The following is a 113,569-nucleotide window of genomic DNA, read 5'->3' as shown; positions in this document are numbered from 1 at the left end:
TCCGGGGCCGGGGCCCGCTCCCGTGCGGGCTCCGAGGCCGGCTCCGGGTCGGGGGCCTGGGCGTCCTCGGTGTCCGGCGTGCCGGCGGGGCGCTCGGTGGGGAGCGCGTCCCAGTCCCACTCCTCGTCGGCCGGCGGCTCGTCGGGAGGGGGCTCGTCCCAGGGCTCGTACGCCGGTACGTCGTCGGGCCCGGAGCCGTACGCCGGTACGTCGTCGGGTCCGGGGGCGTAAGCCGGGGGCCGTTCGTCCCCCTCGACCGCCAGGCGCTCCAGGTGGGCCAGGACGGTGTCGCGGGCGGCGCGGCGGCGGGCCAGGGCCGTGGGGTCGAGCGGGAGCGGCCAGGCCCGGTCGGTGTCGGGGGCCGCGAGGGCCGGGTTCTCCTCGTCCTCGGCGGGCTCGTCGGCCCAGACCTCGATCTCGCCGTGGCCCGCCGCGCAGTGCTCGTACAGCGCCTCCAGGAAGGCCGACGGGCCGCGCGTCCTCTTCTGGGACGGGCCCCACCAGTGGCCGGAGCCGAGGAGGAGGGAGCGGGGGCGGGTGAAGGTGACGTACCCCAGGCGCAGCTCCTCCGTGTGCTGGTGCGCCTTCATCTCCTCCTTGAACGCCTTGATCCCCCTGGCGTCGAACGTGTCCACGTCCGGGAGCGTGGCCGCGTCGCCGCGCAGGGCGTGCGGGAGCACCTTGGCCTGGGCGGTCCAGGCGTCCCTGGACTGGCCGCTGGGGAACTGGCCGGTGACCAGTCCGGGCACGGCGACGACGTCCCACTCCAGCCCCTTGGACTTATGGGCGGTGAGGACCTTGACGGTGTTCTCGCCGCCGGGCAGCGCGTTGTCGAGCCCCTTCTCGTACTGCGCGGCGGTCCGCAGGAAGCCGAGGAAGGCGAGCAGCGACGCCTCGCCGTCCAGGGCGGCGAACCGGGCCGCTATGTCCAGGAAGTTGGCGAGCGTCTCCCGGCGGCGGGCGGCCAGCGCCTGCGGGGACGCGGACAGCTCGACCTCCAGGCCGGTGGTGGCCAGGACCCGGTGCAGGACGTCCATCAGCGGGTCCGCGAGCGAGCGGCGCAGGTCGCGCAGCTCCCGGGCGAGCCGGGCGAAGCGCACCCGGGCCTCCGCCGAGAACGGCAGCCCGTCGTCCGCCGCGTCCCCCGCGATGAGGAAGGTGTCCAGGGCGTCCGCGAGCGATATGACCTCGGCCGGGTCCGTGCCCTCGACGGCCTCCGCGAGCCGCCGGTCCGGGTCGGCGTCCTCCCCCTGGGCGGCCCGGTGGACGAGGAGGCGGGCGCGGCGGCCCAGGAGGGCCAGGTCACGGGGGCCGATGCGCCAGCGCGGGCCGGTGAGGAGGCGGACCAGCGAGGCGTTGGCCCCCGGGTCCTGGAGCACCTCGCAGACCGCGACCAGGTCGGCCACCTCGGGCAGGTGCAGCAGCCCGGCCAGGCCGACCACCTCGACCGGGATGTCCCGGGCGACCAGGGCCGCCTGGATCGCGGGGAAGTCCCCGGCGGTGCGGCACAGGACGGCGATCCCGCCGGGCGGGGTGCCGGTGCGCACGAGGTGGGCGAGGGAGTCCGCCAGCCAGTCGATCTCCTCGGTGTGGGTGTTCAGCAGGGCGCACCGGACCACGCCGTCGCGCTCCGCGCCCGGGGCGGGGCGCAGCGCCTCCACGCCCTCGTGCATCGCGCGCAGGGGCTCCGCGAGGCCGTTGGCGAGCTGGAGGAGGCGGCCGCCGCTGCGCCGGTTCTCGCTGAGGCTGTGGCGGGTGGCGGGGGTGCCGTCGGCGTGCGGGAAGTGCTCGGGGAAGTCGTCCAGGTTGGCGACGGAGGCGCCGCGCCACCCGTAGATGGCCTGGCAGGGGTCGCCGACGGCGGTCACCGCGTGGCCGGTCGCCTCCGCCCCCGTGCCGCTGCCGAACAGCCCGGAGAGCAGCAGCCGCTGGGCGACCGAGGTGTCCTGGTACTCGTCGAGGAGCACCACCCGGAACTCGTCCCGCAGGATCGCCCCCACCTCGGGGCGGGTCAGGGCCAGCTCGGCGGAGAGGGCGATCTGGTCGCCGAAGTCGATGAGGTCGCGGCTCCGCTTGGCGGTGCGGTAGCGCTCGGTGAGGGCGAGGAGGGAGCGGCGGGCCTCGGCGGTCTCGGGGACCTTGCGCAGGTCGGCGTTGGTGAGTCTGGCAGTGGCCAGCTCGTGCAGCAGCTCGGTGTCGTACGTCTCCAGCCGCTCCGGTCGTACGAGATGTTCGGACAGCTCCCCGTCGAGCGCCAGGAGGTCGCTGACCAGGGTGGGGAAGGAGCGGGTGAGCGCCGGATACGGGCCCGGGGCCTCGCGCAGCACCTTCGCCGCCAGCTGGTAGCGGGTGGCGTCGGCCAGCAGGCGGGTGGAGGGCTCCAGGCCGATGCGCAGGCCGTGCTCGGTGAGGAGGCGGCCGGCGAAGGCGTGGTACGTGGAGATGGTGGGCTCGCCGGGCGGGTGGTCCGGGTCGATGGTCTCGGGGTCGGTGACCCCGGCGGCGATCAGCGCCTTGCGGACGCGCTCGGCCAGCTCGCCCGCCGCCTTGTTGGTGAAGGTGAGGCCGAGGACCTGCTCGGGGGCGACCTGGCCGGTGCCGACCAGCCAGACCACGCGGGCGGCCATCACCGTGGTCTTGCCCGACCCGGCTCCGGCCACGATCACCTGCGGGGCGGGCGGCGCGGTGATGCAGGCCGTCTGCTCCGGGGTGAAGGGGATCCCGAGGAGCTCCTTGAGCTGCTCGGGATCGGTGATGCGTGCGGACACCCGGACAACGTTAACCGGGCCCACTGACAACCCCGTACGGACGGGACGCGGCGGCTGCTCCACCACCTGACGACCGGACGCGGTGCCTACTCCACCACCTGCTGCCCCTCCGGCTGCGCACTGCACGAGGCGCGGAACGTGCAGTGGGCGCAGTGGGTGCCGGTGGTGGGCGTGAACCGCTCGTCCAGGACCTTCCCGGCGGCTGTGGCGAGCAGGTCCGACACCCACTCGCCACTCAGCGGTTCCTGCGCCTGGACCTTCGGGAAGGCGTCGCCGCCCTCCTTCTTGGGGGCGGGCTGGCGGAGCTGGACCAGTTCGGCGCCGCCGGGCTCGGGCCGGCGGCCGTCGAAGACCTCGTCCACCGCTCCCTCGCGGACCGCCAGCTGGTAGACGGCGAGCTGCGGGTGGGTCGCCACCTCGTCCTTGGTGGGCGCGCCCTTGCCGGTCTTGAAGTCGACGACGTACGCCCTTCCCTCGGCGTCCTCCTCCACCCGGTCCATCGAGCCTCGGATACGGACGGCGTACGCGCCCGCCTCCAGGGTCACGTCGAAGTCGTGCTCGCTCGCGGCGGGGGTGCGGCCGCCACGGTCCAGGACGTGCCACTTGAGGAAGCGTTCCAGGGCGGCGCGGGCCTGCTCCTTCTCCTGGTCGGACTTCCAGGGGGCGTCGAAGGCGAGGCCGTTCCAGACGGAGTCCAGGCGCTCCATGAGGACGTCGAGATCGGCGGGCGTACGGCTGGAGGCGACCTCGTCGGCCAGGACGTGGACGACGTTGCCGAACCCCTGGGCGGCGGAGGCCGGGGCGTCGGCCTTCACCTCACGGCCCAGGAACCACTGGAGGGCGCAGGTGTTGGCGAGCTGGTCCAGCGCGGAACCGGACAGGGTGACGGGCTGGTCGCGGTCGCGCAGGGGGACGGCGGAGCGGGTGGGCTCGTCCAGGCCCCACCAGCGGGAGGGGTGGGCGGCGGGCACGAGCGGCTGGCCCTCGTCGTCGGTGAGCGCGGCGAGCCGGGCCAGGCGGTGGGCGGCGGCGTCGCGCAGGGCGTCGGAGGCCGCCGGGTCGACGGTGGTGGCCCGCAGCTCCGCGACGAGCGCGGCGACGGCGAGGGGGCGGCGCGGGCGGCCGGTGACATCGCGGGGTTCGACGCCCAGCTCGGCCAGGAAGCGGGAGGGCTGGTCGCCGTCGTCGGCGGGGGCCTTCACGGCGGTGACGACCAGGCGCTCGCGGGCGCGGGTGGCGGCTACGTAGAAGAGGCGGCGCTCCTCGGCGAGGAGTGCGCCGGGCGTGAGGGGTTCGGCCAGCCCGTCGCGGCCGATCCGGTCCGCCTCCAGGAGGGAGCCCCGGCGGCGCAGGTCGGGCCAGAGCCCCTCCTGGACCCCGGCGACGACGACGAGCCGCCACTCCAGGCCCTTGGAGCGGTGGGCGGTCATCAGGCGTACGGCGTCGGGGCGGACCGCCCGCCGGGAGAGGGTGTCGGCGGCGATGTCCTGGGCGTCGACCTCCTCCAGGAAGTTGAGCGCGCCACGCCCCCCGGTGCGCTCCTCGGCGCGCGCCGCCGTCTCGAAGAGGGCGCACACCGCGTCCAGGTCGCGGTCGGCGTTGCGGCCGCCCGCCCCGCCGCGCAGGGCGGCCCGCTCCAGCCGGCCGGGCCAGGGGGTGCCGTTCCACAGGGCCCACAGGGCCTCCTCGGCGGTGCCGCCGCCTTCGAGGTGCTCGCGGGCCTTGCGCAGGAGCGCGCCGAGGCGCTGGGCGCCGTGGGCGTACGCCGGATCGTGGGTGACCAGGCGCTCCGGCTCGGCCAGGGCGCGGGCCAGCAGCTCGTCGGAGGGGGCGGGGACCGTGACCCCGGCGGCACGCTCCTCGTCGCGCAGGGCCCGGCCGAGGCGGCGGAGGTCGGCGGTGTCCATGGAGCCGAGGGGGGAGGTCAGGAGGGTGAGGGCAGTCTCGGTGTCGAGCCAGGGGGGCGCCGCGGCCGTGCCCTCCTTTTCATCGGCCCGGTCCGGGTGGAGCGCCGCCGTGGCCACCGTGCGCAGGGCCGTCAGCAGCGGGGCGACGGCCGGTTCGTGGCGGAGGGGGAGGTCGTCGCCGTCGACCTCCAGGGGGACGCCCGCGGAGGTGAGGGCGCGGCGGACGGCGGGCAGCGATCGGCCCCCGGCCCGTACGAGCACGGCCATCTCGCGCCACGGCACCCCGTCCTCCAGGTGGGCGCGGCGCAGCAGGTCCGCGATGTTGTCCAGTTCGGTGGAGGCGGTCGGGTAGGTGTACGTCTCCACCCGGCCGCCCTCCCGGACGGCGTGCAGCTCGCGGTGGGCGCGGACGGTGTCGGCGGGGAGCCGGGTGAGCGGCATCCGGCGGGTGAGCAGCCGGGTCGCCGCCAGCAGGCCGGAGCCGGAGCGCCGGGAGGCGGTGAGGACGCCGACGGGGGCGGGGGTGCCGTCGGCGCGGCGGAAGGTGTCGGGGAATTCGAGGATGCCGTTCACGTCGGCGCCCCGGAAGGTGTAGATCGACTGGTCCGGGTCGCCGAAGGCCACCAGCGTGCGGCCGCCTCCCGTGTCGCGGCCGCGACCACGGCCGCCGCCTCGGCCTCCGTCCTCCGTCCCGGCGTGCGCCCCGCCTGTCCGGCTCGCGGCTCCGGCGTACGCCCCGCGCCCGCGCTTCCGCCCGCCGCTCACCGGGTTCCCGGCGAGGGCGTGCAGCAGGCGCACCTGCGCCGGGTCGGTGTCCTGGTACTCGTCGACGTACACCGCGTCGTACGCCTCCGCCAGCCGCGCGGAGACCTCCGGGCGCTCCGCGAGCAGCACGGCGCGGTGGACCAGCTCCGCGTAGTCCAGGACGCCCTGGGCGTCGAGCACGTCCAGGTACTCGGCGAGGAACTGGGCCGCCGCACTCCAGTCCGGGCGGCCGGTGCGGCGGGCGAAGGCGGCGAGCGCGTCCGGGGCGAGCCCCAGTTCGCGGCTGCGGGCGAGCACGGCGCGCACCTCGTCCGCGAAGCCCCGGGTGGTCAGGCAGGCGCGCAGTTCGTCGGGCCAGCGGACATGGGCGAGCCCCTCCTTCTCCAGGTCGAGCTGGCCCGCGAGCAGATCGCGGACGGTGACGTCCTGCTCGGGGCCGGAGAGCAGCCGCAGCGGATCCGCGAAGAGGTCGGCGTCCTGGTGGGCGCGGACCAGGGCGTAGCAGTACGAATGGAAGGTGGTGGCCTGCGGTCCGCGCGCCGCGCCGAGCCGGGCCGCCATCCGGTCGCGCAGTTCGACGGCGGCCTTGCGGCTGAAGGTGAGGACGAGGATGCGGGCGGGGTCGGCGCCCCGGTCCACCCGGGCCGTGACGGACTCCACGAGGGTGGTGGTCTTGCCGGTGCCGGGGCCCGCGAGGACGAGGAGCGGTCCCCCGGCGTGGTCAACCACGGCGCGCTGACCTGCGTCAAGGAGAGGAGGCTCCACCGAGCCCGGCGGGGTGCGCACCAGACGGTACGCGCCCGTGGTCCGCGACCGTGGTTCACGGTGCGGACTGTGCCGGGTGGAGGAGGAGAAGCTCACGTGGATCGCCGGTCCTGGTGGGTCTGCGGGGTCGTGCGGCCCGTACGGGTCGTGCGTCGTACGGGCCGGGACAGGTCATGGGGGACGAGGAGAGGGGCGCGCGCGGTGCGCGGTGACGACGCTACGCCAGGGGCGGCGCGGGAGGCGGCGGGTTCCCCGCGTCCCTCGTCACGCCCGCGCCCGCGTCCGGCCGGGCGGGGGCTGCGGAACGGGCTCCGCACCCGGCCCCGGCGCATGCCCTCAGGTGTGACTTTCCTCGCCCCCGGGGGCCGGGGCGCCGTCCCAGCGCGCCCGGCGCATGTCCAGCCGGGGCAGATGTCCGTCCGCCCGGCGCGAGGCGTCGCGCAGCGGGGTTCCCTCCGCGCGGTAGTGGCCCAGCGCCCGCAGCTCGTGGCCCGGGAGCAGCGCCCCGTCCGCCCGCACCACGCGCCACCAGGGCACGGCGGAGCCGTACAGCGCCATGACCCGGCCGACCTGCCGCGGGCCGCCGTCGCCCAGCCACTCCGCGACATCGCCGTACGTCATGACCCGGCCCGGCGGGATCAGGTCCGCGACATCGAGGACCCGCTCCGCGTACTCCGGCAGCTCGCCCGGCTGCTCCCCGCCGCCCGTCGCGTCCGTCTCGTCCTGGCTCATCCGCCCCATCCTGCCGCACGCCACCGACAGCCCGGCCGGAACCGTATCGGTATGTGCACCGAGCGTGCGCGCAGGTGCAAAGGGGCGTATGTTGCGCATCCCGCGCCCGTGCGACGCACCCTGATGCCCCCCTCCGTCTCCGGGCCGTGCCACCATCATCCGGGCGGTGACCGGTGATACGAGACAACCAAGACGAACCAGAGGCGACGAAGGAGCAGGGCGTGCAGCCACCGAAGGCGGCGGACGCCTCCGATGCCGGAGAGCGCCCGCCGAGCGCGCCGGAGCCCACCGGACAGCGCCGGGAAGAGCGTGCGCCGGAGCCCCCGGGACAGCACCGCGAGCCGCGCACGCCGGAGCCCGCCGACACGGTCCGGGCCGACGCCGCCGCGCCTGCCGCCGACGGCCCCACCGCCTCCACCAGCGGCCGTCTGACCGGCTCCACGCTCGCCTCCGCCGAGGCCGCCCTGACCGACCGGGTCTCCGGTGACGAGCCGCTGCTGCCCGCCCGGGTGCACCGCCCCTCCGACCTCATGCGGCTGCTCATCGGCATCGCCGCCATCGGTGTGCTGTTCGCCATCGCGGCGTTCGCCCAGGGCACCACGACCGGCCTCGAGGACGACATCTCCAAGGGCACCGAACAGGCGCCCGACCTGCTGATCAAGCTGGCCGGGCTGGTCTCCAGCATCGCCGTGCTGCTCGTGCCGGTGGCCTTCGCCATCGAGCGGCTGATCAAGCGGGACGGGCTGCGCATCGCCGACGGCGTGCTGGCCGCCGTGCTCGCCCACGGCGTGACCCTCGCCACCGACCTCTGGGTCTCGCGGTCCGCGCCCGGCACCATCCAGGAGGCCCTGACCCAGCCGCAGCCGGGCGCCGGGCTGACCGATCCGGTGCACGGCTACCTCGCCCCCGTGATCGCGTACATGACCGCCGTGGGGATGGCGCGGCGGCCGCGCTGGCGGGTCGTGCTCTGGGCGGTGCTGCTGCTCGACGCGTTCGCGATGCTCGTCGGCGGGTACACCACCCCGTTCTCGATCATCCTCACGGTGCTGATCGGCTGGACGGTGGCGTACGGAACGCTGTACGCGGTCGGCTCCCCGAACGTCCGCCCCACCGGCCAGCACCTGATGGCGGGGTTGCGGCACGTCGGCTTCCGCCCGGTCGCCGCGATGCGCACCGAGGACGCCCCGGACAAGGACGGCACCGACCAGAACGACCGGGGGCGCCGCTATCTGGTCACCCTGGAGGACGGGCCGCCGCTGGACGTGACGGTCGTCGACCGGGAGCAGCAGGCCCAGGGGTTCTTCTACCGGGCCTGGCGCCGGCTGACGCTGCGCGGGATCACCCAGCGCCGCTCGATCCAGTCGCTGCGGCAGGCGCTGGAGCAGGAGGCGCTGCTCGCGTACGCGGCCATCGCCGCCGGGGCGAACGCGCCGAAGCTGATCGCCACCTCCGAGCTGGGCCCGGACGCGGTGATGCTCGTCTACGAGCACATCGGCGGCCGGTCGCTGGACCAGATGGAGGACGAGGAGATCACCGACGACCTGGTGCGCAGCGCGTGGCACCAGGTGAAGGCGCTCCAGTCGCGCCGGATCGCCCACCGCAGGCTGACGGGTGACGCGCTGCTGGTGGATCGTTCCGGCAGGGCGTTCGTGACGGATCTGCGCGGCGGTGAGATCGCCGCCGGCGACCTGGTGCTGCGGATGGACGTGGCCCAGCTGCTGACCACCCTGGGGCTGCGGGTGGGGGCCGAGCGGTCGGTCTCCGGGGCGCTGGCCGTCCTCGGCCCGGACGCCGTCGCGGACTGTCTGCCGCTGCTCCAGCCGATCGCGCTGAGCCGCTCCACCCGGGCGACCCTGCGCCGGCTCGCGCGGGAGCGGTCGCAGCAGGAGCGCGACGCGGTGCTGGAGGCCTCGCGGGCGGCCAAGGAGGCGCGCGCCCGGGAAGGGGCGGCAGCCGCGGAGGGCGGGCCGGACGCGACCGGGCGGAAGTCCGAGCAGAGAAGCGGCCACAAGGCCGAGCGCAAGTCGCTGCGGACCGAGAAGCAGGCCGAGAAGCGGGCCGTGGACGATGCGCTGGAGGAGGCCCGGGAAGGGGATCTGCTCGCCCAGATCCGGCAGCAGGTGCTGCTGATCCGGCCGCAGGCGCCGGTCGAGCCGGTCCGCCTGGAGCGGATCAAGCCGCGCACGCTCTTCAGCTTCATCGCCGGGGCCATCGCCGCGTACTTCCTGATCTCCCAGGTCACCCAGGCCGACTTCGGGGTGCTGGTGGAGGAGGCGGAGTGGGGCTGGGTGGCCGCCGCGCTCGGCTTCTCGGCGCTCAGCTACATCGCGGCGGCGATGAGCCTGCTGGGGTTCGTGCCGGAGCGGGTGTCGTTCCGGAAGACCGTGCAGGCGCAGGTGGCCGGTTCGTTCGTGAAGATCGTCGCCCCGGCCGCCGTGGGCGGTGTGGCACTGAACACCCGCTTCCTGCAACGCGCCGGAGTGCGCCCCGGTCTGGCCGTCGCGAGTGTCGGGGCCTCGCAGCTCTTCGGCCTCGGCTGTCACATCCTGCTGCTGGCCCTCTTCGGCTATCTGACGGGGACGGAGAAGACCCCGGACTCGCTGACCCCCTCCCGTACCGTGATCGCCGGTCTGCTGACGGTCGCGGTGCTGGTGCTGGTGGTGACGGCCGTCCCGTTCCTGCGGAAGTTCGTGGTCACGCGGGTGCGGTCGCTCTTCGCCGGGGTCGTGCCGCGCATGCTGGACGTGGTGCAGCGCCCGCAGAAGCTCGTCACCGGGATCGGCGGGATGCTGCTGCTGACCGGTGTGTTCGTGCTCTGTCTGGACGCGTCGATCCGGGCGTTCAGCGGCCCCGACGTCACCCAGCTGAGTTACGCGAGCATCGCCGTGGTCTTCCTCGCGGGCAACGCCCTCGGCTCGGCGGCCCCCACCCCCGGCGGTATGGGCGCGGTCGAGGGCGCCCTGACGCTGGGCCTGATCGCGGTCGGGCTGCCGATGGAGGTCGCGGCGCCGGCGGTGCTGCTGTACCGCGTGATGACGCTGTGGCTGCCGGTGCTGCCGGGGTGGATCTGCTTCAACCAGCTGACCCGGAAGGGCGAGCTGTAGGAACCCGGGGACGGAAACGCCCCGGGGGCGCACCACCCGCATGGACCGCGCCCCGCGCGCGCTCCGGCGCCCCGCCGCACGATGGAGCCCATGAGGACTTCCCCCGCTCTGCGTGCCGCCGCCCTCGCCACCACCGCCGTGCTGCTCCCGCTGGCCGGCTGTTCGGACGGCGGCGGAGGGGGCGGGGAGGGCGGCTCGACCCCGACCCGGGCCTCGACCGCCTCCCCCACCGCCACCTCCGGGAAGCTGGCGACGCAGAAGCTGGAATGGTCGGCCTGCTCCGCGCCGAACGTGGCGCAGGGCGGCGGGGAGTCGCCCTCGCCGCTGCCCGGCGGCGCGGTCTGGGAGTGCTCCTTCATGGACGTACCGCTGGACTACGCGAAGCCGGACGGCCGGACCATCGAGCTGGCGCTGATCCGGGGGAAGGCCAAGGACCAGAAGCGGCGGATCGGGTCGCTCCTGTTCAACTTCGGCGGCCCCGGCGCCTCCGGCGTGGCGACCCTGCCGGCCTTCGGCGCGGACTACGACCGGCTGCGCGCCCGCTACGACCTGGTGAGCTTCGACCCGCGCGGGGTGGGGCGCAGCGAGGGCGTGGAGTGCGCGGACGACGCCCAGCTGGACGCCCTCTACCAGGAGGACGGCACGCCGGACGACGCGGCGGAGGAGAAGGAGTTCGTCCAGGGGCAGAAGGACTTCATCGCCACCTGCGAGGAGAACTCGGGCGCCGAACTCCCCTATGTGGGGACGACGAACGCCGCCCGCGACATGGACCTGATGCGTACGGTCCTGGGCGACGACAAGCTGCACTACTTCGGCATCTCCTACGGCACCGAGCTGGGCGGCGTCTACGCCCACCTCTACCCGGACAAGGTGGGCCGGGCGGTCTTCGACGCGGTGGTCGACCCGACCAAGGACGCCGAGCAGTCCTCGCTCGGCCAGGCCCAGGGGTTCCAGCTCGCCTTCGACAACTTCACCGAGAACTGCGCGGACCGGGGCGACGAGTGCGCCCTGCCCGGCGCCACCGGCCAGGAGGTCCAGCAGTGGATCACCGACCTCCTGGCGCAGTTGGAGAAGGAGCCGGTCGACGGGCTGGGGGACCGGCCGCTGACCCAGACGCTGGCCACCACCGGCATCGCCTCCGCGCTCTACTCCAAGGAGACCTGGCCGCTGCTGGAACAGGGGCTGGACGAGGCCGAGGGCGGCAACGGCGCCCTGCTCCTCGCCCTGGCCGACTCGCTGAACGGCCGCTCCGAGGACGGCCGCTACGACAACTCCAACGCCGCCAACATCGCGATCAACTGCGCCGACAGCAGACAGCGCTTCACCCTGGAGCAGACGAAGGCGGCCCTGCCGGCCTTCCGCAAGGCGTCCCCGGTGTTCGGGGAGTACCTGGGCTGGGGGCTGATGAGCTGCACCGGCTGGCCGGTCGCGGGCGCCTGGGAGACCCCGGACGTCAGCGCCCCCGGCTCCGCGCCGGTCCTCGTCATCGGCAACACCGGCGACCCGGCCACCCCGTACGCGGGAGCCAAGGCGATGGTGGAGCAGCTCGGTACGGGCGTGGGCGTCGAGCTGACGTACAAGGGCGAGGGCCACGGCGCGTACAACAGCAAGAACGCGTGCGTGCAGCGGGCCGTGGACGGCTATCTCCTGAACGGTACGGTGCCGAAGTCGGGCACGGTCTGCGGGTGACCCGCGCTCCGGCCGCCCACTCCCCCGGATCCGTCCCCGACGCGCTGTCAGAGGCGCCGCTTAGCATGGCGGGACAGAGCACACGCCCGTCGCGTCACCACCGGCCGCGGGCCTCGGGGAGGGGAGCCGGACCATGACCGCGCGTCGCAGGACCCGTGGGAGAGCCGTGCGGGCGGGGGCTGCCCTGCTGGCGGCGGGGCTGCTCGCGGGGTGCGGTCTGCCGGGTACGGACCGGGAGCCGGACGCGACCACGGACGGCCGCCCCCGTGACTCCTCCGCCTCCCCTTCGCCGGAGCTGAAGGACACGCCCGGGTCCCCGGCCCTGCCCTCCTCCCTCACCTCCCAGCGCCCGGACTGGAAGCGCTGTACGGCCCCGCCCGACGGCCGGGCGCCCGGCCGCGACTGGCGCTGCACGAGCGTGACGGTGCCCCTGGACTACGGGAAGCCGTCCGGGGAGACCATCTCCATCGCGCTGATCCGCAAGGAGGCCCGCGACAAGGACCGCCGGATCGGCTCGCTGCTGTTCAACTTCGGCGGCCCCGGCGGTTCGGGGGTCGGCATACTGCCGCGCGCGGCCGGTTCGTACGGGAAGCTCAACTCCCGCTACGACCTGGTGGGGTTCGATCCGCGCGGGGTCGCCGCCAGCTCCGGGGTGCGCTGCCGCACCGACGAGGAGCAGGAGCAGGCCTTCCGCACGGTGGACCTGACCCCGGACACGGCGGCCGAGGAGACGGCGTTCATCGAGGACGGCGCGGCCTTCGGCGCGGGGTGCGAGCGCCGCTCGGGCACGGTCCTCCCCCATGTCGGCACGTCGAACGCCGCCCGTGACCTGGACCTGATCCGCCAGGTCCTCGGCGACGACAAGCTGTCGTATCTCGGCTTCTCGTACGGTACGGAGCTGGGCGGGACGTACGCGCACCTCTTCCCCGGCCGGGTGGGGCGGGTCGTCCTGGACGCGGTGGTCGACCCGACGGCCGACGGCATCGGGCACGCCCGCAATCAGGCCACGGGGTTCCAGCGCGCTTTGGAGAACTACCTCAAGGACCGCGGCCAGGACCCGAAGACAGGCTCGGAGCGGATCGCCCGGCTGCTGGCCCGGCTCGACGAGAAGCCGCTGCCGACCTCGTCGGGGCGTGAGCTGACCGAGTCCCTCGCCATCACGGGCATCGTCACGCCGCTGTACTCGCGGTACAACTGGCCAGAGCTGACGGCCGCCCTGGACGAGGCGGAGAAGGAGGGCAGGGGCGACGGCCTGCTCCGTCTCGCCGACTCGTACAACGGGCGCGACGAGGACGGGCGCTACGACACCCAGGCGCACTCCCAGCGGGCGATCTCCTGCGCCGACTCCAAGGCCCGCCCCACGGTCGACGAGGCCCGCGCGCTGCTGCCCGAATTCCGCGGGCTCTCCCCGGTGTTCGGGCCGTTCCTGGCCTGGGACACCGCGGGCTGGTGCGCCCGGTGGCCGGTCGACGGGGAGCGCGAGACGCCGGAGACCAGTGCGCCGGGCGCCGCGCCGATCCTGGTCATCGGCACGACCGGCGACCCGGCGACGCCCTACGAGGGGGCGCAGCGGATGGCCGACGAGTTGGGCAAGGGCGTCGGCATCATGGTCACCAACAAGGGCGAGGGGCACGGGGCGTACGGCGAGAGCCCGTGTGTGACCTCGGCCGTGGACGCGTACTTCCTGGACGGGAAGGTTCCGGACGACGGCCTGACCTGCGGGTGACGCGTACGGGGAAGGGGCCGGTCCACACCAGGTGGACCGGCCCCTTTTCCGTACGAAGAAACAGGACGAGCGGGACTACAGAGGCACGGGCAGGCTCTAGTAGACCGGCTTCTCGGGCTCGATCTGGTTGACCCAGCCGATCACGCCGCCGCCCACGTGCACCGAGTCGGCGAAGCCCGCCGACTTGAGGACCGCGAGGACCTCGGCGCTGCGGACACCCGTCTTGCAGTGCAGGACGATACGGCGGTCCTGCGGAAGGTCCTGGAGGGCGGTGCCCATGAGGAACTCGTTCTTCGGGATCAGCTTGGCGCCCGGGATCGAGACGATCTCGTACTCGTTCGGCTCGCGGACGTCGATGATCTCGATCTTCTCGTCCCCGTCGATCCACTCCTTGAGCTGCTTGGGAGTGATCGTGGAGCCGGCCGCCGCCTCCTGGGCCTCCTCGGAGACGACGCCGCAGAAGGCCTCGTAGTCGATGAGTTCCGTGACGGTCGGGTTCTCGCCGCAGACCGCGCAGTCGGGGTCCTTGCGGACCTTGACCTGGCGGTACTGCATCTCCAGGGCGTCATAGATCATCAGACGGCCGACCAGCGGGTCACCGATGCCGGCGAGCAGCTTGATGGCCTCGGTCACCTGGATCGAGCCGACCGAAGCGCAGAGCACGCCCAGCACGCCGCCCTCGGCGCAGGAGGGGACCATGCCCGGCGGCGGGGGCTCCGGGTAGAGGCAGCGGTAGCAGGGGCCGTGCTCGGCCCAGAACACCGAGGCCTGGCCGTCGAACCGGTAGATCGAACCCCAGACGTACGGCTTCTTCAGCAGCACGGCGGCGTCGTTGACCAGATAGCGGGTGGCGAAGTTGTCCGTGCCGTCCACGATCAGGTCGTACTGGGCGAAGATCTCCTTCACGTTCTCGGCTTCGAGCCGCTCCTCGTGCAGGATCACGTCGACGTACGGGTTGATGCCCAGCACCGAGTCCCTGGCGGACTGCGCCTTGGACCGGCCGATGTCGGCCTGGCTGTGGATGATCTGGCGCTGCAGGTTCGACTCGTCGACCTCGTCGAACTCGATGATGCCCAGCGTGCCGACCCCGGCCGCGGCCAGGTACATCAGGGCCGGTGAGCCGAGACCGCCGGCGCCCACACAGAGCACCTTCGCGTTCTTCAGGCGCTTCTGTCCGTCCATCCCGACATCCGGGATGATCAGGTGGCGGGAGTACCTGCGGACCTCGTCGACGGTGAGCTCGGCGGCTGGCTCGACCAGGGGTGGCAGCGACACAGGAACCTCAACAATGCAGGTGGTCGGATTTACGTACATCGACTGCGCGTACATCGACTACGTACGGTTGTTCTTCCGGTAACACTGCCACGCCCCTTCTCATTCCGAGATACCAGGTCCGATCCGCGAGACGATTTCGTCCCAGTACCTGGGCAGCGCCGCGAATGGATCGGTTTGTCCGCTCCGTCCGTCGGTGCTCTGCCCGCCCCGGTCCGTGAAGAAGATCGTTCCGGCGCCCTGCCAGCGGGCGACGCGCATCGCCTCGTCGAGATGGGTGCGGGGCACCCCGTGGACGAAGTGCGCGAACCGGCTCGGCGGATAGTCCGCCGTCCACTCGGCCACCTGCGACCAGCGGTAGTCGGTCCACGGGCCCTGGAAGGTCACCAGTTGGTCGGCCGCCTCCGCGTATCCGGGGTGGGGCTGGGTACCGTGGCCGAGGACGAGCCGTCCGCCGTCGTCCGCGCTGTCGCTCTCCGCCAGCAGCGCGTGGAGGGTGGCGGTGAGCCGGCGGACGGCGGGCAGCTCGGCCCGCTCGGTGGGGCAGCGGGCCAGGTAGAAGCCACCGACCCGGTACCAGTCGACGAAGGAGCGGGCGTCCGCGATCAGCTCGTCGAACGGCCGCTCGCCGTGGGCCAGATCGAGATGGCCGAGGAGCCGGCCGCCGCAGGCGCGTACGGAGTCGTCCGGCTCCTCGCCGTGCAGGGCGCGCTCCCGGGCGTTGCGGAGCCGCCCGGCCGCCGCCAGGCAGTGCGGGTCGGGCCGGGTGCCGGGGCCGCCCGCGATGTTGAGGACGGCCCAGTGGAGCGGGGTGCCGGGGCGGGCCAGCTCGGCCCACTCGGCGGGGGCGAGCAGCGGGTGGGCGTAGCCGGGCACGCCGAAGCCGAGCTGCTCGCCGCCCGCGGTCCTGAGGGTGTCGGCGGGGGCGGTCAGATACGGCATGCCGCCTCCATCCAGATGTCCGCGAGCGACTCCTCCAGATTGATCCGGGGGCGCCAGCCGAGCCGGTCCCGGGCGGTGCGGACGTCGGCCTGCTGCCAGGCCCCGCAGCCGTCCGGGTAGGGGGACGGGGTCGCGGAGAGGTGCTCGATCACCGACTCGGCGGAGGTGCGCGGGGCGCCGATGGGGAGGCGCGGAGGCGGCGAGTCCAGTTCGTGGAGCGCGCCCGCGTACCCGGCGACCCGCGCCAGCACGGCGGCGGCGTCCCGGAGCCGGACGGCGCGCCCGGTGCCGATGTTGACGACGCCCTGGGCGGCGGAGAGCGAGGCGGCGTGGACGGCCCGGGCCACGTCCCGTACGTCGACGAAGTCCCGCTGCACGCCGAGGCCGCTGAGCTTCAGCTCGCCGTCGCCCGCCTGCATGGCCCGGCGCATGGCCTCGGCGAGCCGGCCGAGGGGGGAACCGGCGGGGGTGCCGGGGCCGACGGGCGAGAAGACCCGGAGCACGACGGCGTCCAGGCCCGAGCCGAGCACCAGCTCGGTGGCGGCGAGCTTGCTGACGCCGTACGGGCCGCCGGGGCGCGGGATGGCGTCCTCGGCGGTGGAGGAGCCGGGCTGCGAGGGGCCGTACTCGGAGGCGCAGCCGACCTGGACGAGCCGGGCCCCGCAGCCGCTGCGGCGCAGGGCCTCGCAGACGGTGGCGACGGCGACGGTGTTGTGGCGGGTCAGTTCCCGGGCGCCGCCGCGGGTGGCGCCCGCGCAGTTGACGACGACGCCGGGGTGGACGGCGTCCAGGAAGCGGGTGAGCGCTCCCGGGCTCCCGCCCGCGAGGTCGAACCGGACGTCGGCGTCGTCGCCGCGCCCGAGGGCCGTGAGGTGGACGGCGGGGTCGGCCAGCAGCCGGTCGGCGACGAAGCGGCCGAGGAATCCGTTGGCTCCGAGCAGCAGCACCCTCATCGCGCACCGCCTCGGTGCCGACGGCGTGCTGCCGGTGCGGGGGACTGGGGGGTCATGGCGGGTTACTCCTTGGTGGATCGGTCGATCGGTGGGTCGGTCCGGTGGGGAACGCCCGCGGCGTCGGCTCCGCGGGAGTGGTGCGGTGGTGCGGTTCGGGGGGTGGCGGTTTCGGGGGTACGGGGGCGGGGCCGGTCAGGTCCTCGTGTGGGCGGAGGCCCGGGAGAGCGCGGCGGAGGCGTGGACGAGCAGTCCGAGCGCCGCCGCGCCGCAGGCCAGGGCGGGGACGGCTCCGGTGCCGCCCGCCTCGACGAGGGCGTGGACGGGCCGGGCCAGCGGATCGAGGCCGGGGAGCCGGGCGGCGAGGACGAGGGCGGGGGCCGCGGCCTCCACGGCACAGGCGGCGGCCAGCGCGGCGGTGCCCGGTTCGGGCAGTCCGTGGGCGGCCAGCAGCCGGGCCAGGAAGAACAGCACCCCGAGGGCGGCGGCCGCGACCGGCGCCCCGGTGCCGCCGAGGCCGAGGTCGGCCAGGTGCAGCAGGGGCAGCAGGGCGCAGAGGAAGAGGGCCACGGACCCCAGGAGCAGGGGGCGCACTCCCGCGCCGAACTCGTCCAGTGCGCGGCTGCCGCCGAGTCTGCGGCGGGCCCGCACGGTGAAGAGGTGCGCGCACCAGGCGGCCGGGGCGATGGCGGCGGCGAGTCCGAGCAGCGGGGCGGGCGCCGGCTGCCAGGGTCCGTCCGGGCCGCCGCTGATGACTTGGGCGATCAGCTCCTCGCCGTACACCGCGAAGCTCAGGAGCCAGCAGGCGTACAGCCCGGCGCGGCCCGCTCCTTCGGGGGCGCGCAAGGGCCCCCGGCCGAGGCAGAGCCGGAGCGCCAGGCAGGCCAGAAGTGCGCCGGTGAGGGTCACGGCGGCCCGCGCTCCCCCGCCGAGCGCCCCTTCGGTGAGCCGGAGCGCCCCGGCGGTGGCGAGGCAGGCGGCGCCGGGCAGCAGCGCGAGCAGCGTCCACCCGGCGCGGGTCCCGGCGTCCGGGCGGGGGGCCGCGGCCACCGGGGGCGGGGCCTCGGCGGGCCCGGCCGGGGTGCGGGCGTACAACTCCTCGGCCAGCGCGAAGACGTCCCGGTGCCGGTAGCGGGCGGCGGTCCGGTCGGTGAGCCCGTGGGCCTCCAGGCCGGCGGCGATCTCCAGCGGGCTGACGGCCCGTTCGCAGAGGGCGCGATGGTGGTGCATCAGCGACTTCACGGGGTCGGCGGGCCCCCGGCGCACGGGGACGGAGTGCCTGCGCTGCCCGGCGCGCGCCGGGATCTCGGCGGGGCGGAGGGGAACTGGGACGGGGGCTTCCGTAGCCCCGGCGGCGGGCGGGGCGGGGCGGGGGTCGTCCGTGGCCTCGGCGGCGGGCTCGGCGGGAACGGCGGGCACAGCAACGGGAGGCGTTGGGGCAAGGGTTTCCCTAGCCCCTGCAGCAGGCTCGACGGGCTCAGCATGCGCGGTATGCGCGGTATGCACGGTATGCACGGCAGGCCCAGCGGGCCCGGCAGCCTCAGCGCCGGGACGCGTTGGGGCGGGAGCCTCCATAGCCCCCGCAGCGGGCTCGACGCGCTCAGCAGCCCCAGCAGCCCCGGCAGGCACGGCGGGCCCGGCGGCGGGAAGCGTTGAGGCAGGGGCGTCCGTAGCCCCCGCGGCGGACTCGGGCTCAGCAGCCCCGGCGGCGGGCTCGACCGGCTCGGCGGCGGCCGGGGTGGTGTCGGCAGGCACCGTGGTCCCTTCTCGCTGTTCGGGGCGGGTCGGTCGGTCACGCATCGCCGTCCCCCGGTCCCCGCTCGGCGGCCGCACAGACGCGCACCCGCTCCCCGGCCGTCGCGCGCTGCCCGGCCCCGGCACGGACCTCAGCCGCCGCACGCTCCTCAGCCGCCACCGCCTGCCCCTCCCCCACCGCACGCTCGGACCCGTCCGCCGCCGAGGCAGCGGCCCGGTACGGTCCGGTCAGCGCGGCCCGGGGCCGGGTCCAGGGCCCGGGGAGGCGGGCCTCCGGTGGGGTGGCGAAGAGGAGGGGATCGCCGTCGGGCTCCCGCCGGACCGGAGCCTGCGAGATCAGCTCCAGGTAAATGCCGCGAAATGCCGCGAGATTCTGTTCGACGGTGAAGAGTTCGAGCGCGCGGGCCCGCGCCGCCGCACCCAGGCGCGCACGGCGCTCGGGGTCGCGCAACAGCGCGATGCAGGCATCCGCGAGCGCCCGGGGGTTGCGCGGGGGCACGACCAGGCCGGTGCCGCCGATGACCTCGACGACGGCTCCGACATCCGTGGAGACCGTGGCCCGGCCGCAGAGCATCGACTCGACGAGGCCGATCGGGAAGCCTTCGACGACGCTGGAGAGGACGGCCACACCGCCCGCCGCGTAGGCCTCCGCGAGGTCGGGGACCTCGGGGCCGCCGATCTCCTCGAAGGTGACCGGGCTGACGCCCTCGGCGTGGGCGCCGGCGGCCTCGTCGGGGAAGAGCTGGGCGGCCAGCGCCCGGCAGTGCGCGAGGTACGTGGCGGCCTCCTCGCCCTCCGCCGGGGCGCCGAAGATCCGCAGCCGGGCGTCCGGTTCGGCACGGCGGACCTCCGCGAAGGCATGGAGCAGGGCGATCAGGTCCTTGGCGGGCTCGATCCGGCCGACCCAGACCAGGGTGTCCGGGCCGCCCCGGTCGTCGTGCTCACCGACCCGGGCGAACCGCTCGGCGGCCATGCCCGGGTAGACCGTGCGCTGCTTGGCCGGGCCGGCGCCGCACCGCTGCTGCCAGCGGCGTACGTGGGTGTTGCCCGCGACGACGAGCGCGGCCTGCCGGTAGACCTCGGCGGCCAGCAGGGCGTGGAGGCGGGCGAGGAGGGCGCGGACCGGAGCGCCGAAGGGCGCGTCCGGCGCGGCCAGGTGGTGCGCCCGGAGCTGCACGGCGTGCTCGGTGATGAGCAGCGGCACCCCGAAGAAGCGTTTGGCCAGCAGCCCCGGGATCGCGGCGGCCCCGCCGGAGGCGGCGTGGCAGAGGTCGACCGCGCCGAGGCTCTCGGGGTCGTACCAGTCGAGCGAGAGCGGGCGCAGGACGCGCTCCAGCTCGGCGGCGAAGGCGAGGTGGTCCACGACGGTGGCGCTCCGCACGATGTGGCCCGCGCCCCGGGCTCGGGCGGCGGCCTCCAGGATCCGTACGGTGGTCTCGGAGCGCAGGGCGAGGGGGAGTCCGCCGCGCTCGCGGGCCAGCTCGGCCAGGCCGTAGAAGCCCTCGGTGAAGAGTTCGGCGCCCGGGGCCCCGTCGGTCGCGGGGTCGGCGCCGGCGTCCTCGGAGGCGCAGGCCGCGGTGGCGAGCTCCGTCAGACAGGCGGCGAAGCGCCTGCGGTCGCGCCGGCCGTAGGAGACGCCCCCGCCGGTCACCAGCCGGGCCAGCAGGCCGCGTTCACCGCTGCCGCGCGAGGTGCCGTCCTCCGGTGTCCAGAGCGGCGCGGTCCGCACCCGGCCGACGTGGTGCGGCAGCCGGACCAGGCCCTGGTCCTCCTGCCCGGCGGAGCGGCTCAGCGCGAAGAGGTCGAACTCGTGCTGCGGCAGCCCGCGCACCAGCCGGTCGCACCAGAGCCTGGACTCACCGGTCGCATACGGGTAGCCACCCTCCGTGAGCAGTCCGATCCGCACGAGCACACCCCCGATCTCCCTTGTGGGCAGCCGCCGTTGGAACGGCGACTCGCAGCGGGACGACCGTAAGCGGACAGGCCGGTGGCGCGACGGACGGTTGTCCGTCGCGCCACCGAAAGGGGTGAACCGTCGTAACTTTCCCGCCCCCGTCGCGTTCCGTCGCGATAAGGCGGTCCGTTGTCACGGAGGGTCAGGCTGCGGCCAGCTCCTTGCGGGCCGCCCGGCGGGCCGCCGCGAGCCCGGGATCGAGCGCGGGAACGGCCGCCAGCAGCTGCCGCGTGTACGGGTCCCGGGGGTTCTCGTACACCTCGTCGGCGGGGCCCTGCTCGACGATCAGGCCGCCGCGCATGACGGCGACATGGTCGCTGACCTGCCGGACCACGGCGAGGTCGTGGGCGATGAAGACCAGGCCGACGGAGAGTTCCCGCTGGAGTTCGGCGAGCAGGGCGACCACCTGGGCCTGGGTGGTGACGTCGAGCGCGGAGACCGCTTCGTCGCAGACGATGACCTTCGGATCGGCGGCCAGGGCGCGGGCGATCCCGATGCGCTGGCGCTGCCCGCCGCTGAACTCGTGCGGGTAGCGCTCGAAGTGCGCCCGGTCCAGCCCGACGCGCTCCAGGAGTGCGCCCACCCGGTCCCGTACGCGCTCCTCGTCGCGCTCCCCGGCGGCCCGCAGCGGGTCGGCCACGGACTCCCCCACCGAACGGCGCGGGTTGAGGGAGGCGACGGGGTCCTGGAACACCATCTGCAGCTCGCGCCGGAAGGGCCGCAGCTCCTTCTCCGACAGCGAGCCGATCTCCGTACCCCCGTAACGGAGGCGGCCCGCCGTCGGGTCCAGCAGCCGGACCAGCATCCGGCCGAGCGTGGTCTTGCCGCTGCCGCTCTCCCCGACGACGCCGAGCGTCCGCCCGGCGTGCACGGCGAGCGAGACCCCGCCCACGGCCACCGTCCGCCCGCTCCCCCGCCCGAACTCCCGCCGCAGGTCGAAGGCTTCGAGCAGCGGTACTTCCGCCACTCTGCCGGGCGGCGGTACGGAGGCTTCCGCGCCGCTTCCGAGCAGCCGTACGGGGGCCTCCGCGGCGGCTTCGAGCAGCGGTACGGAGACCTCGCCCGCGCCCCCGTCGGCGGCACCCCCCACGGCGGCGCGCGGGGAGGGCACCGCACCCGGCGGCCCCGCAGGCACCACCCTCCGCGTCTCCACCCTCGGCACCGCCGCCAGCAGCTCCTTCGTGTACGCCGCGCGCGGGGAGCCGAGCACCCGGGCCACCGGCCCGCGCTCCACCTCCCGGCCGGCGCGCATGACCAGCACCTCGTCCACGCTCTCGGCGGCCACGCCCACATCGTGGGTGACCAGCAGCAGCCCCATGCCGGTCTCCTGGCGGAGGTCGTGCAGCAGGTCCAGGATCTGGGCCTGGACGGTGACGTCGAGCGCGGTCGTCGGCTCGTCGGCCACGATCAGCCGGGGCTCGCAGGCCAGGGCCATCGCGATGAGCGCCCGCTGCCGCATCCCGCCGGAGAACTCGTGCGGGCGGAGCCGGGAGCGGCGGGCCGCGTCCGGGATGCCGACCCGGTCCAGCACCTCCACGGCCCGGGCGCGGGCGGCCCGGCGGGAGACGCGGCGGTGGACCCGGAGGACCTCCGCGATCTGGTCGCCCACCGGGTAGTAGGGGTCGAGCGAGGAGAGCGGGTCCTGGAAGACCAGGGCGGCCCGCGCGCCCCGCAGGGCCCGCAGTTGGCGGTCGTCGGCCGTGTTCACGTCCGTACCGGCGACGCGGACGGTGCCGCCGACCCGGGCGCCGGTCCCCCGGTGGAGGCCGAGCAGGGCGTAGGCGGAGGCGGACTTTCCGGATCCGGACTCCCCGACCACGGCGAGCGCGCCGCCCGCCTCCAGGGTGAAGGAGAGCCCGTCCACGGCCCGTACGGAACCGAAGTCGACGGTGAGACCGGCGACCTCCACCAAGGGCTCCGCCAGAGGCTCATACGTTGTCATGACAGGACCACCCGTCGGTCGGCCAGCGCGTACAGCAGGTCCGCGACGGCATTGGCGAGGACGACGAAGAACCCGGTCACCAGCACCATGCCGACCACCACGGGCAGGTCGACGAGCTTGACCGCGCTGACCAGTTCGCGCCCGATGCCGGGGATGCCGAAGAGGGATTCGGTGAGCACCGCGCCGCCGAACATCGTGCCGAAGTCCAGGGCGCTGAGCGCGATGACGGGTGCCACCGCGCCCCGGAGCGCGTGGCGGCCGACGAGGGCCCGCTCCCCGACCCCGTACGCGCGGAAGGTGCGCACATGGTCCTCGGCGAGCGTCTCCAGCATGGCGCTGCGGGTCAGCCGCGCGTACTTGGCGGACTCGATCAGCGCCAGCGACGCCCAGGGCAGCAGCAGCCCCCAGGCCCACTGTTCGGGGTCCTCCGCGAAGGGGACGTAACCCGGGGCGGGCAGCCACTGGAGGGTGGAGCAGAACACGATGATGAGCAGCAGCCCGATGACGAAGACGGGCGTGGCCGAGCCCGCGAGGGTCAGCCAGGTCAGGACGCGTTCGGTGGGCCGGCCGCGCCGCCAGGCGGAGAGCACGCCGGTGCCCACGCCGAGCAGCAGCCACCCCGCGAAGGCGCCGACGACCAGCGAGCCGGTGACCGGGAGCTTGGCCAGGATCAGCTGGGTGACCTGCTGGTCGGACTGGTAGGAGACGCCGAGGCAGGGCGCGGAGCAGTGCTCCACACCGGTGCCGGTGGAGAAGTCCCGGCCCGCGACGATGCCCTGGAGGAAGTGCCCGTACTGCACGTACAGCGGGTCGTCCAGCCGAAGTTGGCCGGTGACCTGGGCGAGCTGGGCGGGTGAGCAGCGCGGGCCGCAGACGAGCTGGGCGACGTTGCCGGGGGCCACGTAGAAGATGCCGTAGAGGATGGCGGTCAGGGCGAACAGGACGAGGACCGCTCCGCCGAGCCGCCGGATCAGGAACCCGGTCATGCCCCGCCCCCCTTGCTGTTCTTCGTGCCCACCCGCAGCCGGGAGGCGGCGCGCGGGTCGAGCGCCGTGCGGATGCCCTCCCCGAGGACGGTGAGGGCGAGGACGGTGACGAAGAGGAGTCCGGCGGGGAGCAGCAGATAGGTGGGGGCGGCCTGGTACCAGGTGTTGGCCTCCGTGAGCATCTGGCCCCAGGACGGGGTGGGCGGTTTGATGCCGACGCCGAGGAAGGAGAGGGCCGCCTCCGCGACGATGTTGGAGGGGAAGGCCAGGGCGCCGTACGTGATCACGGGGGCGGCGAGCGAGGGCAGCAGCTCGCGGCGGGCGATGGCCCATCTGCCGCGCCCGCTGAGCCGGGCCGCCGCGACGAAGTCGAGGGACGTGAGCGCGAGCGCCTGGGCCCGCACGATCTTCGAGATACCGGACCAGCCGATGCCGCCGAGGACCAGGGCGATGAGGACGGGCCGGGGGAAGGTGTCGGGCACGATCGCCAGGAGCGCCAGGGCGATGACCATGAGCGGCAGGGCGACGTTGATGTCCGTGATCCGGCTGAGGAGCTGGTCGACCCAGCGGCTGCCGAGCGCGGCGGTGAGGCCGATGACCAGGCCGAGGGTGATCTGCAGGACGGTGGCGACGAGGGCGACGCCGAGCGAGACCCGGGCGCCGTGGACGATGCGGGCGAACAGGTCGCGTCCGGTCTGGGGTTCGACGCCGAGCCAGTGGTCGGCGCTGATGCCGCCGAAGGGGCCGATGGGGACGCCGCCGGCCGCCGAGTCGACGAGGTCGGGGTGGTAGGTGTGGGGGTCCTGGCCCGCCAGTGCGGTGAGCAGCGGCGCGGCGAGTGCGACCAGGACGAGCAGGAGGACGACGAGGGCCGCGGCGGAGGCCGCGCGCTGGGCGCGCAGCCTCTGCCGGAACGACCGGGCCCCGGGGGCGGGGGCGACGGCCGGCGCCGCTCCCGCCTCCTGGACCAGCAGGGCATCGGACATGGCTACTTGACCGCGACCTGGGAGACGTCGAGCACGCCGGTCCAGTCGCTGATGACGACGTTCTTGACGCTCTCGCCGTACAGCCGCTTGTAGACGGGGTGGAAGAGCGGCACGGTCAGTGCCTTCTCGCCGATCTTCTTGTCGAGCGCGCCCCAGCGGGCGGCGGCGGCCTTCAGGTCGGTCAGCTTGTTGATCTCGTCGATCTCCTTGTTGACCTCGGGGTCGTCCAGGAAGGCGGCGTTGTAGTTGGAGCCGTTCCGGACGATCTGCCGGCCGTCGAAGATCGGGGCCAGGAAAGGGCCGCCGGAGGGCCAGTCGGCGCCCCAGCGGGAGAGGAAGAAGCCGGGCGTCCTCGTGGCGTCGTGGGTGGTGTCGGAGTAGTCGTTGTCCTCCAGCCCCCGGAGCTTCACGGTGATCCCGGCCTTCCGGAGCGCGGCCTGGACCGCGGTGGCGATCTCCGGGCTGGTCTGGAAGTCCTTGGCGTTGGAGTGGGTGAGAGTGACGGTCAGCCCCTTCTCGTGCCCGGCCTCCTTCAGCAGTTCCCTGGCCTTCTCGGCGTTGCCCGTCCTCCCGGCCGGGAAGTGGTCGTAGGGCGTGTGGCCGAAGAAGTCCCGTTCGGGGAGGAAGGTGGTGGCGGGCTCGGCGAGCGAGGAGCCGCCCGCCGCGTTGATGACCGAGGTGCGGTCGACGGCGTACGCGATCGCCCGGCGCACCTTCGGGTCGTCGAAGGGCTTCACCTCCGGGTTGAAGGCGATGTAGTTGGTGTAGCCGAAGTGGCCGGTGCCGACGCGGGCGGCGAGCTTCTTGTCGCCGGTGACCTTGGCGAGTTCGGCGGGGCCGAGGTTGGTGTCGGTGGTGACGGCGGCGGCGTCGGGGCCCTGGGAGGCGGAGAGCCGCTGGTTGATGACGGTGGCGTCGAGTCCGGAGCGGACGTCGATGCGGTCGGGGTAGGCCTTGCGCTCCTCGTCGGTCGCCGCTGACCAGTGCGGGTTGCGCTCCAGGATCAGCCGCTCGCCGTCGTTCTCGTTGGAGACGACCTTGTACGGGCCCGAGGAGACCGGGTGCTCCTCGTACGTGGTGCCGGTGTCCTTGGCCTTGGGTACGGGGGTGGTCTGGGTCTGGGTCGCCAGATAGGGGAACTCGCCCTCGGGCTTGTTCAGCCGGAACACGATGGTCCGGTCGTCGGGCACCTCGATGGAGTCGAGCCCCTTCTTCTCCTTGTACGGGCCCTGGTAGTCGGCGCCGCCGATCAGCCAGTCCCGCAGGTAGGGGGCGCCGCCGGAGAGTTCGGCGGCGAAGGAGCGCTCGATGCCGTACTTGATGTCGGCGGAGGTGATCGCGGTGCCGTCCTCGTACGTGAGCCCTTCCTTCAGGGTGTACGTCCACACCGTGGCGTCCTCGTTGGGCCTGCCCAGGTCGGTGGCGAGGTCGGGGACGACCTTCGCGCCCTCGGCGCCGTCCTCGCGGTTGCGGGTGGTGAGGGTGCGGAAGACGAGGGAGGGGATGTTGCCGCCGCCGGAGGTGTAGAGCCGGGCGGGGTCGAAGTCCTGCTGGGGGTTGCGGTTCAGGACGGTGAGGGTGCCGCCCTTCCGCGGCGTGCCCTCGGCCCCGGAACCGCTGTCGCCGCCCTCGCTGTCCTCCGGGCCGCAGGCCGCGGCACCCGCGGCGAGGACGAGGGCGACGGTGGCGGCGGCCACGCGGCGGGCTATGGGGGACGGTTGACGCATCGGAAGACGACCTCTCGGAATGCTGGTGCCGCGGTGGATGGCACATGAAATGACACGCGTGGCGGCCCGTGCGGAACGGCACGGGGGACCACGCGGGAAAGGGAGGGGAATCCGCACGGGCGGCAGCGGAAGAAGGCGCCGGTATCGCACCCGGGCCGTCGGAATGACATCTGCCGCGCCTGCGGACGGAGTACGTCGGGCGCGGCGGTCACGGACCCGCCGGAGCCGTTCGGGGGCTCATGGGCGGGTCACGGAAAAGGAGAAGGCCGACAGCGCGCTCGGACGGGCGTCAGCGACAGAGAATGTCGGCTACGCAGTGCCCGGTCACGCCGAGAAGCGCCAGCTCAAGGGCGGCGATCTCGGAGGGTGCGGGGCTGCGTGACATGCCGATCAATATGAACGGCCGCCTTGATCGCTGTCAAAGCCGACCAGGACGGCCATCTCACCATGCGGACAGCGACTGTCAACTGTCCGGGTACGCCCAGGGGTTGGGCTTGCACTTGATCCCGTCGATGTCCAGGGTCTTCGTCTGCTGCTGCATCACGGGGGCCAGGGCGCCGGGCGTGCGGCAGCTCACATGATTGTGTCCGAGCCGGTGGCCGACTTCGTGGTTGATGAGCATCTGACGGTAGGCCAGCAGATTCTTCGGGCCGAAGGTGGCGGAACCCTGCGCCCAGCGATAAGCGTTGATCATCACGCGGTCGGTCGAGGCGGAATCGCACGAGACATTGTCGACCGTGGTGTCCAGACCGGATTTCGCACACCATTCACCGGTCGTTCCCGGACTGGCGAGCGTGATCACGAAATCGGGGCTCCCCGAGGAGATCCGCTCGAAGGTCATCGCACCGTTGTGCGCCCAGCTCCGGTTGTCGTTCAGCGTCCTCTGCACGGCCTCCGCGAAGAGACCGGCATCGAGGGGGAGCCCCTTCTCGACATCGATCCGGTAGCGGTACTTCTGCCCCTTGCCGGGCGCCTTCGCCAGTCCGGGCACTGCCTCGAACGCCCCGGTCGCCTTCAGGTCCGCGGCGACCGGATAGGGCTGCGCCAGCTTCTCCGCGTACGAGAGGGGCTTGACCTCGGGCGGCCTGCTCGCCGGGTTCTCGGGGGTGGGCCGGGCGTCCGAGCGCGACGCGCCCTCGCCGCCGTCCCGTTCGACGCCCGCGGCACGGGCGGCGGCGGCCTCCCGGCCGGCGGAGTCGTCGGCGACCTGCCCGGCCACCACGACCGCGAGGACGGTCGTCACGGCGGCGGCGGCGATCCCGGTGAAGGTCCGCCCCCTGCTCCCTTTCGGGCCGGGGCGGCCGGGGGCCGTCCCGTCCGGGTCACCGCCCGGTCCCTCGGGGGCGTCCGCGCCGGAGGACACGGCCGGGGCGGCCGCCTCGTCCTCGGGGGTGCCGTCGAAGGCCTCGACGAACTCCCGGCGCGGGCCCGGCATCGCGCCGGGCCCGGCGGCCGGCTGCCGCGCGGTCCGTTCGTCGGCGGCGCGCTGGGCGGCGGCCCGCTGGGCGGACACCTGACGCGCCACGGCCTGCTCCCGGGCCTCCTGGTCCTGGCCGGGACCACGGCCCTGGCCGGGTACGGCCCCCTGGCCGGGGCCACGGCCCTGATCCTGCCCCTGATCCTGGGGCCGACGGCCGGGGGGCCCGTACGGCTGGGCGTACGGAGTCGCGTGCTGCTGCTGACCGGCGTACGCCGGCCCGGCACCCCAGCCGCCGCCCGGCTCGTGGCTCTCGGGGTGGCCGCCGCGCACCTGGGGGGCGTCCTCGAAGGGCGCGGGCCCTTCGGCCGGACCCATCGGCCCCTGGCGCCTGCGCCGGCCGGTGCCGGAGGCGGGCCGGGGTACGGCGCTCCGGGCGCCCTGTTCCGCCGCTGCGGCGTCCGGGCGGGTGGCCTCGGCGCCCTTTCGGCTGTGTCGTCCCACGCCCCGGATCAGCTCCCGCCGCAATCGTCCAGCAGCTCCCGGAACGCCTGGGCGACCGCCTCCGGGTACTCCATCATCGCCACGTGCCCCGCGTCGGGCAGGGTCAGCAGCCGGGCGTCGCGGAAGGCCGCGGACGCCCTGCGTGCCATCCGGTACGAGACGAGCCGGTCCCGCCCGCCGTACACGAGCTGGGTCGGTGCGAGCACCCGCTCGGCCTGGCGCCACAGTCCGTGCTGGCCGCCCAGGGTGTACGCGTCCACGACGCCCCGGGCCGAACGCGCCATCGCGTCCCAGAAGTACGGCAGTTCCAGCCGGCGCTCCATCTCGGCCACCGCGTTGCGGAAGCCTTCGTCGGAGACCCGTGCCGGATCGCCGTAACAGAGTGCCATGACTCCGCGGGTCCGCTGCTCCGCCGTCCAGTCCTTCGTGAGCCGGGCGAACAGGGGAGCGACCCCCGGCACCGCCAGGAGGGCCGTCGGCGCGGCGGATCGCTGCACCCGCCACTCGGGCAGCGCGGGGGAGATCAGGGTGAGGGTGCGCACGAGGTCGGGGCGGACGGCGGCCACCCGGGTGGCGACCGCGCCGCCCAGCGAGTTGCCGAACAGATGGACGGGGCCGCGGTCACCCGAGTCGAGCAGCCGGATCACCGCGCGGGCGTGCCCGGTGACCGAGTAGTTGCCGTCGTCCGGAGGCGGCGAGTCACCGAATCCGGGCAGATCGACGGCCTCGGGGGCGACGACGTCCGTCAGCAGCGGCATCAGCGCCGACCAGTTCTGCGAGGAGCCGCCGAGCCCGTGCACGAAGAGCGCGGGAGGCAGTCCCGTCCGGTCCGCGGGCCGGGAGCGGACGCTCAGCGTGAGCCCCGGCAGGGCCACCGGGCGCAGCCGCTCCCCCTCGGCGACCCGGACGGCGCTGACCGTGGGAGCCGCCGCCGCGGCGACGGCCTGGGCACCCGGCAGCTCGGTCGAAGACATGCGGCAATGTTACGAGACGATCACGTACCAGTTCATGTGTTCGCGGTCACAGGCCGCATCGCGGGGTAGGAGTGTTGCTCCTACGCTGCGAAGGGAGCAGCTACGGGGGGAAGAACCTCAGGGAAGAAAGGGAGCCACAGATGACGGTCGACCCGAGCGACCCGGACACCTTCACCGACTCCGAGCCGGGGACCTCCGGCCCGGAGACCCCGGAGGCGGACGCCGTCGAGCAGCGCACGGACGTCCGGCCCGAGGACGACGAGCAGCCGGAGGCCGCCGACCTGGCCGCCGCCGACGAGGCCGATGTGGCCGAACAGCGCAGGGTGATCCCGCTCGACGAGGACGACTACCGGTAGGCCGGGGCGGTCGCCGGAGGCGATTGCGGGGACGATTACCGACGGAACGACCCGCTTTGCCCGTGACCTCGGAGAACTACGGCTTCCGCAGCCGTCCGGTACGTGAAATTCTGCGTCCGCGCCGCGCGCACCGGGGTTACCCGAAAGTACGATGGCTGTACGGCGCAGCGTGTACGGATCGGCTGTGCTGGAACACACATTTGGGAGGCGGCGTGAGCGCCATCGAGCAGACAGAGGCAGCGCGCCCGCGGGGCACGCGTCTTCCCCGCCGCGCCCGACGCAATCAGCTGCTGGGCGCCGCGCAGGAGGTCTTTGTCGCACAGGGCTACCACTCCGCCGCGATGGACGACATCGCCGAGCGCGCCGGGGTGAGCAAGCCGGTGCTCTACCAGCACTTCCCCGGGAAGCTGGAGCTGTATCTGGCCCTCCTGGACCAGCACTGCGAGTCGCTCCTCCAGGCCGTGGTGACGGCACTGGCGTCGACGAACGACAACAAGCTGCGCGTCGAGGCGACGATGGACGCCTACTTCGCCTACGTGGAGGACGAGGGCGGCGCCTTCCGGCTCGTCTTCGAGTCGGACCTGACCAACGAGCCCGCCGTGCGCGAGCGGGTGGACCGGGTCTCCCTCCAGTGCGCCGAGGCGATCTCCGACGTGATCGCCGGGGACACCGGGCTCTCCAAGGACGAGTCGATGCTCCTGGCGGTCGGGCTCGGCGGCGTGTCGCAGGTCGTGGCGCGCTACTGGCTCTCCAGCCGCTCCGGCATCCCGCGCGACACGGCGGTGCAGCTGCTCACCTCGCTGGCCTGGCGGGGCATCGCGGGCTTCCCGCTGCACGGCGTCGAGCAGCACTGACCCCCCGTCCGGCCGGATCCCGGCGCGTGTTCGCTGCGGGCGATGCCGGTCGGGCCGTGAGGCGTGCTCCCACCGGGCTAATGTGGCTGCGTACGGCGCGGTTCACCGCGCAGGGACTGACCGTCGGAGGGACATAGCCGTGGAGGTCAAGATCGGGGTGCAGCACTCGCCCCGCGAGATCGTTCTGGAGAGCGGGCTTTCCGCCGAGGACGTCGAGAGCGCGGTCGCCGCTGCACTGGGCGGCAAGGCGGAGCTGCTGAGCCTCACGGACGACAAGGGCCGCAAGGTCCTGGTACCGGCCGACCGCATCGCGTACGTGGAGATCGGTGAGCCGACCACCCGGCGTGTGGGGTTCGGCGCGCTGTAGTCCTCTGGACGCGGTGAGCCGGTGAGCACGGGAGCGGCCCGGCGGGATCTTCCCGCCGGGCCGCTCCCGTGTGCTCCCCCCGTGGGGCGAAGGCGCCCTCTACCCAGGTCGGGGGTGCCGTAAGCGCGGGCCGGCCAAGCCCTACCCGTACGGGTTTCCCCAGCTCGGCGGAGGGTTGTGAGGCGTGGGCCACGGGTAGTACCGCCTACGACCGATTCGCCCGCCCCGCACACCCCCGCGAGGTGATCCTCACGTGCTCTGGGAATCCTTCGGCGCCGCCGTGCTCGGACTCGTCCTGTCCTGGGCGGCTCTCCGCTCCCTGCCCGCCCGTCTCCCGTCCGCCCGTGCCGTCTATGCCACCGGCGCGCTGGGGGCGCTGTTCGGGGCGTTCCTCACACACTCGGCGTTGGGCCCCGGCCACGGGGTGGCGACGCTGATCGGCGCCGTCTCCGTCGGGGCGGTGACGCTGTCGCTGCTGATCCGCCCGCGCGGCCGCCGCCTCACGAGGTCGGCGGCCGCCCAGTAGCCCGGAGTCGCGCGGTCCTACGCGGCCAGCCCGAGCGCGGCCATGCGCTTGGTGTGGGCCTCGGTGATCCGGGAGAACATCCGGCCCACCTCCGCCAGGTCGAAGCCGTCCGCGACGCCGCCCACCAGCATCGTCGAGAGCGCGTCGCGGTCCGCCACCACCCGCTGGGCCTGCGAGAGCGCCTCGCCCATCAGCCGGCGGGCCCAGAGGGCGAGCCGCCCCCCGACGCGCGGGTCGGCCTCGATCGCGGCGCGCACCTTCTCCACGGCGAAGTTGCCGTGGCCCGTGTCGTCGAGCACGGCGAGGACCAGGGCGCGGGTGTCGGAGTCGAGCCGGGCCGCGACCTCCCGGTAGAAGTCACTGGCGATCGAGTCGCCGACGTACGCCTTGACCAGGCCCTCCAGCCAGTCGGACGGGGCCGTCTGGCGGTGGAAGTCGTCCAGCGCCCTGGCGAAGGGCTCCATCGCGGTGGTGGGCTCCTCGTCGATGGCGCCGAGCCGCTCGGTCAGCCGCTCGAAGTGGTGGAACTCGGCGGCGGCCATCTTCGCCAGCTCCGCCTTGTCCCCGAGGGTCGGCGCGAGTTTCGCGTCCTCCGCGAGCCGCTCGAAGGCGGCCAGCTCGCCGTAGGCGAGGGCGCCCAGCAGGTCCACGACCGCGGCGCGGTACTGCGGCTCCGCGGCGGCGGTGGCCCAGTCCTGGGCGGCGATCCCGGTCGCTCCGGGCGCTTCTCCGGGGTGTTCAGTGGCGTTGTCAGGCGTCTCCATGAACCGCACAATAGCCCGCCCGACGGGGGGTGGAAGGGCCCGGTCAGCAGCGGACATCACACCGTTCCGATGAATTCGTCCAACACACATGCGCGAATCCGGGGTACAGTGGTATTGCGCTTACTGAGCATTTTCCTGTGCCAGGGGCGCGTCCTTTGAATGAGGATGCCCGGTCGGTGGCCCGATCGGCTCCGACCCGACAGCCCTCCACGCGGTGCGTACGACACGTACGACTGCAGATGAGGGGCCCCCTCAGCGGCACGAGCGCTCGAGCGACGGCAGTGGTCCCGCGCCACCCGGCCTTCCACGGCCGGATGACCAACCCGGCACGGTACGACCCCCAGCGTTCGCCTCGGGCCGCGTCTCACAGAAGAGGCAGCACCCTGACTACGTTCCGCGACCTCGGCATTCTTCCCGAGACGGCCGAAGCCCTCGAGGCAGTCGGCATCATGTCCCCCTTCCCCATCCAGGAGCTGACGCTCCCCGTCGCGCTCTCCGGCTCCGACGTCATCGGCCAGGCCAAGACCGGCACCGGCAAGACGCTCGGCTTCGGGCTCCCCCTCCTGGAGCGCGTCACCGTCCCCGCCGACGTGGAGGCGGGGCGCGCGAAGCCCGAAGAGCTGACCGACGCCCCCCAGGCCCTCGTCGTCGTCCCCACCCGTGAGCTGTGCACCCAGGTCACCAACGACCTGCTGACCGCCGGCAAGGTCCGTAACGTCCGCGTTCTCGCGATCTACGGCGGCCGGGCGTACGAGCCCCAGGTGGAGGCCCTCAAGAAGGGCGTCGACGTGATCGTCGGCACCCCGGGCCGGCTGCTCGACCTGGCGGGCCAGCGCAAGCTGGACCTCTCCCACATCCGCGGCCTCGTCCTGGACGAGGCCGACGAGATGCTGGACCTGGGCTTCCTGCCCGACGTCGAGCGCATCATCACGATGCTGCCGGCCAAGCGCCAGACGATGCTGTTCTCGGCCACCATGCCCGGTGCCGTCATCAGCCTCGCCCGCCGCTACATGTCGCAGCCGACCCACATCAACGCCACCTCGCCGGACGACGAGGGCACGACCGTCAAGAACACGGTCCAGCACGTCTACCGCGCCCACTCGATGGACAAGCCCGAGATGGTCTCGCGGATCCTCCAGGCCGAGGGCCGCGGGCTGGCGATGATCTTCTGCCGGACCAAGCGGACGGCGGCCGACATCGCGGAGCAGCTGGAGAAGCGCGGCTTCGCCTCCGGCGCGGTCCACGGCGACCTCGGCCAGGGCGCCCGCGAGCAGGCGCTGCGCGCCTTCCGCAACGGCAAGGTCGACGTCCTCGTCTGCACCGATGTCGCCGCGCGCGGCATCGACGTCGAGGGTGTGACCCATGTCATCAACTACCAGTCGCCGGAGGACGAGAAGACCTACCTCCACCGCATCGGCCGCACCGGCCGGGCGGGCGCCAAGGGCACCGCGATCACCCTGGTCGACTGGGACGACATCCCCCGCTGGCAGCTGATCAACAAGGCGCTGGACCTGAAGTTCCCGGACCCGCCGGAGACGTACTCCACCTCGCCGCACCTCTTCGAGGAGCTGGGCATCCCGGCCGGCACCAAGGGTGTCCTGCCGCGCGCCGAGCGGACCCGTGCGGGTCTGCGCGCCGAGGAGGTCGAGGACCTGGGCGAGACCGGTGGCCGCGGCCGCAGGTCCGCCGCCCCGGCACCGGCCCGTGAGGAGCGCGAGCCCCGTACGCGTACGCCGCGTCAGCGCCGCCGCACCCGTGGCGGGTCCACCCTGGCGGAGTCCGCGGCGACGGTCCCGGCCCCCGCCAAGGAGGCCGCGCCGGTCGCCCCGGCCGGTGACGAGCCGTCCGAGGCCCCGGCACGCACCCCGCGCCGCCGCCGTCGTACGCGGGTCGGCGTGGCCGACACCGTGACCGAGCCCCTCACCGAGGCGTCCGTGGCGGTCGCCGAGGCACCGGAGGCTCCCGCCCCGGCCGCCGAGGTCGCCGCCGAGCCGGTGGCGGAGGCCAAGCCGCGCCGCCGCCGCAGCCGCGCCGCGAAGCCGGTGGACGCCGAGCCGGTGGCGCAGATCCCCGCCGCCGCTGCCCCGGCCGAGGCCGGGTTCCAGACCGTGGCGGCCGCCGCGGGCATCGCGGAGCCGGTGGCCGAGTCGGTCGCGATCCGGCCGCGCCGCCGCGCCCGGATCGTGCAGCCGGCCGACGAGGTCGACTTCCAGATCGCCCCGCCCTCCGAGCCGGAGCCGGAGGCGAAGTCCCGCCGCCGCCCGGCCCGCGCCACGAGCCGCCCCAAGGCCGAGGCCACCGCGAAGGCCGAGTCGAAGCCGAAGGCCGAAGCGGTCGCGGAGACCGAGGCGAAGCCGAAGCGGGCGTCCCGGGCGAAGGCCGCGGCCCCCGCCGAGACGGCCGCACCGGAGGCCCCGGCCGCCGACGGCACCGAGACGAAGCCCCGTCGCCGCCGCGCCACCCGCGCCACCCGCGCCGCGGACAACGCCGAGGCCGAGACGGTCACGCCGGAGGCCCCGGCCGCCGACGGGACCGAGGCAAAGCCCCGTCGCCGCCGGGCCACCCGGAGCGCGACCAACGCCGAGGCCCCGGCCGAGGCCGTCGCGCCGGAGGCTCCCGCCGCTGAAGCGGAGGCCAAGCCCCGTCGCCGCCGCGCGACCCGGAGCGTCACCTCGACCGCGACCCAGGAGGCCGCCGTGGTCTCCGAGGCAGAGGCCGTGGTGAGCGAGGCCGCCGCCGAGTCGAAGCCGCGCCGCCGCCGCGCCACCCGCGCCGCGGGCAAGGCGACGGCCTCGACCGAGAGCTGACGTCCCACCTGCTCCACGAACGGCCCCGGCCCCCGCACACACTGCGGGGGCCGGGGCCGTTCCGGCTGCCTGGCGGCGGACGACGGACCGGCCGGGCACCAACAGGGTCCGGAGGGCAGGCCCCGTGGCGCTCGGGCGACCACGGGCAGCCGTCGGATCCGGCGGTGCCCACGGCGTCCCGGCCCGGGCACCTCGCGCCACACGGGCTGCCCGGGCCCCGGCGGCCCCCACGCCGTCCCGGCCGGGGCCCGGCGCGCCGCACGGGCCGCCCGGGTCTCGGCAGCCCCCACGGCGGCCCACCACCCGCCCTCGACACCGCGCCCCCCTCCGGCTCCCCCGTCGTGCCCCCGGCCCGGTCGCGGCGATAGCCTCGCCCCATGAGCCGCCCGCCCACCTTCACACCGCCCTCCTGCGCCACCGCCCGCGTCCTGCGTACCGAGCGCGGGGACTTCGCCGTCCTGGACGCCGTACCGGACGCTCCCGCCCGTGCCACCGCCCTCCTGCTGCCCGGGTACACCGGGAGCAAGGAGGACTTCATCGCACTGCTCGAACCGCTGTGCGCCGCCGGGTACCGGGTCGTCGCGGTGGACGGGCGCGGGCAGTACGAGTCGGTTGGGACGGACCGCCCGGAGGATTACGCCCAGGGCGAGCTGGCCCGCGATGTGCTCGCCCAGGCGGCGGCGCTGACCGGGGACGGCGGGACGCTGCACCTGCTCGGGCACTCGCTCGGCGGCCAGATCTCCCGGGCGGCGGTCCTGCTGGACGCCACCCCGTTCCGCTCGCTGACCCTGATGTCCTCCGGGCCCGCCGCGGTGGTCCCCGCCCAGCGGGAGAAGGTGAAGATGCTCGGCGACGCGCTCGCCGTGCTCACCATGGAGGAGGTGTGGGAGGCGATGCGGGCCCTGGACCCGCCGCAGGACGCGGACACCGGCGACGGCGAGGACATGCGCCGCCGCTGGCTGCGCCACAACCCGGCCCAGCTCATCGCCACCGGCGCCCAGCTCACCACCGAACCGGACCGGGTGGACGAGCTGGCCGCCCTCGGGCTGCCCGTCCACGTACTGTCCGGCGAGCGCGACGACGTATGGCCGGTGGAGCAGTTCGACGCGATGGCCCGGCGGCTCGCGGCCCACCGCACCACCATCGCCGGGGCCGAGCACTCCCCCAACACCGCCCGCCCCGACGAGACGGCGTCGGCACTCACCGCGTTCTGGGACACGGTTCCGGCGGCCTGAGGTCCCGGCAGCACGCCCGAGGGCGGGTCAGTACTGCGCCTGGAGGTGCTGCCAGAAGCCGTCGCGCAGGGCCCGGCGCAGGTGGGCGTGGCCGCGGAGGGAGTGCTGGAGGAGGCGTTCGGCCTCGACCAGCAGGTCCTGGTCGACGGAGCCCGGGAGGTAGGGGTGGCCGGGGAGCAGGTCGACGAGGGATTCGCGGCCGCGGGCGGCGAGCCAGGCGGTGGCGATCCGGGCGCCGACGAGGCGGACGTCCTCGCGGGAGGGGGCCGGGGTGTCGTCCTCGTACGTGGTGACCGGGCGCCGGGTGACGTAGGGGCGGCAGAAGTCCAGGTCGAAGGTGCGCTGGCTGTCGACCTCCCAGAGCAGCGGTTCGGCCTGGTTGCGGCCTTCGGCGGCCTCGATGCCCCAGAGGTGGACGCGGGCCCCGTACCCCTGGGCGGCCTCGACCGCCGAGACCAGGTCCTCGTCGCCGCCGATGAGGGCCGCGTCGCTGATGGCCCGGTGCCGGGCGAGCGATTCGAGGTCGGTGCGGATGAGGGAGTCGACGCCCTTCTGCTGGTTGTTGGCGTTGAGGTTGCCCAGCCGCACCTTGACGTCCGGCAGTTCGGCGATGGCCTGCTGCTCGGTGGTGTGGATGCGGCGTCTGGCCCCGTCGTACCAGTAGACGCGCAGCAGCCGGCTGTCCGCGAAGATCGTGCGGGCCCGGTCGATGAAGGCCTCGATCAGCCCCTCCGCGTCCAGGTCGAAGGAGCGGCGGTCCTCGGTGCCGGTGACGAGCAGCCCGGCCGCGGCGTACACATAGCCCGCGTCCACGAAGATGGCGTGCGTGGAGGGGGTCTTGGCGACCTCCATGAGCATGCGCTGGAGCAGTTCGTTGGTGCGGTCCAGTCGTTCCGCGATATCCGCCGGGTACTTAGACATCCAAAAAATTTCCTTAGCGTAGGGAATGTTTGTACCAGGCAAGCCGTTGTCACATGCAAGGAACCGACGAGACGAAGGGAAGCCCTGTGCGCTTCGAGATCATGCGACTCGACGACGTCGACGGTACCGCCGTGGACAGCACCGTCGTGGACGCCGCCTCCGTCGACCGGATCGTGCGGCAGGCCGCGGCCACGGGTCAGCGCGTCTACATCCGGCCGGCCGGAAGCTCGGCTTCATAACGCCCCGCGTACCGCCGCAGGCAGGACGGCGCCCCCGCACGGAAGGCCGTGCGGGGGCGCCGCGGTGTGCGGGGCCGGCCTCAGGAGGTCTGGACGACCTGGGTGACACCGTTGATGATCTGCTGTACGGCGATAGCCGAGAGCATCATCCCGGCGAGCCGGGTCACCAGGACCACCCCGCCGTCCTTGATGATCCGGATGATCACCAGCGAGTAGCGCATCGCCAGCCAGAGCACCACGTGCATGGCCACGATCGCGGACCACACGGAGAGCTGGCCGCCGAACCCGTCGGCGTGCTGCACGGCCAGGATGACCGAGACGATCGCGCCGGGACCGGCCAGCAGCGGCATGCCCAGGGGCACGAGCGCCACGTTGACGTCCTTGGTCTGCGTCGGCTGCTCCGTCTTGCCGGTCAGCAGGTCCAGCGCGATGAGCAGCAGGAGGAGTCCGCCCGCGATCATCAGGGCGGGGACGGAGACATGCAGATAGTCCAGGATCTGCTGGCCCAGCAGACCGAAGACGGCGATCACGCCGAAGGCGACCGCCACCGCCTGGAGCGCCATCCTGCGCTGCACCTTGGCGGGGCGGCCCGCGGTGAGGGCCAGGAAGATCGGGGTGATTCCGGGCGGATCCATAATCACAAAAAGGGTGAGAAAGAGGGATCCGAAGACAGCGACGTCGAACACAGTGAGCCTTGCGAGAGATGAGCGGGCGGTACGGAGGTGCGCACCCCTGCCCTCCGCCGTCGGCGCACGACGGCGGAGGGCAGGGGTGCGCGGGAGTGGAACGTGGTGCGGTACGGGGAAGGGGCGGGCCCGTGAGGCCCTAGCGGCGGCCCGCTCCGCCCGCGCCCGGCACCGGGAAGGCTCCCGTGGCGCGCCGGGTGATCTCGCCGTAGATCTCCGGGTCGGTGGTGTACTCGCCGAGCCGGACGGTCTTCCGGCTGCCGTGGTAGTCGCTGGAGCCGGTGGTCAGGAGCCCCAGCTCCCGGGCGAGACCGCGCAGCCGGGCCCGGGTGGGCCCGTCGTGGTCCATGTGGTCGACCTCGATGCCGTCGAGGCCCGCCGCGGCGAGCGCGGCCAGCTCGGTCTCGGGGACCACTTCACCGCGTTTGGCGGCCGCGGGGTGGGCGAGGACGGTGACACCGCCCGCCGCCCTGACCAGCCGGACCGCCTCGAAGGGGTCCAGCTCGTGCTTCTCGGCGTAGGCCCGGCCGCCGTTGCCCAGCCAGTCGGGTGTGAAGGCGTCGGAGACCGTGTCCACGACCCCCAGCTCGACGAGGGCGGCGGCCACGTGCGGGCGGCCGACCGAGCCGTCCCCGGCGATCCGGGCGACCTGCTCCCAGCTGATGGGCACTTCGAGGGCGCGGAGCTTGCGGACCATCTCCTGGGCGCGCGGCACCCGGTCGTCCCGGACCAGCTCGCGCTCGCGCTCCAGCTCGGGGTCGGCGGGGTCGAAGAGGTACGCCAGCATGTGCAGGCCCACCCCGCCCAGCCGGCAGGACAGTTCGGCGCCGGTGACCAGGGTGAGCCCCTCGGGCAGCGCGTCGACGGCCTGCTGGTGGCCGCCGACGGTGTCGTGGTCGGTCAGCGCGACGACGTCCAGCCCCGCGGCGGCGGCGTTGGCGACCAGCTCGGCGGGGGTGTCCGTACCGTCCGAAGCGGTGGAGTGGGTGTGCAGGTCGATGCGCACGACGGCTGACTCCGGGGCTCGCGGGCGGACGGGGGACCGCTCAAGGATAACCGGCGCAGGTCAGGCCCCCGGCCGCGTACGGACCGCCCCGGTGTGACCTACCGCTCCCCGTGCCCCTGCCGGGGCGGGGCCTCCGGCACGGCCAGGAGGCGGGGGGTCAGCGCGCCGCAGGGGACGAGGTCGACCTCTCCCCCGGCGTCCCGCAGGTCCGTCAGCACCAGCTCGTCGTAGAGCAGCAGCCCCGACTGCTCGGGCCACAGGATCGCCCAGAGCCAGAGGCCGCGCGCCTCGCCCGCGAAGACCGCCCGGTCCTCGGGGGCGCTCCGGACGTGCCAGAGCGGGGTGGGGCGGCCGGCCGCGTGGACCTTGGCGTCGGGTGCCCCGTCGACGTTCAGCCGGTCGCCGGGGTCGGGGCCGGCGATCCCGGCGTACCGGGCACCGAGCCCGACCCCCAGCTCCTCGGCGACGAGCAGCATCTCGCCCATGCCGCCCAGCGGTCCGGGGCCCGAGCAGGCGACGACGGTCGCACGGCCGCCGCTGCGGTCGTCACCCGCGCTCGCCACACCCGTGAACAGCCAGCCCACGGGGAGCGGCCACGGCATCCAGACGGGCACCTGCGAGCGGTGCACCACCACGCCGAGCGCCTCGACGCTCGGCGGGACGACCGGCTGCATCGGGTGCACCTGGCCGTGCGCGGTGCACTGCCAGGCGTCGGCGAAGAGGCCGGGCGCCCTGACCCGGCCACCGCACTTCGGGCAACTGGGTTCGCCCCTCATAGAGCCCCACGGTCCTCCCCGCCGGTCGCCGCGTCAAGGACGATCACCCTTCCGCAGCGTGGCCGCCCCGCCGGGAGGCGGCCGCCCCCTCCGTACGCCGGTTCAGTCCAGCGGTACGGAGGTGCGGAGGGGATCACGCAGGTCCGTCCCGTGCGTGAGCCACCGCTCCTGGAGCTCCTGGGCGCCGCGCACCCGCTTCCAGGCGGCCTCGTTGGGAGTCATCGGCAGCAGCGGCAGGAAGCGGACCGGGTCCATCGGCCCGTCCAGCTCCAGGTCCTCCACCAGCCCCCCGGACTCCGCCACCAGCACCGAGGTGAACGGGGCGCCGGGCCAGAGCGGGTCCCCCAGGTCCAGCGAGGCGCCCGGGGCCACGACCACTCCCTCCACCTGCGGGGAGGCGGCCAGCACGGCGAGGGGGCGCAGCACCTGGTCGGTGGCGGCGAGCCCGGCCCGTACGGAGAGGACCAGCTCGGCGCGCGGTCCCTTCACCGGGTCGGCCAGCGGCGAGGTGGGGTCGGCCATCGGCTGCCCGGACATGCCGAGCGTGGCGTACCGCACCACATCGCCGTCGAGGAAGCGGAGCACCTCGATGCGGTCCGTGCCGAGGAACGTCACATCGGCGCGGGCGTCCGGCTCCCCGAGGGCCGAGCGGAGCCGGGCTTCGACCAGAGCGAGAATTTCTGCCATCCGGCGAGCATAGAGTGCGCGCACAGTGGGCAAAGTAAGGGATTCGCCCGGGACGGCTGATAGCCTGGCCGCCGGTCGGGACAGCACGCAGAAGCGTCGCTCTCTCAGTCCCGACGACACGTCGTCCCCCACGGGGGACCGGCCGGAGGAGGTGGGGACTGCTATGGATCCAAGTCGACCGTGCAGTACCGATCACCCTTCCGCGCATCGCGTCTCCCGCTGAACCCCCTGTTCAGCCATCCGTTGAACTGACGCTCCGCCGGGCTTCCCGGCTCCCCTTTCAACGGTCGTGCCGTTCGCCGCGCGGAAGACACTTCCGTATCTCTTTCTCTGCCTGTCTGTTGCGAACGCCGTCATCGCGCCCGCGCGGTGGAGCCCGCTTTGCGGACGTGCGCGCACGTCCCCATTCCGGGCTGTTCCACGCCCTCGCCGACGGCCCTCCGTGAAGGAGCCAGCCATGTCGATGATCCGTGACCTGCGCGCCGCCGTGCGCCCGTCCCTGCGTCCGTCCTTCCGCAAGAACACCGCCCCTTACAGCGCCTACGACACCACTCGCGATCCCTCCGCCTCCACCGCCGTCGTCGACTGCGCGGTCTACCGCGACGGCCGCCGCCTGGAGGGGCCCACCACCCCGACCCCGCACGAGGCGATGCTCGGAGTGCGGGAGAAGGGCGGCTTCGCCTGGATCGGGCTGCACGAGCCGACGGAGGAGGAATTCGCGGGGATCGCCCGGGAGTTCGGGCTCCACCCGCTCGCCGTCGAGGACGCCGTCCACGCCCACCAGCGGCCCAAGCTGGAGCGGTACGACGACACGCTGTTCACCGTCTTCAAGACCATCCACTACGTGGAGCACGCCGAACTGACCGCGACCAGCGAGGTGGTGGAGACCGGTGAGGTGATGTGCTTCACCGGCCGGGACTTCGTCATCACCGTCCGGCACGGGGGCCAGGGCTCCCTGCGCGGCCTGCGCCACCGCCTCCAGGAGGACCCGGAGCTGCTGGCCAAGGGCCCCTCCGCCGTGCTGCACGCCGTGGCCGACCATGTCGTCGACGGGTACATCGCGGTGGCGGAGGCGGTGCAGGACGACATCGACGAGGTGGAGATCGATGTCTTCTCCACCCCGGCCAAGGGCGGCCGGCGCGGTTCGGACGCGGGGCGGATCTACCAGCTCAAGCGGGAGGTGCTGGAGTTCAAGCGGGCCGTGTCGCCGCTGCTGCGGCCGATGCAGCTGCTGAGCGAGCGGCCGATGCGGCTGATCGACCCGGACATCCAGAAGTACTTCCGGGACGTGGCCGACCACCTCGCCCGGGTCCAGGAGGAGGTCATCGGCTTCGACGAGCTGCTGAACTCGATCCTCCAGGCCAATCTGGCGCAGGCGACCGTCGCCCAGAACGAGGACATGCGCAAGATCACCTCCTGGGCGGCGATCATCGCCGTCCCCACGGCGATCTGCGGGATCTACGGCATGAACTTCGACTACATGCCGGAGCTGGAGTGGAAGTACGGCTATCCGCTGGTGCTCGGGCTCATCGGCGCGGTCTGCTTCTCCATCCACCGCATCCTGAAGCGCAACGGCTGGCTGTGACCACCGGGGCGGTACGGAGGGGCTATGGTCCCGGCCATGAGTGATGGTGCGGAGAACCTGCTGGAGAGGGCCCTCGTCGAGGAGGCCACCAAGAAGTCCGGCCTGGTCTGGGTGGGCTCCACCGGGCCCGCCCGGGCCGTCTGGCACGTCTGGCACGAGGGCGCGGCCCACCTGGTCGGGGACGGCCCCGGCGAGCAGCCGCTGCCCGCCGGGCTCACCGACGGGGGGAGCGCCGAGGTGACCGTGCGCAGCAAGGACAAAGGCGGCCGGATCGTCGCCTGGACCGCGAGCGTACGGGTGCTGGCGCCGCGCTCCGAGGAGTGGGAGGCGGCCGTGGCCGAGCTGAAGGGCAAGCGGCTGAACGCGCCGGACGCCGAGGTGATGACGGAGCGCTGGGCGAAGGAGTGCACGGTGGTGCGGCTCACGCCCGCGTCGGTGAGCACCGAGGTGCCGGACACCTCGCTGGCCGCCGCCCCGCTGCCGACCGGGGCCACCACCCGGCGGCCCGTACCGGCCGCGCTCCCCCGGCTGCTGCTGAAGCGGCGCCGGAGGGGCTGACGGCTGCCGGGTGGTGCGTCAGCCGGCGGACTTGGGGAGCTGGCCGCCGTAGTCCACGGTGTCGTCGTCCTTCGGGGCCTCCAGGGGGAAGGCGCGCCCCCAGTCGGCCAGGGTGACGGTGCCCCCGCCGCCGCCGCGCGCCACCCGTACCGGGTACGGCTTGCCCTCCAGGGAGACGTCGAGCGCCCCGCCCTCGCCCTTGCCGCCCAGGAGCTGGATGGTGCGGTGGCCGGTGACGGTGTCCCTGGCCCCCTTGTTCAGGGTGCCGTGCAGCGTCAGCAGGCCGTCCAGCAGGACCTTCTTGTCGGTGAAGCCGCGCAGCTGGCCGTAGCTGGGGTCGCCCTCGGGGACCTTGACGTACTTGCCGCCCAGCTTCTCGGCGGCCTCCTGGTCGGAGCCGCCGGCCTTGCCGCCGTCGTCGTGGGTCCAGAAGTCGGCGTCGGCCTTGATGAAGAGTTCGTCCTCGACGCGCAGCAGGGCGAAGCTCCGCTGCTTGGAGGAGACCGATCCCGTGCCGCCCTTGTCGCTGAGCTTCATGTTCAGCACGTAGGTGCCGCCCTTGGTGACCAGGGTGCCCGCGAGCCGGACACCGTCGGCGCTGTCGGCCGCCGCTCTGGCCTTCGTGTCGATCTGCTCCGCCGGAAGTCTGCCGATCCCGTTGGTCCCCTCGTCCGGGTCCTCGCCCGCGCAGGCGGTGAGAGCCGCGACGAGCCCACCGCAGAGAACGACGGCGAGCGCGGTCCGGCGATGATTCCGGACGGCCGGGGCAAAAGAGGTCACGGGCGTACTGCCTCTCAACGGCGATCGGGGGCAGAGCGCAGCGTACCCGGGCTCCGGGCACCGTCCGGAGCCAGCCGTACGGACGGGTCCGCCGGGGCGCTCCACGACGGCAACGGCTAGCCTGATCATGGCGTACGGCGTGCGCGTACGGCGGAACACACCGGTCCGCAACCGTGCCGGCCGGACCGGCACGACGCGAGCGACAAGGAGGCGGAGCATGGCGGCAGGGGCCCCCAGGGTCTTCGTCTCGCACCTCGCCGGGGTGCCCGTGTTCGACCCGAACGGGGACCAGGTCGGCCGGGTCCGTGACCTGGTGGCGATGTTGCGGGTCGGACCTCGGCCGCCGCGCATCCTGGGCCTGGTCGTCGAGGTGATCAGCCGGCGGCGGATCTTCCTGCCGATGACCCGGGTGACGGGCGTCGAGTCGGGCCAGGTCATCACCACCGGCGTGGTCAACATGCGGCGCTTCGAGCAGCGGCCCACCGAACGGCTCGTCCTCGGCGAGTTCCTCGACCGCCGGGTGCGGCTGGTGGAGACCGAGGAGGAGGTCACCGTCCTGGACGTGGCGATCCAGCAGCTGCCCGCCCGCCGGGACTGGGAGATCGACAAGTACTTCGTCCGCAAGGGGCGCGGCGGGGCGCTGCGCCGCAAGGGCGAGACGCTGACGGTGGAGTGGTCGGCGGTGAGCGGCTTCTCGCTGGAGGAGCACGGGCAGGGCGCGGAGAACCTGGTCGCCACGTTCGAGCGGCTGCGCCCGGCCGATGTGGCCAACGCCCTGCACCACCTCTCCCCCAAGCGCCGGGTGGAGGTGGCCGCCGCGCTGGACGACGACCGGCTGGCCGACGTCCTGGAGGAGCTGCCCGAGGACGACCAGGTGGAGATCCTGGGCAAGCTCAAGGAGGAGCGGGCCGCCGACGTCCTGGAGGCGATGGACCCGGACGACGCGGCCGACCTGCTCTCGGAGCTGCCCGAGGAGGACAAGGAGCGGCTGCTGACCCTGATGCGCCCGGACGACGCCGCCGACGTACGCCGTCTGATGTCGTACGAGGAGCGGACGGCGGGCGGTCTGATGACCACCGAGCCGATCGTGCTGCGGCCGGACGCCACCGTGGCCGACGCCCTCGCCCGGGTCCGGCAGCAGGACCTGTCCCCGGCGCTCGCCGCCCAGGTGTACGTGTGCCGCTCCCCCGACGAGACGCCGACCGGGAAGTACCTGGGCACCGTGCACTTCCAGCGGCTGCTGCGCGATCCGCCGTTCACCCTGGTCAGCTCGATCGTCGACAGCGATCTGGTGCCGCTGCCCCCGGACACCCCGCTGCCGACCGTGACCAGCTATCTGGCCGCGTACAACCTGGTCTCGGCCCCCGTGGTGGACGAGAGCGGCTCCCTCCTGGGCGCGGTGACGGTGGACGACGTGCTGGACCACCTGCTGCCGGAGGACTGGCGCGAGACCGACTTCCACGGTGAGGGGGGCATCCGCCATGGCCGGTGAGGAGCGGTCGAAGGCCGCGTCGACGGGCTCGTCGGGGCTGACGCGGCCGCCGCGCGCCCGGCTCGACCAGCCGAAGGCGCCGGGGCTGAAGCTGCTGCCGGAGTACGACCCGGAGGCGTTCGGCCGGTTCTCGGAGCGGATCGCGCGGTTCCTGGGGACCGGGCGGTTCATCGTCTGGATGACGCTGATCATCATCGTCTGGGTGGCGTGGAACGTCTGGGCGCCGAAGGAGCTGCGCTGGGACGAGTACCCGTTCATCTTCCTGACCCTGATGCTCTCGCTCCAGGCCTCGTACGCGGCCCCGCTGATCCTGCTGGCCCAGAACCGGCAGGACGACCGCGACCGGGTCACCCACGAGCAGGACCGCAAGCAGAACGAGCGGTCCATCGCCGACACCGAGTACCTCAGCCGGGAGATCGCGGCGCTGCGGATGGGCCTGGGCGAGGTGGCCACCCGGGACTGGATCCGGTCGGAGCTGCAGGACATGGTGCGGGACATGGAGGAGCGCCGGATCGTGCGGACGTCCGAGAGTGACGAAGGCGACCGCAGAGGTCCTACCCGCCCGTAGGGCCCGGCGCCGTAACATCGTCGGTATGGCTACGGAAGACGCGGTGCTTGAGGCACTGGCGACAGTGAACGACCCGGAGATCCACCGCCCGATCACCGAGCTGGGCATGGTGAAATCGGTCGAGATCGATCCTGACGGTGCAGTCGCTGTCACGGTGTATCTCACGGTCTCCGGCTGCCCGATGCGCGACACGATCACCAGGAACGTGGAAGAGGCCGTCTCCCGGGTGGAGGGCGTCTCCCGGGTCTCGGTCACCCTCGACGTGATGAGCGACGAGCAGCGCAAGGACCTGGCGAGCTCGCTGCGCGGCGGCACGGCCGAGCGCGAGGTGCCCTTCGCCAAGCCCGGCTCGCTGACCCGGGTGTACGCGGTCGCCTCCGGCAAGGGCGGCGTCGGCAAGTCCTCGGTGACGGTCAACCTGGCGGCGGCGATGGCGGCCGACGGGCTGAAGGTCGGTGTCGTGGACGCGGACATCTACGGGCACAGCGTGCCCCGGATGCTCGGTGCGGACGGCAAGCCCACCCAGGTCGAGAACATGATCATGCCGCCGTCCTCGCACGGCGTGAAGGTCATCTCCATCGGCATGTTCACCCCGGGCAACGCGCCCGTGGTGTGGCGCGGCCCGATGCTCCACCGGGCGCTCCAGCAGTTCCTGGCCGACGTGTACTGGGGCGACCTGGACGTCCTGCTGCTGGACCTGCCGCCGGGCACCGGTGACATCGCGATCTCGGTGGCCCAGCTCGTGCCGAACGCGGAGATCCTGGTGGTCACCACCCCGCAGCAGGCGGCGGCCGAGGTGGCGGAGCGGGCCGGTTCCATCGCCGTGCAGACCCACCAGAAGATCGTCGGCGTCGTGGAGAACATGTCGGGCATGCCGTGTCCGCACTGCGACGAGGTGGTCGACGTCTTCGGCTCGGGCGGCGGCGCGCGGGTCGCGGAGGGGCTGACCCGGACGGTCGGCGCGGAGGTGCCGGTGCTGGGCGCGATCCCGATCGACGTACGGCTGCGCGAGGGCGGCGACGAGGGCAAGCCCGTGGTCCTGTCCGACCCGGACTCCCCGGCGGGCAGCGCGCTGCGGGCCATCGCACGGAAGCTGGGCGGCCGGCAGCGCGGTCTGTCGGGCATGTCGCTGGGGATCACCCCGCGCAACAAGTTCTGAACCCCGCCGCTCCTGAGCGCCGTACGAGCCCGGTCTCCCCGGCCCGTACGGCGCTCACGTGTCTCCGGTCGGAGCCCCTAGGCGTAGCTCTCGATGTCCTTGATGACCGAGAACCCCAGCCCGTACGCGCTCATCCCTCGCCCGTACGCCCCGATGTGCACGCCCTCGTGCGCCGACCCGGCGAGCACCCAGCCGAACTCGGACTCGCGGTAGTGGAACTCCACCGGAACCCCGTCCACCGGCAGGGAGAGCGTCGTCCAGGGCGCGGAGGCGAGGTCGTCGGCGAGGGTGAACGCCGTCTCCGTCTGCTGGTCCAGCCAGTCGTCGCGCAGGGTGTGGTCCATCTGCGCCGGCCAGGTGTAGGCCAGCAGCCCCGAGCCGGCCAGCCAGGCCGCCGAGGAGACCGTGGTGGCGTCCAGGACGCCCGTACCGTCGCCGGTGCGCCGCACGGGGCTCGCGGCGACCGTGATGACGGCCGCGAAGCGCTCCTTCTCGGCGGCGGAGCCGTCCGTCTTCACCGAGGGCTCGTCACCGTGGCCGGTGGAGCCGTGCTGCACGGTGCCGTCCGCCGCCGTGCCGACCTGCATCAGCCAGCGGGCGCCGGTGAAGGCGTCGTCCAGGCCGTACCAGGGGAACGGCGCCTCCAGATAGCCGTCGACGGTACGCCGCCGGGCCGCCGGCACCTCCTCCGCCGTGACCGTGCCAGGGGCACCGTCCGTATCCACCCGACTCGTCGTCTCCATCTGAGCGGCCGCCTCCTCGATCAGTTCTGATCCGGAGCGGCCCGCCCCCCGCGGGCGTGGGCGTCCTCGCAACCGGACAGATGGAGAATAGCCATACCGTCCGGGCGAGTCGGGATTGACCTGGCGTCAGGTGGCGTCCGCGTCGAACGGCGGACGCTCGGGCTGCGCCTGCTGCGGGGCCTTCTTCAGCAGGTCAGGGGTGGTGTCACCGGTCTTGGTGAGGCTGGGGGCGGTGGTGGTGGCCGGTGCGCCCGCCGCTCCGTCGGCCGCACTGTTGGCGGAATCCGGTGCCGGGGTGCGCCCGTTGACCGCGTCCGTGACGTCGGACAGCTCCTTGCGCAGGTCGAAGCTCTCGCGGATCTCCTTCAGCCCCAGGTCGTCGTTGCCGTCCATGAGCTGCTTGCGGACGAACGTCTTGGGGTTGAGGTCCTCGAACTCGAAGTCCTTGAACTGCGGGCCAAGCTCCGTACGGATGTCTTCCTTGGCGCTGTCCGAGAACTCACGGATCTTGCGGATGGTGCGCGTCAGGTCCTGGATGAGCTTGGGCAGCTTGTCGGGGCCGAAGACCAGCACGGCCAGGACACCGATGGTCAGCAGCTCCAGTGCGCCTATGTCATTGAACACCTAGCTGCTCCTCGTGTTCTCCGCGTGTTCTCCGCCTGAAACCGACATTCCCGGCAGGCTGGGGGGTGCCCGGACCGCTCAACGGTACCTGGCCGACCTGTCCGGGCGGTACCTCGCCATGGCGCTCACGTGCCGCTCGACGAACCGAGCGTCAACGTCATGGTCAGTTCCTCGCCACCCCGGGTGAGCCGCAGCTCCAGCCGGTCGCCCGGGCGGTGGGCGCGGATCTTGACGATCAGCTCCTCGCCGCTGTGCACCCGCTGGCCCTGGACGGCGGTGATGACGTCGCCGGACTTGATGCCCGCCTTGGCCGCGGGGCCGTCCTTGGTGACCGCGGGGCCGTCCTCGGCGCCCTTCGTGCCGACCTTGGCTCCGTCGCCGGTGAACTTCATGTCCAGCGTGACGCCGATCACGGGGTGGGTCGCCCGGCCGGTGTTGATCAGCTCCTCGGCGACGCGCTTGCCCTGGTTGATCGGTATCGCGAAGCCGAGGCCGATGGAGCCGGACTGGCCGCCGCGCTCGGGGCCCTTGCCGCTGTCGGCGGCGCGGATGGCGCTGTTGATGCCGATGACGTGGGCCTGGGTGTCGACGAGCGGGCCGCCGGAGTTGCCCGGGTTGATCGGGGCGTCGGTCTGGAGGGCGTCGACATAGCTGATGTCGCTGCCGTCGCCCTTCTCGCCGCCCGCGGTGATGGGGCGCTGCTTGGCGCTGATGATGCCCGAGGTGACCGTGTTGGAGAGGTCGAAGGGGGCGCCGATGGCCACCACCGGGTCGCCCACCTGGACGTTGTCGGAGTTGCCGAGCGGCAGGGGCTTGAGGCCGGAGACCCCGCGGACCTTGACGACGGCGAGGTCGTAGCCGCTGTCCTTGCCGACCAGCTCGGCGGTGGCCGTCTCGCCGCTGCTGAACGTCACGGTGATGTCGCCGGTGGTCCCGGCCGGGGCGACGACGTGGTTGTTGGTGAGGATGTGGCCCCGGTTGTCGAGGACGAACCCGGTGCCGGTGCCGGACTCGGCGGTGCCGCTGACGTGCAGGGTGACCACGCTCGGCAGGGCGCTGGCGGCGATGCCCGCGACGCTCTCGGGGGCCCGGTCGGTGGTGGTGCGGCTCGCCTGGGGCAGCTCGACGGTGGTCAGGCCGCCGTTGCGCTCGATGTAGGCGCCGACCCCGCCGCCGATGCCGCTGGCGACCAGGGTGAGCAGCAGCACCCCGGCGAAGGCCCCGCCGCGCCGGTTCTTCCGCCGCCCCGGCTCGGTCCCGGCGGGCGGCCCCACCTGCGTCAACGGCTGCCCGGGCGCCGCCCAGGGGTCGTACTGCCCCCACTGCGCGGGGACGGGGGCGGGCTGTTGCGGTACGGCGGTGGGCTGCGGCGGTACGGGGGCGGAGTGGCCCGGTACGCCGGTGGGCGGCGGCACCGGGGAGGGGTGCTGCGGCGAGGGGACGGCTGCCCGCGGGGGTACGGGGGTGCCGTGGGCCGGGGTCGGCCGCTGCACCGGCGGCGCGGGGGCCCAGGGGCCGGGGTCGCCGTACGGCGGGGTGCTGTAGGCGTCGGGCTCGTGCAGCGGGGCCCCGGACGGGCGGGGCAGATGGGCCGGCTGCGGCTCCTGGCCCGCGGTCGGTGCGGGAACACCCGTCGGTGCGGAAGCACCCGTCGGTGCGGGAACATCCGCCGAAGCGGGAGCACCCGTCGGCGTGGCGGCCTCGCCGGACGGGACGGCGTCGGCGGGTGCGGGAGTGCCGGTCGGCGCGGGGGCGTCGGCGGGCACGGAAGCCGTCGGGTGGCCGGGGGTGCCCGCCTGGCCCGGGTCGGCGGGGTCGCCGGCGCCGGGCGGGGCCGTGGGCGTGTCCTCGCCCGGGGCCCGGCCCTCCGGCTCCGTGCGGCCGGACCGCCCCGTCGTGGGACGGCTCCACCACTTCGCCTGGGGCCCGGTGGGCTTCCCGTCGTCCATGCTCTCTCCGCAACTGGCCTCTGCACGCCCCACAGAGGCGTCCCTCCCCGGAATTCAACCAGGTTTGCGAATCTCCCCGCAGGGCCCCGTAAGGGATCGGCCGGGGAACGGGTGCGGATCGGCCAGGGATCGGCCGGGCGACGGCCGATCCCGGTCAGCGTCGGGGTGCCAGCGGGCTCGCCAGGTCGTTGGTCGGGGCCGGACGGGTCTCCGGGGGCGAGGAGGCCGGCGGGGCGCTCGCCTTCGCCGTCGATCCGCCGCCCAGGACCGCCGCGAGCAACGGGGTGGAGCCACCGGTCGGACGTATGAGCGGGGGCACGGACACGTTCAGCACGGGGAACGTGAAGGGGTGCCCGCCCAGGGGGGAGGAGAGGAGCGGCGGGGCCGTCGTCTGCGCCCGCGGGAGCAGGGGCGGCTTCGCCGTCGGGGCGACGGACGCCGGGGGCGGGGTGAGCGCGGGCGCGGGCCGGTGCGAGCCGGTCGACGAGATGTCGGCCGCCGACCGGTTGACGACGAGGCGGTCGCCGCCGACGGACTGGCCGCCCCCGCGACGGCTCACGGCCTCGTTCGAGCCGCCGGCACGGGTCTCCGCGTCGAGCGGGGTCACGCTGCTCCCGCTGCCCTCGGCGCGCAGGAGGGGATCCTGGGCGGAGTCCAGCGGCAGGGTGCCGCCGAGCGCGATGGCCGCCAGGGAGACGGCACCGGCCGCCGCGAAGGCGAAGCGCCGGCCGCGCCAGGGCGAACGCTCGGCGTCCCGGGCCATGTCGTGTATGCGGAAGGCGGAACGGGAGCCGCCCGGCAGCACCGCGGTGGAGCCGTGGGCGGTGGGGAGATACCCGAAGTCGGCCGGCGCGGAGGGGCGCACGGCGTCGCGGCGGGTGGAGCCGGAGGACCGCAGCGGGGGGAAGAACTCGTCGGCGAACGGGCCGCCGGAGCCGAAGGGCCTGCCGGAGCCGGTGTCGTCGCCGCCGGGACCGCCGGGAAGGCCCTGGAGACGGGCCAGGAACCCCTCGGAGGGCGAGGGTGCGGCGGACATGGCGAAGGCGCTCTTGAGGCGGCGCTGGGCGTCGGCCTCGACCTTGCACCGGGCGCAGGTGGCCAGATGGGCGAGGACCCGCTCACGGGCGTCATGGTTCAGCTCGCCGTCGACCAGCGCGGCGAGCCGGTCGCCCAGATGCGCTTCCGCAGGGGTGGGACCGGTCGGACCTGTGCCACTCACGCCGTTCCGCCCTCCCCTGCCAGGACCGCGTCCGCCAGGGAGCGCTGCTCGGCGCGGGCTTCGGGCGAACGGTGCTTGAGCGCCTTGCGCAGATGCGAACGGCCGCGGTGGATACGGCTGCGCACGGTGCCGAGCTTCACGCCGAGGGTGGCGGCGATCTCCTCGTAGCTGAGGCCCTCGATGTCGCAGAGGACGACCGCGGCCCGGAACTCGGGCGCGAGGGTGTCCAGCGCCTGCTGCACGTCGGCGTCGAAGTGGGTGTCGTTGAAGACCTGCTGCGGGGACGGCTCCCGGCTGGGCAGCCGCTCGGCCGCGTCGTCGCCGAGGGAGTCGAAGCGGATGCGCTGCTTCCGGCGGACCATGTCGAGGAAGAGATTGGTGGTGATGCGGTGCAGCCAGCCCTCGAAGGTGCCGGGCGTGTACGTCGACAGCGAGCGGAAGACTCTGACGAAGACCTCCTGCGTGAGGTCCTCGGCGTCGTGCTGGTTCCCCGTCAGCCGGTAGGCAAGGCGGTACACGCGACCGCTGTGCGTGCTGACGATCTCTTCCCATGAGGGCGGGGTCCACGCCTGGGCATCCGCATCGGAGGCGAAGGTCGCGGTCGGTGCGGATACTTCGGAAGAACGGTCAGCAATGTTGGTCACGGATTTCGGCTCACCGGCCGACCTGAGAAGGCGCCGCAGCACCCCGCCCCGATCCACAGGCGCAGCCGCACCTCCCCTATCGGCTCTGGTGGTGTCCAGTGGAGCCCCTACCATAGCCACCTCGCCCGTTAGCTCCGGATAAGCCTTTTCCCTGCTGGGGCCGGGCGTCGCCCGGAACTTCACCGCAGCTCACCGGTCCGATCCGCGGGCCGGCACGCCGCGCTTTCCCCACTCCTTGCACAACGCCCGGTCCCATCTGCGGGTTCCCGGGTCCAGCGGATACAGTCACCGTTGCGCCAACTACGGGGACAGGAGAGGGTCATTACCGCCAACCGGCAGACGAGCTTCGTCCTCGCCGACTCCTTTGTCGCCGAGGACGAAGCTCTGCACCGGGCCCGGGAGCGGGCCCGTGAGCTGGGGATCCGCTCGGTGTCGCCCGGCACCGGCGCCGCGCTGCGCCTGCTGGCCGGTGCCGCGGACGCCAAGGCGGTGGCGGAGATCGGTACGGGCACGGGCGTGTCCGGCATCTATCTGCTGCACGGGATGCGGCCCGACGGCGTGCTGACCACGGTGGACCCGGAGCCCGAGCGCCAGCAGTTCGCCCGGGAGGCGTTCCGCGAGGCGGGCTTCGCCTCCAACCGGGCCCGTTTCATCCCCGGCCGGGCGCTGGACGTCCTGCCCCGGCTCGCGGACGGCGGCTACGACCTCGTCTTCTGCGACGGCGACCGGTTGGAGAGCCTCGACTGCCTCGCTGAATCGTTGCGCCTGCTGCGCCCCGGTGGCCTGGTCTGCTTCGAGGGCGTCTTCGCCGACGGCCGCACGGTCGACTCCGCCGCCCAGCCGGCCGAGGTGCTGCGGCTGCGGGAGCTGCTGCGCGCGGTCCGCGACAGCCAGGAGCTGATGCCGACGCTGCTGCCGGTGGGCGACGGGCTGCTCTGCGCGGTCCGGCGCGGCTGACCGCCGTACGTCTTCCCTCGCGGGCGTCCCGCGGGGAACGCACCGCTGCCCGGTACGGAGACCGTACCGGGCAGCGGTGGAAGGTGATGGGCGTTACGCGTCAGCCGACGACCTTCTTCAGTGCGTCGCCGAGGGCATCGGCCTCGTCCGGAGTCAGCTCGACAACAAGCCGACCGCCGCCTTCGAGCGGAACGCGCATGACGATGCCCCGCCCCTCCTTTGTCACCTCGAGCGGGCCGTCGCCCGTCCGCGGCTTCATGGCCGCCATGCTCGTTCCCCTTCCTGAAACCAGCTCATCGCAACCGGCGGCCCCATGACAGGCGCTGCCTCACCGGCATCGAACACATTGCTTCTCCACCATTATCCCGCATCAACGACCCCGATGACCAACATCGCTCTGCATCGCTTGTGCAACGCGCTCTCTCAAAACCACCCAATTCGGGGATGCGGCTGCGATACTTCGCCGCCCCGGGGCCTCGGACGGGAGCCGATTGTTAGACGCAGGTCACATCTGCGGCCCGTCCCCCGTCGGCCATGCTTGCCTGCAGGGGCAACGATGCCCGAGCAGCGAGGGGATGGACCGCAATGGCCGACGAGCAGGCGAACACCGTGCTGTACGACGTGAGCGAGGGGCTCGCGACGATCACGCTCAACCGACCCGACGCGATGAACGCGCTGAACACGGCGGCGAAGGTCGCGCTCCGGGACGCGCTGCTGGAGGCGTCGGCGGACCCCGCGGTACGGGCGGTGCTGCTCACGGCCACCGGGCGCGCCTTCTGCGTCGGCCAGGACCTCAAGGAGCACGTCGCGACGCTGGCGGAGACCCGTGAGACGGGCGACGGGAACGCGCTGAGCACCGTGCGGGAGCACTACAACCCGATCGTGCGGGCCATCACGGAGATGCCGAAGCCGGTCGTCGCCGGCGTGAACGGGGTCGCGGCCGGGGCCGGGTTCGGTTTCGCCCTGGCGGCCGACTACCGGGTGGTGGCGGACACCGCCTCCTTCAACACCTCGTTCGCCGGGGTCGCGCTGACCGCGGACTCGGGCGTGTCCTGGACCCTGCCGCGGCTGATCGGGCAGACCCGCGCGGCGGACCTGCTGTTCTTCCCCCGGTCGGTCTCCGCCCAGGACGCGCTGGAGCTGGGCCTCGTCAACCGCGTGGTGCCCGCCGCCGAGCTGGCCGACCGGGCGGCGGAGGTGGCCCGCACCCTGGCCGCCGGGCCCACGGTGGCGTACGCGGGGCTGAAGGCGTCCATGGCCTACGGCGCCGGGCACCCGCTGGCCGAGGCGCTGGAGAAGGAGGACGAACTCCAGACCCTGGCGGGCGCGTCGCAGGACCACACCATCGCGGTGGAGGCCTTCCTCAAGAAGGAGAAGCCGGTCTACCTGGGGAAGTAGCCCCTCGGCCGACCGGGGAGCGGCCGGTCTCCGGGCCCGGGAGCGGCCCGTCACCCCGGCCGGGAAGGCCGCTCCTCATCCGGCCGGGAAGGCCGCCTCACCCGGCCGCCGCGCCACCGCCCCGGGCCACGCACTCCGCGAGGTGGTCGTCGACCAGACCGCAGGCCTGCATCAGGGCGTAGGCGGTGGTGGGGCCGACGAAGCGGATCGAGCGCTTCTTCAGCTCCTTGGCGAGCGCGGTGGACTCCGGGGTGGTGGCGGGCACGTCACCCAGTGTGCGCGGGGCGGGGCGGCCGGCCGGGTCGGGGGCGTACGACCAGATCAGCTCGTCCAGCTCCCCGGCCCGCCAGCCGGCCAGCACCTTCGCGTTGGCGAGGGTGGCGTCGACCTTGGCCCTGTTGCGGATGATGCCCGGGTCGGCGAGGAGCCGCTCCCGGTCGGTGCCGGTGAACTCGGCGACCTCGGCGATCCGGAATCCGGCGAAGGCGGTACGGAAGGTCTCGCGGCGGCGCAGGATCGTCAGCCAGGACAGGCCGGACTGGAACGCCTCCAGACAGAGCCGCTCGAACAGGGCGTCGTCCCCGTGGACCGGGCGGCCCCACTCGGTGTCGTGGTAGGCGAGGTAGTCGTCGGTGGCGAGACCCCAGGGGCAGCGCAGCCGCCCGTCCGGGGCGGCCGCGGCTCCGCCGTCGCTCATCGTCCGGCCTCCCCGCCGCGGTCCGCCTGCGCCGCGCCCCGGTCGCCCGGCTCGGCGGGCCGGTCCTCGCCCGGCTGCTTGAACAGATCGGTGCCCGTGCTCACCGCGGACGCCTGCGCCCCGGCCAGGGCGGACTCCAGCTCCGCGATCCGGGCGTCCCGCTCGGCCAGCTCGGCGCCGAGCCGGGAGAGCGCCTCGTCCACATCCGCCATCCGGTAGCCCCGGGCGGCCATGGGCAGGCGCAGCGCCTCCACGTCCGCCCGGCCGACCGGGCGGCTCGCGGGCAGCGGGTCGGTGAACCGCTCGGGCTCCACGTCCTGGAGCACGGCGCTCCCGCCACCGCCGACCACCGCGAGGGTGACCGCCGTGACGACCACGACCATCGTGAGCAGCAAGAACCAGAACACGCGCATCTCCCCGGGGGCAAAGACCTCGTCCGGCTCCGATGGTGCCATGCGGGACTGACAGATCGGAGCGACCACGGAAGGCCTTAGGGTCGCAGACGGGCCAACCGCGGGTCAGCGGCGGGCTGCGCGGGCTAGCTGAGGAGGAAGAACGGGATGCGGAGCGGTGCACTCAGGCTGGGGCGGCGGGAGTTCGGGCCGCACGAGCCGGTGATCATGGCGATCGTGAACCGGACCCCGGACTCCTTCTACGACCAGGGCGCCACGTTCCGGGACGAACCGGCGCTCGCCCGGGTCGAGCAGGCGGTGGCCGAGGGCGCCGCGATCATCGACATCGGCGGGGTGAAGGCCGGACCCGGCGAGGAGGTGAGCGCCGCGGAGGAGGCGCGCCGCACGGTGGGGTTCGTGGCGGAGGTCCGCCGCCGCCACCCGGACGTGGTGATCAGCGTGGACACCTGGCGCCACGACGTGGGCGAGGCGGTCTGCGAGGCCGGGGCGGACGTGCTGAACGACGCATGGGGCGGGGTCGACCCCAAGCTCGCGGAGGTGGCCGCGCGGTACGGGGCGGGTCTGGTCTGCACGCACGCGGGCGGTGCGGAGCCGCGCACCCGGCCGCACCGGATCGCGTACGAGGACGTCATGGCGGACATCCTGCGCGTGACCGTGGGCCTTGCGGAGCGGGCGGTCGGGCTCGGGGTGCGGCCGGACGGGATCATGATCGATCCCGGGCACGACTTCGGGAAGAACACCCGGCACTCGCTGGAGGCCACGCGCCGGCTGGAGGAGATGGCGGAGACGGGGTGGCCGGTGCTGGTCTCCCTGTCCAACAAGGACTTCGTGGGCGAGACGCTGGACCGGCCGGTGAAGGAGCGGGTGATCGGGACCCTGGCGACGACCGCGGTGTCGGCGTGGCTGGGGGCCCGGGTGTACCGGGTGCACGAGGTGGCGGAGACGCGGCAGGTGCTGGACATGGTGGCGTCGATCGCGGGGCACAGGCCTCCGGCGGTGGCGCGGCGGGGACTGGCGTAGTTCCCTGCCGCCTGCCCGGCGGGCGGGGCCGGGGCGCTGCCCCCGGGCCCCGCTCCTCAAGCGCCGGAGCGGCTGGAAAGGATCTCCTCGATCGCCGGACGGGCTTGATGGTGCCGGACGGGCCTGGTCGTGCCGGCGGGCTTGGTTGTAGCGGACCGGCCCGATGGTGCCGGAGGGGCTACATGGTGCCGGACGGGCTTGATGGTGCCGGTCCGGCGGTGGAGCCCGGGGGCGGGACGGCGGTCACCGCCCGACCTCCTTCGTCACCAGCGCCACCGCTTCGTCCACGTCGTCCGTCACGTGGAAGAGCAGCAGGTCCTTCTCCGAGGCCTTGCCGCCGGCGACCACCGTGTCGCGGAGCCAGTCGACCAGGCCGCCCCAGTAGGCGGCGCCGAAGAGGACGATCGGGAAGCGGGTCACCTTGCCGGTCTGGACGAGGGTGAGGGCCTCGAACAGCTCGTCCAGGGTGCCGAGACCGCCGGGGAGGACCACGAAGCCCTGCGCGTACTTCACGAACATCGTCTTGCGGACGAAGAAGTACCGGAAGTTGACGCCGATGTCGACGTGCGGGTTCAGTCCGGACTCGAAGGGCAGCTCGATACCGAGGCCGACCGAGACCCCCTTCGCCTCCCGCGCCCCCTTGTTGGCGGCCTCCATGGCACCCGGCCCGCCGCCCGTGATCACCGCGAAGCCCGCGTCGACCAGGGCCTTGCCGATCGCCACCCCGGCCTCGTACTCCGCCGATCCGACCGGGGTGCGGGCCGAGCCGAAGACGCTGATCGCGCTCGGCAGCTCGGCCAGCGCGCCGAAGCCCTCGACGAACTCCGACTGGATGCGCATCACCCGCCACGGGTCGGTGTGCACCCACTCGGAGTCGCCCTCGGAGTCCAGCAGCCGCTGATCGGTCGTGCCGGGCTGGACCTGCTCCCTGCGGCGCAGTACCGGACCCAGCCACTGTTCCTCGGGCGCCACCGCGCCCTCGGGGACCTCCGCGCCTCCGGGGATCCGTGCGTCCTCGGCGTTGCCCATGTTCCGCTCCCTCCACCGACCTGGGTCGTTCTGGGTCGGGCTGTGTCGTGCTGCGTCCGGCCAGCGTAGATCGGCGGAGGTTACGTACGGGGGAATGCCGTGCGTCGGGCGGTCAGAGGATCAGGAGGTCAGCCAGGAGCGGAGGCGGTCCTCGCAGTGGGTGATCTTCTCTACGACCACGTGCTCGTCGCGCTTGTGGGCGTACATCGGGTCGCCGGGGCCGTAGTTCACCGCCGGGATGCCGAGGCCGCCGAAGCGGGAGACGTCCGTCCAGCCGAACTTGGGCCGGGCGGTGCCGCCGACCGCCGCCATGAACGCCTGGGCGGCCGGGTGGGAGAGGCCGGGCATGGCCGCGCCCGAGTGGTCGTCGACGACGATCTCGGCCACCCCGCAGTCCGCGAAGACCTCCCGGACGTGGGCGACGGCCTCCTCCTCGGTGCGGTCGGGGGCGTACCGGTAGTTGACGACGACGGTGCAGGCGTCCGGGATGACGTTGGTGGCGACGCCGCCCTCGATGCCGACCGCGTTCAGCCCCTCGTGGTACTCCAGGCCGTCGATGACCGGGCGGCGGGGCTCGTACGCCGCCAGCTTCGCCAGGATCGGGGCGGCGGCGTGGACCGCGTTGGACCCCATCCAGCTGCGCGCCGAGTGCGCCCGCTCCCCCGTCGTACGGAGGTGGACGCGGAGCGTGCCCTGGCAGCCGCCCTCGACCTCGCCGTTGGAGGGCTCCAGGAGGACGGCGAAGTCCCCGGCGAGCCAGTCGGGGTGGGCGGTGGCGATGTGGCCGAGGCCGTTGAGGTGGGCGGCGACCTCTTCGTTGTCGTAGAAGATGAAGGTCAGGTCGCGGTTGGGTTCGGGGACCGTCGCGGCGATCCGGAGCTGGACCGCGACGCCGGCCTTCATGTCGGTGGTGCCGCAGCCCCAGAGGACGCCGTTCCCGTCGAGGCGGGAGGGGACGTTGTCGGCGATCGGCACGGTGTCGATGTGCCCGGCGAGGACGACACGCTCGGCGCGGCCGAGGTTCGTGCGGGCGACGACGTTGTTGCCGTGGCGGTCGACGGTCAGATGGGGCAGGCCGCGCAGCGCTGTCTCGATCGCGTCGGCGAGTGCCTTCTCCTCCCCGCTGACCGAGGGGAAGTCGACGAGCCGGGCGGTGAGCGCCGGGCCGTCCAGGGTCAGGTCAAGCGTGCTGTCGGACATGGCCCCGACCCTAGAGGACCGTGCGCCGGGCCCGGCCAGGGGCCCGGAGGGCCGGGCACGTCCGCCCCGGAAGCCCGGGGTGTCCGCCCCGGGCCCCGGGGGTGTCCATCCCGGAGGACCGGGGGTGTCCGCCCCGGAGGACCGGGGGCGTCCGCCCCGGAGGACCGGGGGTGTCCGCGCCGGGGACTGGGGTATCGGCCCCGGCCGAACCCTCCAGTACGGTGGGCCCGTGTCCCCGACAGCCAGCCCCGCCCGCCGTCGCCGCAGCCGCCTTCTCCGCTACGCGGCCGCCTTCGCCGTGCTCGCCGCCCTGGGTGGTTATCTGGCCGTCCAGTACGACTCCTCCACCACCGAGTCCGCGCCGCGCTGCGTGGTCCGGGCCCCGGAGGGGGACCACACGTACGAGATGAGCCTGCACCAGGCGGCGAACGCGGCGACGATCTCCGCCGTGGGCACCACGCGCGGGATGCCGGAGCGGGCGGTGACGATCGCCATCGCCACCGCGATCCAGGAGTCCACGCTCCGCAACATCGACTACGGCGACCGGGACTCGGTGGGCCTGTTCCAGCAGCGGCCCTCGCAGGGCTGGGGCACCGTGGAGCAGATCATGGACCCGGTCTACTCGGCCGGGGAGTTCTACGACCACCTCGCCAAGGTCCCCGGGTACTCCCGCCTCCCGCTGACCGTGGCGGCGCAGCGCGTGCAGCGCAGCGGGTTCCCGCAGGCGTACGCGAAGCACGAGCCGGACGCCGCGCTGCTGGCCGCCGCGCTGACCGGGCGCGAGCCCGCCGCCCTGAACTGCACGCCGTCGAAGAAGACCGGCCAGGACCCGGGCGACGCGGGGCAGGTGCGGGCCGAGCTGGTGCGCACCTTCGGCAAGGACGTCCTGCCCGCGACGAAGGCCGCCGGCCCCTCGGCCGCCGCCACCGTCTCGGTGCCCGTACCGGCGACGGCGGGAGCACAGGCCGGGGCGGAGGCGGACGGCGCGCCGCGGCGCGGCTGGGAGCTGGCGCACTGGGCGGTGGCGCACTCCCAGGAGCTGCGGATCGAGCGCGTGAGCTACGCCGACCGGATCTGGGAGGCCGGTTCCGGCTGGCGGACGGAACGCTCGAAGGAGAAGGAACCGGGCACGGCGGCGGTCGCCATCCGGGTCGCCCGGTAGTTCGGACCATCGCCCGTTCGGACCTTTGGGCCGAGCGCTCCACCCCTCTCGGGCCGCCCCTCCGGCAGTGCACCCGCACCCTCTCGATTCCCTTGCCGCCCAAGGGAAGTGACGGTTCGTCGAACGACTTCGGAATGGATCGTTTGCCCGGGTTCCTCCGCTGCGGATTATCGGACGCATTACCCACTCTTTACCTTCGGTCTCCGCAACCTTCCCTCCCCCACGACCGGTTGTCAGTGCGTCCGGCTCACCGGAACGCGTCGCATGAACCGCGTGAACCACATGGACCACGCGAACTGCGTGAAGCGCACGAATCATTGACTTCCCGTCGAAGGAGCACCATGTCCCTCCCCCTGACCCGTCGGATCGCTCGTACCGCGCTGCTGATCGCCGCGGGTGCGGCCCCCGTGGTCGGTGCGGCCGGCGCCGCGAGCGCCGCAGAGCTCCCCCAGACCCCGGACCTCGGCGGCCTGACCGCCCTCGACGGTGCCGGCCTCGGCAACACCGTGGACAGCGCCGCCCGCCAGGGCACCCAGGCCGCCGGCGAGACGGGCGGCCGCCTCGTGGGCACCGCCCTGCCGGCCGCCGGCGCCACCGTCGGCAAGACCGCCCGGGTGGCCGCCCCGGCCGTCCAGGAGACCGCCGGCCAGACCGCGGGCAGCGCGGGCGAGGCCCTCGGCGGCGTGGCCGACGCCGCGGCCGGCGGCCTGCCGACCGACTCGCTCACCCAGGGCGGCCTGCCCACCGACGGCCTCACCAAGGGCGGTCTGCCGCTGGACGGGCTGCCGATCGGCTGATCCACGGCCACGGCCACGGCCGCGTCCACACGTCACGTACGCGGGTCTCGTACCCACCTCACGTACGCGGGTCTCGTACCCACCTCACGTACGCAGGTCTCGTACGCGAGTACGCGGAAGGGCCCGGGGAGTGCGCACTCCCCGGGCCCTTCCGCGCGCCGTGGTCAGGACAGCCGCTTGACCGCCGCCGCCACCCGCTCGTCGGTCGCGGTGAACGCCACCCGGACGAAGGACTCGCCCGCCGGTCCGTAGAAGTCGCCGGGCGCCACCAGGATGCCCAGCTGGGCGAGGTACGCCACGGTCTCCCAGCACGGCTCGTCACGGGTCGCCCAGAGGTAGAGGCTCGCCTCGCTGTGCTCGATCCGGAAGCCGTGCGCCTCCAGGGCGGCGCGCAGGGCCAGGCGCCGGTCGGCGTACCGGGCGCGCTGCTCGGCCACGTGCGTGTCGTCCCCGAGGGCGGCGACGGTCGCCGCCTGGACGGGGGCGGGCGTCATCATCCCGCCGTGCTTGCGGATCAGCAGCAGCTCCCCGAGGACCGCCGCGTCGCCCGCGATGAACGCGGCCCGGTATCCGGCCAGGTTGGAGCGCTTGGAGAGCGAGTGGACGGCGACGATCCCCTCGTAGTGGCCGCCGCAGACGTCCGGGTGGAGGACCGAGACCGGTTCGGCGTCCCAGCCCAGCTCCAGGTAGCACTCGTCGCTGAAGACGAGCACCCCGTGCTCACGCGCCCAGGCGACGATCCGGACCAGCTCGTCCTTGGCCAGCACCCGGCCGGTGGGGTTGGAGGGCGAGTTGAGCCAGAGCAGCTTCAGCCCGGCCGGGTCCAGCTCGGTCGGGTCGTCGTAGACGACGGGCTCGGCGCCGCAGAGCCGGGCGCCGACCTCGTACGTCGGGTAGGCGAGGCGCGGGTAGGCGACCTGGTCGCCCGGGCCGAGCCCGAGCTGCGTCGGCAGCCAGGCCACCAGTTCCTTGGAGCCGACGACCGGCAGCACGTTGGCGTGCGTCACGCCGGTCGCGCCGAGCCGCCGCTCCACCCAGCCGGTGAGCGCGTCGCGCAGGGCCTCGGTCCCCCACACCGTCGGATAGCCGGGGCTGTCGGCGGCGGCGACGAGCGCCCGCCGGATCACCTCGGGCACCGGGTCGACCGGCGTGCCGACGGAGAGGTCCACGATGCCGTCCGGGTGGGCCTGGGCCGTGGTCTTGTACGGCGTGAGCCTGTCCCAGGGGAAGGCCGGGAGGCGGGAGGAGACTGCGGACACGGGGCGGCTCTGCTTTCTGGGGCTGTTCGGGGACCGGCGGCCGTAGGCGGAACGGACCGCGCGACCGTACGGGGACGCATCCCGCGGTCGTCCGGGGACGGGCCTCGCCGTCGTACGGGGGTACGCCTCGGTCCCGTACGGTGACGGGCCGTACGGGACCGGGCTTGCGCTCGTGGTGCGGCCGCTTACTGGTTCTGCGGCGGCAGCCCGGCGATGAAGGAGTGGTCGCGCTCGATGAGGCCCAGCTTGGAGGCACCGCCCGGCGAGCCGAGGTCGTCGAAGAACTCGACGTTCGCCTTGTAGTAGTCCTTCCACTCCTCCGGGGTGTCGTCCTCGTAGAAGATGGCCTCGACCGGGCAGACCGGCTCACAGGCTCCGCAGTCGACGCATTCGTCCGGGTGGATGTACAAGGACCGCTGGCCCTCGTAGATGCAGTCGACGGGGCACTCCTCGATGCAGGCCTTGTCCTTCACGTCGACACAAGGCTGCGCGATGACGTAGGTCACGCTGTCGTTCCTCCTCGGTAGGGCGTTGGCTCTCGCGCGGGAGCGCGGCGTCGTCGATGCCCGCCCCTAGTATCTCCGTTCTCGGGCACGATCCGAACAGGAGGGGCGGACAGAGCTGTGGAATTCACCATGGGCGGACGGCTGGAAGTCCGCATCACACCGGCTGACGTGGGCAAACGCGTCTCGGTCAGGCGGCGTTCCGCGGGGGGCGGCTCCGGCGCGGAGTTCACCGACACGGTCGGCGTTCTCACATCATGGAACGACGGTGTGGTCGCGATCACACGGAAGAGTGGCGAGTCGGTCCGCATCCTGGAATCGACCCTGGTCGCGGGCAAGGTCGTGCCCGCCGCCCCGGCCCGCAGGCGGGGCCCGGCCGCCTCCTTCGCGGAGCTGGCCGCCGTCACCGCGCGCGCCTGGCAGCCGGTGGAGAGCGAGCCGCTGGGCGAGTGGCGGCTGCGCGCCGCGGGCGGCTTCACCCGCCGCGCCAACTCCGTGCTGCCGCTCGGGGATCCGGGGCTGCCGCTCGGCGAGGCGTTCGATCGGATCGAGCAGTGGTACGGGGAGCGGGGCCTGCCCCCGTACGTCCAGACGGCGACCGGGGCCGAGGGCGCGCAGGAGACGCTCTGCGCGGAGCTGGAGCGGCGGGGCTGGCGGCGCGAGGTGACGGCGGAGGTGCGGATCGCCGCGCTGGCACCGGTCGGTGACCTGGACGCGGACGTGTCCGCGGTGCGGCTGGCCCGCGAGCCGGACGCGGCCTGGCTCTCCCGCTACCAGCGCTTCTCCACCCCCGGCCCCCATGTGCTGCGGGTGCTGGGCAGCGGCCCTTCGGTCTGGTTCGCCACGGTGGCCGGCGGGGCCCGGGGCGAGGGTGCGGGGGCGGGCTCCGGTGACGGTGAGCCGCCCGCCGCGATCGGGCGGTGTGTCGTGGACGGGCGGTGGGCCGGGTTCATGGCCGTCGAGGTCGCCCCCGAGCACCGGCGGCGCGGACTGGCCACGGCGGTGATGGCGGCCCTGGCCCGCCGGGCCCTGGACGAGGGCGCATCGGCGGCCTGGCTCCAGGTGGAGGAGGACAATGAGGGGGCAGGGGCGCTGTACGACGGCATGGGCTTCGCCCCGCACCACCGGTACCACCACTTCCGGCCCGCGTAGCGGAGAGCGGGGGCAGCGGGTCCGGCGGGGCGGCCCGCAACGGCAGGGGGCGGAATCGCGGGTTGGCGGCGGAGGCCGGGCGGCCCGCGGAGGCGGGGCAGCGCTCAGCGGGTGGGACAGCCCGCAGCGGTAGGGCAGCAAGGACGAGCAGGGGCATGGGTCGCATATGAGCGCGCAGGATTCCGTTACGGCCGACCGGCGGCGGCAGTTCGCCGAGGAGGCCCGGTCCGAGCGGCCGGATCTCGCCCTGCTCTGTCTGCTGCTGGGCGCGGAGGCGGGCCCGGTCGGCCCGGAGGAGCCGCGTCCGGTCCGGCCGGGGGACGCCTCCCCGGACCCGTACGGGATCGACGCGGCCCAGATCGAACTGGACCGGCTCGCCGGGCTGCTGCCCCATGGCATCCGCACCCCCGTCGGCTGGGCCGGCGCCCTGGCCGGACTGCTCGGTGAGCGGCACGAGTTCGGCGGCTCGCCGGCGGACTACCAGCGGCTGGAGTCCTCGCTCCTCCAGCAGGTGCTGCGGCGCCGCCGGGGGCTGCCGATCCTGCTCTCGGTGGTCTGGATCGAGGTCGCCCGGCGGGCCGGCGCCCCGGTGTACGGGGTGGCGCTGCCCGGTCACTTCGTCGTGGGCTTCGGGGACCCGGAACATCCGGTGCTGGTCGACCCGTTCACCGGAGGCGCGCCGCTGACCGGTGAGGAGGCCGGGCTGTTCGTGGCCGGGGCGACGGGGGCCCGGCTGGAGCCGTCCATGCTGGCACCGGCCCGGCCGCTGGAGATCGTGCTGCGCATCCTGAACAACATCCGGGCCTGGGCCGCCGCCCGCCCCGAGCGCACGGACGTCTCCCTCTGGGCGGTGGACCTCTCGCTGCTGCTCCCCTCGCACCCGGCCCGGCTGCGGTACGAACGGGCCCAGCTCCTGGTCCAGCGCGGGGAGTTCCAGCGCGGGGCGGCGGAGATGGAGGAGTACGCGGAGGTGCTCGACACCATCGAGCCGACGACGGCCGAGACGGTCCGGCACAAGGCCCAGGCGGCCCGGGCACTGCTGAACTGAGCGCGGCCCGGCCGGATTTCGGCGCGGATCACGGCCGGAAACGTATACCCCTGCCTGCCCTCATCAGTCGGATTCAGCCGTTCCACCACCCCGTGCGCTCCCGCTGTACATCCGAACGCCCCCATCCGCGCCCATCAGGCACGGGAATCCGCCAATTCGTCGGCGCGGCCGAATGTTCATGCGCTCCACTGGAGACCCGTCACCCGACGCGCACACGCCATCGCATTCTGCGATACGTCTGTAGTGCGCGCGCCAGGAGAGAAATGCCGAGGGCAGCTTGATGACAACCGTTCTGCTGGTCCACACCGTGCCTCTGTGGCGCGCTTCGCTGGCCTCCCTGCTCGGCGCGGGGCAGGGAATAGAGGTGACGACCGCCGACCGGGAGGCGATACGCCCGGCACTCGCGGGCTCGGGACCAGTACCGGATGTGATCCTCACCGACCTGGACTGTCCGGACTCCCTGGACCTGCTGAAGGAGGTGCGGTCGCTGGCCGAACCGCACGGCCGGGGCTGCCCGTTGGCGGTCCTCACCCGCAGCGACCGGCCGCGCGGGCTGCGCCGGGCCTACGAGGCGGGCGCCCGCGGCTATATCGACAAGTACCGGCCGGTGGACGATCTCGCCGAGGTCATGCACAAACTGGCCGACGGCGGGCGGCATATCGACGAGTCACTTGCCTTCAGCCTGTTACAAGTGGCCGACATGCCCTTATCCCCCCGGGAATTGAGCGTGCTCTCCCTGGCCGAGGGCGGGGAAACCGTCACGGGTATCGCGGGGCGGCTGCATCTCACCCAGGGGACGGTCCGCAATTACCTCGCCGCCGCCATTCGGAAGTCCGGCGCGCGCAATCGGGTGGACGCGATCAGACGGGCGAAGGAGGCGGGGTGGATTTGACCCCGCCGCCACGGGACGCGGCGTTCGACGACCCGTTCGAGCGGCCGTTCTCACGGACCGGCCCGGCCAACCCCTTCGACCGGGCGTCGTCACGCAGAAACCCGTTCGACCCGTCGTCGTTACCGAGCATCCCGTTCGACGCGCCGTCGTCGCGGAGCGGATCGTTCGACCCGCCGTCGTCACCGGGCGACCCGTTCGGCCCGCCGTCGTCACGGAGCGGATCGTTCGGCCCGCCGTCGTCACGGAGCGGATCGTTCGGCCCGCCGTCGTCACGGAGCGGATCGTTCGGCCCGCCGTCGTCACGGAGCGGCTGGTCCGGTTCCCAGAGGCCGGCCAGGTCCCGGTAGAGCGCCGAGGTGCGCAGCAGCTCCGCCGAGGTGCCGCAGCGGGTGCGGGGGCCGTCCATCACCAGGATCCGGTCGGCGCGGTGGGCGGAGCTGAGGCGGTGGGCGACGACCACCAGGGCGCTGGGCAGCGCTGCGAAGGCCTCTTCGGCGCGGGTCTCGGCCGCCGGGTCGAGCCGGCTGGTGGCCTCGTCCAGCACGATGAGCGGCGGGGCCGCCAGATGGGCCCGGCCGAGGGCGACGAGCTGGCGTTCCCCCTGGGAGAGCCGGTCCGGTTCGACGGGGGCGTCCAGGGAGCCGAGCCGGGTGAGCAGGGGGTCCAGGCCGAGCGCGTCGACGGTGGCGGCCAGTTCCCGGTCGGTCGCGTCGGGGCACAGGTACCGGAGGTTGTCCCGCAGTGAACCGGTGAACACGTACGCGTGCTGGGGCAGCAGAACCCGTACGGAGGTGGCGTCGGCCGCCCGCACCGGCCGCCCGAGCCACCGCACGGAGCCCGCACCGGGCGTCTCCACCCCCGCCAGGACGGCGGCGAGCGTCGACTTGCCGCTGCCGCTCGGCCCGACGACGGCCAGGTGCTCGCCGGGGGCGACGGTGAGCGAGAGCCGGTCCAGGACGGGGCGCGCGGCGGGCCCGTAGGCGAAGGTGACGGTGTCCAGTTCGGCGACGGGGGCGTGGCGCGGCGGGGACGCGCCCCGGTCGTGACCGTCGAGCCCCCGGCTGTGACCCTGTCCGTGACCGTGCGCCCGAGCGTCGTCTCCGTCCTCGGCCGGGGGCGGCGGCGCGTCCGTGAACCGGTCCAGGACCACCAGCAGCCGGCCGCCGACCGTGGAGAGCATGGTCATCAGCGCCTGGACCGCCGGGGCCAGGGCCTGGGTGAGGTAGGTGAGCGCGCCGACGAGCGCGCCCGGCGTGAGGCCGTCGCGGAGCAGCCACGGGGCGCCGAGCAGCAGGAGCAGGGGCGGGAAGCGCCCGCAGACCGCCAGGGCCACCACCCGTACGCCGGACCACCGGGCCAGTGAACGGGCCGCGCGGACCTGCGCGTCGGCCAGTTCCCCGGACTCCGTCACGGTGCGGGCGGCGGCTCCGGCGGCGGCGATGTCCCGCAGGTCGGCGGCGGTCCGGCCCGCGTGGGCGGCGTACGCCTCGTCGGCGGTGAGGTAGTCGCGCTGGCGGGCGGCCATCGGCACCAGGGTGGCCAGGAAGAGACCGGCGCCCAGGACGAGCGGGGGCAGCACGAGGAGCAGGAGCCGCGGCTCCAGGGCCAGCAGCCCCGCCACCGCTCCGGCCACCGTGAACACGAACGACCGGAGCGTCAGGACGAGTCCGGCCCAGCCGTCCCGGGCGATCTCGCTCTGGTGGGTGACCTGGGAGAGGGAGCGGGCGGTGGTGCCGGTGGGGTGTTCGAGGGCACCGACGAGCGCGCGGGAGACCGCGCGCCGCACGAGCCCGTCGCGCAGCGGTTCCACCAGGTCCGCGAGCCGTCCGAAGACCCCGCGGGTGGCGAGCTGGGCGGGGAGGACGGCCACGGCGGCGACGGCCAGCCAGAGCAGGCCGGTGAGCGGGCGCCCGGCGAGGAAGCCGTGGTCCAGTGCCCGGGCGACGCCGTAGCCGCCCAGGAAGGTCTGGACGAACTCCAGCAGGGACCAGCCGCCCAGCCGCAGGACGGTTCCGGTGCGGGCGCGGAGGAAGGGGCGGGCGTCGCGGGTGACCCGGGTGAGGGGGCCGGGGCGACGGGCCGTTCGGGGTGCTTTCACCGGGCCTCCACTTCCGTACGGGCCCGTGGAAGCGCCCCTTCCGCTCCTGGCCCTTCGTCCGCCTCCGCCATCTCCTCCGCCTCACCCGTCTCCGTACGGAAGACCGCCCGGTACTCCGGATCGGCCCACAGTTCCTCGTGCGTGCCCGTCGCCCGGACGCGGCCGTCCTCCAGCCAGAGGACCTGGTCGGCGCGGGCGGCCGAGGAGAGGCGGTGGGCCACGATCACCCGGGTGCAGCGCCCGGCCCGCTCGTCGAGGGCGCGGCGGACGTGGTGCTCGGTGACGGTGTCGAGGCCGGAGAGGGCGTCGTCCAGGATCAGCAGCCGTCCGGGATGGGCGAACGCGCGTGCCAGGCCCAGCCGTTGGCGTTCGCCGCCGGAGAGCGGGGCGTCGGTGAGCGGGGTGGCGTAGCCGTACGGGAGGAGTCCCACGAACCCGTCCGCGCGGGCGGCGCGCGCCCCCTCCCGTACCGCGGCGGGCCCGGCGGTCCACGGCCCGAAGGCGATCGTGTCCTCGACCGTGGTGCCGGGCAGGGCCGGGCGGGCGAAGGCGTAGGCGATCTCGGGGCGCAGACGGGCGGGTTCCATGGCGGTCAGGGGGATCCCGTCGAGGAGCACGGTCCCGGTGTCCGGGTCGAGCAGCCGTCCGACGACCGCCGCGAAGACCGACTTGCCGGAGCCCGAGCGGCCGACGACGGCGAGGGACGTTCCGCCGGGGACGGTGAGGTGCACGCCGGTGAGCAGCGGCTTTCGGTCCGGTTCGCCGTCGGGCAGTGTTTCCCCCCCCTGTTCGTCTGCCTGCTTTCCGTCCTGCTTTCCGCCCTGTTCGTCTTGCCGCTTTCCGTCCTGTACGACCCCGACGTCCCGGAGTTCGAGGTGGCCCGGGCCGCCGTGGGGCGGGCCCAGCCCCTCGTGCGGCAGCGGGTCCAGGGTGAGCAGCGGGTCCAGGGTGCGGGCGGCGGCGCGGCTGCGGGCGAGGGCGCCGAGCGCTCCGGTGAGGGAGCCGATGCCGACGGCGAGGGCCGCGTACCGGGAGGCGGCGACGAGGTCCCCGACGCCGATCGCGCCCGCCTGGAGCCGGAGTCCGCCGACCGCGAGGACCAGCAGCATGAGGAGGGGCAGCAGCAGGGCGCTCTGCCCGGCGGCCCGCCCGTACACGGTCCAGGTGCGTCGGCCGTGGGCCGCCAGGGTGGTGAGCGGTTCGAGGATACGGCGGTACTCGCGGGCTCCGGTGCGGGCGGCGCGGATGGTGTCGGCGCCGTCGAGGGCCTCGGTGAGGCGGTGGGCGATGACGGACTGGGCGCGCTGGTAGTCGGCCCCGGCGTCGGCGGTACGGCGGGTGAAGGTGTGCAGGAGAGCGACGAGGAGGGGCGCGCCGAGCAGGAAGGCGGCGGCCGTCCAGGGGTCGATGACGAAGAGGCCGACGATCGCGCCGAGCGGGAGCAGGACGCCCGCGACGGCCCCGGCGGCGGTGACGGGCGCGGTCGCCGCGTCGGCGGTGCGGGCGGTGAGCCGGGCGGTGAGGTCCCCGGTCGGCACGGCGAGGGCGCGGCGGGGTTCGGCGGCCAGGACCCGGGCGGTGGTGCGAGTGCGGAGGTGGGCGGTGAGCCGGGCTCCGGTGCTGGTGGTGAGCACGGCGGCGCCCGCGTCGAACCCGGTCTCGGCGAGGGTCAGTACGGCGCAGAGCAGCAGCCCCGCCCAGGGCACGGCTCCGCCGTCGACGAGCCGGTCGACGGTGTGTCCGAGGGCGGCGGGGAGGGCGAGGGCGGCGAGCGCCCCGCCGGTGGAGCAGAGGAAGAGCGCGAGGAGGGCGCCCGGGTGGCGCCGGGCGAGCCGGCGTGCGCCGGAGGGCGCCGGAGGACGGAGGCGGGGGCGGGGTTTCGGCCGCACGTGGTCTCCCTTTCCGGACCCGTGTCGATCGGTGGGCGCGCGCGGACAGACGTACGCCGCCGGTCCCGGGCGGACGAACCGCTCGGGACCGGCGGACGGGCCGCCCGGCCCGCCGGTGGGATCACCGGCGGCCCGGGCGGCGAGGCGTCACGGGGTGCAGAGGACCACGCTCAGCGAGCTGTACTCGCAGACCAGCAGCGAGACCTGGCTGCCCGTGGCGAGCTCACCGAAGGACTCCTCGGCCGGGGTCTCCATCGCCTGAAGGTCCAGAAGCGCCATGATGGTGTTTCCTTTCTGGGACGGTAACCGGAACCCGTTGCTCCGGCTGTGTGTTGAGCGGTGGTGGTGCTACGGCCCCTGAAGGAGCCGGTCGGTGGGGCCGCTCGCGCGGCCGGGTCGCGCCACCGGTGGAGCGGTGGCGGCGAGGAAGGGAAGCGTGGTGGCCGGGCCCGGTGGGGCGCCCGGGGCGGTCCCGAGGGCGGCGCCCAGGGCGAGCAGGCAGCCGGCGGTCCCGGTGGCCAGGTCCATCGACAGCCGCATCAACTGCTCACCGGGGAAGGCGAGTCCGCCTCCGTAGGCGAGGGCGTGACCGGCGAGCAGGCGGGTGTGGAGCCGGACGGCCCGCTCCCGGGTCTCCGCGCCGCACAGAGGTGTGGCCGCCAGGTGCATGAGGAGTCCGGCCGAGCCGCGCAGCAGTCCGGGCTGGACGTAGAAGGCGGAGAGCGCGGCCGGGAGCAGGGCCCGGCCCGCCGCCTCCAGCTCCGCGTCGCCGGGGCGGTGGGCGAGGTAGGCGTCGATGACGGCCGCTATCCCGGCGCTGCCCGCTCCGAGGTAGGGCATCAGCCGCTTGCCCTCGACGACGAGGAGTTCGCCGTCGTCGCCGGCCCGGCACCGGTCGAGGTCGCGCCGGAGGGCGGCGGCGGCCACGTCGAGCAGGGCGGGGTCCCCGGTGGTGGCGTACCGGCGGATCAGCAGCAGGGCGACTCCGGTCGCGCCGTGCAGGAGGCCGGTGCGCGGGGACGGCGGGCCGTCCACCAGGGCGCGTACGGCGAGGGCGGTGCAGCGCCCGGCGGCCGCGGCGAGCGCCGGGGCCTCGGTGGCGGGGGCGGTGCGGGCCAGGTCGTCGAGGGCGAGGCCGATACCGGCGTACCCGCTGTGGAGTCCGGGTGCCAGGCCCTCCAGCGGCTGGTCCAGGACGATCCGGACGAGGTCGGCGGCCTCGGCGGTGCGGCCGATCCGGTTCAGCGTCCAGGCGATGCCGGTGAGCCCGTCGTAGAAGCCGAGCGGGGAGCCGGAGGCCGGGTCCTTGGCCTGCCGCACCAGCCACTCCTCGGCCGGCTCGCAGCGCGGGGCGCCGGTCTCGTGCAGGGCGTAGAGCACGCCCGCGGCGCCGTACGCGAAGGACTGGCCGCCGGTCGCGGTGGCGAACTGGGCGATGTCGCCCGGGAAACATCGGTCGTCGCGGTCGGGCGTACAGGAGGCGGCGATGGCCCGGGCCATCGCGGCACGGCTCTCCGGCCAGTCGCCGGGGTCGGGCGGGAGCGTCCGGGAGGCGTCGGCCCCCGGCGCCGTACCTGCGCCTGTGCCTGTGCCCGTACCGGTGCTCGCGTCCGTACGGGAGGCGAGATCGGCAGGGGAGGCGGGGTCCCTACGGGAGGAGGCGCCCGTGTCCGTCCCGGCTGCCTCCGCCCCGCGCTGGATCTCCTCGACCGCCGGCCGCAGCCGCTCCTCCCCCACCGGGAAGACGCGGGCGATCTCCCGGGCGAGGCCCGCCGCCTTCATGCGGTCGATGCCGAAGAGCGTGGTGAGCGGCAGATAGAGCGCGAGCCGGAGGCAGGCGAGCGCGTACCGGTCGATGTCGGTGCCGCGCCGGTCGGGCGGGGCCACGAAGGCCGGGTTGGCGACGATCTGGCGGCGGCGGTCGGCGGCCGGGGAGGCGGCCTCGAAGTCGAGCAGGGCGATCCGCCCGGACTCCTCGTCGACCATGACGTTGCTCATGTGCAGATCGCTGATGACGATGCCCCGGGCGTGGACGGCCTCGACGGCGCGCTCGACCTTCCCGTACACCTCCTCCGCCCACGCCACATGTCCGGCGAGCAGCTCGGGGGCCGGGTTCTGCCGGGCGAGCGGGAAGCGGCGGGCGAAGACGGTGTTGAGGGTGGTGCCCGGCAGATACTGGAGGACGAGGAAGTGGTGGCCGCCGACCTCGAACGCGTCGCGCACGGCCGGTACGCACTCCAGCCCCGCCAGCCGCTCCAGCGCGGTGCGCTCCCGCTCCAGCCGGGCGACGGCGTCGGCCCCGTCGGCGGCGAGCCCGGCGTACGGGCGGGCCTCCTTGAGGACGACCTGCTCGCCGGTGCGGCTGTCGCGGCCGAGGTAGACCCCGCCACCGTTGGAGAAGTGCAGCGCCTTCTCGACGGTGTACGGAAGATCGCCGAGGCCGACGGCGGCGCGGGCCTCCAGGTGCGGGCGCAGGAAGTCGGGCGGGGTCACCCAGGCGGGCACCCGGAAGGCCGGGCCCCGGTCGTCGGGGACCAGCCGCCCCTGCGGATCGGCCACGGCGGGGACGGGCCGCCCGTCGGGGCCCGTGCAGAAGCGGGCGGCGAACGCCCCGTACCGCGTGTGCACGGGCCCGTCGCCGCACCGCAGGTCGCTCAGGATGTACGGGCCGTGCTCGCCCTCCAGCAGCTCCATCAGCGCGGCGCACACCTCGGGGAACGTCTCCTCGGAGTGCGGGTACACGGTGATGAACTTGCCGCTGCCCGCCCGGTCCGCGTACTTGGAGTTCCGCAGGGCCAGCAGGGCGGGGGACGGTATGCACTTGAAGGGCAGCCGGCGGGCCAGACAGTGGGCCGCGACCCGCTCCAGCACCGATTCCGCGTTGTCGGCGGCGGCCGCTATGTGGAGCTTCCACCCCTGGGCCGGCAGCCGCAGCCCGTCCGGGCTGAAGGAGAGCCAGTCACCGCGCCGGGAGCGGGTCCACCCCTCGGGGGCCCCGCCGCGGACGGGAGCGTAGAACGCCCGCTCCTCGGCGCCCGCTTCGAGGGAACGGTGGGGTGCGTCGTAGAAGCGGCGGTCCGCCTGGCAGTACGCGGCGTACTCCGGATTCACGACATTCCCTTCGCTCGGCGTTGCGTGGCGAGAGAGAAATTGTCATAACGATGAGCGTCACCAATAGTCACCGATGTCACGACTCATACATGCGCGCGATCCATGCGGAGCGCATCGCCCACCGGTGACTTCCCAGCTACGGCCCGGGGCGCGCGCCGGGCGCATTCAGCCCGCCGCGCGCACCAGCCCGTCCCCCGCCGCCGTCCGGAAACAGAGCACGGACCGTCCGTCCCGGCGGCGGCGCACCAGCCCCGCGTCCGGCGGACCCCGACCTTGGCCCTGGCACCGGGGCTGCGGGCGGGAGGACCCTCGGAACAACGGACTTCGGAACAGCGGACTTCGGGACAGCGGACTTCGGGACGGGGACGCTCCGGACGGGAACACTCGGGGCCGGATCCCTCCGAGCCGAATCCCTCGGGGCCGAATCCCCCGGGGCCGAATCCCCCGGGACAGGGGACGGACCCGGCGGGCAGACTGCACGGGGACGGATCATCCCGTACGCGGGATGAGCAGGAGACGAAGGAGACGACGACCTCGTGACCAGCCAGAACACCCCCGACTCCGCCGAGCACGCCGCGACCGGGAGCCCCGGGGCCGAGGGTGCCGCGCGGAGCGCGCCGCGCAGCCAGCGGGAGGCCATGCTCGCGGGCGAGCTCTACCTCGCCGACGACCCGGAGATCGCGGCGGACGCGCTGCGCTCGGCGCTTCTGACCGAGCGCTTCAACGCCACCTCGGCCGCCGACCCCGAGGCCCGCCGCGCGGCGCTGGCCGAGCTGCTGGGCGAGCTGGGCGAGGGCGCCGAGATCCGCCCGCCGCTGCGGGTGGACTACGGCCACCAGATCACGGTCGGCCCGCGTACGTTCGTGAACTTCGGGGCGGTGTTCCTGGACGTCGCCCGCATCACGATCGGCGCCGACGTCCAGATCGGCCCGAACGTCCAGCTCCTCACCCCGACCCACCCGATCGACCCGGAGCCGCGCCGGGCCAAGTGGGAGGCGGCGGAACCGATCACGATCGGGGACAACGTGTGGCTGGGCGGCGGGGTGATCGTCTGCCCGGGGGTGAGCATCGGGGAGAACACGGTGGTCGGCGCGGGGGCGGTGGTCACGAAGGACCTGCCGGCGAACGTGGTGGCGGTGGGCAACCCGGCCCGGGTGATCCGGAAGATCGGGGAGGAGGGGGACGGGAAGGCTCCGGCCCCTACGGCCTGACCTTCCGGGCGCGGCCCCGCCGGGCCGGGACCGGGCCCGGCCCGGCGCGCCCCGGGGCCGGCGCCCGGCCGCCCCGCGCAACCACCGCGCCTCGACGGCCGCCCCGGGCACCACCGCCCCTCGGCGGCCGTCCCGGCGTCGGCGCACCCCGTGCCCCCGACCCACGCACCGGACCCGCCGCGCCGCCTACCCCCACGCCACCCGGCCCGCCCCGCCGCTCACGTCCCCCTGAAGCCGCCCCCGTACCCCTACGCCCTCCGCCAGGCCTCCGTGGCGCACCCGACCTCGAAGTGCCACCACCCCTCGTCCTGCCCCCGGACGAGCAGCGCCTTGATCGCCCGGAAGTCCGCACCGCCCGGCACCGTGAGCGCCACCAGCGGAAAGTCCGCGCTGAACACCTCGCCGCCCAGCCCGAACGGGGAGAACCGCTCGTGCACGGCGCGGGCGTCCCGCCCGAGGGGGCCGTCCGGCACGGGCAGCACGCGGACGGTGCAGTTGCCGGAGTCGGCCACCCGCCCGGTGGCCCAGTGCACCCCGTCCGCGTCGGTCGTGAACCGTACGGTCTCGCCCTCGGCCACCCCGTCCTGGAGGAACGGCACGTTGTCGACGCGGGCGGTGTCGGCGCTCAGCCGGGTCGCCCACAACCCCTCGGTGTCGTACGGCAGCCAGTCCTCACGCGGGACGAAGCGGAACCAGACCTTGATCCGTCGGCCGACGCCCGGGGGCGGGGGCTCAGCACGGGCCGGGCGCGGCGCACCGGCGTCGGGCGAACTCATGGCCCCATGGTCCCCCGTACGCCGCACCCCCGCGCGTCCGGGCCCCGGGCGGGCAGCGACGATCACCGCCCGCGGACGGGCCGTCGCTTCACGAAGTCGACGAACACCCCGGCCGCCCATGAACCCGGCGCACAACTCTTGACGCGTACAGGCCCATCGGGGAAACATCACCGTAACGAGAGAGCGCTCTCTCACCTCTCCCCACGGGCGCTCTCCCGCCCGTCCGTCGTGCACACGCAACCACGACCCAGGAGACGTACCTTCATGCCTGTTCCCCCCACAGCACCCCACTCCGGCGCCACTCCCCGCAGGCGCCGCCGGTCCAGGGCCCTCGGCTTCGCCGCGCTCGCCGTGTCGCTCCTCATGGCCGTCCCCACCGCCCAGACGGCGTTCGGCGAGGAGGCCAGGGACGGCCAGGAGATCCAGGCCGTGCCGGGCGGCGGTGACCTCGGCCCGAACGTCCATGTCTTCGACCCGTCGACGCCCGGCATCCAGGGCAAGGTCGACGAGATCTTCAGGAAGCAGGAGTCGGCGCAGTTCGGCCTGGACCGCCACGCGCTGCTGTTCAAGCCGGGCACGTACGACGACATCAACGCGCAGATCGGGTTCTACACCTCGATCGCCGGGCTCGGACTGCACCCGAACGACACCACGTTCAACGGCGATGTCACGGTCGACGCGGGCTGGTTCGACGGCAACGCCACCCAGAACTTCTGGCGTTCGGCCGAGAACCTCACCCTCAACCCGGTGAACGGCACCAACCGGTGGGCGGTCTCCCAGGCCGCGCCCTTCCGCCGGATGCACGTCAAGGGCGGGCTGAACCTGGCGCCCGACGGCTACGGCTGGGCCAGCGGCGGCTACATCGCGGACAGCAAGATCGACGGCGAGGTGGGACCGTACTCGCAGCAGCAGTGGTACACCCGCGACAGCTCCGTCGGCGGCTGGACCAACGGCGTCTGGAACATGACCTTCTCGGGCGTCGAGGGCGCCCCGGCCAACAGCTTCCCCGAGCCGCCGTACACCACGCTCGACACGACGCCGATCTCCCGGGAGAAACCGTTCCTCTACCTCGACGGTGACGACTACAAGGTCTTCGTCCCGCAGAAGCGCGAGAACGCACGCGGTGTCTCCTGGGCCGACGGCACCCCGCCCGGCGAGTCGATCCCGCTGGATCAGTTCTACGTCGTGAAGGAGGGGGCGGACGCGGCCACCATCAACGCGGCCGTGGAGCAGGGCCTGCACCTGCTCTTCACTCCCGGCGTCTACCACGTGGACGAGACGATCACCATCGACCGCCCGGACACGGTGGCCCTCGGCATCGGCCTCGCGACGATCATCCCGGACAACGGGGTGACCGCGATCAAGGTCGGTGACGTGGACGGTGTGAAGCTCGCGGGGCTGCTGGTCGACGCGGGTCCGGTGAACTCGGAGACGCTGATCGAGGTCGGCCCGCAGGGTGCCTCGGCCGACCACGCGGCCAACCCGACCTCGCTCCAGGACGTGTTCGTACGGATCGGCGGCGCGGGCCCCGGCAAGGCGACCACCAGCATCGTCGTCAACAGCGACGACGTGATCATCGACCACACCTGGGTGTGGCGGGCGGACCACGGCGAGGGCTGGGGCTGGGAGACCAACCGGGCCGACTACGGCGTCCGCGTCAACGGCGACGACGTCCTGGCCACCGGACTCTTCGTCGAGCACTTCAACAAGTACGACGTCGAGTGGTACGGCGAACGCGGCCGCACCATCTTCTTCCAGAACGAGAAGGCCTACGACGCCCCGAACCAGGAGGCGATCCAGAACGGCGACACCAAGGGGTACGCCGCCTACCGGGTCGACGACTCCGTCGAGCAGCACGAGGGCTGGGGCATGGGCAGCTACTGCTACTACAACGTCGACCCGACCATCGTCCAGGAGCACGGCTTCAAGGCCCCGGTGAAGCCCGGGGTGAAGTTCCACCACCTGATCGTGGTGTCCCTGGGCGGCAACGGCCAGTTCGAGCACGTGATCAACGACATCGGCGCCCCGACCTCGGGCACGGAGACCGTCCCGTCCCAGGTGGTGAACTTCCCCTAGCGCCGACCGCCGAGGGGAGTCGTACGGGAGCGGGGACCGGCTTGCCGAGGGGCGCCGGTCCCCGCTCCACCGCGTCCGGGCCCTCACGTACGCCCGCTCCGCCCTCCCTTCCCCGACACGACGGGCGGGGACCGGTCGGCCTGTCGGGGCGGAAGGAACGGGGACGGCCCCCGCCCCGGGGGTCCGGGTGGGGGCCGTCTGGTGGGCTCGTACGGGCGGGGGTCAGCCCTCGCCGGTGAGGTCGATGGTGACCGTGCGCTCCGCCGGGGTCTTGCCGGTGAGGGCGGTCTTCATCGCCTGGGCCACGTCGTCCGCGCCGACCGGGTGCTGCTTGCCGTCGGCCTTGACGGCGGTGATGCCGTCGAAGACGCCGTCCAGCAGGGTGGTGATCGCCTTCTTGTCGTAGACGTCGACCAGGCGGCCGTCGACGGCCTTCATGGAGAGGATCTGCGGCAGCGACCTCGCCGGGCCGAACTGGATCTGCTTCGGGCCCGCCTTGATGGTGATCAGGTCGGACATCGCGGGCTCCGCGAACTCCTTCATCGCCCGGGTCAGTTCGGCCTGGGTGATGGTGGGTTCCCGGGTGGCGACGGGGAGTTCGACCACCTTGGGGCGGCCGGTCTGGACCTGCGCGCGGTAGGCGTCACGGACGGAGATCAGCGACTGGCCGACGTCCAGGGTCTTGCCGGGCTTGCCCGGGACCGCGATCGCCTTGTTCGGCTCGAACCGGATCGTGCCGTCCTGGGACGAACCGGCGGTGCCCGCCAGGTCGTTCAGGGCGACGCCGAGCTTCTCCTCGTCGACCGGGATCACCGGGTCCGCGGTGCGCGCCCCGCCGAAGAGCGAGCCGATCACCGAGACCGGGTTGTAGTCGCTGCCCGCGGCTCCGCGCACGGTCTCCTGGCTGTCCAGGGTGAGACCGGCCTTCTCCGGGTCCAGCTTCTCCTCCTTGCCGTCCACGGAGAGCGACAGCGGGGCCCGGGAGCGCTCGCCGAGAGCGGCGTCCAGCTTGACGACCGCCTCCTCCTTCGTGCCGCCGCCGATGTCGACCCCGAGCACCGTGGTGCCCTTGGGGACCTCGGAGTGGTTCAGGAGGAGTCCGGCGCCGTAGGCGATACCGAGCAGCACGACCGCGGCCACCCCGAGGAGGACCAGCTTGGAGCGGCCCTTCCTGGCGGGGGGTGCGGGCGTCGGCGCCGGGCGCGCGGCGGCGGGGCGGGGCGTCTTGGGCGCGCCCGGGCCGTCGGGACCGTCCGCGAACGGGTCGTTGCCGCCCGGGAAGGGGCTGCCGGAGCCGCCCGGACCCCCGGGGAAGGGGCCTCCGCCCGACCCCGGCCCGCCCGGGAACGCGCCGCCGGGGCCGTCCGGCCCGCCCGGGAACGTCGAGCGCGGCTCGCTGGGCACCACGGGGATGCCGCTCGTCAGCGTGTCGCCCGAGACATGGCCGCCGGGGCCCGTGTCGGGCGCCGGGGACTGCGGCGTCAGGATCGCGGTGTCGTCGGAGAGCCGGGGCGGTACGCCGCCGGGGGCGCCCGGGACCATCGGGCCCGGGCCGCCGAGTCCCGGGATGCCGTCCAGGTCGGGCGTGAGGGACGAGGTGCCGGTGACCGGGCCCGTCGTGGGGCCGGCCGGTCCGGGCCCACCGGGCCGGCCCGGGCCGTGCGCGTGGACACCGGGGTCGGTCGTGGAGCGGGGACCGCCGCCGGGGGCCTCGGCGCTGTAGCCGTCCAGGGCGCTGGCGGGGACGCCCGGGCCGGACGCGCCCAGGCCCGGGATGCCCGAGCCGGGTGTGTCCGGGCCGGGGATGCCGGAACCGGGCGAGCCGGGTCCGCCGCCGGGGCGCGGGTCGGCGTCGGAGAAGTACGGCAGGTCGGGACGCGGCCGGGTGCCACCGTCGGGGCCGGACGCGCCGGGGGCGCCCGGGCCGCCGGAGCCGAGCGGGCCCGCGCCGGTGGAACCGGAACCGGGCATGCCCGCTGAACCGGAGGCCGGTGCGGGCGCCGGGGCCGGGCTCTTGCGCGGGGCGAACCAGTCGCTCCCGGTCTTCGCCTTGGCCCCTTCCTCCGCGGCGGCGGGGCCGGAGGCCGGCGAGGCGGAGGGATCGGCGGAACCGCCGCCGTCCCCGGCGCCACGGGCGTCCCGTGCCTGGGCCGCGGACGAGGCCGCCGCGGCACCGCCCGTCAGACCCGACGGCGCGGCCGGCGGTGTGCCGGGGCGCGGGGTCGAGCCCGTGCGCTCCGCGTCGGGGCGGCCGGTGGCGAGGTCGCTCTCGGCCATCGGCGTCCGCATCACGACCGGCGGGATGGGGCGCGACCCGGGGATGTTGATCCGGATGCGCGTCGTCAGCGTCGTCTCGGTCTTCGGCTCTTCGGGCCGGGGCGGATCGACGGATTCCGGGGACTCGTCCGAGCCGGCCGCCGACGAATACTGGCGGGATCCGTACGGCGGCGTACCCGACGGGTACGCGGCTCCACCGCGCCCCTGGGGCCCGGAGGACGAACTGTCAGTTTCACGACTCAAAGCAGGTTCTCCCGATTGGCTCCGCCGCCCGTACTTCCCCCATGCCGCAGGCCAGGGGACGGCTCGGCGCGCGCACCACCATACTGGCCGCCGCCGCAGGACACTCCGCGACCGGGGGAAACCTCCACGTCGGCATCACACCTGTGGGGGGCATTCCGGGCGCGGACTTAGCACTTCAGATACCGGACCGGCCACGAGGAGTGGCTGATTGCGGCACCTTGGAGGTCGTGGCACACATCACAGCCACGGCCGTTCCGCCGAGCATGAAGAGCGCCAGGCCGAGTTCGTCGCCGAAGACGTAGTCGCCTTCCGGCCGGCCCGACAGCAGCAGGAACACCGTGACGAACCAGCCGACGGCGGGCGCGAGCGCGCCGATCTGGGTGCCGGTCAGGATGCGGCCGCCGTAGAAGAGGCCCGCCGAACCCGCCAGGGCGATGATCAACCCGCCCGGGAACCAGGCGGCTTGGAGCAGCGTCCCGGCCAGCGCCACGAGTGCGCCGAGCACCGCGAGCCCGAAGTAGGCAGCGATCCGGGCCGGGTTCGGGCGGCCGGTGAAGCCGACGCCCGCGGGGACCTGGGACGGCGTGCCCGTACGCGGGGTGCCGGTGCGCGAGGCCGCCTCGCCGCTGCCGGGCACTCCGGAGCGCGGGGCGTTGCCGCTGTCCGTCGCTCCGGAGCGCGCCGCTTCGGAGCGGGTCGCGCCGGAGGCCGGTGCGTCGCCGCCCGCCGCACGGGCGCGATCACGGTCGCGGCCCGGTCCCCCGCCGCTCCGCCCGCCCTTGCCGTTCCGCCCGCTCATGCGCCCGCCCCCGATCCGGAGGCCGGACCCGATACGGAATCCGGCCCGCCGCCCGAAGCGGAACCCGACGCCGGGCCCCGTACGGCATCGGCCCCGGCCTCCGCCCCCGGCGCCACACCCCGTACGGCATCGGCACCCGTCCCGGGCTCCGGCGCGGTCGCGGTCTCCGCCTCCGTCACCCCCGCGAACAGGTCGTCCTCGCGCGCCCCGGTCCCGGCCGCCGGGACGCCCCGGACCAGTTGGTAGTACTCGGTCGTCAGGAGCGGCTGGCCCAGGTCGTTGGAGAGGGCGAAGAAGGGGCCCTCGTCGGCCAGCGCGATCTGGGTCGCATGGGCGCGCATCGCCGCCGCCTTCGCCCCGGCGTACGCCGATCCGTCGATCTCGGCCGTGATCCCGTCGCCGTCGACCACCCCGGGGACGTCGTCGACCGCCGCGATGCCCGGGAAGGCGTCGGGGGCCGTCGCGCGGAGGTGCGCGAAGGCAGCCTCCACCACCGGCCGCTCCGCACGGTTCCAGTAGACCTTGGCGACGGTGTGCGGGGCGCCGGTGCCGTACGCCGGGTCGGCGGCCAGCCCGGTGGCGCGCATGGCGACCCGGTGGGCCTGGATGTGGTCGGGGTGGCCGTAGCCGCCGTCGGGGTCGTAGGTGACCAGGACCTGGGGGCGCACCTCCCGGATGATCTCCACGAGCGGGGCGGCGGCCTCGTCCACGGGGGTGGCCCAGAAGGCGCCGGGGCGCTCGTTCTGCTCGGTGCCCATCATCCCGGAGTCCCGGAACCGGCCCGGCCCGCCGAGGAACCGGTGGTCGGTGACGCCCAGTTCCTTCATCGCCGCGGCCAGCTCACCCACCCGGTACGGACCGAGGGTGTCGTCGCGGTCGGCGGCGAGATGGGCGAGGGCGGGCGGGATGACCTCGCCCTCCTCGCCCAGCGTGCACGTCACCAGCGTGACGTGGGCGCCCTCGGCCGCGTACCTGGCCATGGTGGCGCCGTTGTTGATCGACTCGTCGTCCGGATGCGCGTGCACCAGCAGCAGACGGCGGGCGGGGAGGTCCTTCATGGGGACCACCCTACGAGCCCGGCGGGCCCCGGTGCCCCCCGCTCCCCGCCGACGGCGTCAGCGCGGGCGTACCCGGGCGGAATGCGGGTACACGCGGTCGGAAGGCGGATACGGACGGATGCGGACGGTCAGAACTTGATACTCCCGATCATCCCCGCCACGTTCGACGTCAGGTCCGAGATGGTCGGCGCGACGGACGAACTGGCGATGTAGAACCCCAGCAGCATGCAGATCACCGCGTGTCCGCCCTTCAGTCCGGATTTCCGGATCAGCAGGAAGACGATGATCGCCAGCAGCACCACCGCCGAAATCGAGAGCGCCACGGCGGTTCACCTCCATCAGTACGGTCGGGACGGGGATACACGGGTCGACGGGTTCTTACCCACCGAGCGCTACGGATCATAACTATCCGTGCCAACGCATTGATCGGGGCACAGCAGCACGAGGGGCGCACGAACCGCTGCGCGGAGCTAGGTTCGAGGCCATGACCTCACCGAAGCCGTCCTTTCCCCGCCAGCACGCACGGACCCAGCGGTTCACTCTCGGCGCACCGAGAGCCTTCACCGTCTCACCGGATGAGACGCGGGTGATCTTCCTGCGCTCCACCTCGGGCACCGACCGCACCAACCGCCTCTGGGTGCTGGACCCGGCCTCCGGGCAGGAGCGGCTGGTCGCGGATCCCGAGGCGCTGCTGGGCGGTTCGGCGGAGCGGCTGTCGGCCCAGGAGCGGGCCCGGCGCGAACGGACCCGGGAGGGGTCGGCCGGGATCGTCTCCTACGCGGTGGACGCGGCGGCCGAGTTGGCCGCCTTCGCGCTCTCCGGGAAGGTGTACGTGGCCGAGTTGCGGGCCGGGACCGCGCGGGCACTGCCGGTGCCGGGACCGGTGCTGGACCCGCGCCCCTCCCCCGACGGCCGCCGGATCGCGTACGTCTCCAAGGGCGCGCTGCGGGTCGTGGACGCGGGGGGCGAGGGCGACAGGGCGCTGGCCGAGCCCGAGGAGGCCCATGTCACCTACGGTCTGGCCGAGTTCGTGGCGGCCGAGGAGATGCACCGCTTCCGGGGCTTCTGGTGGTCGCCGGAGTCGGACCGGCTGCTGGTCGCGCGGGCCGACGACAGCGCCGTACAGCGGTGGTTCATCGCGGATCCCGCGCACCCGGAGCGGCAGCCGGCCGAGGTGGCCTATCCGGCGGCGGGGACGCCCAACGCCGAGGTGCGGCTCTTCGTGATGGACCTGGAGGGGGCCCGTACGGAGGTGGTCTGGGACCGGGCGGCGTTCCCGTACCTGGCCCAGGTGCACTGGTCCGCCGCGGGCGCCCCGCTCCTCCTGGTGCAGGCCCGCGACCAGCGCAGTCAGCGGTATCTGGCGGTGGACCCGGAGTCCGGTGAGACGCGGATCGTCCATGTGGACGAGGACCCGGTCTGGCTGGATCTGTTCGGCGGGGTGCCCGCGTGGGCGCCGGACGGGCGGCTCGTACGGATCGCGGACGAGGGCGGGGCGCGGGTGCTGGCGGTCGGTGACCGGCCGCTGACCGGGGCCCAGTTGCACATCCAGGCGGTGCTGGACATCGGGGAGTCGGACATCCTGGTCTCCGCCGTGGCGGGCGAGGAGGCGGTGGCTCCGGAGACCGGGGAGAGCCATGTGTACCGGGTCAACGAGCTGGGAATCGAGCGGATTTCCGAGGGGGTGGGTGTGCACTCGGCCGTCCGCTCGGGCGAGCTGACCGTACTGGTTTCGGCCACCCCGGACACGCCCGGATCGGCCGCCTGGGTCGTCCGGGACGGCAAGCGGCTGGTCCGGATCGCGAGCTTCGCGCAGGAGCCGGTGCTCTCGGCACACGTGACGCTGACCGAGGGGGGCGCACGGCGGATTCCGTGCGCCGTGCTGCTTCCGTCGGGGTACCAGGAGTCGGACGGTCCCCTTCCGGTCCTGATGGATCCGTACGGTGGGCCGCACGGCCGCCGCGTGGTCGCCGCCCACAACGCGCACCTCACCTCGCAGTGGTTCGCGGACCAGGGTTTCGCGGTGATCGTGGCGGACGGGCGCGGCGCCCCGGGCCGCTCGCCCGCCTGGGAGAAGGCCGTTCGGGACGACTTCGTCCTCACCCTGGACGACCAGGTCGAGGCCCTGCACGCCCTGGCCGGGCGGTTCCCACTGGATCTGGACCGGGTCGCCATCCGCGGCTGGTCGTACGGGGGTTACCTCTCCGGTCTGGCGGTGCTGCGCCGCCCCGACGTCTTCCACGCGGCCGTGGTGGGCGCCCCGGTGACCGACTGGCGGCTCTACGACACCCATTACACCGAGCGCTATCTCGGGGACCCGGGCGCGCAGCCCGAGGTGTACGCGTACAACGCCCTGATGACCGACGACGGGCTCGCGCACGCGGCCGAGCAGGTGCGGCCCATGATGATCGTCCACGGGCTCGCGGACGACAACGTGGTGGTCGCGCACGCGCTGCGGCTCTCCTCGGCGCTGCTGGCGGCCGGACGGCCGCACGAGGTGCTGCCGCTGAGCGGGGTGACCCATATGACGCCCCAGGAGCAGGTGGCGGAGAACCTGCTGCTGCTCCAGGTGGACTTCCTCAAGCGGTCGTTGGGGCTGTCCCGCGGCTGAGGACCGTCGTGGCGGCCTCGCGGCGGAAGGCCGTCGGGGGCGGGGCCGACCGGCCGGAGCGACACGACGACGCCCCGGCCGGCCCACGGCACCCGCACGGCCGTACGCCGTTCAGCTTGGAACGTCCGTATATCGGTGTGACGTCGGCGGAGTTGCCTGCCTGTTAACGAATCCCCCACGGGTTCCCCGGCCGCCCGACCGGTTCTCCCGGCGTCCGCCGGTCTCCGGTGTCAGACAGCTCACAGCCCGTGGAGGCGGTGCCTCCGCTGTCGGCGCGCAGGTGGGAGCTAGGTTTCCGTACCGACCGAAAGACCACCCGTACGGGGGAATCCCATGACCAGGAACATCCGTGGGCCGCTGCGCCTCGCCGCCGCCCTGACCGCGTGTAGGCCGTCCTCGCCGCGCTCGGCCCGGCCGTGCAGGACATCGAGGCCGGCCGGCACTGCGGCACCGGGAGCTGACCACCTGCCACCGCGGGACACATGAACGGGCCCGCCCCCTGCGACAGGGGGCGGGCCCGTTCGTCCGCGCGGGGCCGTCAGCCGGCGACGTACGCCCCCGGTAGGCCGAACGTCCGTTCCTTGCCGGTCGTCCGGTCCACCGGCGACACCGCGTCCTGCGTGTAGGCCGGCCAGCCGCCGTCCGTGTGGCGCAGCGCCCGCAGGGTGCCCGTCCCCTCCAGCGACGGCCGCCGTGGAGGTGCCGTCCTGGGTCTGGACGCCCTCGACGCGGGACGCCTGAGTCACTGGGCACCCTACTCAACGGTCACCCCCGGCCTCAGCCCCGCCGCCGCCTCAGGGCTCCGGGGGCCCTTCCCCGGCGTCCGGCTCGCGCAGTTCCTCCGCCGGACGTCCCGCCGTCCCCAGCTCCCCCTCCGGCGGCACCACCCGCTTCTCCTCCGCGAAGTGGCACGCCGAGTCGTGCCGGGCCGGGCTGTCCACCAGCCGGAACTCCGCCGGGACCGCCAGCAGCGGCACCTCCAGCTCGCACCGCTCCTGCGCCTTCCAGCAGCGGGTGCGGAAGCGGCACCCCGAGGGCACGTTGGCGGGCGAGGGCACATCGCCGTGGAGGATGATCCGCTCCCGGTGGGCGCGCGCCTCCGGGTCCGGTACGGGGACGGCGGAGAGCAGCGCCTGGGTGTACGGGTGGGTGGGGTGGTCGTAGATCTCCGCGTCGGAGCCGATCTCGACGATCCGGCCGAGGTACATGACCCCGACCCGGTCGGAGATGTGCCGGACGATGGAGAGGTCGTGGGCGATGAAGACGAAGCTGAGGCTGAACTCCGCCTGGAGCCGGTCCAGCAGGTTGACGACCTGGGCCTGGACGGAGACGTCGAGCGCGGAGACCGGTTCGTCGGCGACGATGATCTCCGGGTTGAGCGCGAGGCCGCGGGCGATGCCGATGCGCTGGCGCTGACCGCCGGAGAACTGGTGCGGATAGCGGTTGATGTACTCCGGGTTGAGCCCGACCACGTCCAGCAGGTCCTGCACCTTCCGGCGCCGGCTGCCCTTGGGGGCGACCTCGGGGTGGATCTCGTACGGCTCCCCGATGATGTCACCGACCGTCATGCGCGGGTTCAGCGAGGTGTACGGGTCCTGGAACACCATCTGGATGTTGCGGCGTACGGCCTTGAGGGCGCGGCCGGAGAGCTTGGAGATGTCCTCGCCCTTGTAGCGGATGGCCCCGGCGGTGGGCTTCTCCAGGTGGACCAGCATCCGCGCGACCGTGGACTTGCCGCAGCCGGACTCCCCGACGATGCCGAGGGTCTCGCCCGCGTGGAGGTCGAAGTCGACGCCGTCGACGGCCCGGACCGCGCCGACCTGCTTCTTGAAGAGGACGCCCTGCGTCAGCGGGTAGTGCTTGGCGAGGTCCCGCACTTCGAGGATCGGCTCGCCCTCGACGTACGGTCTGCGGCTCTCCCCCGCCTTGGAGAGCAGCGTCGAACCCCCTTCGCGTGCCTCGCGGTCAGCGTCCATCGAGCGTCTCCTTCCAGAAGTGGCAGGCGCTCCGGCGCTGCTCGTCCACCTCGTAGAGCGGCGGCACATCGGTGCGGCACACGTCCCTCGCCATCGGGCAGCGGGGGTTGAACGCGCAGCCGGGCGGGATGTGCAGCAGGTTGGGCGGCAGGCCCTTGATCGCGTACAGCTCGCGGCCCTTCTGGTCCAGGCGCGGGATCGACTGGAGGAGGCCCTTGGTGTACGGGTGGGCGGGCGCCTTGTAGATCTCGTGGACGGGGGCGGTCTCGACGATCCGGCCCGCGTACATCACGGCGATCTTGTCGGCCACGTCCGCGACGACGCCCAGGTCGTGGGTGATGAGGATGAGCCCCATGTTCAGCTCGCGCTGCAGCTCCGCGAGCAGGTCCATGACCTGGGCCTGGACGGTCACGTCGAGCGCGGTGGTGGGCTCGTCCGCGATGATCAGGGACGGTTCCAGGGCCAGCGCCATGGCGATCATGATGCGCTGGCGCATACCGCCGGAGAACTGGTGCGGGTACTGGCCGACCCGCTCCTTCGCCGCCGGGATGCGCACCCGGTCCATCAGCTCCACGGCCTTGGCCCTGGCGTCCTTGCGGGACATCCCGCGGTGGACGACGTACATCTCGCCGAGCTGTTCGCCCACGGTGAGGACCGGGTTCAGGGAGGAGAGCGCGTCCTGGAAGATCATGGCCATCTCCTGGCCGCGGATCTTGCGCCGCTCCTCGGGCTTGAGCTTCAGCAGGTCCTGGCCCTTGAAGAGGATCTCGCCGCCGGCGATCTTCCCGGGGGGCATGTCGAGGATGCCCATGACCGCCTGGGCGGTGACGGACTTGCCGGAGCCGGACTCCCCGAGGACGGCGAGCGTCTCGCCCTCGGCCACCGAATAGTTGACCCCGTTGACGGCCTTGGCGACGCCTTCGCGGGTGTGGAACTCCACGTGCAGATCGCGCACTTCGAGCAACATGGCAACCGGCTCCTCAGCGCAGCTTGGGGTCGAGGGCGTCGCGCACCGCGTCGCCGAGCATGATGAAGGCGAGCACGGTGATCGCCAGCGCCCCGGCGGGCCAGAGCAGCATGTGCGGGGCGTTGCGGATGTAGTTGGCGGCGGCGGAGATGTCGATGCCCCAGGAGACGGCCGGGTCCTTCAGGCCGACGCCGAGGAAGGACAGGGTCGCCTCCAGCGAGATGTACGTGCCGAGCGCGATGGTCGCCACGACGATGACGGGCGCGATGGCGTTCGGGGTGATGTGGCGCAGCAGCATCCGGGAGTTGGAGGCGCCGAGCGCGCGGGCCGCCTGGACGTAGTCGTTCTGTTTGGCGGTGATCACCGAGCCGCGGGCGATACGGGCGATCTGCGGCCAGCCGAGCAGGATGATGAAGCCGACGACGGGCCAGACGGTGGAGCTGGTGACGACGGAGAGGAAGACCAGGCCGCCGAGGACGACGGGGATGCCGAAGAAGACGTCGGTGAGGCGGGAGAGGATCGAGTCCCACCAGCCGCCGAAGAAGCCCGCGAGTCCGCCGAGCAGGGAGCCGAGGAGGGCGACGCCGAGGGTGGCGCAGACGCCGACGGTGACCGAGGTGCGGGTGCCGTAGACGACCCGGGTGTAGACGTCGCGGCCCTGGGGGTCGAAGCCGAAGGGGTGGCCGGGTTCGGAGCCCTTCTGGGCGTCGTCCAGGTTGGCCTGGAGAGGGTCGCCGCTCGCGATGAGCGAGGGCCAGATCGAGATGACCACCAGGAAGAGGATGACCAGCGAGGAGATGATGAAGACCGGGTTGCGCCGCAGGTCGCGCCAGGCGTCCGACCAGAGGCTGCGCGGCTTCCCGGCGGGACCGGTGCCGTCGGGGCCGCCCGGGGTCTTCTCCAGGGTGGTGCCCTCGGCCATGGCGAGGTCCGTCGCGCCGCCGGCGCCCGCCTGGGAGATCGCTTCGTCCGGGGTCTGCGGCTCAGGCATAGCGGATCCTCGGGTCGAGTACGGCGTACAGGAGGTCGACGATGAGGTTGGCGGCCAGGAAGACGAGCACCAGGATGGTGACGAACCCGACGACGGTCTGCGAGTTCTGCCGCAGGATGCCCTGGTAGAGCTGGTAGCCGACGCCGTGGATGTTGAAGATCCGCTCGGTGACGATGGCCCCGCCCATCAGGGCGCCCACGTCCGTGCCGATGAAGGTGACGACGGGGATCAGCGAGTTGCGCAGCAGGTGCCGTACGACGACCCGGCGCCGGGGCAGCCCCTTGGCGACGGCGGTGCGTACGTAGTCGGCGCGGGCGTTCTCGGCGATCGAGGTCCGGGTGAGCCGGGTGACGTAGGCGAGCGAGACCGAGGCGAGGACGAGACCGGGGACGAGCAGCTCGTCGAAGGTGGGGTCCGGGGAGACCGAGGGCTTGATGATGCCCCACTTGACGCCCAGGAGGAGCTGGAGCAGCAGGCCGGTGACGAAGGTGGGGACGGCGATGACGATCAGGGTGAGGATGAGGACCGTGGTGTCGACGGGGCGGCCGCGGCGCAGCCCCGTGACCACGCCGAGGCTGATGCCGATGACGATCTCGAAGACGATCGCGACGATGGTGAGCCGGATGGTGATGGGGAAGGCGGTGGCCATCAGCTCGGTGACCTTCTGCCCGTTGAACGCGGTGCCGAAGTCGCCGGTGAAGAGGTTCCCCATGTAGGTGAGGTATTGCTGCCAGACCGGCTTGTCGAGGCCGAACTCGGAGCGCAGCTGGGCGGCGGTGGCCGGATCGCACTGGCGGTCGCCGCAGAGGCCCGCGATGGGGTCGCCCATCACGTTCACCATGAGGAAGATCAGCAGCGTGGTGCCGAAGAAGACGGGGATCATCTGCAGCAGCCGCCGGATCACATAACGTCCCATGAGGGGCTCCGGGGGTCGGGGCGGACAGGCCGGATGGGCGGGTGGCCGGGGCGCGCGTCGGGCGCCCCGGCCACCGGGTGTCAGCTGACGCCGGTGCGGGTCACTTGACGGTGATCTCCGTGTAGACCGGCACGCTGAACGGGTTCAGCTCGACGTTGTCGACCCGGTCCGAGTAGCCCGCGCTGCCGTTCTGGTACCAGAGCGGGATGGCCGGCATCTGCTCGACGAGCACCTTCTCGGCGTCCTGGAAGGTGGTGATCGCCTTCGCCTTGTCCGTCTCGGCGTTCGCCTGGTCGACCAGGTCGTCGAACTCCTTGTTGGTCCACTTGCCGTCGTTGGACGAGGCGTTGGTGTAGTAGAGCGGCTGCAGGAAGTTCTGGATCAGCGGGTAGTCCATCTGCCAGCCCGCGCGCCAGGGGCCCGTCAGCTTCTGGGTGGAGACCTGGCTGCGGAAGTCCGCGAAGGTGCCGATCGCGCCGCCGACACAGGCCTGGTTGTTGCCCATGACGTTGTTGATGCTGTTGCAGACGGCGTCGACCCACTCCTTGTGGGAGCCGGTGTCGGCGTTGTACGAGATCTTCAGCTGGCCGCCGGGGATGCCGCCGCCCTCGTCGATCAGCTTCTTGGCCTCGGCCTTGTTGTACTCGCACTCCTTGCCGCACAGCCCTTCCTTGAAGCCGCCGTCCTCGCCGAGGACCGGGGAGGTCCAGTCGGTGGCGGGGGTGCGGGTCTTCTGGAAGATCTGGTCGGTGATCTGCTTCCGGTTGATCGCCATGGAGAGGCCCTGCCGGACCTTGCGGGCGCCGTCGGTGTCCCATTCCTTGTCGTAGAACGGGAAGGCGAGCGTCTGGATGATGCCGGCGGGGGTGTTGATGTACCGGTCGCCGAGGTCCTGCTCGACGTTGCGGAGCTGGGAGGCGGGCACGTCGTCGACCAGGTCGAGGTTGCCCGAGGTCAGCGAGGTGTAGGCGGTGTTGTTGTCGGTGAAGACCTTGAGGTCGACGCCACCGTTCTTCGCCTTGTCGTCGCCCGGGTAGTCGTCCCAGCGGCGCAGGTTCATCGAGGAGCCCTTGGCGTACGACTCGACGGTGTACGGGCCGTTGCCGATCGGCTTGGAGAGCCAGGCGTCGTGGTCGTCGTAGAACGCCTTGGGCAGCGGCACGAAGGCCGAGTAGCCGAGGGTGTCGGGCCAGAGGGAGAACTTCTGGCTGAGCTTGGCGGTGAACGTCAGGTCGTCGACCACCTTGAGGCCGGAGAGGGTCTCGGCGGAGGCGGTGCCGGACTCGGGGTGGACCTGGTCGTAGCCCTCGATGTACTGGAAGAAGTAGGCGTTCTTCTGGTTGTTCTTCAGTGCCGCGCCGTAGTTCCAGGCGTCCACGAAGGACTTGGCGGTCACCTTCTCGCCGTTGGAGAAGGTCCAGCCGTCCTTGAGCTTGATCGTGAAGTTCTGGGCGTCGTCGGAGTCGATGGACTCGGCGAGCATGTTCTGTGCCTCGCCGGTCTTGGGGTCGTACCGGACGAGTCCCCGGAAGACCATGTCGAGGACCTTGCCGCCCTGCACCTCGTTGGTGTTGGCGGGCTCCAGCGGGTTCTGCGGGTCGCCCCAGGAGGAGCTGACGATGCCGTCGGCGCCGCTGCCGCCGCTGTCGTCGCCCCCGCCGCCGCAGGCCGTCGCTGCCAGGGCGACCGCCACCGCACAGGCGGCCCACCGGGTCCGTGTGGCTCCGCGCATGAAGTGCCTCCTAGAGTCATCGAGTAGCTCAATGCCTCATATCACCCCATACCGCCACGTATCGCATGCGGGCTTACCCCGTACGGGCACGGGCCCGGCCGGACGCACCGCCCTCCCGGCCCCCGACGCACGGATGCCCGGCCCCCTCGGAGGGGGCCGGGCATCCGGCGTACTGCTACCGGGTTCGGTCACGCCGCGTGGACGACGTCCTTCTCCTCCGCGAAGTGGCACGCCGACTCGTGCGCGGCCGGGCCGCCCGCCGCGACGAACCGCTCGGGGATCGCCAGCAGCGGCATCTCCGTGGCGCAGCGCTCCTCCGCCTTCCAGCACCGGGTGCGGAAGCGGCAGCCCGAGGGCGGGTTCGCCGGTGACGGAACGTCACCGGTGAGGATGATCCGCTCGCGGCCCTCACGGGCGGAGGGGTCCGGCACCGGCACCGCGGAGAGCAGCGCCTGGGTGTACGGGTGCGTCGGGTGGTCGTAGATCTCCGCGTCCGTACCGATCTCGGCCATCTTGCCGAGGTACATGACGCCGACCCGGTCCGAGATGTGCCGGACGATGGACAGGTCGTGCGCGATGAAGAGGTAGGAGAGGTTGAACTCGTCCTGGAGCTTCTCCATCAGGTTGATGACCTGCGCCTGCACCGACACGTCGAGCGCGGAGACCGGCTCGTCGCAGATGATGATCTCCGGGTTGAGCGCGAGGCCGCGGGCGATGCCGATGCGCTGGCGCTGACCGCCGGAGAACTGGTGCGGATAGCGGTTGATGTACTCCGGGTTGAGGCCGACGACGTCCAGCAGCTCCTGGACCTTGCGCCGGCGGTCGCCCTTGGGAGCCACCTCGGGGTGGATCTCGAAGGGCTCCCCGATGATGTCGCCGACCGTCATGCGCGGGTTCAGCGAGGTGTACGGGTCCTGGAACACCATCTGGATGTTCCGGCGCACGGCCTTGAGGGCGCGGCCGGACAGCTTGGTGATGTCCTGGCCCTTGTAGAAGACCTCGCCCGCGGTCGCCTTCTCCAGCATCATGAGCAGCTTGGCGACGGTGGACTTGCCACAGCCGGACTCGCCCACGATGCCGAGCGTCTCGCCCTGGTAGAGGTCGAAGGAGATCCCGTCCACGGCCTTGACCGCGCCGATCTGCTTCTTGAAGAGGATGCCCTGGGTCAGCGGGAAGTGCTTGACCAGGTTGCGCACCTGGAGGATCGGCTCGCCCCGCTCGACCGGCGCCTCGATGGCGGCGACGGCCTCCTCTTCGGTGGTGACGGCGACCGTCTCCACCTCGGTGACGTTAGGGGTGGCGTCCACGGACTCCTTGTCGAGCTCAGCCATGGATCGTCTCCTTCCAGAAGTGGCACGCGCTTCCGCGGCCCGGCAGGTCGGTGCCGTCCCGCTCGGTGACCGGGTGCAGCGCCGGGATCTCCGTACGGCAGATGTCCTGCGCCTTGGGGCAGCGGGGGTTGAACGCGCAACCCGACGGGATACGCGTCAGGTTGGGCGGCAGGCCCTTGATCGCGTAGAGCTCCTGGCCCTTCTGGTCCAGCCGCGGGATCGAGTCGAGCAGACCGCGCGTGTAGGGGTGCGACGGGCGGCTGTAGAGCTCGTGCACCGGGGCGGTCTCGACGATCCGGCCCGCGTACATCACGGCGATCTTGTCCGCGACGTCGGCGACCACGCCGAGGTCGTGGGTGATCAGGATGAGCCCCATGTTGAACTCGCGCTGCAGCTCCGCGAGCAGGTCCATGACCTGGGCCTGGACGGTCACGTCGAGCGCGGTGGTCGGCTCGTCCGCGATGATCAGGTCGGGCTCCAGGGCCAGCGCCATGGCGATCATGATGCGCTGGCGCATACCGCCGGAGAACTGGTGCGGGTAGTCGTCGACCCGCTCCTTCGCCGCCGGGATGCGGACCCGGTCCATCAGCTCGATGGCCTTGACCCTGGCTTCCTTCTTGGACATGCCCAGGTGGACCCGGAACATCTCGCCGAGCTGGTAGCCGACGGTCAGGACCGGGTTCAGCGAGGAGAGCGCGTCCTGGAAGATCATCGCGACACGGCGGCCACGGATCTTGCGGCGCTCCTCCTCGGACATGGTGAGCATGTCCTGGCCGCGGAAGAGGATCTCTCCCTGCGGGATACGGCCCGGAGGCATGTCCAGGATGCCCATGATCGCCTGGGCGGTCACGGACTTGCCGGAGCCGGACTCACCGAGCACGGCCAGCGTCTCGCCGGCGTCGACGGTGTAGTTGACCCCGTTGACCGCCTTGGCGACACCCTCGCGGGTGTGGAACTCGACGTGCAGGTCCCGCACTTCGAGCAGCGGGCCCTGGTGTCCGTCGTCGCTGCGGGGAGCGGGGACGTTCGCGGTTTTTTCGATCGTAGTCACGTACGCCTCCCTCAGCGCAGCTTGGGGTCGAGGGCGTCGCGCACCGCGTCGCCGAGCATGATGAACGCCAGCACGGTGATGCTGACGAAGCCGGCCGGGAAGAGCAGCGGGTGGAGCGACTCGCGGATGCGCCCCAGCGACTGGTTGATCATGACGCCCCAGGAGATGGTCGGCTCCTGGATACCGACACCGAGGAAGCTCAGCGTCGCCTCGGCCGAGATGATCACACCGAGCGAGATGGTCGCCAGCACGATCAGCGGGGTCAGGGCGTTCGGCAGCACGTGGCGGAACATCAGCCGGCCGGTGGAGGCGCCGAGCGACCGGGCAGCGGTGACGTAGTCGGACTGCTTGGTCTGCATGGCGGTGGAGCGCATGATACGGGCCATGCTCATCCAGCCGAGCACGGTGAGCGCGGTGAGCACGCCCCAGATGCCGCCGATGCGGAACCCGTCGTCGTCACGGAAGCTGTTGAGGATGACGATGGCGCCGACGAGGAAGGGAATGCCCATCACGATGTCGATGCCGCGCGAGATGATCGCGTCGATCCACTTGCCGTAGAACCCGGCGACGAGGCCGAAGACCAGGGCGATGAGGGCCGAGCCCACGGTGGCGAGGACACCGACGGTGATCGAGGTCCGGGTGCCGTAGATCGTACGGGCGTAGACGTCGCAGCCACGGGCGTCGTAACCGAACCAGGCGTCGGCGCTGGGCTTCTGCAACGAGCGGCCCAGTTCGCACAGTTGCGGGTCGGCGCTGGCGAACAGCGACGGGAAGGCGGCCATCGCGACGAGCACCAGGATGATGCCCGAGGGGATCAGGAAGAGCGGCCGGCGCACCAGGTCGCGGATGGCGTCCTGGAGAAGGCTGCGCGGCTTGGCCAGCTCCTTCGCAGGGGCCTTGGTGCCCGCCGCCGATGCGGCCTTGGCCTCCTCGGCGGACTCCGGGGCTGCGGAAGTCTTGGTTGCGTCAGGCATAGCGAATCCTCGGGTCAAGCACGGCATAGAGCAGGTCCACGACGAGCGCCATCACCACGTAGACGATGACGAGGAGGGTCACGAAACCGACGAGCGCCGGTCCGTCCTCGATCTGGATCGCCTTGAAGAGGTTGTAGCCGACACCGGGGATGTTGAAGATCCGCTCGGTGACGATGGCCCCGCCCATGAGCGTTCCGAGGTCCGCGCCGAGGTAGGTGACCACGGGGATCAGCGAGTTCCTCAGGACGTGGATCCCGGTGATCCGGGACGGGGAGAGGCCCTTCGCCTTGGCCGTACGCACGTAGTCCATCCGCAGGTTCTCCGCAACGGAGGCTCTCGCGAGGCGTGCGATGTAGGCGAGCGAGACGGAACCGAGGACAAGGCCGGGCAGAAGGTAGCTGACGAAACCTTCGTTGGTCCCCGAGACGGGGAAGATGCCTGCCTTGACGCCCAGGAAGATCTGGCTGACCTGCCCGAGGACGAAGATCGGGATGGCGATGACCGTCAGCGTGGAGAGCAGGACGAGGTTGTCCAGGAACTTTCCGCGCCGCATGCCCGCCATCACACCGGCGGCGACACCGATGATCGTTTCGAAGACGAAGGCGATACCGGCGATGCGGAGGGTCTCCGGCCACGCGTCGGCGATCATCTCGCTGATGGGACGGGAGCCACTGAGGCTCGTCCCGAAATCACCCTGGACCAGACCCGCGAGGTAGTAGCCGTAGCGGATCGGCAGGGGGTCGTCCAAGTGGTACTGCGCGGTCAGCGCAACTCTGATGCTTTCCGGAACAGGACGCTCTCCGTACAGGTTCTGTACCGGGTCACCGCCCATGGCGGTGACGAGAGCGAAGACCAGAAAGGTGGTCCCGATGATGACCGGGAGCATCTGGAGCAGCCGTCTTGCGACGTAGCGGCCCATGGTTCCTCCTCGTGGGAACGACGGGGGGCGGATGTGGGTCCGCCCCCCGTCGTCAGGCCCTAATTTTTGACTACTGCGTCACGCGGGACGCAGGTCAGGACTTCTCGACCTTGGTGAGTTCAACCTGGTTGAACAGGTTCATCTCGACGTTCTTGACGTTGGTCGAGTGACCGAAGACGTTCTTGCCGAAGCGCAGCGGGATCACCGGCATGTCCTTGGCGAGGATGTCCTCGGCGGCCTGCCACTTCTGGATGGCCTCGGCCTCGGTCTTGGCCTCGCGGCCCTCCTGCAGGAGACGGTCGAAGTCCTTGTTGCTGTAGCCGTAGTAGTTCGAGGAACCACCGGTGCTGTACAGCGGGCCGAGGTAGTTCTCCATGGACGGGTAGTCCATGATCCAGCCCATGCGGAACATGCCGGAGAACTTCTTGTTCTCGACCTGCGTCAGCAGCTCGGCGAACTTCGGCACGGCCTGGCTCACGCAGTCGAGACCCAGGTTCTTCTTGAGCTGGTCACACGTGGCGTTGATCCACTGCTCGTGGCCACCGTCGGCGTTGTGACCGATGTTGATCTTGTTGCCCTCGATGCCACCGGCCTCGGCGAGCAGTTTCTTGGCGGCGGCGGGGTCGAACTTGCACGCCTCGCCACAGGTGTCCTCGCGGTAGCCACCCACGACCGGGGAGACGAAGGAACGCGCGGAGGACTGCGAGTCCTGGAAGACGACCTTGATGATCTCGTCACGGTCGATGGCCATCGAGATGGCCTTGCGGACGCGCGCGTCGCTGTACTTCTTGTCGTACGTCGGGAAGGCGACGAACTGGAAGGTGGAGGCCTGCGACGTCTTGAAGCGGTCGCCCAGCTCGCCCGGGGCGGTGCCCATGACCTCGGTCGGGATCTGGTCCACGATGTCGAGGTTGTTGGCGAGCAGGTCGTTGTACGCGGTGTTCTGGTCCTGGAAGATCCGGAACTCGACCGAGTCGACCTTCGGCTTGTCACCGAGCTTGTAGTCCGCGTAGGCCTTGACCTTCACGAACTTGTCGTGGTTCCACTTGCCGTCCATCTGGAACGGACCCTGGCCGATCGGGGCTTCCTCGTACGCCTTGAGGTCGGAGAGCGCCGACTCGGGCATCGGGTAGAAGACCGTGTAGCCCAGGACGGACTTGTAGCCGGCGAACGGGGCCTTGAGGGTGATCTCGAAGGTCTTCTCGTCGATGACCTTGAGGCCGGACAGCTCCTTGGCCTTCGGCTCCTCGGCCTTCTTCGGGCCCTCCTCGCCGTCCGGGTCGACGGGGTTCATCTCGTCGTAGCCCTGGATGGTGCCGAAGAAGTAGTTGCCGTCGGCGGCGTTGGGGCCGTAGGCACCCCAGTTCCAGGCGCCGACGTAGTCCTTGGCGGTGACGGGCTTGCCGTCGTGCCAGGTGGCGTCCTTGAGCTTGACCGTCCAGACCTTGTTGTCCGGGCTCTCGATGGACTCCGCGGCGGCCAGAACCGGCTGGTTCTTCGCGTCGAAGTCGACCAGCGGGGTGAACAGGCCCGACAGGACCTGCGAGCCACCGGACTCGGTGGTCGACTGCGGCACGAGGCGCTTGGGCTCGGCGATGTTCATGCTGAACCCGCCGCCGCCGGAGCTGCCCTTGCTCTCGTCATCGCTACCGCCACCGCCACAGGCGGTCGCAGCCAGGGCGACGACTATCGCGCACCCGACCATCTTGGAACCACGCATGGGTTCTCCTCCTCAAGAGTCCACTTTTGATCACTGCAAGAGGGGCACTGATACGTCGCCGACACCCCTGACGGCGATGAACAGTGACCCCGAAGTGTGCTCGTGAGTCGGCGCTCCCCACAGCGCGTGACCCATTGACCCGAGCTCAATGGAGCCAACTATTGAGTACGGCCGGGCCGTAAACCACACTTAAAGGGTCTCGGTTTGACAACATCAGCGGCTCCCGGAAGCCCGAAATCCGGACAAAGTGATCCTAGACAGACGCCCGCGAAACGGACTGTTAACGCAACTTCCGGAGCACGGCGGTCGCTATCCGGACATCGAAACAGCGGCTCGACGCCCAAAAAGAGTTGCTTCGAGACCCTCCTCATGCGGGTGACACTTCTCACGAAACAGGGGCGATAAACGACGAACGGCCCGGCCGTCGCGGGGAATCCACGACGACCGGGCCGTACACACGTTGACGGACCGACAGCTTTCGGCCATCCGCTCCGGCGGAGGTCTGTCAGCTGTACTGGCAGGGCGTGCTGGTGACCTGGGTGGTGTAGTCCGTCGTCACGTACCGGGCGGCCGAGATCTGACGCCAGCGGTTGACGGGCGTGGCCTTGGCCCAGAACTTCTGGTTGTAGGCGTACGTGCCGACGATCGTGTGGTTGGTGCTCGGGCCGCTGCGGATGTTGACGCCGGCCTGGGTGGTCACCTTGTACTGGCAGTACTTCTCGGCCGCCACCGGGGCCTTGACGGTGGCCGGAGCCACCGCGGCCGCCTCGGCCGGCGCGGTCGCCTGCGCGGCCGCGGTGCCCCCCAGCACGGCGGCGGCCAGCGCGGAGGCCGCCACGGTCCGGAATCCGATGGTCTTGACGCGGTCGAAGGACTTGACGGTCATTTCATGCCCCTACCCGTTGAGTGAACATGGGCGAGCTGCCCATGCGCAGGGCCCCGGGTCCCCGGCGGTCGGAGAGGTCTCCGATAGTCGGAAGTGGTTCTCCCGAGGCCGGACATCAGTCAATCGCACAGAAGTTCACTTTCGGGGTGCGGAGCCACGGTCTCGACCGGAACTCCCCATATGGAAGGGGTGCAGCCCCTTCCAGGGGACGCGCAGAGCCCGCACCCCTGGGGGTGCGGGCTCTCCGTCACGCGACCGCGTCGGCCGCGTCAGCGCTTGGCGCGGGACGCCGTGCGGGCACGGTCCCGCTGGTCCAGGACGACCTTGCGGATACGCACGGTCTCCGGGGTCACCTCGATGCACTCGTCCTCGCGGCAGAACTCCAGGGACTGCTCCAGCGAGAGCTTGCGGGCCGGGACCACGTTCTCCGTGGTGTCCGCGGAGGCCGCACGCATGTTGGTGAGCTTCTTCTCCTTGGTGATGTTCACGTCCATGTCGTCGGCGCGCGAGTTCTCGCCGATGATCATGCCCTCGTACACCTCGGTGCCGGCCTCGGTGAAGATGACACCGCGCTCCTGGAGGTTGACCATCGCGAACGGCGTGACCGAACCGGCGCGGTCCGCGACCAGCGAACCGTTGTGGCGGGTGCGCAGCTCGCCGAACCACGGCTCGTGGCCCTCGAAGATGGAGTGCGCGATGCCGGTGCCGCGGGTCTGGGTCAGGAACTCCGTACGGAAGCCGATGAGGCCGCGGGACGGAACGATCCACTCCATGCGGACCCAGCCGGAGCCGTGGTTCGTCATGGTCTCCATGCGGCCCTTGCGGGTCGCCATGAGCTGGGTGATGGCGCCGAGGTGCTCCTCGGGCGAGTCGATGGTCATGCGCTCGATCGGCTCGTACGTCTTGCCGTCGATCTGCTTGGTGACGACCTCGGGCTTGCCGACGGTCAGCTCGAAGCCCTCGCGGCGCATCTGCTCGACCAGGATGGCGAGCGCCAGCTCGCCACGGCCCTGGACCTCCCAGGCGTCGGGGCGCTCGGTGTCCAGGACGCGGAGCGAGACGTTGCCGATCAGCTCGCGGTCCAGGCGGTCCTTCACCTGGCGGGCGGTGACCTTGTGGCCCTTGCCGCCCTTGCCGACGAGCGGCGAGGTGTTGGTGCCGATGGTCATGGAGATGGCCGGCTCGTCGACCGTGATCAGCGGCAGCGCGATCGGGTTCTCGGGGTCGGCCAGCGTCTCGCCGATCATGATGTCCGGGATACCGGCGATGGCGCAGATGTCACCCGGGCCGGCCACCTCGGCCGGCTTGCGGGTGAGCGCCTCGGTCATCATCAGCTCGGTGATGCGGACGTTGGACATGGTGCCGTCGCGCTTGATCCAGGTGACGGTCTGGCCCTTGCGCAGCTCGCCCTGCTCGACGCGGCAGAGCGCGATACGGCCGAGGAAGTTGTCGGCGTCCAGGTTGGTGACGTGGGCCTGGAGCGGCGCCTGCTCGTCGAACTCGGGGGCCGGGACGTGGGAGAGGATCGTGGAGAAGAACGGCTCCAGGTTCTCGCTGTCCTGCGGGACGGTGCCGTCCTCGGGCTTGGTCAGCGAGGCGACGCCGTCACGGGCGCAGGCGTAGACGATCGGGAACTCGATCTGGTCCTCGTCGGCGTCCAGGTCCAGGAACAGGTCGTACGTCTCGTCGACGACCTCGGCGATCCGGGAGTCGGGCCGGTCCGTCTTGTTGATGCAGAGGATGACCGGCATCTTCGCGGCCAGCGCCTTGCGCAGCACGAAGCGGGTCTGGGGCAGTGGGCCCTCGGAGGCGTCGACGAGCAGGACGACCGCGTCCACCATCGAGAGACCGCGCTCGACCTCGCCACCGAAGTCGGCGTGGCCGGGGGTGTCGATGATGTTGATCGTGATCGGGTCCCCGCCGTCCTTGGGGTGGTACTTCACCGCCGTGTTCTTGGCGAGGATCGTGATGCCCTTCTCACGCTCCAGGTCGTTCGAGTCCATCATGCGGTCGTCGAGCGACTCGGCAGCGTGCGCGGCGAAGGAGCCGGCCTGCTTGAGCATGGCGTCGACCAGCGTGGTCTTGCCGTGGTCGACGTGGGCGACGATGGCTACGTTACGGATGTCGTGGCGCGTGGGCATGGGTGGCTTGCGCTTCTCTCGGATCGTGGGATCAGGCGTCTCAGTCGGTCTTCGAGTCCTCGTACGCCCGCCGGGCGGCACGCCACGGCTCGTCCCATGGTACGGGCCCTGCGCACGCCGGGCTTCCCGGGCCGATCCGCGGACGCGGTCTTCCCGTGTGATTCAGCCGATATTCAGCCGGTGTCAAGGAGCGGGGGCGGCTGCGAGGGCGCCGCGAGGAGGGTGTGTGAGGAGGGTCGAACGGCCCGGGTCAGGGCGGATACCACCTTGCCCGCCGTGCGTGACGGCGGGCAAGGGTTTTGAGCAGCATCTGAGCTTGTGCAAACCGTTGACCTGCTGTTTTCTCCGGTGACCGACGGATTCCTCCGGTGACCTGCGGATTCTTCCGGCGAGCTGCGGGTTTCGCCGGTGAGCTGTCGTTTCCTCCGGCGACCGGCTGCTTCCTCCGCCGGTCCGGTGCTTCCTCCGGCGGCCCGCGGCTCCTCGGGCGGACGCCCCGCTCCCCGGAGGCCGCTGCCTCTCCCGGCGGCCGCTACTTCTTCGGGTCCGCGGGGGAACCCGCCGCCTGCCGGTCCGTGAACCCGATGTCCTGGTAGCGGGGGGCGGCGAAGCCGAAGGCGCCGACGTTCGCGAGCTTCTTGTCCACCGCGACGAGCTGCGGGCGCTGGAAGAGCGGGATCGACCCGGCGGCCGCCCAGATCCGGGCGTCGGCCTGCTTCATCAGCTCCCGCGCCGTCTTCTCGTCGAGTTCGGCGACCGCCTGGTCGAAGAGCTGGTCGATGTGGTCGGTGCCGACCCGGGTGTAGTTCTGCTCGACGAGGAGCGACCCGTCGGTGGCCGGCTCCGGCTTGGCGTAGATCGGGCGGCCGTCGGTGGCCGGGTAGGCGGTGGCGGGCCAGGAGTAGAGCGCCAGGTCGTAGTCGCCGGAGGCGATGTGGTCCTTGAAGTAGCTCTCGTCGGGGACCTTGGTGATCTCCGTGCCGATGCCGATCTTCTCCAGCATCGTCGCGATCCGCTCGCCGACCCCGCGCAGCGACTGCGAGCCGGGTCCGGAGGGGAGCACGAAGCGCAGGGTCAGCGTCTTGCCGTCCTTGCCGAGCGGCCCGTTGACCGAGGCGGGGGCGGGTGCGGCGGTGCCCATGGGGGCGTACGCGCCGGGGGCGCCGCCGGACTGCTTGTCCTGGGCGGAGACCTTGGCGACGGTGTCGGCCGCGGCGGTGTCCCCGCTCACGGCCTGCGCCTGGCGGAGGAGGGCGAGGCTGTGGACGGCGGCGGTGCGGGAGGGCGAGAGGACGGCGGAGGAGGCGTCGAGGCCCTGGGCGGGACGGGCGCCGGGCTTGTTGTCCTGGCCGACGATGTAGAGGCCCTCGGCGCGGGAGGCGGCGCTGTCGTCGGAGCCGCCGGCGGCCCGGTCGCTCTTCTCCTCCTCGCCCCCGGCCTTCTCCTCCTTCTCCTCCTTGTCCTCGGTCTTCTTGTCCGCGTCGGCGCCGGTCCCGTCGGTCTTCTTCTCGTCCTTGTCCTCGGCCTTGTCGGTGTCCTTCTTCCCGCCGTCCTCCTTCTCGTCCTTCTTCTCCGCCTCGCTGCCCGCCTTGGTGTCCTTCGGCTTCTCGGCCGCGCCGCCGCCCCGGGTCCACCCCGCGTCGGCCAGCAGGGCCTGGGCCTCCTCGGTGTTCTGGTCGCCGAGCGCCCCGCTGCCGTCCTTGTAGCCGGGCTGTCCGGCCAGGGCCAGGTGGCTGCCGAGCGGCTTCGCCGGGAGCCCGAGCGGCTTGAGCACGGTCTCCGCGAGCTCCTGGCGGTCCAGGGCGCGGGCCACCGCCCGGCGGACCCGGTCGTCCGCGAGGGGGCCGGACTCGCCGTTCAGCGCGAGCTGGGTGTAGGCGGGCTCCAGGGACTTGCGTACGGCGTAGCCGCGCAGGGCCTTCTGCTCCGTCCCGTACGCGGCCACGGCCTTGCGGGTCTTCTCCCGGGCGGCCCGGGCGATCTCCGCCTGTTCCTCGTCGGAGCCGTTGGCCAGGGCCCAGGAGCGCAGGGCGTCGGCGGGGGTGAGGTCGGCGCCGGGGCCGTGGGTGAGGGGCTGCCCGCCGTTGTTGCCGTCGCGGAGGGCGAGGGCGATGCGGTTGGCGGTGGTGGAGTCGACGTCGGTGATGTGGACGGTGCCGTCCGCGAGGGCCTTGGTGCGGTCCTTGGGGGCGACGGCCCGGAAGACGAGGGTGTCCAGCTTGGCCTTGTCGCCCCACCAGCGGGGGTTGCGGGTGAGGGTGACGGTCCCCTTGGCCTTGCTCACGCTCTTGAGCTGGAAGGGGCCCGCGGTGTTCTTCAGGGTGGTGCGCGCTCCGTCGTTGAAGGTGTCCGGCGAGCCGGTGACCTCCTTCGGGTAGAGCGGTGAGAAGAGGGAGCGCCAGTCCGCGTAGGGCTTGGCGAAGGTGACCCGGACCTGGAGGTCGTCGGCGCCGCGCTCGATCTTCTGGATGCGCTCGTAGCCGGAGTTGCGCGCCGTCCAGAAGGCGGAGTCCTTGCCGCTGAGCGCGCGCCACTGCGCGACGAAGTCGGGGGCGCCGATCTCGCGGCCGTCGCTCCAGACCGCCTGCTGGTTGAGCTTGTAGAGCACGACCTGCTTGGGCTCGCGCTCGATGATCTTCGCGGACTCCAGGTAGTCCGGGTTGAGCTTCGGCTGACCGGTGGCGTCCATCGGGAAGAGCGTGGGCAGCAGGGCCCCGGTGATCCTGGTGGTGGCGCTGTCGGCGTCCGCCTGGAAGGCGTTGAGGGTGGTGGGCATCGCGTCGACGGCCCAGTTCACCGTCGATCCGTCGGCTACGCGGTCGCGGGCGGCGGGAGCGATGTCCTGCGGGACCCCCCGGGAGGTCTGCTCGCTGTCGGAGCTGCACCCCGCGAGCGCGGGGATCGTGAGCACCCCCGCCGTGAGGAGCGCGAGCGAGCGGCGCTTTCGGACCGTCCCGCGCGGGACGCCGACGTGGGACATGGCTGATACCTCCGGGGCCGGCCCGGACCACCCCGTACCGGATGGACCGGATAGTGCTTGTTTGGTGGCATTTGCAGTTGATCACACTGATTCCTGCCCCCACTGAAAGCGCCTCCGCGCGGGAGGGGGCGCCGACACGGCGGGGGCGTACGGGAAGCTCACCCGCCCGGAGGAACGTCCCGCCGCCCCGGGTGCCGCGCGAGACCTCACGCCGGTTTCCGCACGAGACCCCCCGTCATTGATCCAGCCCAATCACGGTGCGGATCGGGCCTCGCCGCCCCCTCGGCCCCGTCTTCCGGGGAGGCACCGGTGCTCACCCGACGCGCGGCGTTCACGGCCGCCCTGGCGGGCGGCCACCTCACGGCGACCGACGTACCGCCCCTGGCGCATGCGGCCGGGCTCCGGAAGCGGTGGCCCGAACCGCTGTACGCAAAGTTCCTCGGCACCCTCGCCCCGTCCCGGGCGGCCACGGTCACCCGCGCGTACACCACCGCGTTCTCCGGCCGCTTCCTCCTCGGCCACCGCCCCCTCCTCGACGGGCCGACACCCCGCCACCCGGAGACCGGGTTCCGCTGGACACGGGGGCGCCGAGAAGGAACGCTCGTCCTTTCGAGGACGGCCGACCGGAAGGCACACAGCACATGACTGGGCAACCCGACCGCTGGGCGGAGCTGACCGGTGGACAGGGCGGTGAGGAGTACGCGCTCCGCTTCGCCCGGCTGGCGGAGTCGGGCCACGACATCCACGGCGAGGCCACGTTCTGCGCCGCCCTGCTGCGGACCGGCGCGCGGGTGCTCGACGCGGGGTGCGGGACCGGCCGCATCGCGATCCGGCTCACCGAGCTGGGCCACCGGTGCACCGGCGTGGACGTCGACGCCTCGATGCTCGCGGTCGCCCGCCGCCAGGCCCCCGCGCAGGAATGGCTGCTGGGCGACCTGGCCCACCTGGAGACCCTCGCCCTGGAGCCGGGCTTCGATCTGGCCCTGGCCGCCGGAAACGTCATCCCGCTCCTGGCCCCCGGCACCGAGCCGGCCGTGGTCCGCCAGCTGGCCGCCACCCTGCGCCCCGGCGGCCTGCTGGTCACCGGCATGGGCCTGGACGCGGCCCACCTCCCGCTGCCCGAACCCACGGTCACCCTGACGGAGTTCGACACCTGGTGCACGGAGGCCGGGCTGTCCCTCCTCCAGCGGTACGCGACGTGGAGCGGCGACACCTTCCACCCGGGCGGCGGCTACGCGGTGAGCGTGCACACGCGGACGATGTGACGACACGTCACCTCCGCCTCCCGCCAGGGATATTCGCTTCCCCGCCCACCACACGGGAAGCAGGATGGTGCGCATGCCTCCGACCACCCCCACCCTGCGCACGGCCCGGCTGCGGCTGCGCCCCTTCACGGCCACCGACGCGGACGCGCTCTTCGCCCTGCACAGCAGCGCCGAGGTGATGCGCTACTGGGACTCCCCGGCCTGGACCGAACGGGCCCGAGCCCAGCGCTTCCTGACGGTGTGCCGGACCATCGAGGACGAGGGCTCCGGTGTGCGGCTGGCCCTCGAACGGACCTCCGACGGGGCCTTCGTCGGCTGGTGCGCGCTGACCCGGTGGAACCCGGAGTACCGCAGCGCGTCCCTGGGCTACTGCATCGACGCGACCGCGTGGGGCCACGGCTACGCGACGGAGGCCGCACACGCCGTGCTGCGGTGGGCGTTCGACACGCTGGGCCTGAACCGGGTCCAGGCCGAGACCGACACCCGTAACCTCGCGTCCGCCCGGGTGCTGGAGAAGGTGGGCTTCGTCCGTGAGGGCACGCTGCGGGAGGAGTGCGTCGTGAACGGCGAGGTGTCGGACACCTGGGTGTTCGGGCTGCTCAGGCGGGAGTGGCAACCGTCGACGGCCGCCTGACGCATGCCCCCGCCCATCCGCTCACCCCGCGGCAACGGGCGCGGGCACGGGGCGGTCCGGGGTGTCCAGCCACGGCCTGTGCGTACCGTCGGGAGCAATGGTCATCCCGAACCGTCCGGGCCCCGGACACCCTGCACCACGCCACCACGCATGGGCGCTCTCGACCTCCTTCCACAGCCGACGCGGCCCGCGCTCCCATACGGTGAAGCGGTCGGGGTCGCGCCCGTCCCCGTCCACGGCGGCCCAGGAGCCGGCGTCGGTGGTGGCCACCCACTGCCGGCGGTCGACACCCTCGACACCGGGCTCGTCGTGCCAGGCCCGCCACACGTCGGGCAGTTGGAGCCCCACGGCGAACTGCGCGGACCGGTCCTCACCCGCGACCGCCCACGGCGGCACCGACGCGGCCGACTCCACCGGCACATGACGGTCCCTCACCACATCGCGGTAGATGCGAAGATCCGTACGCTGCCCCCGCATGAGCATGAACGCTGAGTACGGGAAGAAGAACCCCGAGGCGCCCCCGTACCCGTCCACGGTGAGCCGCAGCAGCCCGTAGCAGAGCCACGGCGACTCCCAGGGGACGAGGATCACCCCGCCAGGCCGGGTCTGCGCGATCCAGGCGGGAGGCACGGCCCGTACGGAACAGGTGGCGATCACCCGGTCGTAGGGGCCGCCGTCCGCGTACCCCTCCGCCCCGTCACCACACACCACCCGGGGATCGAGCCCCACCCCCCGAAGGCCCCGCTCCGCACGCGCCGCGAGTACGGGGTCCACCTCGACGCCGGTCACCCGGTCCGCCCCGAGCCGGTGGGCGAGGAGCGCGGCGTTCCACCCCGTGCCCGTACCGATCTCCAGGACCCGGTGCCCGGCGCGCAGCTCCAGCATGTCGAGCATGCGGAAGACGACGGAGGGCGCGGAGGCGGAACACGACGCCCACCGCTCCCCCGCCGCCCCGGGGTCCTCTCCGTCGTTGACCTGGGTGACGACGGCGGTGTCGGCACAGGCGTGCCGCCACCACGCGTCAGGGTTCAACTCCCTCGACAACTCCTCCAGTTCCTCCCCCACCCACACGGTCCCCGGCAGAAACGCATGCCGGGGCACCCCTCGGAAGGCGGCCTCCCAGACCGGGGCCATGGGCGCCCCGAGACTCTCGTTCACCAGCCCGAGCAGCCGCTCCATGGCGGCCCCGACGACGGCCCGCCCCTCCACTCCGGTCATCTCCATCCGCCGTGCGCCTACTTCCCTTTGTGCTTCGGCTCCGGCGCGGGCTTCGCGGTGTCCGAAGACGGCTTCGCGGTCCCCGGGTCCTTGCCTCCGGCGTGCTTCCCGTCGCCTCCGCCGCCGCCTTTTCCTGTTCCCCAACCCATGGCCTTCTCCTTCGAGTTGTCCTGCGGAGTAGAGACCTTAAGGAGGCGGAAAGCGGGGAATCCACGTTGTTGCACGCAGTTGCAGATTCTCACCCGAGGGACGCCAGCGCGCCCCTGATCAGCGCGTGGGCCCTCTCCCCGTGGACGGCCGACTCCTCCAACTCCGCGAATGCCTCCTCGTACAGGGCCACTTCACCGGGCTGCGTCATCGTGAGGTATCCGGAGACCAGCTCGACGTTCACCTGGGCCGTGTCGAAGATCCAGAATCCCTCCACCGGCATCCTGGAACGATCGGCCCTCGCCGGAACCACCCCCAGGCCGACCTCGGGAAGCGAACCGAGGGTCAGCAGGTGGCGGAGTTGCCCGGCCAGTACGTCAGCCCCTCCGATGCCGTTGCGCAGCACCGACTCCTCGACGAGGAAGGAGAATCGACGGCCTCCCTCGCGCAGCAGGCGCTGCCTCTCCATCCGGGCCCTCACGGCCTCGGCCACGTCATCCACGTCGACGCGGCGGCGCTGCACCGCTCTCAGAACCGCTTCGGTGTACCCACGGGTCTGGATCAGTCCGGGCACGAGCGCGGAGGAGTACGAGCGGAATCGGCGCGTTCGCTCGTACAGCGGCAGCCGTTCCCTCTGCGGTCGTGCGAGTCCGTCCTGTTCCATCCGCTTCCAGCCGACCGACTGGTGCATCATCTCTCCTCGGAATCAAGGCAATGGCCCGTCGACCATAGGCCTGGCGGGGATCCACCTGTCCAAGAAGTTGCACGTGGTTGCACGCGCCTATGAGCAGCCTTGACGTCCGTCCGGTGCTCCATGAGGCTGGCGCCCGGCCAACCGCCGACCCGGCTCGACTCGAGGAGAGACCATGCGTTCACGGTCCGTCGGGAAGGACCCCGAATCCGGAGATCACGGCTGCCCGGCCGTGTGGGTGGGCGAGGATACGAAGGAACTCGCCATCCAAGGGGTGACCGCCGACTCCGACACGGTCTCCCGCACCGTCCGGGACAGCCCGCTGCCCGCGCACGAGAGTGTCGTGCGGCTGCCGCAGCGCATGATTCCGCTCCTGAGGGAGGCGCTTGATGGCGCAGAGCCTGAGTGATTTCACCGACCTCATCCGGTCGGTGAAGCGGTCAGCCGTCCACCTGGAGACGCGGGACGTGTACGCCGTTCCTGACGAGGACGCACGCTTCGCCGCCTGGCGTCAGGGCCACCGGCTCGACCCGGACGACCGCGCGTCCTGGTGGCGCCCCTGGCTCGATGTCGTTCAGGAGGTCACCTCCAGAGGCGTCCGCCTGCGCCGCGCCCGTATCGTGAGCGAGCCGCCCAGCGAGTACATCAGGTACGAGCACTCCTTCACCTTCACCAACATCGCGGCGGGTGAAGAGATCCGCTGGCTTCCGCGCCGGTCGGCCTCGGGCATCGCACTGCCGGGAAACGACTTCTGGCTGTTCGACGGCAGGCTCGTCCAGTTCAACGTGTTCGACGGCGAAGGACGGTGGGTCCACACGGACGGGACCGACGACAAGACAACGGCCGGCTTCTGCTCCGACGCCTTCGAGGCCGTCTGGGAGCGTGCTGTTCCGCACGACAAGTACAGCGTCTGAGAATCACGTTCATGCCCGATTCCCCTCTGTCCACCGCCCGCGCCGCCCGTAAGGCCCTGGCCGCCCGCCTGGACGGGATACGGCTGGACGCCGGGCTGACGGGGCATGAACTGGCCGTGCGGTGCGGCTGGCACAAGTCGAAGGCCTCCCGTATCGCACGCGCCCTGACGGCGCCCTCCGACGCCGACATCCGGGCCTGGTGCGAAGCCTGCGGGGCCGGAGGCCGGGCCGCCGACCTGATCGCCGCCTCCCGGACCGCCGAGTCCATGTACGTCCCGTGGCAGCATCTCCACAAGGACGGGATGCGGCGGGTCCACGAGAGCACCGTCCCCCTGTACGAGCGGACCGCACACTTCAGGGTGTACGCCTCCAACGTCCTGCCCGGCATGGTCCAGACGGCCGGGTACGCGACCGGGCTCCTGAGGTCCGTCACGGACTTCCAGGGCACCCCGGACGACGTGGCAGAAGCCGTCCGGGCGCGCCTGGCGCGGTCCCGGGTCGTCCACGAGGGCAACCACCGCTTCGCCCTGCTGATCGAGGAGGCCGTCCTCCACCACCGGGTCTGCGACGGGCCCGAACTGGCCGCACAACTCCGGTATCTGCACAAGGTCATGTCCCGCCCCAACGTGTCCCTGGGCGTCATCCCGCTCGGGGCCCGCCGGCGTACGGTCTGGCCGCTGGAGGCCTTCTACGCGTTCGACGACGGCCAGGTGGCCGTGGAGACGCTGACCGCCGAGGTGAACATCACGGCGCCCGGTGAAGTCCGCACCTATCTGCGGGCGTTCGCGGAGCTGTCGCGCATCGCCGTCCACGGGGAACCCGCCCGCGACCTCATCGGCCGGGCCGCGCGCTCCGCGCTCTCCGGCTGAGGGCGCACAGCGAGCGCAAGGGTCACAGGAGGCAGAGGAGGCAGAGGAGACACAGGGGACGACGCCCGGGGGCGGGTCAGTGTGCCGCGAGCCGCTCCACCAGGCCGATCGCCCGTGCCAGCAACTCCCGCTCCTCGGGCGTCAGTTCCGACTCGATCGCGTGCGCGAGCCAGTCCGTCCTGCGCCCCCGCTCCTCCTCCAGCAGCGCCCGGCCCGCGGGCGAGAGTTCGACCAGGCTCTTACGGCCGTCGGTCGGGTGGGCACGGCGGGTGATCAGGCCCTGGTCCATGAGCAGGCCGACGGCCCGGGCCATGGACTGCGGGCGGACCCGCTGGTCGGCCGCCAGTTCGCTGGTCGTCATCGCGCCGCTGCGGTCCAGCGCACCGAGGACGGCCACCTGGCCGACCGGCATCCGGTCCTCACGCTTCACGCGGCGCGTGAGCTGTCCCGTCGCGGCACGGAGTTCTGCGGCGACGGCGGCGGATTCCGGAAGGGGCATACCGAATATTAACGCAGCGTAGCCGGGGGTCGCAGTGCGCAGGTTAACTGTTCAGCCAGACTGTGCAGCATTGCTGTAGAGTTTCCTTCCGCCGGGACCAGCGCCACCGTCGCCGCAGCCGGGCCCCGGCACGTGTGCCACGGCACACCCGCGCGACAACGGGAAGGACTCACTCCCATGACCGCCATCACCTCCGTCACCGGCCGCAGCATCCTCGACAGCAGGGGCAACCCCACCGTCGAAGTGGATGTGGAGCTGGCCGACGGGTCGGCCGGACGGGCCGCCGTCCCCTCCGGCGCCTCGACCGGGGCCCGCGAGGCCGTCGAGCTCCGCGACGGCGACCCGGGCCGCTGGCACGGCAAGGGCGTCGACCGGGCGGTGCACCACGTCAACACGGAGCTGGCCGCCGCCGTCATCGGCCGCGAGGCCGAGGACCAGGCCGGGCTCGACGCCGCCCTCGTCGCCACGGACGGCACGCCCGACAAGTCCCGGCTCGGCGCGAACGCGATCCTCGGCGTCTCCCTGGCCGCCGCGAAGGCCGCCGCGGCCGCCCACCGCCTGCCGCTCTACCGGTACGTCGGCGGCTCTGGCTCCCGCCTGCTCCCCGTACCGATGATGAACATCGTCAACGGCGGTGCCCACGCCGACAATCCGCTGGACTTCCAGGAGTTCATGATCGCCCCGATCGGCGCAGGCACCTTCGCCGAGGCCGTACGGATGGGCTCCGAGGTCTTCCACACCCTGCGCCGCGACCTCCTCGCCGCCGGGCACTCCACGGGCGTCGGCGACGAGGGCGGGTTCGCGCCCTCGCTCCGTACCGCCGAGGAGGCCCTGGACTTCGTCGTCGCCGCCGTCGAGCGCACGGGGTACCGGCCGGGGACCGACATCGGACTGGTCATGGACCCGGCGTCGTCGGAGTTCTTCCGCGACGGCGTCTACGACTACACCGGGGAGGGCGTCCGGCGCACCCCCGCCGAACAGGTCGACCACCTGGTCACGCTGATCGACTCCTACCCCGTCGTCTCGGTCGAGGACCCGATGGCCGAGGACGACCGGGCCGGGTGGCAGGAGCTGACCGCACGGGTCGGCGCGCGCTGCCAGCTCACCGGGGACGACGTCTTCTGCACCGACGCGGCGATCCTGCGCGAGGGGATCGCGGCCGGTGTCGCCAACTCCGTCCTGGTCAAGGTCAATCAGATCGGCACCCTGACCGAGGCCCTGGCCACCGTCGACACCGCCCACCACGCCGGCTACACCGTCGTCATGTCCCACCGGTCCGGCGAGACGGAGGACACGACCATCGCGGATCTGGCGGTGGCCACGGGGTGCGGCCAGATCAAGACCGGGTCGCTCTCCCGCTCGGACCGCACCGCCAAGTACAACCGACTGATGCGGATCGAGGAGCAGTTGGGCGACAGCGCCCGGTACGCGGGGACGGCGGCGCTGCACCCGCCGCGCCGCCGCCCATAGCCTCTCCGCGGGCTCGGCCGCGCCACCGCCCGTAGCCCTTCTCCACCGGCTCGGCCGCGCCACCGGCCGCAGCCTCTCCCCGGCTCGATCGCGCCAACCCCCGTGGCCCAACTCCACCGGCTCCTAGGCCGGTTGCGGATCGGGTCCTCAGCAGGCCTGCTGGGGGCCTGAGTTGAGGGTGCCGACCCGGCCGATGACCGTCTCGTCACCCAGGCCCGCGCCCGCCCCCCGGGCGACGTAGCAGGAGTACTTGGTCCGGTTGATCACTTCGAGGTGGATGTGGGCGCCGGTGTCGCCGTTGACCTGGTAGCAGGAGGAGTAGCGGAACCTGCCGGTCTGGCCGAGCCGGGTCCAGGGGCCGACGGTGGCGCCGACCGTGATCGAGGCGGGTTTCTGGTCGACGTGCATGACGTCGGCGCGGCCCACGACGGTCCCGGTCGCGTTGTCGCTCGCCTCCAGCCCGATGCGCCAGCCGCCGTCCGCCAGGTTCCCGGTGGCGCAGCCGGGGCGGACCGTCACGACACGCACCGTCACCGGGCTGCCGGCCGAGGTCTTGCTGCCGAACGGGGAGACGACCGTGGCGCCGGGGTTCTGGTAGATGTCCACCGACCAGTCGTTGAGATAGCCCCAGTTGGAGAAGACCCGGTGGTGGGAGGAGGGCGGGGTCTGCCCGAACCGGTTCCACAGGGACGGCCCCTGGATCGGCGGATACACCGCGATGGTGGCGGCGGCCAGCGGTCGCACCTCCTGCCGGCCACTCTCCGGAAGGGCCTCCTGGGCATGGGCCACGGGGGCGGCCAGCAGGGCGGCGGAGGCGACCAGCGCGGACGCGAGGGCGCAACGGACGGCGGTGAACAGCTTCATGGGGACTCCCGGGGGTGAGGGGTACGCGGGCTGGGGCGCAAGGCCAAGGCCAAGACCAAGACCAAGACCAAGCGCAGTCACGGGCACGGGCACAGGCGCAGGCACGCGCCCGGGCCCGGGCCGGCAGGGGGTGGATGAGCGGCAAGTGAAGCACCGCCGACGGCGAACGTCCGGGCAGTGGCAGCTTCCGGACAGCCCGCCGCGCGTCAACCGCGCCCAATTGCCCCATCAGGCACCGACCCGCTTGCAGCTAGTTGTCATGACCTTGACGCTTCCGTGCTCGCGTCACAGGCTCGGTACCGCTCAGCGAACGCTCACCGGCCGCCCCGCTCGACGACGAAGAGGTGCTGTCCCATGCGCTCACGCCCCACCGGATTCCTGCTCGCGACCTTCGCGGGCGCGGTGCTCGCCCTCGGCGGCACCTCCGCCTCCGCCGCCCCCGGCTCCGGGGACGCCGCCACCGCCCCCGCCGTGAAGGCCTCCGCCTCCGGGGACTTCGGCACGGCCGACGCCTGTTACACCTGGGGCGGCACGCTCCGCGAGGGCTCCAGCGGGGAGGCCGTGCGCCAGCTCCAGATCCGTGTCTCGGGCTACCCGGGCACCGGCAACCAGCTCGCCATCGACGGTGCGTACGGTCCGGCCACGAAGGCGGCCGTCCAGCGCTTTCAGGCCGCGTACGGGCTCGGGGCCGACGGCATCGCCGGGCCGCAGACGTTCAACAAGATCTACCAGCTCCAGAAGAACGACTGCACCCCGGCCAACTTCACCTACGCCGAGCTGAACCGCTGCAACTCCGACTGGTCCGGCGGCAAGGTCAGCGCCGCCACCGCCCGCGCCAACGCCCTGGTCACCATGTGGAAGCTCCAGGCCCTGCGCCACGCCCTGGGCGACCGGCCGGTCACCGTCAACGGCGGCTTCCGCAGCGTCTCCTGCAACAGCGCGGTCGGCGGCGCCGCCAACAGCCGCCACATGTACGGGCACGCGGCCGACCTCGGCGCCGGGTCCCAGGGCTTCTGCGCCCTCGCGCAGGCCGCCCGCAACCACGGCTTCACCGAGATCCTCGGCCCCGGCTACCCGGGCCACAACGACCACACCCACGTCGCCGGCGGCAGCGGCCGCTTCTGGTCCGCCCCGAGCTGCGGCATCTGACGCCCGCTCCTCGCCACCCCACACACGTGCGGGCTCCCACCGGCCGGTGGGAGCCCGCACGTCTTCGGGTCCGCACGGGCCGGGAGCCCGCCGTCCGCTCAGGCGAAGTCGTTGAACGCGATGCCGTTGGTCAGGGACGTGACACCGCTCTGGACGCCGTCGACCTTCACGGTCTGGCCGGAGACGTGCTTCACGTAGATCCGCATCAGGAAGTCCCGGGTACCGCAGGCCGGATCGACCGGGAGGCCGGTGAGGAAGGAGTAGCCGACCGCGTGGTGCGCGTCGTCGGTGACGGTCCGGCGTGCGGTGGTGCTGTGGGTGCGGCAGGCGTGGCCGGTCGTGCCGAGCTGGATGAACTCGAAGCGGGCGTCCACGACCGCGTTCCTCCCGCGCGGGTGGGCCTGCATGGCAGAGGCGCAGGAGGCGGTGCCGTGGTAGCAGGTGGTCAGTTCCAGGTTGGCCTGGGCGGAGACGCCGACCGCGTCCGGATGCGCCTGCCACTTACGGGACGGGGTTCCGTCGTCGTAGAACACCCAGGCGTCCCGGCGGGCCGGTCCCGTACCGACGTACGTGCAGGCAGCCCCGGAGTCGGCGCTCTCGCAGCCGGGGTTCTGCCACCAGCCGGCACCGACCCGGTCGCCGTCGTCCGCCTCCAGCCAGGTCTTCCCGGCGACGGCGGTCAGGTGGTAGCTGCCGGTCAGTGAGGAGTACGCCGTGCCCTGGAGGACGCAGGTGTAGGTGCCGTCGGCCGGGGCGGTGAAGAGCAGGTCGGCGAAGAGCGGCAGATGGCCCGGGGTGGCGTAGGTGACGGTGTCGCTGCCTTCGTGGTTGCGGGCCGAGGCCGCGACCACGGGCACCGTCCTCCCCGAGGCGTCCAGGCAGCGGACGCGCTCGGTCAGGCCGACGATGCCGGTCGTCGTGCTGGTCGCCTCCAGCCGTCCCCGCAGATGCCGCTTCTCCCCTGCCGCGAGCGTCATCGTCCGGCGCACCAGATCCACCGTCACGCCCCGGGGGATGACGGTGTCCGCGGCCAGCGTGGTGCGGGTGACGCCCACCGGCCCAGACGCCGCCCCGGTGGCGCTCACCGGCGCCGCGGCCGCTCCGGTGGCGCCCGGCGGCTCCGCCCAGGCCCCGGTGGCGGCGACCGGAACCCCCGCCGCCCCGGTGATGCTCCCCGGCCCCGCGACCGTCCCGGAGACACCCACCGGGGCAGCCATCGCCGCGGTGGTCGCGGTCGCCTGCGCGGGAAGGGGCGTCAGCGCCACCAGCGCCAGGCCCAGACCCACCACGAGGACTCTGCGGACGGTTCGGCCCGCCCCGGTCGCCCCCGCCCCGGCCGTCGTCGTCCGCACGCGCATGTACTGCCCCCGCCCCTGTCCGTCCCCGGGCCCGTTCCCGGGCGTGCCGCTTCGAACCGGGCGGCAGGGGCCAGCCTAGGCGGTGCCGCGCACCGGTCGGCGGGTCCCTACCACCGCATCCCCACGACCACCGCCAGCGCCACGAGCAGCGCGCACAGGACGGCGTTGACCAGGCGGTTCTCCCAGAAGACGGCGACGAACTCCCGGATGGTGGCGCTCGGCCAGAAGTACGCGGCGGTCGGGGAGCCGATCACCTGGCCGCGCACGCCCTCCCGGCGGGCCGTCATCGCGGCGCGGAAGGCGTGGAAGTTGTTGGTCACGACGACGCAGACGTACCGCGCGTCGGCCTCCTCCATCAGCCGCCGGCTGAAGCGCAGGTTCTCGGTGGTCGTACGGGACCGCGACTCCTGGCGTACGAGCGCGGGGTCGGCGCCCTCCGCGACCAGCCAGCGCTCCATGGCCTCCGCCTCCGGCAGCTTCTCGTCCGGGCCCTGTCCGCCGGAGACCAGCAGCACGGGGGCGTCCGCGCCCCGCTCGGTCTGCTGCCGCTGGATGCGGAGTCCGGCGCGCAGCCGCGAGGCGAGCAGCGGAGGCACGCGTTCCCCGCCGATCAGGCCCGAGCCCAGGACCACCACGAAGTCCACGTCACCCCGCACCCGGATGCGTCCGTACAGGAAGGCGTAGGCCAGGAAGCAGAGGAAGAGGAAGGCCACGTAACCGGTGACGAGCACGACGGCCACGATGAAGGACTGGTACGCGCGCGAGCTGCCCACGTAGTCGGCGGAGACCACCAGCGCCAGGACGGCGAAGATGGCCAGACC

Annotated in this window: 96 protein-coding genes (2 of these 96 running past the window's edge); 34 read left to right on the top strand and 62 right to left on the bottom strand. The window is 72.8% G+C overall.

Going from position 1 to position 113,569, the window contains the following annotated elements:
• The 3 genes from ACQ9ZG_RS23155 to ACQ9ZG_RS23145 all read right to left on the bottom strand — a co-directional run.
• Positions 1–2,768, bottom strand: partial view of an ATP-dependent helicase gene (locus ACQ9ZG_RS23155; RefSeq protein ID WP_109914972.1) — the 5' portion only. 811 nt of this gene lie to the left of the window's left edge; only the first 2,768 of its 3,579 coding nucleotides appear in the window; its start codon is at positions 2,766–2,768; its stop codon lies beyond the left edge, outside the window.
• Positions 2,769–2,854: 86 nt separating this feature from the next.
• Positions 2,855–6,301: an ATP-dependent helicase gene (locus ACQ9ZG_RS23150; RefSeq protein WP_499281192.1), complete on the bottom strand. Its 3,447-nt coding sequence runs from the start codon at positions 6,299–6,301 to the stop codon at positions 2,855–2,857.
• A gap of 240 nt (positions 6,302–6,541) precedes the next feature.
• On the bottom strand, positions 6,542–6,937 hold the full coding sequence (locus tag ACQ9ZG_RS23145) for an MGMT family protein (RefSeq protein ID WP_032754831.1): 396 nt from the start codon (positions 6,935–6,937) through the stop codon (positions 6,542–6,544).
• 221 nt (positions 6,938–7,158) lie between these two features.
• Between ACQ9ZG_RS23145 and ACQ9ZG_RS23140 the strand changes: the two genes are divergently transcribed.
• The 3 genes from ACQ9ZG_RS23140 to ACQ9ZG_RS23130 all read left to right on the top strand — a co-directional run bounded on the left by ACQ9ZG_RS23140 (position 7,159) and on the right by ACQ9ZG_RS23130 (position 13,456).
• Positions 7,159–10,041, top strand: coding sequence for a lysylphosphatidylglycerol synthase domain-containing protein (locus tag ACQ9ZG_RS23140; RefSeq protein WP_028416267.1), 2,883 nt, complete (start codon positions 7,159–7,161; stop codon positions 10,039–10,041).
• A gap of 90 nt (positions 10,042–10,131) precedes the next feature.
• On the top strand, positions 10,132–11,730 hold the full coding sequence (locus ACQ9ZG_RS23135; RefSeq protein WP_109915558.1) for an alpha/beta hydrolase: 1,599 nt from the start codon (positions 10,132–10,134) through the stop codon (positions 11,728–11,730).
• A 133-nt stretch (positions 11,731–11,863) separates the two neighbouring features.
• Entirely contained in the window at positions 11,864–13,456 is a 1,593-nt protein-coding gene (locus ACQ9ZG_RS23130; RefSeq protein WP_109915559.1) for an alpha/beta hydrolase, read from the top strand.
• Between the two features lie 96 nt (positions 13,457–13,552).
• Here the strand turns inward: ACQ9ZG_RS23130 and moeZ are convergent, their stop codons facing one another.
• From moeZ to ACQ9ZG_RS23070, 12 genes are all read right to left on the bottom strand, one after another.
• Positions 13,553–14,731 carry an adenylyltransferase/sulfurtransferase MoeZ gene (gene moeZ, locus ACQ9ZG_RS23125; RefSeq protein WP_018489147.1) on the bottom strand — a complete coding sequence of 393 codons (1,179 nt, stop codon included), beginning with the start codon at positions 14,729–14,731 and terminating at the stop codon, positions 13,553–13,555.
• A gap of 99 nt (positions 14,732–14,830) precedes the next feature.
• Entirely contained in the window at positions 14,831–15,670 is an 840-nt protein-coding gene (locus ACQ9ZG_RS23120; RefSeq protein WP_499281191.1) for a spherulation-specific family 4 protein, read from the bottom strand.
• A complete protein-coding gene (locus tag ACQ9ZG_RS23115) occupies positions 15,658–16,623 on the bottom strand; it encodes an NAD-dependent epimerase/dehydratase family protein (RefSeq protein WP_018489149.1) in 966 nt (321 codons plus the stop codon). Before ACQ9ZG_RS23115 ends, ACQ9ZG_RS23120 begins: the two co-directional genes overlap by 13 nt.
• Positions 16,624–16,815: 192 nt before the next feature.
• Complete coding sequence (locus tag ACQ9ZG_RS23110; protein ID WP_499281190.1) at positions 16,816–18,039, bottom strand: hypothetical protein; 1,224 nt, start codon at positions 18,037–18,039, stop codon at positions 16,816–16,818.
• A gap of 373 nt (positions 18,040–18,412) precedes the next feature.
• Positions 18,413–20,281: a DUF3492 domain-containing protein gene (locus ACQ9ZG_RS23105; protein WP_499281631.1), complete on the bottom strand. Its 1,869-nt coding sequence runs from the start codon at positions 20,279–20,281 to the stop codon at positions 18,413–18,415.
• 190 nt (positions 20,282–20,471) lie between these two features.
• Complete coding sequence (locus ACQ9ZG_RS23100) at positions 20,472–22,271, bottom strand: dipeptide ABC transporter ATP-binding protein (protein WP_499281189.1); 1,800 nt, start codon at positions 22,269–22,271, stop codon at positions 20,472–20,474.
• On the bottom strand, positions 22,268–23,257 hold the full coding sequence (locus tag ACQ9ZG_RS23095; protein ID WP_028416259.1) for an ABC transporter permease: 990 nt from the start codon (positions 23,255–23,257) through the stop codon (positions 22,268–22,270). The genes ACQ9ZG_RS23100 and ACQ9ZG_RS23095 overlap by 4 nt, the downstream gene beginning before the upstream one ends.
• A complete protein-coding gene (locus ACQ9ZG_RS23090; RefSeq protein WP_499281188.1) occupies positions 23,254–24,243 on the bottom strand; it encodes an ABC transporter permease in 990 nt (329 codons plus the stop codon). Before ACQ9ZG_RS23090 ends, ACQ9ZG_RS23095 begins: the two co-directional genes overlap by 4 nt.
• A gap of 2 nt (positions 24,244–24,245) precedes the next feature.
• Entirely contained in the window at positions 24,246–25,970 is a 1,725-nt protein-coding gene (locus ACQ9ZG_RS23085) for an ABC transporter substrate-binding protein (protein ID WP_181398391.1), read from the bottom strand.
• Between the two features lie 289 nt (positions 25,971–26,259).
• Entirely contained in the window at positions 26,260–26,355 is a 96-nt protein-coding gene (locus tag ACQ9ZG_RS23080) for an Ms4533A family Cys-rich leader peptide (RefSeq protein WP_309544399.1), read from the bottom strand.
• Between the two features lie 78 nt (positions 26,356–26,433).
• Complete coding sequence (locus ACQ9ZG_RS23075) at positions 26,434–27,891, bottom strand: DUF3152 domain-containing protein (RefSeq protein WP_499281187.1); 1,458 nt, start codon at positions 27,889–27,891, stop codon at positions 26,434–26,436.
• Between the two features lie 8 nt (positions 27,892–27,899).
• Positions 27,900–28,865, bottom strand: coding sequence for an alpha/beta fold hydrolase (locus ACQ9ZG_RS23070; RefSeq protein WP_028416255.1), 966 nt, complete (start codon positions 28,863–28,865; stop codon positions 27,900–27,902).
• Positions 28,866–29,005: 140 nt separating this feature from the next.
• Here ACQ9ZG_RS23070 and ACQ9ZG_RS23065 point away from each other — a divergent pair, with 140 nt between their 5' ends.
• From ACQ9ZG_RS23065 to ACQ9ZG_RS23050, 4 genes are all read left to right on the top strand, one after another.
• Positions 29,006–29,221: an Rv3202a family protein gene (locus ACQ9ZG_RS23065; protein ID WP_028416254.1), complete on the top strand. Its 216-nt coding sequence runs from the start codon at positions 29,006–29,008 to the stop codon at positions 29,219–29,221.
• Positions 29,222–29,433: 212 nt separating this feature from the next.
• Positions 29,434–30,075: a TetR/AcrR family transcriptional regulator gene (locus tag ACQ9ZG_RS23060; RefSeq protein WP_028416253.1), complete on the top strand. Its 642-nt coding sequence runs from the start codon at positions 29,434–29,436 to the stop codon at positions 30,073–30,075.
• Positions 30,076–30,214: 139 nt separating this feature from the next.
• The gene (locus ACQ9ZG_RS23055) at positions 30,215–30,442 is read left to right on the top strand and encodes a DUF3107 domain-containing protein (protein ID WP_018489160.1); all 228 of its coding nucleotides are present in this window, start codon (positions 30,215–30,217) and stop codon (positions 30,440–30,442) included.
• A gap of 253 nt (positions 30,443–30,695) precedes the next feature.
• Positions 30,696–30,968, top strand: coding sequence for a hypothetical protein (locus tag ACQ9ZG_RS23050; RefSeq protein WP_109916092.1), 273 nt, complete (start codon positions 30,696–30,698; stop codon positions 30,966–30,968).
• Positions 30,969–30,985: 17 nt separating this feature from the next.
• On the opposite strand, the gene ACQ9ZG_RS23045 is transcribed toward ACQ9ZG_RS23050, so the two are convergent.
• A complete protein-coding gene (locus tag ACQ9ZG_RS23045; protein ID WP_018489162.1) occupies positions 30,986–31,732 on the bottom strand; it encodes a ferritin-like fold-containing protein in 747 nt (248 codons plus the stop codon).
• Between the two features lie 449 nt (positions 31,733–32,181).
• On the opposite strand from ACQ9ZG_RS23045, the gene ACQ9ZG_RS23040 reads away from it, so the two are divergent.
• Positions 32,182–34,539, top strand: coding sequence for a DEAD/DEAH box helicase (locus tag ACQ9ZG_RS23040; protein WP_499281186.1), 2,358 nt, complete (start codon positions 32,182–32,184; stop codon positions 34,537–34,539).
• A gap of 377 nt (positions 34,540–34,916) precedes the next feature.
• Positions 34,917–35,774: an alpha/beta fold hydrolase gene (locus tag ACQ9ZG_RS23035; RefSeq protein WP_109915191.1), complete on the top strand. Its 858-nt coding sequence runs from the start codon at positions 34,917–34,919 to the stop codon at positions 35,772–35,774.
• Between the two features lie 27 nt (positions 35,775–35,801).
• Here the strand turns inward: ACQ9ZG_RS23035 and ACQ9ZG_RS23030 are convergent, their stop codons facing one another.
• Positions 35,802–36,695 (bottom strand): NYN domain-containing protein, encoded by an 894-nt coding sequence (locus tag ACQ9ZG_RS23030; protein WP_028416249.1) that lies wholly within the window; start codon positions 36,693–36,695, stop codon positions 35,802–35,804.
• A gap of 86 nt (positions 36,696–36,781) precedes the next feature.
• Between ACQ9ZG_RS23030 and ACQ9ZG_RS23025 the strand changes: the two genes are divergently transcribed.
• Positions 36,782–36,934 (top strand): DUF8834 family protein, encoded by a 153-nt coding sequence (locus ACQ9ZG_RS23025; RefSeq protein ID WP_018489166.1) that lies wholly within the window; start codon positions 36,782–36,784, stop codon positions 36,932–36,934.
• A gap of 80 nt (positions 36,935–37,014) precedes the next feature.
• On the opposite strand, the gene ACQ9ZG_RS23020 is transcribed toward ACQ9ZG_RS23025, so the two are convergent.
• The 4 genes from ACQ9ZG_RS23020 to ACQ9ZG_RS23005 all read right to left on the bottom strand — a co-directional run bounded on the left by ACQ9ZG_RS23020 (position 37,015) and on the right by ACQ9ZG_RS23005 (position 40,089).
• A complete protein-coding gene (locus ACQ9ZG_RS23020) occupies positions 37,015–37,620 on the bottom strand; it encodes a MarC family protein (RefSeq protein WP_026237731.1) in 606 nt (201 codons plus the stop codon).
• A gap of 139 nt (positions 37,621–37,759) precedes the next feature.
• Positions 37,760–38,626, bottom strand: a complete 867-nt coding sequence (locus tag ACQ9ZG_RS23015) for a PHP domain-containing protein (RefSeq protein ID WP_109915190.1) — start codon at positions 38,624–38,626, stop codon at positions 37,760–37,762.
• 98 nt (positions 38,627–38,724) lie between these two features.
• Complete coding sequence (locus ACQ9ZG_RS23010; RefSeq protein WP_109915189.1) at positions 38,725–39,402, bottom strand: DUF6758 family protein; 678 nt, start codon at positions 39,400–39,402, stop codon at positions 38,725–38,727.
• Positions 39,403–39,504: 102 nt separating this feature from the next.
• A complete protein-coding gene (locus ACQ9ZG_RS23005) occupies positions 39,505–40,089 on the bottom strand; it encodes a suppressor of fused domain protein (protein WP_028416246.1) in 585 nt (194 codons plus the stop codon).
• 457 nt (positions 40,090–40,546) lie between these two features.
• Between ACQ9ZG_RS23005 and ACQ9ZG_RS23000 the strand changes: the two genes are divergently transcribed.
• Together ACQ9ZG_RS23000 and ACQ9ZG_RS22995 are read left to right on the top strand one after the other, a co-directional pair.
• On the top strand, positions 40,547–41,674 hold the full coding sequence (locus tag ACQ9ZG_RS23000; protein WP_109915188.1) for a magnesium and cobalt transport protein CorA: 1,128 nt from the start codon (positions 40,547–40,549) through the stop codon (positions 41,672–41,674).
• Between the two features lie 36 nt (positions 41,675–41,710).
• On the top strand, positions 41,711–42,232 hold the full coding sequence (locus ACQ9ZG_RS22995) for a hypothetical protein (RefSeq protein WP_099220557.1): 522 nt from the start codon (positions 41,711–41,713) through the stop codon (positions 42,230–42,232).
• A gap of 18 nt (positions 42,233–42,250) precedes the next feature.
• Here ACQ9ZG_RS22995 and ACQ9ZG_RS22990 read toward each other — a convergent pair whose 3' ends face one another.
• A complete protein-coding gene (locus ACQ9ZG_RS22990; protein WP_028416243.1) occupies positions 42,251–43,012 on the bottom strand; it encodes a hypothetical protein in 762 nt (253 codons plus the stop codon).
• 217 nt (positions 43,013–43,229) lie between these two features.
• On the opposite strand from ACQ9ZG_RS22990, the gene ACQ9ZG_RS22985 reads away from it, so the two are divergent.
• Genes ACQ9ZG_RS22985 through ACQ9ZG_RS22975 form a run of 3 tightly spaced genes read left to right on the top strand, consistent with a single transcriptional unit; the run spans position 43,230 to position 46,231 of the window.
• Entirely contained in the window at positions 43,230–44,504 is a 1,275-nt protein-coding gene (locus ACQ9ZG_RS22985) for a magnesium transporter MgtE N-terminal domain-containing protein (protein WP_028416242.1), read from the top strand.
• On the top strand, positions 44,494–45,072 hold the full coding sequence (locus ACQ9ZG_RS22980; RefSeq protein WP_028416241.1) for a DUF1003 domain-containing protein: 579 nt from the start codon (positions 44,494–44,496) through the stop codon (positions 45,070–45,072). The genes ACQ9ZG_RS22985 and ACQ9ZG_RS22980 overlap by 11 nt, the downstream gene beginning before the upstream one ends.
• A 25-nt stretch (positions 45,073–45,097) precedes the next feature.
• Entirely contained in the window at positions 45,098–46,231 is a 1,134-nt protein-coding gene (locus tag ACQ9ZG_RS22975) for an Mrp/NBP35 family ATP-binding protein (RefSeq protein ID WP_026237734.1), read from the top strand.
• Between the two features lie 77 nt (positions 46,232–46,308).
• Here ACQ9ZG_RS22975 and ACQ9ZG_RS22970 read toward each other — a convergent pair whose 3' ends face one another.
• From ACQ9ZG_RS22970 to sigE, 5 genes are all read right to left on the bottom strand, one after another.
• Positions 46,309–46,974, bottom strand: coding sequence for a hypothetical protein (locus ACQ9ZG_RS22970; protein WP_026237735.1), 666 nt, complete (start codon positions 46,972–46,974; stop codon positions 46,309–46,311).
• 126 nt (positions 46,975–47,100) lie between these two features.
• Complete coding sequence (locus ACQ9ZG_RS22965; RefSeq protein ID WP_019763096.1) at positions 47,101–47,598, bottom strand: sec-independent translocase; 498 nt, start codon at positions 47,596–47,598, stop codon at positions 47,101–47,103.
• A gap of 125 nt (positions 47,599–47,723) precedes the next feature.
• On the bottom strand, positions 47,724–49,547 hold the full coding sequence (locus ACQ9ZG_RS22960; RefSeq protein ID WP_499281185.1) for a S1C family serine protease: 1,824 nt from the start codon (positions 49,545–49,547) through the stop codon (positions 47,724–47,726).
• Between the two features lie 154 nt (positions 49,548–49,701).
• The gene (locus tag ACQ9ZG_RS22955; protein ID WP_499281184.1) at positions 49,702–50,766 is read right to left on the bottom strand and encodes an anti-sigma factor family protein; all 1,065 of its coding nucleotides are present in this window, start codon (positions 50,764–50,766) and stop codon (positions 49,702–49,704) included.
• Positions 50,763–51,524 carry an RNA polymerase sigma factor SigE gene (gene sigE, locus ACQ9ZG_RS22950; protein WP_175512372.1) on the bottom strand — a complete coding sequence of 254 codons (762 nt, stop codon included), beginning with the start codon at positions 51,522–51,524 and terminating at the stop codon, positions 50,763–50,765. The genes ACQ9ZG_RS22955 and sigE overlap by 4 nt, the downstream gene beginning before the upstream one ends.
• A gap of 177 nt (positions 51,525–51,701) precedes the next feature.
• On the opposite strand from sigE, the gene ACQ9ZG_RS22945 reads away from it, so the two are divergent.
• Positions 51,702–52,367 (top strand): O-methyltransferase, encoded by a 666-nt coding sequence (locus tag ACQ9ZG_RS22945; protein ID WP_028416237.1) that lies wholly within the window; start codon positions 51,702–51,704, stop codon positions 52,365–52,367.
• Between the two features lie 100 nt (positions 52,368–52,467).
• Here ACQ9ZG_RS22945 and ACQ9ZG_RS22940 read toward each other — a convergent pair whose 3' ends face one another.
• Positions 52,468–52,635: a DUF3117 domain-containing protein gene (locus tag ACQ9ZG_RS22940; protein WP_003966491.1), complete on the bottom strand. Its 168-nt coding sequence runs from the start codon at positions 52,633–52,635 to the stop codon at positions 52,468–52,470.
• 317 nt (positions 52,636–52,952) lie between these two features.
• On the opposite strand from ACQ9ZG_RS22940, the gene chcB reads away from it, so the two are divergent.
• Positions 52,953–53,765 carry a 2-cyclohexenylcarbonyl CoA isomerase gene (gene chcB / locus ACQ9ZG_RS22935; protein ID WP_499281183.1) on the top strand — a complete coding sequence of 271 codons (813 nt, stop codon included), beginning with the start codon at positions 52,953–52,955 and terminating at the stop codon, positions 53,763–53,765.
• 97 nt (positions 53,766–53,862) lie between these two features.
• Here the strand turns inward: chcB and ACQ9ZG_RS22930 are convergent, their stop codons facing one another.
• Positions 53,863–54,462 carry a DNA-3-methyladenine glycosylase I gene (locus ACQ9ZG_RS22930; protein ID WP_109914754.1) on the bottom strand — a complete coding sequence of 200 codons (600 nt, stop codon included), beginning with the start codon at positions 54,460–54,462 and terminating at the stop codon, positions 53,863–53,865.
• Entirely contained in the window at positions 54,459–54,875 is a 417-nt protein-coding gene (locus ACQ9ZG_RS22925) for a cell division protein DivIVA (RefSeq protein WP_232790314.1), read from the bottom strand. The genes ACQ9ZG_RS22930 and ACQ9ZG_RS22925 overlap by 4 nt, the downstream gene beginning before the upstream one ends.
• Before the next feature lie 147 nt (positions 54,876–55,022).
• Between ACQ9ZG_RS22925 and folP the strand changes: the two genes are divergently transcribed.
• Positions 55,023–55,895, top strand: a complete 873-nt coding sequence (gene folP, locus ACQ9ZG_RS22920; RefSeq protein ID WP_028416233.1) for a dihydropteroate synthase — start codon at positions 55,023–55,025, stop codon at positions 55,893–55,895.
• 243 nt (positions 55,896–56,138) lie between these two features.
• Here folP and ACQ9ZG_RS22915 read toward each other — a convergent pair whose 3' ends face one another.
• Both ACQ9ZG_RS22915 and dapE read right to left on the bottom strand, forming a co-directional pair.
• A complete protein-coding gene (locus ACQ9ZG_RS22915; RefSeq protein WP_084992418.1) occupies positions 56,139–56,924 on the bottom strand; it encodes an LOG family protein in 786 nt (261 codons plus the stop codon).
• 120 nt (positions 56,925–57,044) lie between these two features.
• On the bottom strand, positions 57,045–58,124 hold the full coding sequence (gene dapE, locus ACQ9ZG_RS22910) for a succinyl-diaminopimelate desuccinylase (protein ID WP_028416231.1): 1,080 nt from the start codon (positions 58,122–58,124) through the stop codon (positions 57,045–57,047).
• Positions 58,125–58,353: 229 nt separating this feature from the next.
• Here dapE and ACQ9ZG_RS22905 point away from each other — a divergent pair, with 229 nt between their 5' ends.
• Both ACQ9ZG_RS22905 and ACQ9ZG_RS22900 read left to right on the top strand, forming a co-directional pair.
• A complete protein-coding gene (locus ACQ9ZG_RS22905; RefSeq protein ID WP_084992420.1) occupies positions 58,354–59,286 on the top strand; it encodes a VldE C-terminal domain-containing protein in 933 nt (310 codons plus the stop codon).
• 341 nt (positions 59,287–59,627) lie between these two features.
• Positions 59,628–60,083 (top strand): ATP-binding protein, encoded by a 456-nt coding sequence (locus ACQ9ZG_RS22900; protein ID WP_499281182.1) that lies wholly within the window; start codon positions 59,628–59,630, stop codon positions 60,081–60,083.
• A 164-nt stretch (positions 60,084–60,247) separates the two neighbouring features.
• Here ACQ9ZG_RS22900 and dapC read toward each other — a convergent pair whose 3' ends face one another.
• The gene (gene dapC, locus ACQ9ZG_RS22895; RefSeq protein WP_109917695.1) at positions 60,248–61,342 is read right to left on the bottom strand and encodes a succinyldiaminopimelate transaminase; all 1,095 of its coding nucleotides are present in this window, start codon (positions 61,340–61,342) and stop codon (positions 60,248–60,250) included.
• Between the two features lie 185 nt (positions 61,343–61,527).
• The gene (fdxA, locus tag ACQ9ZG_RS22890; protein ID WP_018489192.1) at positions 61,528–61,848 is read right to left on the bottom strand and encodes a ferredoxin; all 321 of its coding nucleotides are present in this window, start codon (positions 61,846–61,848) and stop codon (positions 61,528–61,530) included.
• 117 nt (positions 61,849–61,965) lie between these two features.
• Between fdxA and ACQ9ZG_RS22885 the strand changes: the two genes are divergently transcribed.
• The 3 genes from ACQ9ZG_RS22885 (at position 61,966) to ACQ9ZG_RS22875 (ending at position 64,937) form a co-directional block, all read left to right on the top strand.
• Positions 61,966–62,997, top strand: coding sequence for a GNAT family N-acetyltransferase (locus ACQ9ZG_RS22885; protein WP_499281181.1), 1,032 nt, complete (start codon positions 61,966–61,968; stop codon positions 62,995–62,997).
• A 166-nt stretch (positions 62,998–63,163) separates the two neighbouring features.
• Entirely contained in the window at positions 63,164–64,045 is an 882-nt protein-coding gene (locus tag ACQ9ZG_RS22880) for a transglutaminase family protein (RefSeq protein ID WP_028416226.1), read from the top strand.
• 280 nt (positions 64,046–64,325) lie between these two features.
• Positions 64,326–64,937: a response regulator transcription factor gene (locus ACQ9ZG_RS22875; RefSeq protein WP_018489195.1), complete on the top strand. Its 612-nt coding sequence runs from the start codon at positions 64,326–64,328 to the stop codon at positions 64,935–64,937.
• Here the strand turns inward: ACQ9ZG_RS22875 and ACQ9ZG_RS22870 are convergent.
• The 4 genes from ACQ9ZG_RS22870 to lanKC form a co-directional block, all read right to left on the bottom strand.
• Positions 64,906–67,035, bottom strand: coding sequence for an ATP-binding cassette domain-containing protein (locus tag ACQ9ZG_RS22870; RefSeq protein ID WP_499281180.1), 2,130 nt, complete (start codon positions 67,033–67,035; stop codon positions 64,906–64,908). The two genes, ACQ9ZG_RS22875 and ACQ9ZG_RS22870, sit on opposite strands and share 32 nt — an antisense overlap.
• Entirely contained in the window at positions 67,032–68,924 is a 1,893-nt protein-coding gene (locus ACQ9ZG_RS22865) for an ABC transporter ATP-binding protein (RefSeq protein WP_499281179.1), read from the bottom strand. The genes ACQ9ZG_RS22870 and ACQ9ZG_RS22865 overlap by 4 nt, the downstream gene beginning before the upstream one ends.
• 147 nt (positions 68,925–69,071) lie before the next feature.
• Positions 69,072–69,203: a SapB/AmfS family lanthipeptide gene (locus ACQ9ZG_RS22860; RefSeq protein WP_015611153.1), complete on the bottom strand. Its 132-nt coding sequence runs from the start codon at positions 69,201–69,203 to the stop codon at positions 69,072–69,074.
• Between the two features lie 69 nt (positions 69,204–69,272).
• Positions 69,273–72,035, bottom strand: coding sequence for a class III lanthionine synthetase LanKC (lanKC, locus tag ACQ9ZG_RS22855; RefSeq protein ID WP_499281178.1), 2,763 nt, complete (start codon positions 72,033–72,035; stop codon positions 69,273–69,275).
• A 638-nt stretch (positions 72,036–72,673) separates the two neighbouring features.
• Between lanKC and ACQ9ZG_RS22850 the strand changes: the two genes are divergently transcribed.
• Positions 72,674–73,246, top strand: coding sequence for a sugar O-acetyltransferase (locus tag ACQ9ZG_RS22850; protein ID WP_050451250.1), 573 nt, complete (start codon positions 72,674–72,676; stop codon positions 73,244–73,246).
• A 248-nt stretch (positions 73,247–73,494) separates the two neighbouring features.
• Here the strand turns inward: ACQ9ZG_RS22850 and ACQ9ZG_RS22845 are convergent, their stop codons facing one another.
• On the bottom strand, positions 73,495–74,022 hold the full coding sequence (locus ACQ9ZG_RS22845) for a DUF4265 domain-containing protein (protein ID WP_181398338.1): 528 nt from the start codon (positions 74,020–74,022) through the stop codon (positions 73,495–73,497).
• A 264-nt stretch (positions 74,023–74,286) separates the two neighbouring features.
• Here ACQ9ZG_RS22845 and ACQ9ZG_RS22840 point away from each other — a divergent pair, with 264 nt between their 5' ends.
• Positions 74,287–76,098, top strand: a complete 1,812-nt coding sequence (locus ACQ9ZG_RS22840) for a pectate lyase-like domain-containing protein (protein WP_109916821.1) — start codon at positions 74,287–74,289, stop codon at positions 76,096–76,098.
• 222 nt (positions 76,099–76,320) lie between these two features.
• On the opposite strand, the gene ACQ9ZG_RS22835 is transcribed toward ACQ9ZG_RS22840, so the two are convergent.
• From ACQ9ZG_RS22835 to ACQ9ZG_RS22820, 4 genes are all read right to left on the bottom strand, one after another.
• Positions 76,321–78,618 (bottom strand): hypothetical protein, encoded by a 2,298-nt coding sequence (locus tag ACQ9ZG_RS22835; protein WP_499281177.1) that lies wholly within the window; start codon positions 78,616–78,618, stop codon positions 76,321–76,323.
• Between the two features lie 175 nt (positions 78,619–78,793).
• Entirely contained in the window at positions 78,794–79,255 is a 462-nt protein-coding gene (locus ACQ9ZG_RS22830) for a DUF6113 family protein (RefSeq protein WP_386698873.1), read from the bottom strand.
• Positions 79,256–79,413: 158 nt separating this feature from the next.
• Positions 79,414–80,475 (bottom strand): N-acetyl-1-D-myo-inositol-2-amino-2-deoxy-alpha-D-glucopyranoside deacetylase, encoded by a 1,062-nt coding sequence (mshB, locus tag ACQ9ZG_RS22825; RefSeq protein ID WP_109916243.1) that lies wholly within the window; start codon positions 80,473–80,475, stop codon positions 79,414–79,416.
• A gap of 128 nt (positions 80,476–80,603) precedes the next feature.
• Positions 80,604–80,798, bottom strand: coding sequence for a hypothetical protein (locus tag ACQ9ZG_RS22820; protein ID WP_018490263.1), 195 nt, complete (start codon positions 80,796–80,798; stop codon positions 80,604–80,606).
• Positions 80,799–80,959: 161 nt separating this feature from the next.
• On the opposite strand from ACQ9ZG_RS22820, the gene ACQ9ZG_RS22815 reads away from it, so the two are divergent.
• The gene (locus ACQ9ZG_RS22815) at positions 80,960–83,086 is read left to right on the top strand and encodes a S9 family peptidase (protein ID WP_109916242.1); all 2,127 of its coding nucleotides are present in this window, start codon (positions 80,960–80,962) and stop codon (positions 83,084–83,086) included.
• A gap of 794 nt (positions 83,087–83,880) precedes the next feature.
• Here ACQ9ZG_RS22815 and ACQ9ZG_RS22810 read toward each other — a convergent pair.
• The 13 genes from ACQ9ZG_RS22810 to ACQ9ZG_RS22750 form a co-directional block, all read right to left on the bottom strand.
• On the bottom strand, positions 83,881–85,062 hold the full coding sequence (locus ACQ9ZG_RS22810) for an ABC transporter ATP-binding protein (RefSeq protein WP_109916241.1): 1,182 nt from the start codon (positions 85,060–85,062) through the stop codon (positions 83,881–83,883).
• Complete coding sequence (locus tag ACQ9ZG_RS22805) at positions 85,052–86,029, bottom strand: ABC transporter ATP-binding protein (protein WP_028416216.1); 978 nt, start codon at positions 86,027–86,029, stop codon at positions 85,052–85,054. Before ACQ9ZG_RS22805 ends, ACQ9ZG_RS22810 begins: the two co-directional genes overlap by 11 nt.
• Before the next feature lie 13 nt (positions 86,030–86,042).
• The gene (locus ACQ9ZG_RS22800; RefSeq protein WP_099220517.1) at positions 86,043–87,020 is read right to left on the bottom strand and encodes an ABC transporter permease; all 978 of its coding nucleotides are present in this window, start codon (positions 87,018–87,020) and stop codon (positions 86,043–86,045) included.
• A complete protein-coding gene (locus ACQ9ZG_RS22795; RefSeq protein ID WP_028416214.1) occupies positions 87,013–87,936 on the bottom strand; it encodes an ABC transporter permease in 924 nt (307 codons plus the stop codon). The genes ACQ9ZG_RS22800 and ACQ9ZG_RS22795 overlap by 8 nt, the downstream gene beginning before the upstream one ends.
• 100 nt (positions 87,937–88,036) lie before the next feature.
• Positions 88,037–89,668, bottom strand: a complete 1,632-nt coding sequence (locus ACQ9ZG_RS22790; RefSeq protein ID WP_109916240.1) for a peptide ABC transporter substrate-binding protein — start codon at positions 89,666–89,668, stop codon at positions 88,037–88,039.
• A 188-nt stretch (positions 89,669–89,856) separates the two neighbouring features.
• Complete coding sequence (locus ACQ9ZG_RS22785; protein ID WP_028416212.1) at positions 89,857–90,999, bottom strand: ABC transporter ATP-binding protein; 1,143 nt, start codon at positions 90,997–90,999, stop codon at positions 89,857–89,859.
• Positions 90,992–92,050, bottom strand: coding sequence for an ABC transporter ATP-binding protein (locus ACQ9ZG_RS22780; RefSeq protein ID WP_028416211.1), 1,059 nt, complete (start codon positions 92,048–92,050; stop codon positions 90,992–90,994). Before ACQ9ZG_RS22780 ends, ACQ9ZG_RS22785 begins: the two co-directional genes overlap by 8 nt.
• 11 nt (positions 92,051–92,061) lie before the next feature.
• Positions 92,062–93,024, bottom strand: coding sequence for an ABC transporter permease (locus ACQ9ZG_RS22775; protein WP_018490247.1), 963 nt, complete (start codon positions 93,022–93,024; stop codon positions 92,062–92,064).
• A complete protein-coding gene (locus ACQ9ZG_RS22770) occupies positions 93,017–93,943 on the bottom strand; it encodes an ABC transporter permease (protein WP_018490246.1) in 927 nt (308 codons plus the stop codon). The genes ACQ9ZG_RS22775 and ACQ9ZG_RS22770 overlap by 8 nt, the downstream gene beginning before the upstream one ends.
• Positions 93,944–94,037: 94 nt before the next feature.
• Positions 94,038–95,663: a peptide ABC transporter substrate-binding protein gene (locus ACQ9ZG_RS22765; protein WP_018490245.1), complete on the bottom strand. Its 1,626-nt coding sequence runs from the start codon at positions 95,661–95,663 to the stop codon at positions 94,038–94,040.
• Positions 95,664–96,168: 505 nt separating this feature from the next.
• Positions 96,169–96,549 (bottom strand): SH3 domain-containing protein, encoded by a 381-nt coding sequence (locus ACQ9ZG_RS22760; protein ID WP_499281176.1) that lies wholly within the window; start codon positions 96,547–96,549, stop codon positions 96,169–96,171.
• 269 nt (positions 96,550–96,818) lie between these two features.
• Positions 96,819–98,690, bottom strand: a complete 1,872-nt coding sequence (typA, locus tag ACQ9ZG_RS22755; protein WP_018490243.1) for a translational GTPase TypA — start codon at positions 98,688–98,690, stop codon at positions 96,819–96,821.
• Between the two features lie 532 nt (positions 98,691–99,222).
• The gene (locus tag ACQ9ZG_RS22750) at positions 99,223–101,670 is read right to left on the bottom strand and encodes an ABC transporter family substrate-binding protein (RefSeq protein WP_109914012.1); all 2,448 of its coding nucleotides are present in this window, start codon (positions 101,668–101,670) and stop codon (positions 99,223–99,225) included.
• Positions 101,671–101,979: 309 nt separating this feature from the next.
• Between ACQ9ZG_RS22750 and ACQ9ZG_RS22745 the strand changes: the two genes are divergently transcribed.
• The 3 genes from ACQ9ZG_RS22745 to ACQ9ZG_RS22735 all read left to right on the top strand — a co-directional run bounded on the left by ACQ9ZG_RS22745 (position 101,980) and on the right by ACQ9ZG_RS22735 (position 103,569).
• Entirely contained in the window at positions 101,980–102,315 is a 336-nt protein-coding gene (locus ACQ9ZG_RS22745) for a hypothetical protein (protein WP_181398024.1), read from the top strand.
• Positions 102,312–102,935 carry a class I SAM-dependent methyltransferase gene (locus ACQ9ZG_RS22740; protein ID WP_109914013.1) on the top strand — a complete coding sequence of 208 codons (624 nt, stop codon included), beginning with the start codon at positions 102,312–102,314 and terminating at the stop codon, positions 102,933–102,935. The genes ACQ9ZG_RS22745 and ACQ9ZG_RS22740 overlap by 4 nt, the downstream gene beginning before the upstream one ends.
• Positions 102,936–103,008: 73 nt before the next feature.
• Positions 103,009–103,569, top strand: coding sequence for a GNAT family N-acetyltransferase (locus ACQ9ZG_RS22735; protein ID WP_109914014.1), 561 nt, complete (start codon positions 103,009–103,011; stop codon positions 103,567–103,569).
• Between the two features lie 21 nt (positions 103,570–103,590).
• On the opposite strand, the gene ACQ9ZG_RS22730 is transcribed toward ACQ9ZG_RS22735, so the two are convergent.
• Together ACQ9ZG_RS22730 and ACQ9ZG_RS22725 are read right to left on the bottom strand one after the other, a co-directional pair.
• Complete coding sequence (locus tag ACQ9ZG_RS22730) at positions 103,591–104,793, bottom strand: methyltransferase domain-containing protein (RefSeq protein WP_109914015.1); 1,203 nt, start codon at positions 104,791–104,793, stop codon at positions 103,591–103,593.
• A 232-nt stretch (positions 104,794–105,025) separates the two neighbouring features.
• A complete protein-coding gene (locus tag ACQ9ZG_RS22725; protein ID WP_499281175.1) occupies positions 105,026–105,625 on the bottom strand; it encodes a DUF5753 domain-containing protein in 600 nt (199 codons plus the stop codon).
• 175 nt (positions 105,626–105,800) lie between these two features.
• On the opposite strand from ACQ9ZG_RS22725, the gene ACQ9ZG_RS22720 reads away from it, so the two are divergent.
• Genes ACQ9ZG_RS22720 through ACQ9ZG_RS22710 form a run of 3 tightly spaced genes read left to right on the top strand, consistent with a single transcriptional unit; the run spans position 105,801 to position 107,408 of the window.
• Positions 105,801–106,034 (top strand): hypothetical protein, encoded by a 234-nt coding sequence (locus tag ACQ9ZG_RS22720; protein ID WP_109914017.1) that lies wholly within the window; start codon positions 105,801–105,803, stop codon positions 106,032–106,034.
• Positions 106,015–106,539, top strand: a complete 525-nt coding sequence (locus ACQ9ZG_RS22715) for a DUF6879 family protein (RefSeq protein WP_109914018.1) — start codon at positions 106,015–106,017, stop codon at positions 106,537–106,539. Before ACQ9ZG_RS22720 ends, ACQ9ZG_RS22715 begins: the two co-directional genes overlap by 20 nt.
• An 11-nt stretch (positions 106,540–106,550) precedes the next feature.
• On the top strand, positions 106,551–107,408 hold the full coding sequence (locus tag ACQ9ZG_RS22710; protein WP_109914019.1) for a helix-turn-helix domain-containing protein: 858 nt from the start codon (positions 106,551–106,553) through the stop codon (positions 107,406–107,408).
• Between the two features lie 76 nt (positions 107,409–107,484).
• Here ACQ9ZG_RS22710 and ACQ9ZG_RS22705 read toward each other — a convergent pair whose 3' ends face one another.
• The gene (locus ACQ9ZG_RS22705; RefSeq protein WP_026237920.1) at positions 107,485–107,907 is read right to left on the bottom strand and encodes a MarR family winged helix-turn-helix transcriptional regulator; all 423 of its coding nucleotides are present in this window, start codon (positions 107,905–107,907) and stop codon (positions 107,485–107,487) included.
• 177 nt (positions 107,908–108,084) lie between these two features.
• On the opposite strand from ACQ9ZG_RS22705, the gene eno reads away from it, so the two are divergent.
• Positions 108,085–109,377, top strand: coding sequence for a phosphopyruvate hydratase (gene eno / locus ACQ9ZG_RS22700; RefSeq protein WP_499281174.1), 1,293 nt, complete (start codon positions 108,085–108,087; stop codon positions 109,375–109,377).
• A 147-nt stretch (positions 109,378–109,524) separates the two neighbouring features.
• Here eno and ACQ9ZG_RS22695 read toward each other — a convergent pair whose 3' ends face one another.
• Entirely contained in the window at positions 109,525–110,241 is a 717-nt protein-coding gene (locus tag ACQ9ZG_RS22695) for a hypothetical protein (protein ID WP_028416198.1), read from the bottom strand.
• 354 nt (positions 110,242–110,595) lie between these two features.
• On the opposite strand from ACQ9ZG_RS22695, the gene ACQ9ZG_RS22690 reads away from it, so the two are divergent.
• Positions 110,596–111,390: a D-Ala-D-Ala carboxypeptidase family metallohydrolase gene (locus tag ACQ9ZG_RS22690; RefSeq protein ID WP_028416197.1), complete on the top strand. Its 795-nt coding sequence runs from the start codon at positions 110,596–110,598 to the stop codon at positions 111,388–111,390.
• A gap of 98 nt (positions 111,391–111,488) precedes the next feature.
• Here the strand turns inward: ACQ9ZG_RS22690 and ACQ9ZG_RS22685 are convergent, their stop codons facing one another.
• Together ACQ9ZG_RS22685 and ACQ9ZG_RS22680 are read right to left on the bottom strand one after the other, a co-directional pair.
• Positions 111,489–112,742, bottom strand: a complete 1,254-nt coding sequence (locus ACQ9ZG_RS22685; RefSeq protein WP_499281173.1) for a hypothetical protein — start codon at positions 112,740–112,742, stop codon at positions 111,489–111,491.
• A gap of 113 nt (positions 112,743–112,855) precedes the next feature.
• Positions 112,856–113,569, bottom strand: the 3' portion of a protein-coding gene (locus tag ACQ9ZG_RS22680) for a YdcF family protein (protein ID WP_028416195.1). The gene runs 297 nt beyond the window's last position; only the last 714 of its 1,011 coding nucleotides appear in the window; its start codon lies off the right edge, out of view; the stop codon is at positions 112,856–112,858.

This window comes from Streptomyces araujoniae, assembly GCF_050871195.1.
GTDB classification, from domain to species: domain Bacteria; phylum Actinomycetota; class Actinomycetes; order Streptomycetales; family Streptomycetaceae; genus Streptomyces; species Streptomyces bacillaris.
The sequence above is the reverse complement of the archived record's forward strand: the minus strand, read 5'-3'. Positions and strand labels throughout refer to the sequence as shown.

What these genes read in the sequence shown, in the direction of transcription:
- ACQ9ZG_RS23145 (WP_032754831.1), bottom strand. Translation starts at nt 6,937, where the DNA reads ATGAGCCAGGACGAGACGGACGCGACGGGCGGCGGGGAGCAGCCGGGC.
- ACQ9ZG_RS23135 (WP_109915558.1), top strand. Translation starts at nt 10,132, where the DNA reads ATGAGGACTTCCCCCGCTCTGCGTGCCGCCGCCCTCGCCACCACCGCC.
- ACQ9ZG_RS23130 (WP_109915559.1), top strand. Translation starts at nt 11,864, where the DNA reads ATGACCGCGCGTCGCAGGACCCGTGGGAGAGCCGTGCGGGCGGGGGCT.
- ACQ9ZG_RS23120 (WP_499281191.1), bottom strand. Translation starts at nt 15,670, where the DNA reads ATGCCGTATCTGACCGCCCCCGCCGACACCCTCAGGACCGCGGGCGGC.
- ACQ9ZG_RS23115 (WP_018489149.1), bottom strand. Translation starts at nt 16,623, where the DNA reads ATGAGGGTGCTGCTGCTCGGAGCCAACGGATTCCTCGGCCGCTTCGTC.
- ACQ9ZG_RS23100 (WP_499281189.1), bottom strand. Translation starts at nt 22,271, where the DNA reads ATGACAACGTATGAGCCTCTGGCGGAGCCCTTGGTGGAGGTCGCCGGT.
- ACQ9ZG_RS23095 (WP_028416259.1), bottom strand. Translation starts at nt 23,257, where the DNA reads ATGACCGGGTTCCTGATCCGGCGGCTCGGCGGAGCGGTCCTCGTCCTG.
- ACQ9ZG_RS23090 (WP_499281188.1), bottom strand. Translation starts at nt 24,243, where the DNA reads ATGTCCGATGCCCTGCTGGTCCAGGAGGCGGGAGCGGCGCCGGCCGTC.
- ACQ9ZG_RS23085 (WP_181398391.1), bottom strand. Translation starts at nt 25,970, where the DNA reads ATGCGTCAACCGTCCCCCATAGCCCGCCGCGTGGCCGCCGCCACCGTC.
- ACQ9ZG_RS23080 (WP_309544399.1), bottom strand. Translation starts at nt 26,355, where the DNA reads ATGTCACGCAGCCCCGCACCCTCCGAGATCGCCGCCCTTGAGCTGGCG.
- ACQ9ZG_RS23070 (WP_028416255.1), bottom strand. Translation starts at nt 28,865, where the DNA reads ATGTCTTCGACCGAGCTGCCGGGTGCCCAGGCCGTCGCCGCGGCGGCG.
- ACQ9ZG_RS23065 (WP_028416254.1), top strand. Translation starts at nt 29,006, where the DNA reads ATGACGGTCGACCCGAGCGACCCGGACACCTTCACCGACTCCGAGCCG.
- ACQ9ZG_RS23045 (WP_018489162.1), bottom strand. Translation starts at nt 31,732, where the DNA reads ATGGAGACGCCTGACAACGCCACTGAACACCCCGGAGAAGCGCCCGGA.
- ACQ9ZG_RS23040 (WP_499281186.1), top strand. Translation starts at nt 32,182, where the DNA reads ATGTCCCCCTTCCCCATCCAGGAGCTGACGCTCCCCGTCGCGCTCTCC.
- ACQ9ZG_RS23035 (WP_109915191.1), top strand. Translation starts at nt 34,917, where the DNA reads ATGAGCCGCCCGCCCACCTTCACACCGCCCTCCTGCGCCACCGCCCGC.
- ACQ9ZG_RS23030 (WP_028416249.1), bottom strand. Translation starts at nt 36,695, where the DNA reads ATGTCTAAGTACCCGGCGGATATCGCGGAACGACTGGACCGCACCAAC.
- ACQ9ZG_RS23010 (WP_109915189.1), bottom strand. Translation starts at nt 39,402, where the DNA reads ATGAGGGGCGAACCCAGTTGCCCGAAGTGCGGTGGCCGGGTCAGGGCG.
- ACQ9ZG_RS23005 (WP_028416246.1), bottom strand. Translation starts at nt 40,089, where the DNA reads ATGGCAGAAATTCTCGCTCTGGTCGAAGCCCGGCTCCGCTCGGCCCTC.
- ACQ9ZG_RS23000 (WP_109915188.1), top strand. Translation starts at nt 40,547, where the DNA reads ATGTCGATGATCCGTGACCTGCGCGCCGCCGTGCGCCCGTCCCTGCGT.
- ACQ9ZG_RS22995 (WP_099220557.1), top strand. Translation starts at nt 41,711, where the DNA reads ATGAGTGATGGTGCGGAGAACCTGCTGGAGAGGGCCCTCGTCGAGGAG.
- ACQ9ZG_RS22985 (WP_028416242.1), top strand. Translation starts at nt 43,230, where the DNA reads ATGGCGGCAGGGGCCCCCAGGGTCTTCGTCTCGCACCTCGCCGGGGTG.
- ACQ9ZG_RS22980 (WP_028416241.1), top strand. Translation starts at nt 44,494, where the DNA reads ATGGCCGGTGAGGAGCGGTCGAAGGCCGCGTCGACGGGCTCGTCGGGG.
- ACQ9ZG_RS22975 (WP_026237734.1), top strand. Translation starts at nt 45,098, where the DNA reads ATGGCTACGGAAGACGCGGTGCTTGAGGCACTGGCGACAGTGAACGAC.
- ACQ9ZG_RS22970 (WP_026237735.1), bottom strand. Translation starts at nt 46,974, where the DNA reads ATGGAGACGACGAGTCGGGTGGATACGGACGGTGCCCCTGGCACGGTC.
- ACQ9ZG_RS22960 (WP_499281185.1), bottom strand. Translation starts at nt 49,547, where the DNA reads ATGGACGACGGGAAGCCCACCGGGCCCCAGGCGAAGTGGTGGAGCCGT.
- sigE (WP_175512372.1), bottom strand. Translation starts at nt 51,524, where the DNA reads ATGGTAGGGGCTCCACTGGACACCACCAGAGCCGATAGGGGAGGTGCG.
- ACQ9ZG_RS22940 (WP_003966491.1), bottom strand. Translation starts at nt 52,635, where the DNA reads ATGGCGGCCATGAAGCCGCGGACGGGCGACGGCCCGCTCGAGGTGACA.
- chcB (WP_499281183.1), top strand. Translation starts at nt 52,953, where the DNA reads ATGGCCGACGAGCAGGCGAACACCGTGCTGTACGACGTGAGCGAGGGG.
- ACQ9ZG_RS22930 (WP_109914754.1), bottom strand. Translation starts at nt 54,462, where the DNA reads ATGAGCGACGGCGGAGCCGCGGCCGCCCCGGACGGGCGGCTGCGCTGC.
- ACQ9ZG_RS22925 (WP_232790314.1), bottom strand. Translation starts at nt 54,875, where the DNA reads ATGCGCGTGTTCTGGTTCTTGCTGCTCACGATGGTCGTGGTCGTCACG.
- folP (WP_028416233.1), top strand. Translation starts at nt 55,023, where the DNA reads ATGCGGAGCGGTGCACTCAGGCTGGGGCGGCGGGAGTTCGGGCCGCAC.
- ACQ9ZG_RS22915 (WP_084992418.1), bottom strand. Translation starts at nt 56,924, where the DNA reads ATGGGCAACGCCGAGGACGCACGGATCCCCGGAGGCGCGGAGGTCCCC.
- dapE (WP_028416231.1), bottom strand. Translation starts at nt 58,124, where the DNA reads ATGTCCGACAGCACGCTTGACCTGACCCTGGACGGCCCGGCGCTCACC.
- ACQ9ZG_RS22900 (WP_499281182.1), top strand. Translation starts at nt 59,628, where the DNA reads ATGTCCCTCCCCCTGACCCGTCGGATCGCTCGTACCGCGCTGCTGATC.
- ACQ9ZG_RS22880 (WP_028416226.1), top strand. Translation starts at nt 63,164, where the DNA reads ATGAGCGCGCAGGATTCCGTTACGGCCGACCGGCGGCGGCAGTTCGCC.
- ACQ9ZG_RS22875 (WP_018489195.1), top strand. Translation starts at nt 64,326, where the DNA reads ATGACAACCGTTCTGCTGGTCCACACCGTGCCTCTGTGGCGCGCTTCG.
- ACQ9ZG_RS22860 (WP_015611153.1), bottom strand. Translation starts at nt 69,203, where the DNA reads ATGGCGCTTCTGGACCTTCAGGCGATGGAGACCCCGGCCGAGGAGTCC.
- ACQ9ZG_RS22850 (WP_050451250.1), top strand. Translation starts at nt 72,674, where the DNA reads ATGCTCGCGGGCGAGCTCTACCTCGCCGACGACCCGGAGATCGCGGCG.
- ACQ9ZG_RS22845 (WP_181398338.1), bottom strand. Translation starts at nt 74,022, where the DNA reads ATGAGTTCGCCCGACGCCGGTGCGCCGCGCCCGGCCCGTGCTGAGCCC.
- ACQ9ZG_RS22840 (WP_109916821.1), top strand. Translation starts at nt 74,287, where the DNA reads ATGCCTGTTCCCCCCACAGCACCCCACTCCGGCGCCACTCCCCGCAGG.
- mshB (WP_109916243.1), bottom strand. Translation starts at nt 80,475, where the DNA reads ATGAAGGACCTCCCCGCCCGCCGTCTGCTGCTGGTGCACGCGCATCCG.
- ACQ9ZG_RS22815 (WP_109916242.1), top strand. Translation starts at nt 80,960, where the DNA reads ATGACCTCACCGAAGCCGTCCTTTCCCCGCCAGCACGCACGGACCCAG.
- ACQ9ZG_RS22810 (WP_109916241.1), bottom strand. Translation starts at nt 85,062, where the DNA reads ATGGACGCTGACCGCGAGGCACGCGAAGGGGGTTCGACGCTGCTCTCC.
- ACQ9ZG_RS22805 (WP_028416216.1), bottom strand. Translation starts at nt 86,029, where the DNA reads ATGTTGCTCGAAGTGCGCGATCTGCACGTGGAGTTCCACACCCGCGAA.
- ACQ9ZG_RS22800 (WP_099220517.1), bottom strand. Translation starts at nt 87,020, where the DNA reads ATGCCTGAGCCGCAGACCCCGGACGAAGCGATCTCCCAGGCGGGCGCC.
- ACQ9ZG_RS22795 (WP_028416214.1), bottom strand. Translation starts at nt 87,936, where the DNA reads ATGGGACGTTATGTGATCCGGCGGCTGCTGCAGATGATCCCCGTCTTC.
- ACQ9ZG_RS22790 (WP_109916240.1), bottom strand. Translation starts at nt 89,668, where the DNA reads ATGCGCGGAGCCACACGGACCCGGTGGGCCGCCTGTGCGGTGGCGGTC.
- ACQ9ZG_RS22785 (WP_028416212.1), bottom strand. Translation starts at nt 90,999, where the DNA reads ATGGCTGAGCTCGACAAGGAGTCCGTGGACGCCACCCCTAACGTCACC.
- ACQ9ZG_RS22775 (WP_018490247.1), bottom strand. Translation starts at nt 93,024, where the DNA reads ATGCCTGACGCAACCAAGACTTCCGCAGCCCCGGAGTCCGCCGAGGAG.
- ACQ9ZG_RS22770 (WP_018490246.1), bottom strand. Translation starts at nt 93,943, where the DNA reads ATGGGCCGCTACGTCGCAAGACGGCTGCTCCAGATGCTCCCGGTCATC.
- ACQ9ZG_RS22765 (WP_018490245.1), bottom strand. Translation starts at nt 95,663, where the DNA reads ATGCGTGGTTCCAAGATGGTCGGGTGCGCGATAGTCGTCGCCCTGGCT.
- ACQ9ZG_RS22760 (WP_499281176.1), bottom strand. Translation starts at nt 96,549, where the DNA reads ATGACCGTCAAGTCCTTCGACCGCGTCAAGACCATCGGATTCCGGACC.
- typA (WP_018490243.1), bottom strand. Translation starts at nt 98,690, where the DNA reads ATGCCCACGCGCCACGACATCCGTAACGTAGCCATCGTCGCCCACGTC.
- ACQ9ZG_RS22750 (WP_109914012.1), bottom strand. Translation starts at nt 101,670, where the DNA reads ATGTCCCACGTCGGCGTCCCGCGCGGGACGGTCCGAAAGCGCCGCTCG.
- ACQ9ZG_RS22740 (WP_109914013.1), top strand. Translation starts at nt 102,312, where the DNA reads ATGACTGGGCAACCCGACCGCTGGGCGGAGCTGACCGGTGGACAGGGC.
- ACQ9ZG_RS22735 (WP_109914014.1), top strand. Translation starts at nt 103,009, where the DNA reads ATGCCTCCGACCACCCCCACCCTGCGCACGGCCCGGCTGCGGCTGCGC.
- ACQ9ZG_RS22730 (WP_109914015.1), bottom strand. Translation starts at nt 104,793, where the DNA reads ATGGAGATGACCGGAGTGGAGGGGCGGGCCGTCGTCGGGGCCGCCATG.
- ACQ9ZG_RS22725 (WP_499281175.1), bottom strand. Translation starts at nt 105,625, where the DNA reads ATGCACCAGTCGGTCGGCTGGAAGCGGATGGAACAGGACGGACTCGCA.
- ACQ9ZG_RS22720 (WP_109914017.1), top strand. Translation starts at nt 105,801, where the DNA reads ATGCGTTCACGGTCCGTCGGGAAGGACCCCGAATCCGGAGATCACGGC.
- ACQ9ZG_RS22715 (WP_109914018.1), top strand. Translation starts at nt 106,015, where the DNA reads ATGGCGCAGAGCCTGAGTGATTTCACCGACCTCATCCGGTCGGTGAAG.
- ACQ9ZG_RS22710 (WP_109914019.1), top strand. Translation starts at nt 106,551, where the DNA reads ATGCCCGATTCCCCTCTGTCCACCGCCCGCGCCGCCCGTAAGGCCCTG.
- ACQ9ZG_RS22705 (WP_026237920.1), bottom strand. Translation starts at nt 107,907, where the DNA reads ATGCCCCTTCCGGAATCCGCCGCCGTCGCCGCAGAACTCCGTGCCGCG.
- eno (WP_499281174.1), top strand. Translation starts at nt 108,085, where the DNA reads ATGACCGCCATCACCTCCGTCACCGGCCGCAGCATCCTCGACAGCAGG.
- ACQ9ZG_RS22695 (WP_028416198.1), bottom strand. Translation starts at nt 110,241, where the DNA reads ATGAAGCTGTTCACCGCCGTCCGTTGCGCCCTCGCGTCCGCGCTGGTC.
- ACQ9ZG_RS22690 (WP_028416197.1), top strand. Translation starts at nt 110,596, where the DNA reads ATGCGCTCACGCCCCACCGGATTCCTGCTCGCGACCTTCGCGGGCGCG.